Here is a 115,343-nt window from a genome sequence, read left to right as displayed (position 1 = left end):
ACTCGCACTGACATTTGGTTAACTTATTATAGGTCATAAAGTTGATGAATCTTTATCAAATCAAAAATAAATAGCTTGAAATCGTGTAAATAACATATAAACAACTACTTTTGCACGAAATTTAAGAAACCACAAATGCAATCAATAAGAAACATCGCAATTATTGCCCACGTTGACCACGGTAAAACAACATTGGTAGATAAAATTATAGATCAAGCTAAAATCTTAGACGATCGTAAAGAACGTACAGATTTATTATTAGATAATAACGATTTAGAAAGAGAAAGAGGAATTACAATTCTTTCTAAAAACGTTTCTGTTAATTATAAAAACACTAAAATTAACGTAATTGATACTCCTGGTCACGCCGATTTTGGTGGAGAAGTAGAGCGTGTATTAAAAATGGCTGATGGTGTTTTATTATTAGTTGATGCTTTTGAAGGGCCAATGCCACAAACTCGTTTTGTATTAGGTAAGGCTTTAGAATTAGGTTTAACACCAATTGTAGTTGTAAACAAAGTAGATAAAGAAAACTGTACTCCAGATTTAGTACACGAAAAAGTTTTTGATTTAATGTTTGCTTTAGAAGCTACAGAAGAGCAATTAGATTTTACTACAGTTTATGGTTCTGCAAAGAACAACTGGATGAGTACTGATTGGAAAAATGAAACTGACAATATTGTACCATTATTAGATGCCGTTTTAGAATCGATACCAGAAACAAAATACAATGAAGGAGATGCTCAAATGCAAATTACTTCTTTAGACTTTTCTTCATTTACTGGAAGAATTGCTATTGGACGTATTTTTAGAGGAGATTTAGAAGCTGGTAAAGATTACATGTTATGTAAAGCAGATGGTACTAATAAAAAAGTAAGAATTAAAGAATTACACGTTTTTGAAGGAATGGGTAAAGTACAAGTAGATAAAGTTCCTTGTGGAGATATTTGTGCTATTACTGGTGTAGAAGGTTTTGAAATTGGTGATACAATTGCTGCTTTAGACAACCCAGAAGCCTTACCAAGAACAGAAATTGATAAGCCAACAATGAGTATGTTGTTTACTATTAACAACTCTCCATTTTTTGGTAAAGAAGGTAAGTTTGTAACATCTCGTCATTTACGTGACAGATTGTTTAAAGAAATGGAAAAAAACTTAGCTTTACGTGTAGATACTACAGATAGTGAAGATAAATTTAACGTTTTTGGACGTGGAGTTTTACACTTATCTGTATTAATAGAAACAATGCGTAGAGAAGGGTATGAGTTACAAGTAGGTAGACCACAAGTAATTATCAAAGAAATTGATGGTGTTAAATGTGAGCCTTATGAAACTCTATCTATTGATGTTCCAGAAGATGTAGCTTCTAAAGCTATTAACTTAGTTTCTTTACGTAAAGGAGATTTATTAGTAATGGAGCCTAAAGGAGATTTACAACACTTAGAATTTACAATTCCTTCTAGAGGATTAATAGGTTTACGTAATAAAATTTTAACAGCAACTGCTGGAACAGCAATTATTAACCACCGTTTTTCTGAATACGGACCTTATAAAGGAGAATTCTCTGAAGATATTAAAGGAGCAATTGTTTCTTCTGCTGCTGGTAAAGCAACTGCATATGCAATTGATAGATTACAAGATAGAGGTCGTTTCTTTATTGATCCTAATGATGAGATTTATATTGGTCAAGTTGTGGGAGAAAACAGTAAGGATACAGATATGGGTGTAAACTTAATTAAAGGTAAAAAATTATCGAACGTTCGTTCTTCTGGTACAGATGAAAGCGTTAAAATTGCACCAAAAATCGATTTTTCTTTAGAAGAATGTATGGAATATATTAAAGTAGATGAATATTTAGAGGTTACTCCTGTAAGTTTACGTATGCGTAAAATTTCTTTCAGACCATAATTTTTCATTTCTACTTAGTAGAAATATCAACATAAATTGAAAAGCTCAAGTTTTAACTTGAGCTTTTTTTATACACATATTTTTTATTGATAAACTACATCAACATACATAGTAATAAACATTGTACCAATGCTAGTATTAATAAAAATATTAATGGCTTTATTTCCAACAGATATGGGTGAAACTATTACTTTGAAAGGTAAATTATCAGAATTTATAATTTTGTTTGTATCAAACCCTTCAATTTTAATATTCTTAATATCTCCAGAAACATAATAATCATAAATATAATAACTACTTTCACATTCATTTATAATTTCAAAATCTATCTCTTTCGCGTTCCAAATTATAAATTTGTTGTCTTTAGAAACTTTATAAAGACTAACACAATTTGGTGATTCATAATCATCTTCATACTCCATTTCATCATCAAAACAAGAATCAAAAGTTATGAGTAATAAAAAACAACTTAAAATCAATAATTTCCCTTTCATATAATTTAGCTTTTTACAGTTTTTTTATTTATTGAAATTGCAAAAATTATACCAATATAAATATCAAAGAACAGGTTATAAACGAAAGCTTTTTTATATTTGTGTAATGAGTGATTTTAATGAGTTTTTTGAAGCATTACAAGAAAGTGTAGCACAAGATGAGTTTGTAAAACTTACTTTAAGCAAACCTTTAAGAAAAAATGAAGGGTTGTTAAATGTTTATGTACGAACCGTTTTAAAAGATGCAAAACAAGTATTTGAATTTAAATATAGATTTGCAGAAACCAATACTTTTAAACAATTTTCTTTAGAAGAAACAAAGTTAGAACTAGAAAAATTGTTACTAACTACCTTTAGAGCAGGTACTTTATTTACTTTAAGTTATGATTTATTGGTTATGATTTCTAAAAAGAAAAGTGTTTCTTGTAGAGATACTGCACCAAGTTTTACAAATAAATTACCAGAATTTCCTGCTCAAAAATAATTACTTAAGTGCTATAAGTTTCTCTTTAAAGTAAGCCTATTAAAGATTTTGCCACCAATTGGTATAGTTTGTATTATTTTCTTTTACCAAAATTTCATCTCCAATTTTTGGCGTAATTATATTTATATTTAATTCTTCCGCTTTTATTTTTACACGTTTTATAGGGTCTTTCCAATCATGCAAAGCCAATTTAAAACCTGCCCAATGAATAGGCATTATTTTAGAAGCACTTAAATCTACACCCGCTTGAGCAGTTTCTTCTGGCATCATATGTATGTCAGACCATTTTTCATTATACTGTCCACATTCTAATAAAGCCAAATCAAAAGGACCATATTGTTTTCCTATTTCTTTAAAGTGTGATGCATAGCCACTATCTCCACTAAAATAAATAGTCTCGGTTTTAGATTTAATTACCCAAGAACTCCATAAGGTACTTTGATTGTTATTTAATTTTCTGCCAGAAAAATGTTGTGCAGGTGTACAAACCAATTTTAACGAATCTAACTGTGTTTCTTGCCACCAATCTAATTCTGTGATATTTGTAGAGGTTACTCCCCAAGATTTTAAATGTGTGCCCACACCTAAAGGCACATAAAAATGTTTTGTTTTGTCTTTAATTTTTAAAACAGAATTATAATCTAAATGATCATAATGATCATGAGAATAAATAACAGCATCTATTTGAGGAAGTTTTTCAATAGCCAAAGGAAAATCTTCGTTAAAACGATTTGCGCCCAATAGTGGGTGAGGAGCAGAAACTTTACCAAACATAGGGTCTAAAAGAATGTTTTTACCATCAATTTGTAATAAGAATGATGAATGCCCAAACCAAATCATTCTAGTTTTTCCTTTATAATCAGCCACTTTTGTAGAATCTAATTGGGTTGGTTTTAAATTTTCTTTGGGTCTACCATTTGGCACTTTTGTAGTAAAAAAAGTGTACGCAAGTTTCATGGTTTCAGAAAAGCTCAGTTCTTTAGGAACCGGATTTGTGTTCTTAAATTTCCCATCTTTAAATTGCTTAGATTTATTGTAAATCAATTGTTGTTCTTTGGTTATATCTCCACCAAAAGAAGGATAAAAAGAAGTAAAGAATAGGTAGGTAATTATTAAAAGACCAATTATAGAAAGTAATGTAATCATTATTTTTTTTGCTATTTTTTTGAACATTATAAAAGGTGTTATTCGCAAAGAAATTGAGTGTAAATTTACTCAAATTTATAAGTGTAAATACGCTTGATAAATTTATTCTTTTGCTCCGTGTTTTTTAGCAGTTTCTACCCAAAGTTCTGTTAATTCTTTAGGGTTTGCACCCAAGCCTTTTGCCAAATGGAGGGCAATGGCAATCATTAAAACAGAAGCTTTGTGTAAATCTTGTAGAGTTTGCAGATTACCAAATTGATTTTGTGCTTTTTGCAATAGCAAATCATTGTGTTGTTGTGCAAAAGCTATTGGGTTTTTAAAATCTTTGGTTATTGTAGGAAGCATTAAAGCATCCATCCAATCTTTTCCAATGATATCAGCAACTACTTCTGGAGTAGCCTCTCCAACTTCTTTCCATACTTTTAAGGTTTTAATATCTATAGAAGTTGCCAAATCCGTTTCTAAAAGTAATTCAAAACCAATGTCTGCAATATTTTGCATAACTTGTAAATAGGCATCTTGTGCATTTTCATAAGGTGCAGCACCCTGACCTTTTAAATATTGGCCAACAGTTAAATTTGGTAAATCTAAAACTTCTGCACAATCTGTTAAACACGGAAACTGATTGCCTTCATGCATATATTGTGCTTTGTCAAATTGTATTTGACGACCTAAAGGATACAATCTGCAAGCCAAGGGTCTACCTAAATGCACACTACAACCTTTGTTTTCTATATACTGACTGCAAGCTTGCTGTCCTTTTTTGTCTTCTTTTCCATTAAACGTTAAACGAATGCCTCCAAAATCTGTATAGGCATCTCTAAACTCTTTTTGAGTTACTTTTTTCTCTATACTAAATTGTAATAATTCCCAAGGATTTAACATTACTGCTTTACCAAAACAACAACTTCCAGAACGAGAGCAGGTAAGGGGTAAAATACTTTTAGAAGTTAGTTTTGTGGTTTGCATATGTATGTTTTAAATAAGAATTTTAAGAAAATATTTTTACATTCATTAGTTTAGTAAGTGTTGTGGTAAATGGAATACCTGCAGCTATTCGTGGGTTTTTACCTTTAACAATTTTTTGATATTCTTCTAACTTTTTGAAATCCCAAATAGAATCATTAAATTCTTTGGTGTTTTTTTCATCTATTTCAAATTCACAAATAAGATAATTATCTTTTGTTAATTCTGACAGACCCATTAATTCTAATTTTTCTTTTGAAAATACTCTTATTCCTGGTTTTAATTTAAATATTTGAGAGGCCTTAGAGTTTCCACTTTCACGAAGTAATAAATATTTTGCATTTACAACCTCATTAGTAAAAAGTAGAGAGCCTTTATCATCATCCATTCTAAAATTATAAATACCGTTTTCTTTATACCATTTTAATCTCTTGTTATTTTTAGAAAAACCTACTAAAATAAAAGTATCATCTGGTATAATTTTTTTACCATCTAAATATTCAGGAATCGGTTCAGAAATTTTATTAGGAGAATCATTTTTATGAATGATATAAGTTTTATGAGCAATATTTTCTCGTTGAGAAGCTGTATTTAAAAAGTGTTTTAAAACGTCTTTTAGAAAATTTTCTAAATACATAGTTTCGTTTTCATTTTCAGATGGTTTAATAGAAAATGCACCTAATCCAGGAAGTATTTCATGAAAACCACGAAGTGGTTTATTTGTTTCCCCAGGATATAAAACATATGCTCCACTTGTTCTTCTAATTGCATCTTTATACGCATGCATTTTTAATAAATCTGCATTTTTATAAATTCCTTTTAAGTTATCTTTTTTTTCAAAAGATAAATCTTCTTCGTTTTTATTTTCACCTAATATTTGATTGATATTTGCAACTTTATATTTAGCATCAAAATGGATATGAACAATTTGTTCTGATTCCTCAGCTTCTGTTTCTTTTATTCTTTTTGGCCATATAGATAAAGTGTAATCAGGTCTTAAAGTGGTGGTCCAACTTCCAGCTTTTGTTATATCTTGGTTTCCACCTGTAAAACTTCTATTGTAGTTAAACTTAATATTTAAATCTCTATTAGCTTTTGTATAAGTTCCTTTTAATGCTGTTACTTTTCCTTGCTTAAGCTGCAAACTTAAATTATCATTTGATGGAACAATTAGCTTCTCTAATTCTTTCGGTTTAATATCAAAAACGTCTCTTAAGACATCTAGTAATTTAAAGAATAACCAATACTCATATAAGGTAGCTATATCTTTTTTTCCACCACTATACACTTCGTTTCCGCCATTCCAAACTAGTTGAGCTGCCAAATCAAATTTTAACCAAACTTTTAATATTTCTCTGTAACCTTCTTTTTTTTGAAGCGTTGGACTGTTAAGTTTTAAAGTGATTGGTCTCGAAACTTTTTTAAATAAGTCATGTTGAAGATGAGTTTCTAACTTTTCTGAAACAATTTCTGCTTCTTCTTTAAGTCTAATTCCTGCATTTGGATGATTTGCAATATCCATACAAAATTTTAAAAACGTTTCTAAAGCATGTTTTATAAAACGGTTTTCAGAAGTGTCAACACTCTCTAATTTTCTGTATGATTCTATTTTTGTTGCAATAGATTGTATTCCTTTGTCAAATAAAGGATGTGAATCTTTTAATTTTAGTCTGTTATCAGAATTTACTAATGACCTTAGTTCTGAGTTTTTAAATCGCTTTATTTTTCTTACATCTGTTAGTTCTGATTCTTCTGTCCAATTTGTTGTTGGACTAGTTACAATACGTTGGATAGCATCTTCAAAATCTTCAGAATTGATTATTGAACTTACAAATGAGAAACGTTGATATAGAGTTTTGTTATCTGTGTTAAAATCAGTTTCAAAAGAATGACTAACAGGTGAGTTTGCTTGAATTATTAAGTCTGTACATTTTGATGTTATATCATTTAGCATGTACTGATAATCTTGTCTATAAGAAGTTTTTTTAGATTGTACTTCTAATTTTAAATTCCATTTTTTGTTTGGATTTTCAATGCTATAAATTTGTAATGTTAAAGTACCAACAAAAATATTAGGAGCTATAATACCTATATGTTCTTTTCTTTTTCTGCTTTGTACAATATTAGTTTGGTCACTACAAATTAGACGATATTTTGCAGGATTTATATTATCTGAAAATTCAAAATCATAATAACAACCTTCCTTTAATTGGTAGCTTGGTTCATGCTCATAAAAATTAATGGTATCAATTTCTATATCACCTTTTTGTTTTGTGTCTATATATAGGTTTAAACCATTTTCAATATGAGCTAAATCAATTTTTATGGATTGTACTTTCTCCATATTTTAAGCTTCAGCATAACTAGCAAAACCATTATCGATTGCACCTTTGTACATTCTTGTGATTTTTTCTAATGATAAAGGATATAAAATATTATCATTGTTATTGTAAACAATTGTTTCTCTATTGTTTAAAAATGTTTTGCTTGCATTAACACCTGTTGAGACACAAAGAGAAGCTAACGTTTCTAAAACAGGACATAATTTACGTCTAGAACCATGCAACTTTGGTAATAGTTTTTGCATAATAGCAATATCTATTTTGGTGTTTTCTGGCATGTTATTATCTAAAGTAGTTAACTGGTTGTAAAGTCTATGTATTTCTGTTGCTGTACGATATCCAAATTCGGCTCCTGTTTTTTTCAATTCTTCAAAAAACAAAACTAGTTTTTCGTTTAATACTTTAGTATCAATTTCTGGGAATGTTTTGTTAGCTGCTATAGAAACAAAATGTTCTCCCATTGAAGCGCCTTTGGTATCAAGATTTGTAAAATCAATCTCTTTTGGTGCTTCTAAAAAATTAGAAATATCCTCTTTATTAACTCTAAATTCTATAACATTAGCTCTATCTAACACTTTAGGACTAAACATATATGTTGTTTCGTCTATGTTTACGGTTCCAATAATAAATAGGTTTTTTGGCCAATTTATATTTGGAGGAACAATGCCTTTGTTATTTGTAGAACTATGCAACTTAATAATGTCTTTAGACTCCATAACACTTAAAAAGTCTGCAAAATAACGTTCTACATGACTTAGGTTCATTTCGTCTAAAATTAAAAAATAAGGTTTGTTTTTATTTTCTTCTTTGTTTGCCTCAATTAGTAGTTTTAAAGCGCCGTTTTCTGGTAAAATGTATTCTGTATTATCTAAAGCGTTGACATAACCTAACAAAGGTTCTCTGTTTGTCCAATCTGCACCAACAGGAATAATACAGTATTGGTTTTTATCTTCTGCAATCCATTGTGCAAAAGCTTGTGATAATTTTGTTTTACCAGAACCAGATAAACCACTTAATAAGACAAATGGTTTAGTAACTAGAGAAGAAATGTATCTTGTGATTAATTCTGAGGAGTAGTTTAAACCTGATTCGTTATATGTATTTATAAAGCTTGATAAGTTGAAATCTTTTTGTTTAATTTCTTTGGTAATTAATCCTTTGTCTGTTTTATCAGAAAATAATACAATATATTCATTAATTAGTTTTTTTAATTCTTTATTTAATACTTCTTCTGATGGTAAAGATTCTATATCGTAAGTTTTATAAACAAAAGATGTGCCATATTTGATATTACTTATTGAAAGCTTTGTTTTGAAATATTCTTTAATTGTTTTTTTTGAATTTGTGTGAGACCAACTGTGTTGTGGCTCATTTGTTTCACTTATTCCATAAGCCAAAATCAGAGTTTTATGCTCTTTGTAATAAAGAAATACAGGATATATTCCGTCTTTCACTGTTTGGTTAAAACTTGTAAATGCTATCCAGGGTATGGATGAAGCTCGTCCAACTCCGAAGGATATTTCTATTTTTAAATCATCTAATTTTCCTTTATTATTTCTTTTGTATTGAGTTGCTGTACTTTTAGTACCTTTTCCTGTTTCTTGCTCATTTGAAACTTTAATAAATTCTGTTATATTTGGTCTTGATTGGAATTTTTTATCAATTATGTCAGTTTTCTTGATAATTTTAAAACCTTCTTTTTTAAGTAATCTAAAAGCATGAGTGTCTTCACCTCCAGCAAATAAATGAGAATCTAATTCTATTCCATTTGCATATTTGTTAGCCAAAGAAATAATGAGTTTTGGAGGATATCTTTTACCATTAAAAATTACATCATAAGTAGATGAGTTTCTACCTTTAGTAATGCCGTTTTCTTCAATTTCGTTAATAGCTTTTTCAATATGAATCTTAGTAATATTATTTGGTATCATTTAATATTTTCTTTTTTAGCAATAGTTAGCTAATTTAACGTTTTAATTAAAATATATAAAGCTTAATTATAAAGATTTAAAAACATTAAGAATAAGTTGTAATTTCTTTTGCAGTAAACAACAAACTACACAGTAACTAATTTAACAAAGGTACTGTAGTAATTGTATACTAAAATAGTATTTTGTATAAAGAAATGTACTATATATTACTAAATAGAGTAGTATAATTATAAAATTATTGTAGAATATTTTGTAATTTTATAAGATTCTATGCTTAATTAGGCTTTCACAAAATACAAAATAAAACCCAACAATATGGCATTACGTTACAGAATTACCAAAAGAAATAATAGCATTGGTAAAAACACACCCAATTACATTTTACAAGCAGTAAACACAGGTACTATAGATCTAGAAACTTTAAGCGAAAGCATTAGCAATGAGTGTACTTTACATAGTGTAGATGTAAAAGCAGTTTTAATGGCTTTGGGTAAAAAATTAGATTTTCATTTAAGCGAAGGTAAAATTGTAGATTTAGGTGATGTTGGTAAATTTAAAATGGGTTTTAGTGGGGTAGCTGCAGAAGCTCCAGAAGATTTAAGTGTAAAAAGAAATATTAAAAAGTTTCATATCAATTATCAACCTGCAGTTAAAATGAAAAGAAAATTAAAAGCTGGGTTAGATGTTTATAAAGAAGGTAGGAGGTAAGTTGTTTTTACCTAACTAAGAATCCTATTAATTTAGGTTACTTTTTTTGCTTTTAGGAAATGCAAAATAAAATGTACTTCCTTTACCTAACTCACTTTCTACCCATATTTTACCATCATAAAATTTAACTACTTTTTCTACTAAAGATAACCCCATACCAACTTTGGTTTCAGAATCATCAATGCTTTGAAAAAGTTCGAATATTTTTTTAAAGTATTTTTTATCTATTCCTTTACCATTGTCTTTTACCCAAAATTCGAAATATTTTTCTTTTTCTATGGCATCTATTTCTACAACTCCAGTTTCTGTAACAATACTTTGAATAGCATTATTAATTAAATTTTGAAAAACTTGAGAAATTCTACTGTTATTCCCTGTAATAATAGGCAGGTTTTTAGAGATGTTAATGGTTATGGTATTAGGTATTGGCATTAGTTTAACCATGTCTGTAACCATATCAAAAGTATTTATAGGATATTCTTCCATTTCATTTTGATCTAAATTAGAATAACTTAAAATCCCTTTAATTAAAGATTCCATTTTTTCTAAATTGTCATGAATTAGTTGTACAAAACTGGTACTTTCTTCTGTTAAAGTGTTTTCTGGTTCCATCTCTATCCAACTAAAAAGAGTAGATATACTTTGTAAAGGAGTTCTTAAATCATGAGATACTATATGTGCATAATTATTTAACTCGGTATTTTTGTATTCTAAATTTTTAAGCAATTCTTCTCTAGCCTTATTGGCATTTAAAATTTCTGTAGATTGTTTTTCTATATATTTAACCAAATTCATAGACTCACTCTTATCAGAAATATTTTCAACAGCATCTATATTTAAAACTTTAGCAATATAACTAAGCCTATTAATAATTTTTTTTAAGTTTTTGGTTTCTTTTTGCGCTTCTTTACGATCTGTAATATTGGTAATAGCTGCAATAACATTTACAATATTGTTTTCTTTATCTAGTAATAAAGAAACATTAATAGCGCCCCAAATAACAGAACCGTCTTTACAGATGTATCTTTTTTCTTCGCTAAAAGAACTAATTTCTCTTTTAATTAATCTTTTAAAACGTTTTACATCGTCATTTACGTCTTCTGGGTAAGTAAAGTCTGCAAAAGTCATTGTAGATAGTTCTTCTTCAGAATACCCTAAGAGTTCTATAAATTTTTTATTAGAAAATTCTGGTTTTCCATTAATGTCTATTAATGTTATACCAATACCTGTATTGTTAAAAATAGAGTAAAACTTTTTTTCGGTAAGTTTTAATTCGTTTATTTTAATATGTAATGTTTCTTGAAGCTTGTCTTTTAACCCTTCTAATTGATTGTTTTTTCTTTTTAATGTTTTGTTTTTATAGTGAATTTTATAGTTATAATACTGAATATTTAAAATTATAAAGAGCGTAAATACGGTTATTAATACTAAAACGCCCCATTTATAAAGCACATAAATAAATTGTGATTTATTAACTTTATTTAAATCTATTTTTTGAACCAGAATTAGATTAATACTATCTTTAAAATGAACATCTGAAGTGCTTTTAGCATTTATAGTTAGGTTTTTATAAATATAAATGGCTTCATTTTGATTAACTGTACCTTGGTTGTTTTGTTTTAAATGTTGCCAAAGTTGTTTTTCTGTTTTGTGTAAGGCTAAACTATCTGATTTCAATAGAATGTGACTAAAACTTTTAGAAGTGTTTTTAGACACAAGTGCAAAGCCTTTACTATTGTATAGTTCAAAATCTGCAAAATTATGACTACTATTTTGTTTCAGTTTATTAAATAAATTGTTCATGTAATAATTGATAACTATTACACCTGTCCAATTATTTTTGGTATCATATATTTTTGAAGCAACTCTAAGTACAGGATTGTGTGGAACTTCTATTTTTCCATGTTCCATATTTAAGTCGATATTCGAAAAATATATTTCTCCTTTCTTTAACTTTTTAGCATTTTTAAAATAATAACGGTTGCTTTTATCTTGTAGTTTATCATATTCTTTAACAATAGCTGTATTGGTGCTATCAAAATCTACCCTAATAGCTTCTTGTCCTAAAGTATCAATATATCTTACCTGATCATAATTGGCATGTAAATTAGATAGCAAAACAAAGAAGTCTTTGATGTTGTTTGAGTTTTCTTCTTTATGAAAAGCCCAATCTATAATATTAATATCTTTTGCAAGTGATTTATAAATGTCATTAACTAAAATGCTTTTTGCATTTAAATCATTTTTAACTCCAGATTTTATTATTTCTATTTCGTTTTTAACTATTGTATTGTAATAATGATTAAGCCCAACATAACTTATAATAATTGTAGGAATTAATATAAGTAAGAGGATTTTAATATTTATAAAATTATACTTTTTCATTTTTTATATTAACCATTATTAGTTACAAATTTAAGCAACTTGTATATAGCTTTAAATAGGTAAAATGCTAGTTTTTACAATGCATTTAAAGGAATACGAATACTATAAATTATCTATATTTTTAGTAAAGCTCAAGAATATTTCTTGAGCTTTATCCGTTTTGTAATAAATGATAAAAGGTGTTATTTAGGCAAACCAAATGTATCTACCACAAAATCTATATCCTTATCTCCACGTCCGCTTAAATTGATTAAAATTGATTTCTGAGGGTTTTCTTTTGCTAATTTTAGAGCAAAAGCAACTGCATGAGAACTCTCTAAAGCAGGTATAATTCCTTCTAATCTACTTAATTCATAAAAAGCATCTATTGTTTCTTTATCATTGGCACATTCGTAATTTACCTTGTTTAAGTCTTTTAACATACTATGTTCTGGACCAACTCCAGGATAATCTAGTCCACTTGCTACAGAATACACAGGAGCAGGCTCACCATTTTCATCTTGTAAAGTATAACATTTAAAACCATGAATAATACCTGGTGTTCCAAATTTCATAGTAGCTGCATGTTCTCCAAGTTCAAAAGAACGACCTGCAGGTTCTACACCATAAAGGTTACATTCTTCATCATCTAAAAATGCAGAAAAAATTCCCATAGCATTACTACCACCACCAACACATGCTACCACATTGTCTGGCAATTCACCTGTCATTTCAAAAAACTGTTCTTTTGCTTCTATACCCACAACTCTTTGAAAATCTCTTACCATCATAGGAAATGGGTGAGGGCCTACAACAGAACCAATACAATAAATAGAATTTACAGGGTCTTCTAAATAGGCACCAAAAGCAGAATCTACAGCCTCTTTTAAGGTTTTTAATCCATGAGAAACAGGAACAACAGTTGCTCCAAGTATTTTCATTCTAACCACATTTGGATGCTCTTTTTTCATATCTACTTCTCCCATATGAATTTCGCACTCTAAACCAAAATATGCTGCTGCTGTTGCTAAAGCCACACCATGTTGACCTGCTCCAGTTTCTGCTATTAGTTTTTTCTTACCCAAATGTTTTGCTAACAAAGCTTCTCCCATACAATGGTTTAACTTATGGGCACCTGTGTGATTTAAATCTTCTCTTTTTAAATAAATTCTACCTCCATATTTTTCAGATAAACGAGCACAATAATATACAGGAGTTGGTCTTCCTTGATAGTGTTTTCTGATGCTACGTAATTCTTGAATAAAGTTATGAGATTTGCTTATAGTATGATAAGCGTCTGTAATTTTTTGCATTTCTGCTTCTAAAACAGGAGGTATAAAAGCACCTCCATATTCTTCAAAGAATCCCTCTTTATTAGGATACTTTTTGAAATAATTTTTCATGCGACAATAATTTAATATGTGTTTTTTTTGTTTTTAAGAACTTAAAAAAGTCGCAAGCTAAGTTAGCAATTTTCTACAAGAAAAACGATAAGAATAACGCTTTTAAAGCAATTTATTCTACCAAAGAATCTTCTGTTATTTTAGTTTGTAAGTTTTTAAAATCATACAAATTAGTATCTAATAAATGAGAAGGAAATACATTTTGCAAAGCGTTCATCATAATGGCATTTCTATTCGGAAATTCTGTTTCCCAATCATTAATCATTTGCTTTACTTTTTTACGTTGTAAGTTTTCTTGAGATCCACACAAATTACAAGGTATAATAGGGAAATTCATAAAATTAGCATACACTTCTATGTCGCTTTCTTTACAAAATGACAAGGGTCTTAATACTTCTAAATCTCCAGCATCATTTTTAAATTTAGGAGGCATTGTTTCCATTTTTCCTGCAAAAAAGAAGTTTAAGAAAAAGGTTTCTAAAATATCATTTCTATGATGCCCTAAAGCCAATTTGTTACAGCCTAAATCTTTAGCAGCTTCATACAGGGTTCCTCTTCGTAAACGAGAGCATAAACTACAAGTTGTTTTACCTTCAGGAGTTTTATCCATTACAATTTTATAGGTGTTTTTTTCTATAATTTTATAGTCAACACCTAAGTTACTTAAATAATTAGGCAATATTTCTTCTGGAAAACCAGGTTGTTTTTGATCTAGATTTACAGCAACAATATCAAAATGTATAGGTGCAACTTTTTGAAAGTATAGCAACATTTGCAACATGGCATAACTATCTTTTCCTCCAGAAAGACATACCATAATTTTATCGCCTTCTGCAATCATGTTATATTGTTGAATGGCTTCTGCTACTGCTTTTTGAAGTTTTTTTGTTACCTGTTTCTTGTTTTCCATGGATGCAAAAATAAGTGATTAAAAGATGCAAAAAAATAGTTGTAAACAAATAATAAGTGGTTACTCTTTGCAGATGGTATGATATGATTAATAATTTATCTCTAAAAAGCGTATTTTTCATTAGAAAATAATAAAATCTAACAAATATTAACAATATGATAAATATTTAAAATTCTTCTTTTTTGCTTTAATTTAATTAGATTATTAGATATAAAATTTTTTATATTTGCATAGAAATTAATAAGAACATGAACTTTATTCAATTACATCATCGTCATTTTTACAATTGCAGTCAAGCGATTTAAAAGTGTATTGAATAAAAATCAAGATATTTATAAACCCGTTTGAGCAAATCAAACGGGTTTTTTCAATTTTAAAACCGTATTTGCTCAGGCATTTAACAAAACAAAAATGAATAAATTAAGAATTGCAGTACAAAAATCAGGAAGATTAAATCAAGATTCAATGAAAATCTTGAAAGACATTGGTATTTCTATAGACAATGGTAAAGATCAATTAAAAGCAGCTGCTAGAGATTTTCCTGTAGAAGTGTTTTATTTAAGAAATGGAGATATTCCTCAATATTTAAAAGATGGAGTAGTGGATGCTGCTATAATTGGAGAAAATGTTTTAATTGAAAAAGGGGCAGACATTCAGTTTGTAGAGCGTTTAGGATTTTCTAAATGTAAAGTTTCTATAGCAGTACCTAAAGAATCTAAAGCAAATTCTTTAAAAGATTTAAACGGACAAAGAATTGCAACTTCATACCCAGAAACTGTAAAGAAATTTTTAAAAGAACAAAATGTTGATGCTCAATTACACAAGATTAATGGTTCTGTAGAAATTGCACCAAATATAGGTTTAGCAGATGCTATTTGCGATATTGTTTCTAGTGGAAGTACGTTATTTAAAAACGGATTAAAAGAAATTGAAGTACTTTTAAAATCTGAAGCAGTATTAGCTGTGTCACCAGAAATTACTGAAGACAGAAAAGCAATTTTACAAAAAATTCAGTTTAGAATTCAATCGGTTTTAAAAGGTAGAAATTCTAAATACATCTTATTAAATGCACCAAATGATAAGTTAGATAATATCTTACAACTTTTACCAGGTATGAGAAGTCCTACTGTATTGCCTTTAGCAGAAAAAGGTTGGAGTTCTGTTCATACTGTAATTAGTAAAAATGAGTTTTGGGAAATTATAGATGAATTAAAAATAAATGGAGCAGAGGGTATTTTAGTTTGTCCAATTGAAAAGATGGTTTTATAGTCTGTTAAAAATTATTAAGTATCTAATTCCGATTGTAATGGAGGAATCTTTCAGATTTCACGTTAAACTCGAAATGACAATTAGAAATAAAAAATGAAAATCATAAATAATCCATCAAAAATAGATTGGAACAAAATCTTAGAAAGACCTACAAAAACGGTTGATGACATTGAAGATGTTGTAAATAAGGTTTTTACAGATGTACAAACCAATGGTGATAGTGCAATAAAAAAATACACGAAACAGTTTGATGGTGTTTCTTTAGAAGACAACATCGTTTCATCTGATGAAATTGACACAGCAATTAGTTTAGTTTCAGAAGAGTTAAAAGAAGCAATTAATGTTGCAAAAGAAAATATCACCAATTTTCATGCAGCTCAAAAAACTGAAAAAGTTTTTGTAGAAACTACAAATGGAGTTGCATGTTGGCAAGAAAAAAGACCTATTCAAAAAGTAGGTTTATACATTCCAGGTGGAACAGCACCTTTGTTTTCTACAGTTTTAATGTTGGCTATTCCTGCACAAATTGCAGGTTGTAAAGAAATTGTTTTATGCTCTCCACCAAATAAAGAAGGGAACATAAATCCAGCAATTTTATATGCTGCGAATTTATGTGGCGTTACAAAAATTATAAAAGTAGGAGGTATACAAGCTATTGCAGGTTTTACGTTTGGTACAGAAACAATTCCGCAAGTATATAAAATATTTGGACCTGGAAACCAGTATGTAACTGTTGCTAAACAACTGTCTACAAAACATGGTGTTGCCATAGATATGCCTGCTGGACCAAGTGAATTATTAGTAGTTGCAGACGATTCTGCAAATGCAAGTTATGTCGCTTCAGATTTATTAAGTCAAGCAGAACATGGAGCAGATAGTCAAGTAATTTTGGTATCAACAACAAAAGAGTTAATTGATGAAGTTTCTATAGAAATAGAAAAACAACTTTTAGCGCTGCCAAGAGTTGAAATTGCACAGAAAGCAATTGATAATTCTAAATCTATTTTAGTAGAAAATGATGAAATTGCCTTAGAATTGATTAATGAATATGGTCCAGAACATTTTATTGTTTGTACAAATAACAATGAATTTTATATAGACAATATAGCAAATGCAGGTTCTGTGTTTATAGGCAATTATACACCAGAAAGTGCTGGAGATTATGCATCAGGAACCAATCATACATTACCAACCAATGGATTTTCTAAATCGTATTCTGGGGTAAATTTAGATAGTTTTACAAAGAGTATTACCTTTCAAAAAATATCTAAAGAAGGAATAAAATTTATAGGAAATGCAATTGAATTAATGGCAGCAGCAGAAGGTTTAGATGCTCATAAAAATGCAGTAACAATTCGTTTAAAAGATTTAAAATAATAACTAAATGTTTCCTCAATTGCACTAAAGAGGTTTTAATATGAAAACAGATTTTAACATCAACAATTTAATTAGAGAAAATATTAAATCTCTAAAGCCATATTCATCTGCAAGAGATGAGTATAAAGATGCTACATCTAAAGAAATGATTTTCTTAGATGCTAACGAAAATCCGTTTGAAAACGGCGTAAATCGTTATCCAGATCCACATCAAAATGATGTTAAAGAATTATTATCTGATATTAAAGGAATTTCTAAAGAAAACATATTGTTAGGTAATGGAAGTGATGAAGTATTAGATTTAATATTTAGAGCTTTTTGTGAACCTAATGTAGATAATATTATTACACTTCCACCAACATATGGAATGTACAGTGTTTTAGCAGATGTAAATGCTATAGAAAACAGAAAAGTATTATTAAACCAAGAGTTTGAACCAGATGTTGATGCTATTTTAGAAAAAGTAGATGCCAATAGTAAACTTTTATTTTTATGTTCTCCTAACAATCCTACAGGTAATAGTTTTTCAGTTAATGCTGTAGAACAATTACTAAATAAATTTAATGGTTTAGTTGTTTTAGACGAAGCCTATATAGATTTTTCTGAACAAAAAAGCTGGTTAGAAAAATTAGATAAATTTCCTAATTTAATTATTACACAAACATTATCTAAGGCTTATGGTTTAGCAGGAATAAGGTTAGGAACTTGTTATGCCTCTAAAGAGATTGTACAAGTTTTAAAAAACATAAAACCACCTTATAATGTTAATGAATTAACACAACAAAGAGCTGCAGTTAGACTTCAAAAAATGGATGAAATTCAAAATGAAGTAGCTCAATTAATTAGCGAAAGAAAACGTTTAAAAAAAGAATTAGAATGTTGTGTTAGTTATATAGAAAAAATATATCCTTCTGATGGTAATTTTCTACTCTTAAAAGTAGACGATGCTACAAAAAGATACAATCAATTAATTGAGTATGGTGTGGTTATAAGAAATAGAACCAACCAACCTTTATGTGAAAATTGTTTACGAATTAGTGTTGGTATTTGTGAAGAAAATCAACGCTTAATTAGAGCATTAAAGGCGATACAATAATTTAGTACCATTTGATTTTTGATAGTACAAGAATCAAAAAAATAGAATAAAATGAGTAAAAAAGTATTATTTATAGATAGAGATGGAACATTAGTTTTAGAACCACCTGTAGATTATCAATTAGATAGTTTAGAAAAGTTAGAATACTATCCAAAAGTGTTTCAATTCATGGCAAAAATTGCTTCAGAATTAGATTTTGAATTGGTGATGGTAACAAATCAAGATGGATTAGGAACAGATTCTTTTCCTGAAGATACTTTTTGGCCTGCTCAAAATAAAATTATTTCAGCTTTTGAAAAAGAAGGAGTTGTTTTTTCTGAAATCTGTATAGATAAAACGTTTCCACATGAAAATGCTGAAACTAGAAAACCAAGAACAGGTTTGTTAACCAACTATTTTTCTGAAGATTATGATTTAGAAAATTCGTTTGTTTTAGGAGATAGAATTACAGATATGGAATTGGCTAAAAACCTAGGTTCTAAAGGAATCTTTCTATCAGAAGATCCAGAATTAGGAGCTGATGAAATTGAAACTTCTAAACAAGAAATTTTAGATTGCATTGCACTTACAAGTACTGATTGGAAGGAAATTTATGAGTTTTTAAAATTAGAAGATAGAGTTTCTGAAATTACTAGAAATACCAATGAAACTAAGATTTATATCAAATTAAACTTAGATGGTTCTGGTAAAAATAGTATTGATACTGGTGTAAAATTCTTTGATCATATGTTAGACCAAATTGGTAGACATGGTGCTATGGATTTAACAGTAAAAGTTGATGGAGATTTAGAAGTAGATGAACATCATACCATAGAAGATACCATGATTGCTTTAGGGGAATTATTCCATAAAGCTTTAGGGAATAAATTAGGTATTGAACGTTATGGATTTTGTTTACCTATGGATGATTGTTTAGCGCAAGCAGCAGTAGATTTTGGAGGAAGACCTTGGTTAGTTTGGGATGCAGATTTTAAACGTGAAATGATAGGAGATATGCCTACAGAAATGTTTTTACACTTGTTTAAATCCTTTACAGACGGTGCAAAATGTAATTTAAATATTAAAGCTGAAGGTGATAATGAACACCATAAAATAGAAGGAATTTTTAAAGCTTTTGCAAAAGCAATGAAAATGGCCGTAAAAAGAGATGCAAACAAAATGTTTTTGCCATCAACTAAAGGAGTCCTTTAAAAAGTGTTGAATTATAAATTTTTAGTTTTGAGTTTTTTTTTAACTTAAAACTAACCACTAAAAATTAAAAACTAATTATGAAACTCATAATTATTGATTACGGAGCAGGTAACATTAAAAGTATTCAATTTGCTTTTAAGCGTTTAGGCGTAGATGCTGTTTTGTCTAATAATATCGAAGAAATAAAAGCGGCAGATAAAGTAATATTTCCTGGTGTTGGAGAAGCAAGTTCTGCTATGAAAATGTTACAAGAAAGTGGCTTAGACAAAGTAATACCTACTTTAAAACAACCCGTTTTAGGTATTTGTTTAGGAATGCAATTAATGTGTAATTTTTCTGAAGAAGGCAATACAAAAGGACTTGGAATTTTTGATGTAGATGTTAAAAAGTTTTCGAAAGCTGTAAAAGTTCCGCAAATGGGTTGGAATGTTATTTACAATTTAGAATCAGAGTTGTTTTCTGGTATAAAAGAAAAAGAATTTATGTATTTAGTACATAGTTTTTATGCAGAAGAATGTAAAGAATCTATTGCAACTACAGATTATGAAATAGAATATGCATCAGCATTAAAAAAAGATAATTTTTACGGAGTTCAGTTTCATCCAGAAAAAAGTGGTGTAGAAGGAGCACATTTGCTTCAGAATTTCCTCGATTTATAAATACAATGTCAGTTTGAGTGATTTTTGAGTAACGAAAAAAATGTATCGATAACATTTTAAAAAAATCGAAATCATTCGATGTGATAACATTTAATAAAATGACTCTGGAATAAATACAGGGTAATTAATAAGAAATTAATTATGGCAAGAAAATTAATAAGTTCAGGTTCTTCTTTCGAAAAAGAAATGGGATATTCTAGAGCAGTTATAGAAGGAGATTGGGTTTTTGTATCTGGAACTACAGGTTTTAATTATGAAACTATGACAATAGAAGATGATGTAGCTGCACAAACAGAACAATGTTTTAAAAACATAAAAGGTGTTTTAGAGCAAGCAGGTTCTAGTATAGATAAAATTGTAAGAGTAACTTACATTTTACCAAAAGCATCTGATTTTGAATTGTGTTGGCCTGTTTTAAAAAAATATTTAGGAGAAGTAAGACCTGCTGCAACAATGTTTTCAGCTGGTTTGTTTGATGAAAAAATGAAAATTGAAATTCAGGTTACTGCTTTAAATAATTAATATTATGAGAATTATACCAGCTATAGATATTATTGAAGGAAAATGTGTTCGTTTAACAAAAGGCGATTATGACACAAAAAAAATATATAATGAAAATCCGTTAGAAGTTGCTAAAGAATTTGAAGCTTCAGGTATTGAGTATTTGCATGTTGTAGATTTAGATGGCGCAAAAGCAAGTGAGATAATTAATTATAAAGTATTAGAACAAATAGCTTCTAAAACTAATTTAAAAATTGATTTTGGTGGTGGATTAAAATCGGATAAAGATTTAGAAATTGCTTTTAATTCTGGTGCAAATCAAATAACAGGTGGAAGTATTGCAGTAAAAAATCCAGAAATTTTTAATAGTTGGATTGCTAAATATGGTTCAGACAAAATAATTTTAGGTGCCGATTTTTATCCAGATGCTATTGGAGGTAAAATTGCAACAAATGGTTGGCAAGAAGAAAGTAGTTTAGAGTTGATTCCGTTTATCAAAGACTATCAACAAAAAGGAATTCAGTATGTAATTTGTACAGATATTTCTAAAGATGGAATGTTACAAGGACCAAGTTTTGATACCTATAATAATATTTTATCAGAAATAAAACCTTTAAAATTAATTGCTTCAGGTGGAATTTCATCTTTTGATGAATTGCCAAAGTTGGCAGAAAATGGTTGTGAAGGTGTAATCATAGGAAAAGCGATTTACGAGAATAAAGTCAGTTTAAAACAATTAGAGAATTTTATAATAAATAATTAAATGTCATTACGAGGAAGAATGACGAAGTAATCTCTTACTTATTAGCAGATTGCTTCATTTCATTCGCAATGACGAATAACAAATATGTTAACAAAAAGAATAATACCTTGTTTAGATATTAAAAACGGAAGAACTGTAAAAGGAGTAAATTTCGTAAATTTAATTGATGCTGGAGATCCTGTAGTTTTGGCTAAACAATATGCTGAATTGGGTGCAGATGAATTGGTTTTTTTAGATATTTCTGCCACTTTAGAAGGTAGAAAAACCATGATAGAAATGGTGCATCAAGTTGCAGAACAAGTAAATATACCATTTACAGTTGGTGGTGGAATTTCATCCGTAGAAAATGTAAATGAATTATTAAAATGGGGAGCAGATAAGGTTTCTATCAATTCATCAGCAGTAAAAAGACCAGAATTAGTAAATGAATTGGCAGAAAAATTTGGCAGTCAATGCGTGGTTGTTGCTATTGATGCCAAACAAATTGATGGAGAATGGTTTGTACATTTAGCAGGAGGAACAATACCAACAGATATTAAATTATTTGAATGGGCAAAAGAAGTTGAAGAACGTGGAGCAGGAGAAATTTTATTTACGTCTATGAATCATGATGGAACAAAAGGTGGTTTTGCAAATGAAGCATTGGCTCATTTATCAGAAATCCTAAATATTCCAATTATAGCTTCTGGTGGAGCTGGAACCATTCAGCATTTTGCAGATACTTTTGTTGAAGGTAAAGCAGATGCAGCTTTGGCAGCAAGTGTTTTTCATTTTGGAGAAATTCCTATTTTAGATTTAAAAACAGCGTTAAAAGAACAAAACATTCCAGTAAGATTGTAATGTCATTACGAGGAAGAATGACGAAGTAATCTTATAATAATAAAACAGATTGCCACAGCAAATTATCATTTGCTTCGCAATGACAGTAAAATAAAAATTATGAACATAGATTTCAATAAAAATAACGACGGATTAGTACCTGCTATCATTCAAGATGCAACAACAAAAAATGTATTGATGTTGGGGTATATGAATGAAGAAGCTTTTGCTAAAACAAAAGAAACAAAATTGGTAACTTTTTTTAGCAGAACTAAAAATAGATTATGGACCAAAGGTGAAGAAAGTGGTAATGTTTTAAATCTTGTTGACATAAAATTAGATTGTGATAACGATTCATTGTTAATACAGGTAAATCCTAATGGACCAACTTGCCATAAAGGAACTGATACTTGTTGGAAGGAAGAAAATACGCCTAATTATGGATTCTTTTCTACTTTAGAAGATGTTATAACTGAAAGAGTAGCCAATAAAGACACAAAGAAATCTTATGTAGCTAGCTTATTTTCTAAAGGAATAAACAAAGTAGCTCAAAAAGTAGGAGAAGAAGCAGTAGAAACAGTTATAGAAGCAATGGATACTAATGATGAGTTGTTCTTATATGAATCTGCAGATTTACTTTTTCATTACTTAATGTTATTGCAAGCAAAAGGTTTTACTTTAAAAGATATTGAAGCAGAATTAAAAGGAAGACATAAATAAACTTAAATTTAAAATTGTCTCCTCGAGCACAGTCGAGAGGTTAATTATACGTTTAGAAGTTCTCGACTGCGCTCGAACGGACATAAACTAATTGTTTATCAAATCTAAAGTGACCAAATAGACATGCTGTTTGGTCATTTTTGCTTTTAACCAAGCAAAGAAACTCATTAAAAAGATGTCTTCTTTTTCTTTATCAATCCAATTAAAAGACTTTTCTACTTCGTTTTTAAATTCTACTGTAGTAGCAATTTCTGGATTTTTATAATAGGTTTCAATTAGGTGTAAGTAAGTTATTACTCTTTGTTCGTTTATATCTTTTAAATGTTTAAAGTAGTTTCTTTTAAAACTTTTTAATCTGGAGTCTACCAAATCAATATTTCCTGAATCAATTTGTAATAAGATTTCTATAAGGTTCTTTTTAATTGTCCAAACTATACCTGTTTTTTCTATATACCAATTATCAGTATGATAAAGACTTGCCAAAAGTTTTTTAGCTTTTTCTAAATTTCCATTTTGATAATAAAATACAATTAATGTAAGGTAAATATCTAATTTAGAAACAATATCATTATTTTTTTTATTTAAATAAGGCTCTAAAATGGCAATTGCTTTTTCTTGTTTGTTGCTATAATTAAAATTAAGAGCTAAAATTAAATCATGATTTGAAACAAAATCATTATAATATTTTTGCTTTTTCTCATTCATATAAAACTCCATTAAACCTAAATATTTTTTAGATTCAGTAAATTTTTTATTCCTAAAAAGAACGTTGGCAATCACATATAAAACTTCTATATGGTAATACAGTTGTTTGTCTTTAGATTTATGATTTTGAATAATTGAATACGTATCTACTAAAAACGATTCAATATTATAATAATCAAATTTTTGAGCAGAAGAAATACTTGTAATTTGAATAATTTGATAAAGTGACTTGAATGATAATGAATCTGAAATGACAACCTTTTGTTCCTTTAAAATGTTTTCAATCAATATTTTAATATCATTTTTTGATTTTTGCTGTTGATATTCAGCTAAAGAAATTCTAATTTTAGCACAAGCAATATTTAAATTATCTTCAATTATTAATTGTTGCTGATTGCTCTTAAAATCAGCAATTAAATTATCAAAATTTAGTGTTTTGTTTAAATGAGCATATTCAATTTTTGAGTGATAAATTTCATTTAAAATAGTGAATAATTGATGATCATTAGCAATATTTTCTGTTTTATCTAAAATTTGATATCCTATTTTAATCTGTCCTTTTAACAGAAAACTTCGTGCAGAAAGAATATATTTAATCAATTGTATGTCAATTGAATTTTCTTCTTTCATACTTATGTTAGCAGTAAAATCTATTAAAGATTGAAACAATCTTTTTCTTAAAGCGTGTAAAGCAATTTTATTTTGTTTTCCATATAATGATTGTGAAATTTCTAAAGAAGATAAATTATCTGATAGTAAAAGCTTAACTAAATGAATATTTTTTGCATCTTTTCTTTTGTTCTTTTTTTCTAAGTATAAAATAAAATCTTGCTGATTTTCTTTAGTAAAAGTTAATAATACTTCTTTTAAGTTTATCATTATATCGTCAGTAAAATATATGTAAATGTACTGTATTTATTATAATTTATAAAATATTACATTTTAAGTCGTCAGTAATTATAAAATGTTAGTTTCTCTAAAAAATACAATTACCTCAAATTTGTATCATAATTATTAAACTAAATATTATGAATTATCAAACTACAGTTTCATCAAATGAAGAAACTAAAAAACACAGTAGAAAAAACAAACTTAAAAACGATTTAAATCAAAAACCAACATCTGCTTATGTGGGTGCTTCTTGGGGAGTTGTTATTATTGGGCTGCTTTCTTATTGTATTGGTTTATGGAATGCAAGTATGGAATTGAATGAAAAAGGTTATTATTTTTCAATTTTATTAATGGGAATATATGCAGTAATTTCTTTGCAAAAAGCAGTTAGAGATAAAGCAGAAAAGATAAAAGTAAGTGAAATGTATTACAGCATAAGTTGGGTTATTGTAATTGCTTCTTTATTATTGTTAATTGTTGGCTTAAGAAATGCAGATTTACTTTTAAGTGAAAAAGGGTTTTATGCAATTTCTTATTTACTTAGTTTATTTGGGGCAATTACAGTGCAAAAAAACACAAGAGATACAGAATTTATAAACACTACAGCTGAAAAAGAAAATAGTTAGTTTAATTATGGTTGTAGAAACCTAAACCTCATAAGTTTAGTCTTATGAGGTTTAAATTACTAACTTTATAAAAAAATGAGATGAGTTCAAAAATTATAAAAGAATTACAAACTTTAATAGAAGAAAAAGTAATTTCTATTGAAGTTGCTAATAAAATTGAAGCGTATTATGATTCTAAAAACATACCACAAAACAATAGATTATTAACAGTTTTTGGTGTTCTAGGAAGTCTATTAGTTGGTCTAGGAATTATTTTAGTATTAGCTCATAATTGGGATCAATTTTCAAGAAGCATTAAATCAATTTTAGCTTTTTTGCCTTTGGTTATAGGGCAAATAGTTGTTGGGTATTCATTATTAAAGAAAAAGTCTAAAATATGGTTAGAGTCTTCTGGTGTTTTTCTTTTTTTTAGTGTTGGAAGTTGTATTTCATTAATCAGTCAGATTTATAATATTCCAGGAAACTTTAACACATTTATTGTAAGTTGGGTTTTGTTATGTTTACCATTAATTTATTTAATTAAATCTAAAGGAGTATTGCTCTTAACAATTGTTTTTTCTACAATTTATGCAATAAGTTTAGGTTATGGTTTTTCTGATGGAAAAGAAATACCTTGGATGTATTTATTAATATTGTCTTTAATTATACCTAAATATTATACGCTTATAAAAAAAGAAAGTGCAAAAAATGTCACTGTAATTTTAAATTGGTTGATACCTTTAAGTTTTATTTTAGTATTTGGTACATTTTTAAGTTTAAATCATAAGTTTGAAATTCTTTTGTACATATTCTTACTAGGTTTAATTTATAACATAGGGCATCTAAATATCTTTAAACAAATTAGATTGTCAAAAAATGGATATAAGATTATTGGTTCTGTTGGATTGGTAATTGTCTTACTTATAACTAGTTCTAAAGATTTTTGGAGCAACAGTTTTAATATTTCTACTCTAAAGATTAAAGAAATAATTATAGTTTCATTACTGTTGATTAGTACACTTGTTATTCTTATTAAAAATGATACTTTTTTAAATTTTAATGTAAAAAAAGTTTTTCTTGTAAGTCCTGTTTTAATGCTTTGTATTTTTTTAATGCATTATTTAAGCGACTTGCTACCTGCAATATCTTTAAATATTTTTATTCTTGCTTTAGGAATAAGTGTCATTAAAAGAGGTATAGACACTTCTAATTTTGTCTTTTTAAATTATGGGTTATTAATAATTACTTCTTTAATCGTTACTCGTTTTTTTGATACAGATTTAACTTTTGTTGTTAGAGGTTTGTTATTTATACTAGTTGGTGTAGGTTTTTTTGCCTCAAACTATTTAATGGTAAAAAAAAGTAAAAAGAAAAATTAAACAGATAAAAATGAAAACTAAAAAGACAATATTTATCCTTTTTATAATACTTGTTATAATTCAGCTTGTTGCCCCCTTAAAAATGATTTACAACCAAGAAAACACATTAAAAAAAGGAAAACCATACAAGTTTTTAACGCAGCCTATAGATCCAAGTGATCCTTTTAGAGGTAAATATATAAGGTTGAATTATAAAATAAGAAGTTACAAAACATTAGATTCTATTTGGAGTAGAAATGATAAAATATATGTGTATTTAAAAGACAGTTTAGGGTATGCTAAAATAGATACTGTTTGTAAACAAAAAATTAATACTAAAAAAGATTATGTTATAGCAAAGGTAAAATGGTACAGTACTTATAATAAAAAACTAAGTTTCAACTTGCCTTTTAATCGTTTTTATATGGAAGAATCAAAAGCAAAACCTGCAGAAGATTTAGTGAGAAGAAATAGGAGAGATACTATAAATACCAACACAACTTACGCTTTGGTTTACCTTGATGAAGATAGTTATGTTTTAGATAATGTTTTTGTTAATAATGTAGCAATTAAAGAAGTTATTCAAAATCAAAAAAATAAATAACTTAATTTATTCAATAAGATAATAACTAGTTGATTAAGAGTCTAAAACCTTAATGAAGAATAAAAAAACTTACACTTTAAATAATTGATTATCTAGCTTTTACATTTGATGGTTAAAAAAAACTAATTTATTGTAAGTTTATTAATTGTTTTACAACTAAACAAAAAGATCTAATTAGTTTGTTTAACTAAAGTTAGAATAGTTAAATAAATAGTTGATGAGATATTGGTTGTATTAAAATCCTACGTTTTAATATTATTTTTATCAAATCAATAGTAAAAATAATATTATTAAAAATAAGAACTTTAGAACGTAATGAATTGTAAAGTTTAAAAAATTAATAATAGTTTTTAATGATTTTATTTAAGGTTTACAGCTGGACTTTAAGTTTTATTATTAAATATTTTTGCGAATTTTATGGATATATACATAAAATAAAAAACTAAACCCTTACTACTAAAAAGTAAGGGTTTATTTATTTTTAAAATTATCTTTTTAATATTTATTAAAAAAGAATCTAAGGATGTTTTTTAGTCAAAAAATTAAGGTTTAATCTAATTAACCAAATAAAAAAAATATTAATTTTTTAAATCTAAAAAAGAAATATTTCCATAAATTTTAATGTTACTTTTGATAAAAAATAATTAGATGGTTTTTAGAAACTCTAAAGGACTTATTATTCTAGCATTTATAGCCATCTATGTAATATGGGGTTCTACTTATCTTTTTAATAAAATTGCAGTAACAGAGTTACCTCCATTTTTTTTGGCTGCTATCCGTTTTTTAACAGCAGGTATTATCATGCTTTTTATTGCAAAATTGTTAAAGGTAAAACTGACAATAAGTAGAAAACAACTACTTAATGCTGCAATAGTTTCTTTTTTCTTTTTGGTTTATGGAAACAGTGTATTTATATGGGCTTTACAATATGTAGATAGTGGTTTTAGCTCGTTAATAGCTTCTACACAACCTCTATTTGTACTTGTTTTAATGAGGTTGATAGATAACAAACCAATGCAAAAAAAATCTATGATTGGTATAGCCTTAGGTGTAATAGGTATGTATTTATTAGTTAGTCAGCAAAATTTAACAACTTCAGAAAACAGTTTGCTAGGTATTATTGTAATGCTAACATGTGTTTTAAGTTGGAGTTATGGAAGCATTTTTGTTTCTAAAGCAGTTTTACCCAAAAACTTTTTAGTAAGTACAGGTTATCAAATGATTATTGGAGGATTGATACAAACATGTATAAGTTTATTTTTTCAAGAAACTTGGTCATCTCCTTTAAATTGGAGTACTGATGTTCAAATTTCCATGATAATATTAATAGTTTTTGGAGGTATTATAGCTTTTACTGCTTTTAATTATTTACTAAAAGCTGTTTCTACAGAAAAAGTAGCAACATCTGCTTATGTAAACCCAGTAATTGCACTTTTTATGGGTTGGTATGTATTAGATGAACGTTTATCTGTACAGTCTATAATTGCTTCTTGTATTCTTTTAACAGGTGTTTATTTTATTACTTCAAGAAAAAGAAAATAGTTATCAATAATGAATACTAATTTATATATTTATCAATAAATAAAAAAATCACTAATTATCACTACAATATATATTGTTTTATCGCTGTTACTAAGTGTTTTGGTAGCTTTTTTTCAATATTTTTATAAAGAAAAAAAAACTTCTAAAGTAAATAAGTATTTATTTATTTTAAAGAGTATAAGTGTTTTTTTATTGCTTTTATTGTTAATAAACCCCACAATAAAAAGAAATGAAAACATAAATACTAAGCCTGTTTTATCTGTTTTAGTTGATAACTCAGTATCTATTCCTTTTTTTAATGATGATAAAAATATTGTTACTCTTTTACAGCAGATTAAAGAAGATGAAGGGTTAAATGATAAATTTGAAATTGATGAATATTCATTTGGTAAAAACTTAAACATATTAGATTCTTTATCGTTTAAAGAAAATGAAACGAATATTTCTAAAGCTATTAGTTCTGTAAATCAGGTTTATAACAATAAAATTGCTCCAATTTTATTGTTAACAGATGGTAATCAAACTATTGGAAATGATTACGAATTTATAAAATCGAACCAAAAAGTGTATCCAATTGTATTTGGAGATACAGCACAGTACAAAGATTTAAGAATAAGTCAGTTAAACGTTAACAAATACAGTTATTTAAAAAATAAGTTTCCAGTTGAAGTTTTATTGAATTATGAAGGAAAAGAAAATGTAAGCTCTGTATTTTCGATTTACTACAAAGGAAAAACAGCGTTTTCAAAAAGAATAAGTTTTACAAGTGATAATAATTCTAAAACAATAACTACAAACCTTACTTCTACAAAAGAAGGATTGCAATATTATACAGCGTCCATTAAAAAAATTAATGGAGAAAAAAACACGAAGAACAATACTAAAAATTTCTCTGTTGAAGTAATTGATGAGCAAACAAAAATATTGGTTTTAACATCTATATTACATCCAGATTTAGGAGCTTTAAAAAAAGCAATTGAAGCAAACAAACAACGTTCTGTAGAAATAATGTTTATTGATAATTTTAACAATGAAACAAAAGATTATCAATTAGTTATATTATATAATGCAAACAATAAGTTTAAACCTGTTTTAAATGAAATTATATCTAGTAAGGTTAATTATTTTTTAATTTCTGGAGTAAAAACAGATTGGAATTTTATCAATAAAAAACAAATAGGAATCTCAAAACAAGCTATAAATCAAACTGAAAATTACAGTGCTTTTTATGAAAATTCTTTTTTAACTTTTTTACAAAAGGATATTGGTTTCAATCAATTTCCACCTTTACAAGATCAATTTGGAGAAGTTAAAATAGCTAAAGAACACCAAACCTTATTGTATCAAAATATTAACGGAATTCAAACAAAACAACCTTTATTAGCAACTTTTGAAGAAAACAATCAAAAATCTGCAGTACTATTTGGACAAGGAATTTGGAAATGGAGAGCTGCTAGTTTTTTAAATGGTAATTCTTTTCAAGATTTTGATGAATTTATTGGAAACTTAGTTCAATATTTAGCATCAAATAAAAAGAGAAATCGTTTAGATATAAATGCAAACACATTATATCCAGCAAATTCTACCATAAATATTTCTGCCTTTTACACTGATAAAAATTATCAATTTGATGCAAGAGCTAATTTAGAAATTACAATTACCAATAACGACTCAAAAAAGGTTGCAAAATTTCCGTTTTCACTGATAAATAATTCTTATCAAACTGAAATAGAGAATCTTAGTTCTGGAGATTATTCTTATATCGTTTCTGTTTTAGGGCAAAATATTGCAAAAAAAGGTAGATTTAAAATTACAGAATATCAAATAGAAGAAGAATTTGTAAATGCTAATTCCAATAAACTACTAAAATTAGCTGATAAAACAGGAGGGAAGCGTTATTATAAAAATCAATTCGAAGAATTAAAAAAAGAATTATTAGCAGAAAAATCTTTTTACACTACTCAAAAATCTATAACAAAAGAACAAAATTTAATAGATTGGAAATGGATATTAATCATTGCTATAAGTTTATTAACTTTAGAATGGTTTATTCGTAAATATTATGGCAAGATTTAATATAATTATTTGCATCTTTATATAAAATTAGTGGTCTATTAAATAAAAAAATATGTCACACAACCATAATCATCATTCTGCAACAGATAATATAAGTACAGCATTTTTTTTAAACCTGTTCTTTACTATAATTGAGTTTATTGGAGGTATTTATACAAACAGTTTAGCAATTACCTCAGATGCAATTCATGATTTAGGTGATAGTATTAGCTTAGGAATGGCTTGGTATTTTCAAAAACTATCAAACAAAAAACCAACCAAAACATATTCTTATGGCTTTAAAAGGTTTTCACTTCTAGGAGCCATTATAAATTCTGTAATTTTATTAGTTGGTTCTATTTTTATAATTATAGAAGCTATACCTAGAATAATAACGCCAGAACACGCTAATGCAAAAGGAATGATGTGGTTTGCTGTTTTAGGAATTTTAGTAAATGGAGCAGCTGTTTTAAAATTAAGAAAAGGAACTTCTATTAATGAAAGAGTAGTTTCTTTACATATGTTAGAAGATGTTTTGGGTTGGGTAGCAGTATTAATAGCAAGTATTGTAATGCAATTTTGGGATATACCTATTTTAGATCCAATTCTTTCTCTTTTAATTGCTCTTTTTATACTATATAATGTGTTTAAAAACGGAAGAGAAAGTGTACGCATAATTTTACAAGGAACTCCTATGCAAATTTCTTCTGATGAAGTTAGGGCAAAAATTTTAGATTTTAAACAAGTTAAAAGTATTCACGACTCTCATTTATGGACCATGGATGGAGAATATAATGTTTTAACCATGCATTTAATTGTACAAGAATCTTTAACCTGGAATGAAGGAAAAATCTTAAAAAAGAACATTAGAAAGGTTTTGCATGACGAGTTTCACTTAGAACATATAACTATAGAGATAGAAATTTCTAACGAAGATTGTGGATATATAGATTGTGTTTAACAAAGTTATATTGTAAATTTGAATGAATTTAAAAATAGATAAGAATGGCAAACAATCAAGTTGATATTAAGTTTCCTAAAGGAGGATTATTTTTTATCATATTAGCAGTATTAGGTATAATTATAGTTTCAAAATCGGCTGTTACTATTGGTTCAGGTGAAAGAGGAGTGTTGTATAAAATGTTTGGAGGAGTTGTTACAGATCAACCGCCTTTAGATGAAGGTTTTAATTTGGTAATGCCTTGGAATAAAGTATTTAAATATAATGTTAGACAACAAGAGTTATTTGAGAAAAAAATGGCTGTATTATCATCTAATGGATTAGAAATTCAATTAGATGCATCTGTTTTATATCAAGCAAAAGACGAAACAGTAGCTTTGTTACACCAAACAAGAGGTGAGCATTATTTACAAAGTGTAATTATTCCTGCAATTAGATCTGCTACTAGAAGTGTAGTTGGTAGATATACTCCAGAACAATTATACTCTACAAAAAGAGATGCAATACAAACAGAAATTTTTGAGGAAACTAAAAAGATTTTAGATCCTCAATACATACAATTAAACTCTGTTTTAGTTAGAGATGTAACTTTACCGCCTACAATTAAAGAAGCAATTGAACGTAAATTAAAGCAAGAACAAGAATCTTTAGAGTATGAATTTAGACTTGTAACAGCTAAAAAAGAAGCTGAAAAAGTAAGAATTGAAGCGCAAGGTAAAGCAGATGCAAATAGAATATTAAGTGCATCTTTAAATGATAAAATTTTACAAGATAAAGGTATTGAGGCTACAGTTAAATTGTCTGAATCGCCTAACAGTAAAGTAATTGTTATTGGTTCTGGTAAATCAGGAATGCCTATTATATTAGGAAATCAATAAGCACTAATTTTATTTAATTTCTTAAAAATCCAGCTTAAGCTGGATTTTTTTATACCTATTACTCAGGTTCTTAAAGTTCTGTTAAAGTCAAATTAACTTGTAACGAAACAAATAATTGTACGTCATATAGATGTAAATATAAAAACAACAACCATGAAAAATAATCACATAAACAACGAAGAAATTAAGAGTAATTCAAAAGGAATTATACAATCAAAAAGAATGACTTGGAATACAAGGAGAAAGTATAACTATAAATACATTACAACAGTATTATAGTTAGTAATTAGTTAGTTTTTAATAGTTGATAAAGGATCGAAAGCATATTGTTTTTGATCCTTTTTTTATAAAAAAAGCAGAAACTTATGTTTCTGCTTTTAATCTAATTTTTAGATTTAGATAAATTATATACATTTAATTCTTTACAGGAATTTTATTTCTTTCAATTTTCCCTTTTTTTAGAGCTTTATAGTTTTCGTAACAATCTAAAACAGCTTCAATCATTTGTAAATCAGAAGCTTTTTTTATAAAGTATTCAGAATAATTACAATCAGTTAATAGTTCTGTTAATTCTTGTCTATCCATTTGTAAATATTCCATCATAACTTCTCTATCAAATTTACCAGATAACATTTTACGTAAATCGTCTTCTTTTTTAAGCTTTTGAAGCTTTTTAAGTTGTTTCGGCTTTTTTCCAAAAAGATTGTACAAAAAATCTACAGGTTGAAATAATGCTGCAATAGGAGAGGAGAAGTCTTTTCCTTTAGGTTTTCCAACTTCATAAGTTTGAGGCAAACCATTAATCTTAATTCTTGTAAATCTGTCTTTTGGTACTTGTTTTATATCAATTTCTAAAACACCAATTAATTCTGTAGACTTAATTACTACTTCTTTTATTTCTTCTGGTTTTTCATACAAAGCAATTAACAACTCATTACCTTTTAATAAATCGTTAGTTATTTTTAATTTTATTGAAGCATATCCTAAATAAGATACCAAAATAGTATCATTAGCTTTGGTTGGTATTTCAAAAAAACCTTTATCGTTTGTAATTGTTCCTTGTACTGTATTTAAATTTAAAATATGAGCAGCACTTAACGCTTTTTTAGTTTCAGCATGAATTATTTGCCCTTTTAAAGTTTTAACTCTCTTAATAGTATCGTTCTGAGAAAATGTGCTAAATGAAATAAATAAGCACAATGTAATTAATAGTCTTTGCATATTACAAAATTAGTGATAAAAGCTTTTAGAAAGGTTAATTATTTGTGAAACCATTCTATTTTATTGAGTAAAATACTAAAAAAAGAATGAATGAAAGTAAAAAAGTGCGCACGAGAAGATTCGAACTTCCACTTTCTTGCGAAAACAGCCCCCTCAAGGCTGCGCGTCTACCAATTTCGCCACGTGCGCATTTGTATAAAGCAAAAATGTTAAGCAAATTTGCTTAACATTTTTTGTGACCGGGCTGGGGCTCGAACCCAGGACCCTCTCCTTAAAAGGGAGATGCTCTACCAACTGAGCTACCAGGTCTATTTTTGTAAACCGAGTGCAAATATACTATCAATGATTGGAATTATTAGCATTAAAATGAAAATATTTTATAGATATTTGCAAAAAAATATATTTCAATGAAAATAGTATTATTAGGCTATATGGCTTCAGGTAAATCTAGTATTGGCAAAAGACTTTCTAAAAAGTTATCAATGAAGTTTTTAGACTTAGATGACTATATAATTGAAAAAGAAGGGATGTCTATTTCTAAAATTTTTGAATTAAAAGGAGAAGTATATTTTAGGAACATAGAAAGCAAGTATTTAAAAGAAATTCTAGATAAAGAAGAAGAATTTATTCTTGCTTTAGGAGGAGGAACACCATGTTATGCTAGCAATATGGATACAATAAATAATGCAGATACAATTTCTATTTATTTACAAGGTAGCACTCCAACAATGATTGAACGTCTAATTAGAAAAAAAGCAAAAAGACCTTTAATTGCTTCTTTAGGAGATGATAAAATTCCAGAATTTGTAGCCAAACATCTTTTTGAAAGACGCCCTTATTACGAAAAAGCTAAAACTATTGTAAAAATAGATGGTAAAACTAAAAAAGAAGTAGCAAAAGAGTTAGTTTCTTTACTCAACTAAATAAGCTATTGCTTTCTTTTCTGAAAATTCTACTTGTATGTGTTCTTTTACAGACGTAGACATAGAAATTCCTTTAAAATCTGCTTTTACTGGATATTTTTTATGATTTCTATTTACTAACACAGCTGTTTTGAATTTCTTTAAAGGTACTTCTAAGAAATGCTTTATACCATAAATTAAAGTAGTTCCAGAACTTAAAACATCATCAACCAACACCAAAGATTTGTTTTTGTAAGCATCTACTTCTATAGAAGTGGTAATTGGTTCTAAAGGATGTTTTTTATCAATAATAACTTTACAAAGTGTTACTTTTAGAGGAGAAATTTCTTTTAATGCATCCATTAATTTTTCTGCAAAAACAAATCCATTACCAACAATACCTGCAAGAATTATTTCTTTTTCTTCACTATTAGTTTCATAAATTTGATAAGCTATTCTTCTTATTTTCTGAGAAATTTGTAACTCATTTAATATAATACTTCCTGATGTTGTCATACTTAATCTATTGAATCTTCTTGATAATTATCTATATCTCTTCTATCTTTCTTTGTAGGTCTTCCTGTTCCTTTTTTTCTGTAATAATCTTTTGCAAATTTTAAAAGTTCAGTTTTTTCAAACTCCTCTTTAGGTGTGACATCTTTTCTATAAAGATCTACCAATTTTGCGCCAACTCTACTTTCGGGTAAATCTAAAACTTTTATTTGATAATTTATTTGATTTTTTCTTACTAATATTAATTCATCACCAAATATTTCTCTTGATGGTTTTATAGCTTTTGCATCTATTTTTACCTGCCCTTTTTTACATGCAGTAGTTGCCAAAGTTCTTGTCTTAAAAATACGAATACACCACAAATACTTATCAATTCTCATAAAATTAGTTAAAATATAACGTTTGTCTTTTTACAAAGGTATAAAATTGGTAAATTGCGAGCTCAAATTTTAAGATTAAATGAAGAAAATAAATAATATTTTTGCTTTTGCTATTATTGCACTTTTGATATATTCTTGTGGAAGTAGTTCTACTTCTATAGAAGATTTTGATCATGAAGCGCAAGCTTTAATAGATAATGATACATTAACTCAGTTTTTAGAAAATCATTATTATGATGCAGCTGTAGATTCTGTAAAAGTAATTGAATCAGGACAAGTTCCTTTAAGTGATATTGTAAGTTCTATGAGTGTTACAGAAAATGACATAGATTACACTTTATATTACTATATAAAAAATGTTGGAACACCAGCAGTAGACAAAGGTTACCCAACTGTTATGGATTCTGTTTTTGTAAAATATTATGGACAAGCTATTGTTACTACAGAGAGTCTTAGTACTGCATTTGATAGTAATGATAACACTTGGTTTACTTTAAATGGAGTAATTAGAGGTTGGGCTCATGGTTTTACAAAATTTAAAGGAGGTAATAATATAACTAATAATGGTCCTATTACTTTTGAAAATGGTGGAAAAGGGCTTTTATTTATTCCTTCTGGTTTGGCTTATGGAAATACTGGTAGTGGAACAGGTGATGTTATAGCTAATGAATGTTTAGTATTTAATATAGAATTGTACGATTTTGTAAAAGATACTGACCACGATAATGATGGTGTAGCTTCAATTTTCGAAGATCCTGATGGAAATGGAGATCCAAGAGATGATGATACAGATGAAGATGGAGTTCCTAACTTTTTTGATAGTGATGATGATGGTGATGCTGTTTTAACTAAAAATGAAGATGCAAATGGTGATGGAAATCCTGCAAATGATTTTAGTGACCCAAGTAATCCTACTTTAGCAGACTATTTAAATTCTGATATTAAATAGATTTTAATTTTAATAACAAAAAAAAGCTCTTGATTTTCTCAAGAGCTTTTTTTATAATACTAATATTTTAATTATAACCTATAAGACAAACCAACAATTACTTGGTTAACTCTAGTGTCAAAATTGCTAATTCCTGTGTTTCCAACGATAGTAGATTCAATTCCTGAGAAAGCTCTTTCCCAACGAACATCTATTCCTAACTTACCTAGTTCAATTCCACCTCCAAATTGAAGACCAACCGTAAAACCATCTGCTTCTACATTAGGAATGTCATCAAATCCAAAATCTGAACTTAAAATATATTGAAACGAAGGTCCAACATATAAATTACCAATTCCAAAAACTTTTTTCCCTAAAAGAACAGGAATGTCTATTTTTTGAAAATTATAAGAAGTTGTTTTACTTGTAGTTTTGTATAAAACTTCATTTTCTAAATTGGTATACACTAACTCTGGTCTAATATACAACCCAATTACAGGTACTTTTAATCTTAACCAAATACCAGCATGATAACCTGTTTTGCTTTTTGCTCCATCAAATACATCTGAACTTACTTCTTTAATAGAGTTAGAGTTGTAGTTTATACCTCCTTTAATACCAAAAGCTACTTGAGCATTAGAAATTTGACTAAACCCAAAAGCTAAACACAAAATTAAAATTACTTTTTTCATCATTTTTTTATTTAAGTTAATATATAGACGCTCTAAAAACCTAAAACGTTATTATTTTCTTGAAATTACTTTTTTAGCTGCTTTTACAACTGCATTAGCATCTAAACCATATTTAGCCATTAATTGATCTGGAGTTCCAGATTCTCCAAAAGTATCATTTGTAGCCACAAATTCTTGTGGAGTAGGTGAGTTTAAAGCTAATGTTCTTGCAACGCTTTCTCCTAAACCTCCTAATTTATTATGCTCTTCTGCAGTAACAATACAACCCGTTTTTGCAACAGACTTTAAAATTATTTCTTCATCTAAAGGCTTTATTGTATGTATGTTAATTACTTCAGCAGAAATTCCTTCAGCTTCTAATTTTTCTGCAGCTTGTAAAGATTCCCATACTAAGTGACCTGTAGCAACAATTGTTACATCTGTACCTTCTGTTAATTGAATTCCTTTACCAATTACAAATTCTTCATCTGGCATAAATACTGGTACTTTTGGACGACCAAAACGTAAATAAACAGGACCATCATGTTCTGCTATAGCAATAGTTGCTGCTTTTGTTTGGTTATAATCACAAGGATTTATAACTGTCATTCCAGGTAACATTTTCATTAAACCAATATCTTCTAAAATTTGGTGTGTAGCTCCATCTTCACCTAAAGTTACACCTGCATGAGATGCACAAACTTTTACATTTTTACCAGAATAAGCAACAGATTGACGAATTTGATCATAAACTCTACCAGTAGAAAAATTTGCAAAAGTACCTGTAAATGGTATTTTACCTCCAACAGTTAATCCAGCAGCTATACCAATCATATTTGCTTCTGCAATACCAATTTGGAAAAATCTTTCTGGATTTTCTTTAATAAACTGGTCCATTTTTAAAGAACCAATTAAATCTGCACATAAAGCAACAACGTTTGGATTTGTTCTACCTAACTCTGTTAAACCATCACCAAAACCTGAACGAGTGTCTTTTTTTTCTGTGTACGTGTATTTTTTCATTATAAAATTGTTGTGTTGTAAAATTTTGCGTAAAAATAAGCTATTATTTTACTTTAAAGAAAATAAATGAGATTTATGAAAAATATTTTTTAAGAATACTTACTAAAAACTCGAATTGCATATAAATTTAGTTATCAAATTATTGTTTTTATAAAGCAAAAAAAGCTCTTTTTATTAAAAAGAGCTTTATATATACATGAGATCGTTAATTATCTATAACGTCTTCTTAGGTTCCAAAGATTTGAATTTGTGCTATTTACGTTTTTAACTGGAGCACCAACTCTGTTTTCTACTTTTATCTTTTGATTTTTTGTATTCATAATTTCTATATTTTATTAGCAGCTGCAAATTTAGAACTGAATACAGGGTTAGAAAACAACAGATTTGGCAAATTTATATGCTATATTATCTATTTATGAAGTAAATGTTAATTTAACATCAAGTAAAACTTTTTTACCTTGATAATCTGGTAGTTATATTTATAAATTTATTAATTCTTGATACAGTTTATGAACAGGTAAACCAACTACATTAAAATAACTTCCTTCAAGATTATTTATAGCAATGAAACCAATCCATTCTTGTATTCCATAAGCACCTGCTTTATCATAAGGTTTGTAGTTGTCTATGTAATAATTAATTTCTTCATTACTTAAATTGTTAAAAGTAACTATTGTTGTATCATTTACAATTTTCTGAAAGTACTTGCTTTTAATACTTATAGATGTTATTACTTCATGTTTTTTACCAGACATTGCTTTTAGCATATTAAAAGCATCTTCTTTGTCTTTTGGTTTTCCTAAAGCTTTATTATTTAACCAAACTATGGTATCTGAAGTGATTAGTAAATCTTTTTCAGATAAATCATCAAAAGCTGCTGCTTTTAAATTGGCTAAATAATCTGTTATTTCATTTCCTTTTAATTCCTTTGGATAAATTTCTTCAACTTCTTTTAATTGAATGGTAAAATCTATATCTAAGTCTTTAAAGAATTGCTGTCTTCTTGGAGAACCAGAAGCTAAAATAACATTGTAATTTTTTAATTTTTCTCTTAACATTTATATGAACTTAAATAACAACATAGATAAAATACCAAATAACATAATGATTTTCATTTGATTACTTAAACTAGAAAAATCTTTTTTAGTTTCTGCAAACCAAAGTTTATACATAAAATAGAGCAGTGGTAATAGTAAAAATATGATTCCATATCCTAAAAACAAATATTCACTTCTTATAAATTGTAAAACAAGTAAAAGAAAGATTAGTAAAATACTACTAAAGAAAAAAGCTACGTGAGAAGCTCTTTTTCTTCCAATTACAATAGGCAATGTTTTAGCTTTTATTTTTAAATCTCCATTAATGTCTTCTATGTCTTTTATGATTTCTCTGATTAGAGTAGTTATAAATGCAAATAAAGAATAAAATATAACAGAAGAACCAACACTAATAAAATTAGTATCTTTTTCATTTATATAGAATTCAAAAACATGTCCATCATAAATTTTTACATATTCAAAATCTAAAGTTATTATTATAGTCAACCAAATAAAACCCGAAACAATAATATTACCAATTATAGGCTTTTGTTTTAAGTGTTTAGAATAAAGATAAAGCCCTATACAAGTGACTGCAAAGATTAAACTATTTTCTTCATGAGATTTGTAAAATGAAAGAAATATCCCTAAAATTAACCCTAATAAAGTCAATAAATAATAACTTCTCCAAGCATTTTTTTTAGAGATTGTTACATCAATAAAAACCTTTTTAGGTTTATTAATTTTATCTGTTTCTATATCATAAATGTCATTTATAATATATCCTCCAGTAGTAATTAATAGAACACTTAAAATTAAAGTAAAAAATTCGAAATGAGTAAGATAACTATTAGTTATATAAGAATGAATTAAAGCATATTTAGTTAAAACCATCGTTAATAAAACCATAAATAGGTTTTTAAATCGAATCAGTTTTAAAAAAGTCATTATGCGTTAAAGTTCTTTTTAATACGTGCTAAATCACGTTTGTTATCTCTATCTTTTAAAGTATTACGTTTATCATGAGTTTGTTTTCCTTTAGCTAGTGCAATTTCTAGTTTTGCAAAGCCTCTATCATTAATAAATAAACGTAAAGGAACTATGGTGTTTCCTTTTGCTTCAACATCTCTTTTTAAGCTTCGTAATTCTCTTTTATTCAATAACAATCTACGTTCGCTTTTTGGCTTGTGATTAAAATGATGCCCAAACATATATTCTTGTATGTACATGTTAACAATAAACAATTCTCCACGTTCGTTAAACTCGCAAAAACTTTCTGTAATTCTTGCCTGACTTAATCGTATAGATTTTATTTCTGTACCCGTTAACTGAATTCCAGCTACAAGTTTGTCTAGAATTTCAAATTCGAAACGTGCTTTTTTATTCTGTATGTTTATATTTTTCTGCATAATTCTCTTCACAAAAGATTAACAAAGATACATTTTTACTTTGTTGAAAGAAATGTAATTTTGAAAACTATTATCTTACCAATCAAACTATAACTAATGAGATATTTTTCTATTTTACTTTTTGCTATTTTATTTTCTTGTAAATCAAAAGAATCTAGCTTAAGTGCACAACAAATTATTGATAAAACAATTCGATATTCTGGTGCAGATAAAGTAGCTAATTCTATAATTACGTTTAAGTTTAGAGATAAAGAATATGGAGCTTATCGTAAAAATGGTGAATATAATTTATCAAGATATTATAAAAAAAATGAAGTTTTAATAGAAGAATCAATAAATAACATCAGGTTTGAAAAGCTTGTAAATATGCATCCTGTAAAAGTTAATGATTCAGTTGCAAATATTTACTCAAATTCTATTAACTCTGTACATTATTTTTCTGTTTTGCCTTATGGATTAAATGACAAAGCTGTACATAAAAAACTATTGCCATCCTCTACACTTAAAGGAAAAGAATACTATAAAATAGAAATTACTTTTTCTGAAGATGGTGGAGGAGAAGACTTTGATGATGTTTTTATTTATTGGATTGGAAAAGAAGATTTTTTAGTAGATTATTTGGCCTATTCTTACCATACAAATGGTGGTGGAAAACGTTTTAGAGTTTTAAAAGAACAATGTATTAAAAACGGAATTCGTTTTGTAGATTACCATAACTACAAACCATTAAAAAAAGATATTTCTTTAGTAGATATAGATAAATCTTTTGAGAAAAACGAACTTAAAAAAGTATCTGAAATTGTTTTAAAGGATATAAGCGTAAAAATCATCAATTAAAATTCTTATATTCAGCATAACAATAAGCGAATATGAATATTAAAAGTTGGATCGTATTTATTATAAACCTACTTGTAGTGTTTGTGGTAGTTTTTCTATCCTTTACATTTTATAAAGAATTTTCTAGAGTTATTGACGATCGTGTTTTATTACAATTAAATTCTATTAAAACCTTAAAACAAATTCAGTTTGAAAAACTCATTAATTTAGAATGGGAAAAATTTAATAACGAAAACACTTCTGAATCGTTAGATTTTAAATTACCAAAAGATAATTATTCTTCTGGAGGTATTTTTGATGTAACTCATTTGCATCCTCAAAAACAAACATCTATAATATTTATAAAAATAATTAATGGAGAGAGAGTTGTAAAACTTTTAAATTATACCATGATAAAAAACATTCTTTTAGAAAGAACAGGAATGGGATTAACTGGAGAATCTTATTTAGTTGGTAATGATTTTAGGTTGCGTTCTCAATCACGATTTTATCCCCAAAAAACTCCTTATAAAATTATTGCAAAAACCAAAGGTGTTCTTTATGGCGTTAAAAATAAACAAGGTACTGGAGTTTTTCAAGATTATAGAAACACACCTGTTTACAGTGCATATCAACCTATAAAAATTGGCAATCTAAACTGGGTTATTTTGTCAGAAATTGATGTTGAAGAAGTTACTACGCCTTTAATAGAAATGCGTAAAAAATTGATATTAATCACCTTTTTTATTATTATAATTTCTGTTGTTATTTCACTTTTTTTAACACGAATAATTACCAATCCAATTATTAAAATGAAAGAAAAATTGATTGTTATGGCTAAAGGTAATTATACAGAAGAAAATAAAATAGCGCAATCTGAATACACTTTTTTAAACCTACCAAAAGAAATTAATGAAATGTTTGAAGCTTTAAATAGCTTAAAAATAGCACTTTCTGGAGCAGTAGAATTTACGGTTGATATTGGTAATATGAATTTAAATTCTAGCTATCTACCTAAAAGTTCTGATGATTTACTTGGTCATACGCTTTTAAAAATGCGTAAAAATTTAATTGATTTTAGAAATAAAGAACAACAGATTAATCTTACCAATAAAAGATTTTTAGTAGAACGTTTAGAAGATGAGCGCAGAAAACTAGCCAGGGAATTGCACGATGGTATAGGTCCTTTTTTAACTTCGCTAAAATTTTATGTACAAAATCATATTTATGATGATGCACATAAACAAGAAATAAAAAAGATGATTGATGCTACCATAACAGAAGTTAGATCAATGACAAATGCCTTAATGCCCTCAATACTAACAGATTTTGGCATTGGAGCAGCTCTAAGAAATTATATAGAATCTATACAACAATCTGTCAAGATTCTTATAAATTTTGATGATTCATCAAAAAGTAAAGAGTCTAAAATTTCTGACAAACAAGCTGTAAACTTGTTTAGAATTACACAAGAATTAATAAACAATTCTATTAAACACTCAAACGCTAGTAAAATAATCATCACACTTTCTGAGTTCAACGATTTTATTTCACTTTATTATTATGATAATGGAGGAGGCTTTGATTTAAAAACTGTAAAATTGGGTTCAGGAATTACAAATATAAAAGAGAGAGTAGAAATTTTTAATGGAAAAATAGATATTGACACCATTAAAGGGAATACTATTTTCGAAATTGAATTACCTTTATAAAGATGAGTAAATTGATAAGATTAGTAATTGCAGATGACCATATTTTGTTTAGGGCTGGTTTATCTGAGCTGCTAAAAAAAAGTAGAGATATTATTATAGTAGATACCGTTTCTGATGGAGAACAATTTATAAAACTAATTGAAAACCAAAACGATATAGATATAGTTTTACTAGATATTACCATGCCAAATTTAGATGGATTTGGTGTGCTCAAAAAAATGTATGACTTAAAAACCAACATAAAACCAATTATAATTTCTATGCATAATGAAGGGAATTATATAGCAAAATGTGCAAAAAGTGGAGCTTATGGTTATTTATTAAAAAATGCAGACGAAGAAGAATTATTAAAAAGCATAAGAACAGTAGCTAAAGGAAAAAAATATTTTGCCCCAGAAATTGCTGAGAAAATGATAAACTTTATATCTGAAAACAATATAAGTTCAGACATATTAACCACTAAAGAGTTACAAGTTCTTAAACTTATTGCTAAAGGAATGACAACGAAAGAAATTGCTTTACAACTATATGTAAGTGCTAGAACAATAGAAACGCATAGAGCAAATATTCTTAAAAAGTTAGAAGTAAAAAATACTGCAGCGTTAATAAAAAAAGCAACAGATTATAAACTTGTTTAGTTTTATCCGTATTTATACGGATAAAAATTACCGAATTTCTTATATCCTATAAAAGTAGGTTTCATTGGTAATTTTGATGTAGGATAATAATGTTTAACATTTTTAATACAACATCATAATGAAAAAAATAGTTTTAACATCAGTATTTATTTTAATTTCATTTTTTGTTCTTGCACAAGAACAAGATAGAAAAAACTTAAAAGGACCCGCTTTCAAAAATTATAAAGTATGGGAACATAAATCAGAACAAGTTGTGCTTTATGTTGGTAATGATAAATTAAGTCTACAAGGACCAAAATTTAAGAATTACAAACCTTGGGATAATAAAAATAAACTTACTAAAATTGTAGCCACTTCTTCTAAAAGACCTAAAGTTACAGGACCAAAATATAAGAATTATAAACCTTGGAAAAACAGTCATTAAAAAAATGATGTTGTTTAATATCTTAATTCTTTAAGGTGTTATTCCACAAAACCTCAAGAGTTTCCTCTTGAGGTTTTTTTTCTGGTTTTAATATAAGATTTAAACCTTATTCTATTTTTTCAACTTTACTGATTATTTCATCTCCTTTAATAGTAACAATAAATAAGCTAGCATTGTCATCATCTTTCATCCATTCATATTTTTTTTCGCCTAAAATTTTGTTAGCAAAAACAGGAGTAGTATTACTATGCCCTACAACTAAAACTGTTTTTCCTTCAGTATTTACTTTAAAAATAGAATCATACATTTTTCTAGGATTGTAACTTATAATTTCTAAACTTTTGCTATTTGCTGTTGGTTTTGCTGTTTGTTGTGTTCTATTGTAATTGGTAGAATATACAGCATCTAAATGTACTTTTTCAAAATAAGTTGCCCATTTTTTAGCTCTTTCTAAACCTTTTTCATTCAAATTTGGGTTTCTATTTGTTTTATCAGTTCTGTCTTTTTCTGCATGTCGAATTAAATAATAGGTTGTAGTTTCATCAGAAGTACAAGAACTTAAAAAGCTTAAAGCAAAAACAAAAAGGAAGAAATATTTTTTCATATAAATTGATTTGAATGACGAATATAGTTAAAAAGAAAAAGCGATGCTTTTTCAAACACCGCTTTTTCCAAACTAACCAAACTAAATTATATACTGTTTTCTACCATATCAGATTGATTTCTAAAAACCAACTGTTCATCAAAAGCATCTAATAAAATTATGCTATCTGTTGTAATTTTACCTGCTAATATTTCTTTAGAAAGTTGATTTAACACTTCCTTCTGTATAACTCTTTTAACAGGTCTTGCTCCAAATTCTGGTTGAAAACCTTTTTTTGCGAGATACGTAATTGCCTCATCAGTAGCATCTAAAGTAATTTCTTGTTTCCCTATCATTTTCTTTAAATGTTCTATTTGAAGTTTTACAATTTCAAAAATATTAGCTTCATTTAAAGGTGTAAACATAATTACATCATCTATTCTATTTAAAAATTCTGGTCTTACAGATTGTTTTAACAATCCTAAAACTTCAACCTTCGCTAATTCAGTTACTGAGTCTAAATCTGCTTTTGGGTCACTAAATTTTTCTTGAATGATATGACTTCCCATATTAGAAGTCATAATGATAATGGTGTTTTTAAAATCTGCAACACGTCCTTTATTATCTGTCAATCTTCCTTCATCTAATACTTGCAATAACACATTAAAAGTATCTGGATGCGCTTTTTCAATTTCATCTAAAAGTACTACAGAATAGGGTCTTCTTCTAACAGCTTCTGTTAATTGTCCACCTTCATCATAACCTACATAACCTGGAGGTGCACCAACCAATCTACTAACAGAATGTTTTTCTTGATATTCGCTCATATCAATACGTGTCATGGCATTTTCATCATCAAATAAATATTCTGCCAAAGCTTTAGCCAATTCTGTTTTACCAACACCTGTGGTTCCTAAAAATAAGAAACTACCAATTGGTTTATTCGGATTTTGCAAACCAGCTCTAGAACGTCTTACAGCATCAGAAACTGCAATAATTGCTTCTTCTTGACCAACAACTCTTTTATGAATTTGAGTTTCTAATTGCAATAGTTTTTCACGTTCAGACTGAATCATTTTTGTAACAGGAACACCTGTCCATTTTGCTACAACTTCTGCAATATCATCATATACTACTTCTTCTTTAATTAAAGAGTTTTCAGATTGATTTTCTTGTAATGTTTTTTGTAAAACTTCTAAATCTTCTTGAGCTTTTTTAATTTTACCATATCTTAACTCTGCAACCAAACCATAATTTCCTTCTCTTTCTGCTTTTTCAGCTTCAATTTTAAAGTTTTCAATATCTAATTTTGCATTTTGAATATTGTCTACAATATCTTTTTCAGATTTCCATTTGGCATTAATTTCGTTTCTTTCTTCTTTTAAATTAGCTAAATCAGAACGTAATGCTTTTAATTTTACTTCATCATTTTCACGTTTTATAGCTTCAATTTCAATTTCTAATTGCATTACTTTTCTATCTAAAACATCTAATTCTTCTGGTTTAGAGTTTATTTCCATTCGTAATTTAGCTGCAGCTTCATCCATTAAATCAATGGCTTTGTCTGGTAAAAAACGATTGGTTATATAGCGTTGAGAAAGTTCTACAGCACCAATAATAGCTTCGTCTTTAATACGAACTTTATGATGTGTTTCATACTTTTCTTTGATACCTCTTAAAATAGAAATAGCACTTTCTGTATCTGGTTCATCAACAATTACTTTTTGAAAACGACGCTCTAAAGCTTTGTCTTTTTCAAAGTATTTTTGATATTCATCTAGAGTAGTAGCACCTATTGCACGTAATTCTCCACGAGCCAAAGCTGGCTTTAAAATATTTGCAGCATCCATAGCTCCTTGTCCACCTCCAGCACCAACTAACGTGTGAATTTCATCAATAAACAAAACAATATCACCATCAGAAGTTGTTACTTCTTTTATAACTGCTTTTAAACGTTCTTCAAACTCTCCTTTATATTTTGCACCAGCAATTAAAGCTCCCATATCTAAAGAGAAAATTAATTTATCTTTTAGGTTTTCTGGCACATCACCATCAACAATTCTATGTGCTAATCCTTCTGCAATAGCGGTTTTACCAGTTCCTGGTTCTCCTACTAAAATTGGATTATTCTTTGTTCTACGTGATAAAATCTGTAATAACCTACGAATTTCTTCATCTCTACCAATTACAGGGTCTAATTTTCCGTCTTTTGCTAATTGATTTAAATTATTTGCATATTTATTTAACGAATTATAGGTTTCTTCTTGACTTTGAGAAGTAACTCTTTCTCCTTTTCTTAACTCTTCTATTGCAGCTTTTAAGTGTTTTTCTGTAACACCTTGATCTTTTAAAACCTGTGCAATATTACTTTTAGAATTAAAAATTGCTAAAATTAAATGCTCTATAGAAACATAATCATCTTTCATGCTTTTTGCAATGATAGCAGCTTCGTTTAAACTTTTTCCAGCTTCTCTAGAAAGCATTAATTCTGCACCAGAAACTTTAGGCAAACTTTCTAATTGTTTGTCTAAAATTTGTTCTACAATACTAATATTGATATTTAATTTCTTCAATAAAAAAGGTAGTACATTTTCATCAACCTGTGTTAATGCTTTAAAAATATGCTCGTTTTCTATTTGATTATGACCAAAACCTTGGGCAATTTGTTGCGCCATTTGTATGGTTTCTTGTGATTTTGTTGTATAATTATTAAAATTCATTTTTCTTTTTTTTTTAGGGTTTTTACTTTTTCTAAATCGTATATATCAATTTCAATACCATCTGTAAAATGAAATAGAAACAAGTCAAAATGTCTGTTAAACTCTTTGTTTTACTGCCTTTTTGACTGTTGAAAGTTTGCTATATTTGTAACGACAAAGAACAAAAAACAACTTATGGGTTTATTTAATACTATTTTTGGAGATAAAGACAATGAAAAATCAAAATCACAAAAAACTTCTTTTGTAAATTGGATTCCTCTAACGTCTTTAGAACAATTAGAATCTATTAAAGAAACCTCTAAAAATGAAGCTATTTTTATTTTTAAACATTCTACAAGATGTGGAATAAGCAGTATGGTTATTAAACGTTTTGAAGCTTTGTTTACGGAAGATCATCAACATTTAAAAGTTTATTATTTAGATCTTTTAAATTACAGAGATATCTCAGATGAAGTTGGTTATACTTTTCAAGTAATGCATCAATCTCCTCAAATATTAATCATAAAAAATGGAGTTTCTGTCTTTAATGCATCTCATTATGATGTTACTCAAGTAAATTTAACAACATTTATGTAAGTTAAATTTGTGTAAAACCTTTTTTAAGTCTTATTTTTGTATTTCAAAATTTTTAAAGTTTGGCAGAAATAAAAACTACAGTAGCAACTACAACAAAGGAATTATACGGTTATCAAAAAGATGCGCTTCAAGAAATTTTTAGAAGATTTGAAGACGCACCAAAAGATTATCATTTATTATATCAACTTCCAACAGGTGGTGGTAAAACAGTAATTTTTTCTGAAATTGTTAGGCGCTATCTAGAAACTTTTAAGAAGAAGGTATTAGTATTAACACATAGAATTGAATTAAGTAAACAAACCTCTAAAATGCTTAAAGAGTTTGGTGTTACTAACAAAATTATAAATTCTACAGCAAAGTTAGATGACCAACAAGATTTTGATTGTTTTGTTGCAATGGTTGAGACTTTAAAGAATCGTTTAAACGATGAAAAGCTAGATATTTCTGATATTGGTTTGGTAATTGTTGATGAGGCACACTATAATTCTTTTACTAAAATTTTCAAGTTTTTCGATCAATCTTTTATATTGGGTGTTACTGCAACTCCTTTGAGTTCTAACATAAAATTACCAATGTATGAAAATTATCAAGAGTTATTTGTTGGCGAAACAATTCAACATTTAATTGATAATGAGTATTTAGCAAGCGCAAACTTGTATTCTTATAATGTAGGTTTAACATCTTTAGAAGTTGGTGCTAATGGTGATTATACTGTAAAATCTTCTGAAGATTTATATACAAATTCAGACATGCTTTCTAAGTTGGTTTCTGCTTATGAAGAAACTGCAAAAGGGAAGAAGACCTTAATTTTTAATAACGGTATTAATACTTCTATACAAGTTTACCATGCTTTTAAAAAGGCAAATTATCCAATTGCACATTTAGACAATACCAATACAAAAGCAGAGCGTGAGCTTATTTTAAAATGGTTTCATAAAACTCCAGGAGCAATTATTACTTCTGTAAGTATTTTAACAACAGGGTTTGATGAACCTAGTATTGAGGCAATTATATTAAATAGAGCAACAAAATCTTTAACATTGTATTACCAAATGATTGGTCGTGGTTCTCGTATTTACAAAGACAAAACCACATTTAATGTTGTAGATTTAGGTAATAACTTTCATAGATTTGGACCTTGGGGAGCTGATTTAGATTGGCAAAAAATGTTTAGAGCTCCAGACTATTATTTAAATGCTATTCTTTCTGATGAAGAAATTGAAAGCACTTTTAGATACGAATTACCTGCAGATGTTAAAAAAGAATTTGCAAAATCTACAGATACTTATTTCGATATGAAAAAAGTATATATAGATACTATTAGAGCAGGTGAGTCTTCTAAAAGAGTGTTAGAAAAATCTATAGTTCATCATGCAAAAATGTGTATTGAAAATAGTGAAGATGTTTTTGATGCCTTAATTTTAGCAAAAATGTTGGGTGAAGAAATTGATGATAGAATTAATAGATATGCTAAATGTATTTCTAAAAGTACACATAACTTTGTTACTTGGTTAAAAGACGATTACAGAAAGAAATTAAATGCATATTTAAGAGCAAATTTTGATGAAGACTTTGAAAAAATACATGGTCATCCACCAATTGAAGAATAAAAAAGTATATATAAAAAGCATCCAATTTTGGATGCTTTTTTAGTTAGATAAACACCTTTTTTAAGATTCTTAATTATTTTTCATAAATCAGATAGTATCTTTGTGCTTCATGTCTGTAAACACACTTTTAATAACACCTCCTTTTACGCAATTAAACACTGCTTATCCTGCAACTGCATATTTAAAAGGATTTTTAGAATCTAAAAATGTAAAAACAACCCAATTAGATTTAAGTATAGAGTTGTTTACAGCAGTTTTCACCAAAGAGTTTATAGATGCTGTTTTTAAACAAGCAGCAATGTTGGGTGCTAATGAGTACCCTTTAGTTGCAAAATTTAAAGAAGATTACATTGACAAAGTTGATGTTGTTATGGATTTTTTACGAGTGCAAGAAGTAACAGCTGCATATCAAATTATTCACAACGAATTTTTACCAAAAGGACACAGACGTATTAAATTAGAAAAAGATTTAAGTGCTGAATTTGGAAAATTAGGAATCTTAGACAAAGCAAAACACATAGCAACGTTGTTTGTAGAAGAGTTAGGAGATTTTATAAATGCCAATGTAGATGAGTTTTTTTCATTTACACGCTATGCAGAACAAATTGGAAGAGCAGCTTCTAGTTTTGATACTTTAGATGATTGTTTGCAATATGAAACCACATTAATTGAAGATGAAATGTTGTATTTGTTAAACGAACAACTACAACAAGAAACTTATGATTTAATTTGTTTTACCATTCCTTTTCCTGGAAACCTTTTTTCTGCATTACGTTGTGCGCAATTTATAAAACAAGAATATCCAACAATTAAAATAGGTTTTGGAGGTGGTTATTGCAATACAGAATTAAGACGATTGTCTGATCCTAGAATTTTTGATTTTGTAGATTTTATAACTTTAGATGATGGTGAAGGTCCTTTGTTAAGAATTACTGAATATTTAGATGATAAAATAGGAGAGGACTCTTTAGAAAGAACATACATCTGTAAAAACAATAAAGTTGTTTATTTAGATAAAACTCCCAATACTATTTTTCATCATAAAAATTTACCTGCACCAAGCTATATAGGTTTGCCAACAGAAAAGTATCTTTCTTTTTTAGATGTAATGAATCCTATGCACAGAATGTGGTCTGATGGAAAATGGAACAAACTCACAATTTCTCATGGTTGTTATTGGAAACAATGCTCTTTTTGCGATGTTACTTTAGATTACATTAGTAATTACCAAAATACAACTGCAGATGATTTGGTAGATAAAATTGAAAAAATAATATCAGAAACTGGTATAACAGGATTTCATTTTGTAGATGAAGCTGCACCACCTAAAATGTTAAGAGCTTTAGCTAATAAATTATTAGAAAGAAAAGTATTTATAACTTGGTGGACAAACATTAGATTCGAAAAAACTTTCAATGCAGAATTGTGTGCCTTGTTATCTAAATCTGGTTGTATTGCTGTAACTGGCGGATTAGAAGTTGCTTCAGATAGGTTGTTAGCAAAAATGAAAAAAGGTGTAGACATTGGTCAGGTTGCAAGAGTTACCAAAGCTTTTTCAGATCAAAATATAATGGTACACGCCTACTTAATGTTTGGTTTTCCTACAGAAACAGCACAAGAAACTATAGATTCTTTAGAAGTTGTACGTCAGTTATTTTTAAACAATTGTATCCAGTCTGCATTTTGGCATCAATTTGCATGCACAAGTCATAGTCCAGTTGGTAAAAATCCAGATGAATTTAATATTAAAATTATTGGTCCAGAATTTAAAGGATTTGCAGAAAACGATTTATTTCATGAAGATCCAACAGGAGCCGAACATCATTTGTACAGTAAAGGTTTATATTTGGCTTTAAATAATTACTTAAATCATAAAGGTTTTGAGGTTCCTTTAGAAAACTATTTCGGTTTTAAAGTTCCTAAAATCACTCTAAAAAGTAATTTGATAGCAGATTATTTAAAAGAATAATTTTTTTAGAAGCTATTTCCAGCTTTCACTACTCGCTTTTTTTAGTTTGTTCTCGATACAAATTTGTTCATGCTTCACAAATTCACTCGAACTGACACTAAAAAAGAGCTCAAACATGCCGTTCAATCTGGGCTAAACTTGTTTGCTAACTATTTTCAGAATAAGAATAGATTTTCCAAGTTTAATCTACTTATAGAAACAATAAAATTAAAGTTAATACAATTCCACCAACAGCAAAGTACATCCCTTTTTTAAATACAGGCATTTTTGGAGTGTACATCCAAAAGGCAGAAAAAACAAAAAAGAGCAATGCAACCCCAAAAAAGATATTTAAAAAATAAAGAGGACTATTTGTATTTGCTTTATGTAGTTTTTCCATTTTATCAAGAACAAAAGGAAGTTTCATTTTTTTTATAGTTGCAACCCCTGTTTTCTGATTATAGTTTCCGTTTTTTAAATATAGAACATCACCTTCAGTCTTTAAGACTTTGGCTCCTTTTTTAAAAACAGAAGTTAATTCTTTTGCTTTTAAATTAGGTTTCAATTGTCTTTCTGTAAGTACTTCCGATTTTAAAAAATCAGTATTTCTAAACACCATAAGAATTCCACTTAAAGCGTAAACAAACATAATTCCTGCTAAAAAGAAACCTAAATATCTGTGTATAATTCTAATTTGAAACGAAAATGGAGTTTTTCTTTTTGGCATGTAGTTAGTAAATTTAAATGTCTATGAATATAGACTTCAATTTTTGCAGAAAGTTTAAAGTGAAAAATTATTTTTTGTATTCATCAAAAGTTCCATCATTATAAAAAACAACAATTCTTTGAATACTTTTTCCTGAGGTTTCAGAACCAGAGTCAAAAAAAGTTGGAGTAGAGGTAGTCACTTTTTTTTCACCTTTAGGAAAACTACCTTTTCCATTTAGCAACCAATACATATCAACATCCGTAAATTCTGAGGTAACTTTTAATATAAAATCTAAACTAGGTTTATTTCTTCCAGAAAGAATATGTGAAATACTAGAGCGTTGAACACCCACTTTATCTGCAAACATAGAGGCAGATAATTGATGAAAATCCATTACTTTTTTTAGACGAGATGTAAATTCAGCTATGTTTACCATTGTAATAATATTACTTTACACAAATGTAAATATTATAAAACAAGCATCAAAGCATATTCGTTTAAATAGTTTTTATTTAAAAAATATAGTTAAACAATCACTTTATATAAAACACATAAATACCTCATAAATAGATTTTTGTAAATAAAAAATAGAATACAATTATTCTATGTGTTTGCCTTATATCGAATTGTAAAATGACATCGTGTTACAATTTACAAAAGTAACAATTGTAATAAAAACCTCAGTTTACATTTGTAACGATTTATGATTTTACAATTGTAACATTAGTATGAATGACAATTGTAAACCTTTAAATTAAATGGCTTTTAAATAAAAAAGGAACAATAATTTTGAAAAGGAAATTAATTGAAATTGTTAAAAATTAATTCGTTTTATTTAAATCTGTAAATAATAGATGTGCTTTAAAAATTAATGCAACTGTACTTTAAAAAAGCTTTATTTTTGATTTTTAAACAACTTCAATAATTATGAATACTTTATCAAAAGACTTTTTAGAAACTTTATTTTCTAAAGAAAAAGAAAGTTCATTGCATGGAAAATGGATAACTTTTAAAGATATTGAAGGTTTATTTTCTAAATATGAATCTAAATTTGAAGTTTCTCAAATAGGTTCATCAGAAGAAAACAGACCAATTATGCAATTAAAAATTGGTAATGGTTCAAAAAAAATATTATTGTGGTCTCAAATGCATGGTAATGAAAGTACAGGTACAAGAGCCTTGTTTGACTTATTTAATTGTATTTTAAATTCAACTGATACTGTTTTTACTAAAATTTTAGAAACATGTACTTTGGTTTTTATACCTATGCTAAATCCAGATGGAGCCCAAGCTTACACAAGAGTAAATGCAAATCAAGTAGATTTAAATAGAGATGCTGTAGATAGAGCTGCAAAAGAAAGTAAATTACTTCGTAAAATTTTAGAAGAGTTTAACCCTCAATTTTGTTTTAACCTTCATGACCAAAGAACGATTTTTGGTGTAGAAGGAACAAAGAATCCTGCAACAATTTCTTTTTTAGCTCCTTCAGAAGAAATTACAAGAGCCCTTACAAAAGGAAGAATTGAAACAATGGATGTTATTGTGAGTATGAATGCAATGTTACAAAACAGCATTCCAAATCATGTTGGTAGATATACAGATGAGTTTTACCCAACTGCAACAGGAGACAACTTTCAAAAGTTAGGTTACAATACTATATTAATAGAATCTGGTCATTATAAAGATGATTATAATAGAGAAGAATGTAGAAAATATACTTTCTTTTCTATACTTCAAGGAATTCATCATATTTCAAATTCTGATACTTTTATTAATTATGAATCGTATTTTGATATTCCAAATAATGACAAAATATTTTACGATGTAATTCATAGATATTCAGATTCAAAAAATGACATTGCATACCAATATGAAGATAAAATTATTGATAAAAAGTTTGTTTCAAAATTAAACAAAGTAGACGAAAATCGTTTAAATTCGAAAATTGGGCACTCCGAAATCGTTTTCGAAGGTAAAATTGTTTAAGTATTTGTTAGTTTTATACATGTTTAATTAAATTAAATTCATAAATTTGCACAGTAATTTGAATAATACGTAAAAAATGAAAAAATTTATCTTAGACGAAATCGATCACCAAATATTAGATATTTTAATCGAGAATGCAAGAACTCCATTTACAGACATTGCAAAGCAATTATTAGTTTCTGCTGGTACAATTCATGTACGTGTTAAAAAAATGGAAGATGAAGGTATTATTCAAGGATCTACACTTACATTAAATTATGAAAAAATGGGCTATTCTTTTATAGCGCATGTAGGAGTTTACTTAGAAAAAACATCTATGACTCAAAATGTAATTGCTGATTTAAGAAGCATACCTAATGTAACTGTTGCATATGTAACTGCAGGTAAATACAATATTTTCTGTAAAGTAAGAGCAAAAGGAACTAATGATGCTAAAGACATTATTTATAGAATAGATGATATTCCTGGAGTTAACAGAACAGAAACAATGATTGCTTTAGAAGAAAGCATTAATGACAAAAAGAGAATGATGCACGCAATTTTTCAAGAATTGTAAAGACATCTCCTAAAATAATTTAAAATCCTTATCAGTAAAATGATAAGGATTTTTTTTTGTAGATTTCGTATTTATTATAAGAACAATTATATAATAATTATGAAATTTATTATTTATGTCTTCAAAAATTGATTTTATCAAAAATAATCTTCAAGAAACAACATTATTAAGCTTGTATAAAAACATGCTAAAACCACGTTTAATTGAAGAAAAAATGCTAATCCTATTAAGACAAGGAAAAATATCTAAATGGTTTTCTGGTATAGGACAAGAAGCAATTTCTGTAGGAGTTACTTCTGCTCTAAATACAGATGAATATATTTTACCAATGCATAGAAACTTAGGTGTTTTTACCACAAGAAACATTCCTTTATATAGATTGTTTTCTCAGTGGCAAGGTAAAATGAATGGTTTTACAAAAGGAAGAGACAGAAGTTTTCATTTTGGAACACAAGAATTCAATATTATAGGAATGATATCGCATTTAGGACCGCAATTAGGTGTTGCAGACGGAATTGCGTTAGCTAATCTTTTAAAGAAAAATAAAAAAGTTTGTGCTGTGTTTTCTGGAGAAGGAGGTACAAGCGAAGGAGATTTTCATGAAGCTTTAAACGTAGCTTCAGTTTGGAAATTACCTGTTTTGTTTTGCATAGAAAATAATGGATATGGTTTATCTACACCTAGTAATGAGCAATTTAACTGTAAAGATATTACAGACAAAGGAGTTGGTTATGGTATGGAAAACCACATTATTAATGGAAACAATATTTTAGAAGTTTACACTAAAGTTAATGAGTTAGCTATAAGCGTAAGACAAAAACCAAGACCTATTTTACTTGAATTTAAAACTTTTAGAATGAGAGGTCATGAAGAAGCTAGTGGAACTAAATATGTTCCTCAAGATTTGTTAGATTTTTGGGCAGCTAAAGATCCTTTAGAAAATTATCAAGAATATTTAAAGAACGAAGGAATCTTAACAGAAAGCATAGAAGTTTCTATCAAAGAAGATATTATTCATGAAATTAATAAACATCTTCAAATCGCATTTAATGAAGACAATGTAAGTCCAGATATAAAAACAGAATTAAAAGATGTTTTTAAAAAACACAATATTCAATCAATAAAACCATCTTCTATTAAAAAAAATATTCGTTTTGTAGATGCTATTTCTGAAGGCTTAAAACAATCTATGGAAAAATATAATGATTTAGTTATTATGGGACAAGATGTAGCAGAATATGGTGGTGTTTTTAAAATTACAAATGGTTTTCTTGAACAATTTGGTAAAGAACGTGTAAGAAACACGCCAATTTGCGAGTCCGCAATTGTATCTACTGCATATGGTTTGTCTATAAATGGAATAAAATCTGTGATGGAAATGCAATTTTCAGATTTTGCTTCAACAGGATTTAATCCTATTGTAAATTTATTAGCTAAATCTCACTATAGATGGGGTCAAAATGCTAATGTTGTTGTTAGAATGCCATGTGGAGCAGGAGTAGGAGCTGGTCCTTTTCATAGTCAAACCAATGAAGCTTGGTTTACCAAAACACCTGGTCTTAAGGTTGTTTACCCTGCATTTCCTCAAGATGCAAAAGGTTTGCTAATTGAAGCTATAAACGATCCAAATCCTGTATTATTTTTCGAACATAAAGCATTGTATAGATCAGTTTATCAAGATGTTTCAGAAAACTATTTTACAACAGAAATTGGCAAAGCTTCACTTTTAAAAGAGGGAAACAACATAACCATTATTGCTTATGGTGCAACAGTTCATTGGTCTTTAGAGGTTTTAGAAAAACTTAATAATATCTCTGCAGATTTAATAGATTTAAGAACATTACAACCTTTAGATACTAAAACTATTTATAATTCTGTTAAAAAAACAGGAAAGGCAATTATTGTTCAAGAAGATTCGTTATTTGGAGGAATTGCAAGTGATATTTCTGCCTTGATAAATGAAAATTGCTTTGAGTTTTTAGATGCTCCTGTAAAAAGAGTAGCAAGTGCAGAAACTCCAATTCCTTTTGATAAAGGATTAGAAAATCAATATTTGGGAAAAAATAAATTAGAAAAAAGCATTTTAACTTTGTTAGAATATTAAAATTCCTATTTTTAATGCATAAAAAAAACACTATGACTAATAAGCAAATCATTTTTAAAAAACGTCCTATTGGTAAGCCAGATAAAGATACTTGGCAATTAGAAAACAACCCAATTCCAGAATTAGAAGAAGGAGAAATTTTAATAGAGCAACATTACATTTCTTTAGATCCTGCAATGCGTGGTTGGATGAATGACACCAAATCATACATACCACCAGTTGCCTTAGATAGTGTTATGAGGGCAGGAGCCATAGGAAAAGTTGTTAAAAATAACAACAACCCTAATTTTCAAATTGGCGATTGTGTTTCTGGTTGGGGAGGAGTACAACAATATATTGTTTCTAATGGAGAAGGATGTTATAAGGTAGATGAAAGTATTGCACCTATGCCAACCTATTTAGGAACTTTAGGTATGACTGGAATGACTGCTTATTTTGGAATTTTAGAAGTAGCTAAAATTAAGGAAGGAGACATTGTTTTGGTTTCTGGGGCTGCAGGAGCTGTAGGAAGTATTGTAGGCCAAATTGCAAAAATTAAAGGTTGCAAAGTTGTAGGAATTGCAGGTGGTAAAGAAAAATGCGATTATATTGTTAATGAACTAGGTTTTGATGCAGCTATAGATTACAAATCAGAAAACATTTACACTGCTTTAAAAAAGAAATGCCCAAAAGGAATTGATGTCTATTTTGATAATGTAGGGGGCGTTATTTTAGATGCTGCTCTAAGTAAGTTAAGAATGCATGCTACTGTTGTTATTTGTGGTGCAATTTCTCAATATAATAACAAGAAAAAAGTTAACGGACCAAGTAATTATCTATCACTTTTAGTAACTCGCTCTACAATGAAAGGTATGGTTGTAATGGATTATACCAAAGATTTTGGAAAAGCAGCAAAACAAATGGCTATTTGGTTGCAAGAAGGAAAACTAAAATCTAAAGAAGATGTTTATGAGGGAATTGAAAATTTTCAAGAAACTTATAACAGATTATTTTCGGGAGAAAAAACAGGAAAATTGGTTTTAAAGGTTTTAGAGTAAAGTTTTTAGAAGCTTTTACCTGCTATCACTACTCGCTTTTTTATGCTGAGTTTATTTGAGCAACTGTTATTTATAAACAATTTAGTTGTCATTAAAAGCTACTGAAACTTAAATTTAAAAAGAGCTCAAACAGATCGTTCTATCAGGGCTAAACTTGTTTGCACACTATTTTTATTAAAAGAATTTTATTTTATTCTAATGGGTTTTTCCAAGAAAACTCATTAAACAATAACAACCAATCTTTAGGAAAAGGTGCTTTTAAAACTAGTTTTTCTTTAGTAAATGGGTGTGTGAATTCTAATTTACCTGCATGTAAAAACATGTTTTTACAATCAAAATTTTCTTCAAACATAATATTATGGTTTTTATCTCCATATTTTGGATCTCCAATTAATGGATGACTTATTTTATTAGAATGCACACGTAATTGATGCATTCTACCAGTTTTAGGAGTAAAAGCTACCAAACTATAACGTGAAGAATCATAGGGTTTAACAGGAATATCTAGTGTAACTTGCTCTAAAGTTTTTAAATGTGTTAACGCTTCTTTATGTACGTTTGCATCACGTCCTTTTACAGGAGAATCTATAATTTTAGTTTCTGGAGAAAACCCTCTAACAACTCCATAATATGTTTTTATAATTTCATTGTTAGTAAACAAATCTTGAAATTTAGAAACATATTTAGTTTCTTTTGCGAATAATATTATTCCAGATGTTTTTCTATCCAATCTATGAATTGGATATACCTTTAAACTAGTTTCATCTAAAATTAATTGCAAAAGTGAGGTTTCATCAGCAACGTTTCTAGAATGATATGCATGATGCACTAACATATTATTAGGTTTACTTACGCATAGTAAATATTCATCTTCAAAAATTATTTGTAAACTCATTTCTATTTTTTAAAAAATCAAAAATACTATTTAATTTTTGGTATAATCTTTGTTATATAAAATTAAAAAAAATGTTATGAGAATAGTAGTATTAAGTATTATTGTAGTTTTTATGAGTTGTTCAAGTTCTAAATCTACTAGCAAACAATCTATAAGTAAAGAGTTTGATCAAAAAAATATTATTTCATATTTTGATAAAGCTATAAAAACAGGGTTAAAAATTAAAAGGAACTCTCAGGTTGATGAGAGCATTGTTAATCAAACAGGGCCTATTGATAATTCTTATAATCTTAGAAGTTTTCAGAATAATATAATCAATCTTAGAAAAGACGATAATTTTATTTTAATTAAAAAAGATAGTATTTATTTAAGATTATATAAAAATGAATCTGAAAGATTTTTGTTTAAAGGAAATTTTATATTGGAAAAAGAAAACTTTAACTCTAAGGATAATTCATTTTCAAATAAATATACCTTAAAAGGGGCAAAAACAGATTATGACTTACTGATTAATTATTACCCTAACAATAGCGTAGATCTCAAATTAAATAGCAAAATGTTATATAAAGGAACTTGGAGTAATTATAAGAAATAATCAATTTAAAATACGTTTTTTTTCTCTTTTTTTGATATTTTTAAATACAGTAATAAAAGTAAAGAGATAACACCACATACAAAAAAACCAATAAACATAGGTAAAACAGAGGTGTTTAAAAAACTTCCAATAAAAGTAGCAATTGGTACTGCCATAATTGTAGAAACAAAACCATTTATTGCAGCACCAATTCCTGCTATATGACCTATAGGTTCCATAGCTAAAGCTCTTGTGTTTCCAAAAAGAAAACCGATTGCAAAGAATTGTAAACCAAAAAAAGCAAGTAAAATGAATATGTTTGGGTTACTTTCTCTATAAAAAAGTAGAATATACACTAAAGATATAATTGTAAAAGCCAATGTAAAAATAGTTACCAGCTTATACATACCAAGTTTTACTACAATTTTTCCATTTAAATATGTTGCCAAACCAATACTAATAGCTAATGCAGCAAATATGTATGGAAACTTTTCTTTTAAGTTGTATTGTTCTTCAAAAATTTGCTGACTCGCACTTAAATACACCATAAAAGATCCTGTAATAAACCCAGAAAAAAGTGTAAAAACTATTGCGTATTTATGCTTTAAAAATTCTTTTGTACCATCAATAAAAAGAGAGCCTTTAAACTTAATTCTTTTTTCTTTTTTTAAAGTTTCTGGTTGTCTTTTCCAAACCCAAATCATTGTAAAAAGACCAAATAACAATTGACTGTAAAATATAGATTTCCACCCCAAAGTATCTAACATTATTTTACCAATGGCAGGAGCTATAATTGGTACTAATAAAAAAATAACAACAATAAAAGACATTACTCTTGCCATATAATTGCCACTAAAACGATCTCTAACCATGGCAATACTTATAGTTCTTGGGGCAGAAAGTCCTATTCCTTGTAGAACTCTACCAACAATCATCATTTCTAAATTTGTGGAAAAAACACAAATAATACTAGCCAAAACAAACACAGTAAAACCTATATAAATTATAGGTTTTCTACCAAAACTATCAGATAATGGACCTGAGAGTAACTGCCCAAAACCCAATCCTAAAAAAATCATTGTTATAAACAATTGACTGTTTTTAGGATCTGATATATTTAATGAAATACTTATATCTGAAATTGCAGGTAATAAAGCGTCTATTGCTAATGCAACTAACGACATTAAAGATGCCATTACAATTATAAATTCTGTTTCTGATTTTTGTCTAATATTCACGATGCAAATGTACTTTTATTTCATTGCTAAAATCATTAATCTAAAGAAATAATAAACAAAAAAAGGTTGCTATAAAAGCAACCTAATATCTTTATTATTTTATTAATTTTTTTATTCTTTTCCTATTTGATCTATAGCATTAAAATTATTTTTTCCTTTAGGATTATCTCCCCATTTATTAGGCTTACTAACACTATCCATACAAGTAAAAATTAAAAGAACAAAACTACCAATATAAGGCACAAAATTAATTAAATACCACCAACCACTTTGCCCCATATCATGCAAACGTCTTACTGTTACTGCAAGTAAGGGTATTAAAGTAGCTATAAAATACAAAGCTGTAATTACAAATAAAATTGTATCAGGGTCTTTTTCAAAATTGTCGGACACAAAAAATATCAGAAAAATTAAAAAGGCAAATATGCTGTAATGAATAAGGTTAAAAAACCAAAATTCTTTACGTCTAGCTCTACCAGAAAAATCTGCATATTGTTTTAAGACTTTTAAATACCAATTCATTTTAAAAAAATTAATTATTCTTTTCCTATTTGATGTATTGCAGTATCATTTCCAAATCCTTTAGGGTTTTCTCCCCATTTATTTATCTTATACTCTCCTTCAGAAGCATATAAAACAATCAACCAAATCCATCCAATTATTGGTAAAAACATTAATAAAAGATACCAACCACTTTTACCTATATCATGAAGTCTTCTAACTGAAACTGACAATGTTGGTATTAAAACAGCAATACTGTATATTGTTTCTAAAATTCCATCTTCATTAAAATCACCAAATGTTGTGCCCAAACTTCTATCTAAAAATCGTAACCCAACAGTAATTAAACCATTAATTAAAACAAACATCCAAAACTCTTTACGTCTTGCTCTTCCTGAAAAATCTACGTATTGTTTTAATACTTTTAAATACCAATTCATTTTAAAAAAAAATTAATTATTCTCGACCAATTTGATTTATAGCAGTGTCATTTCCAATTCCTTTAGGATTGTCTCCCCATTTATTTGGTTTTGATTCTCCTTCTGTGGCATATAAAACAATCAGCCAAATCCATCCTATTATTGGTAAAAACACAAGTAAAAAATACCATCCACTTTTACCTATATCATGAAGTCTTCTAACAGCTACAGCTATACTAGGAACAATTATTGCTAAAGAATAAATTGCAGCAATACTTTCGAAAATAGTAGTTCCTGCAGCAAAATCTAACAATTTAAATGCCCAAGAAATTAATACATTAATTAACGTAAACATCCAATATTCTTTACGTCTTGCTCTTCCAGAAAAATCTGCATACTGTTTTAATACTTTTAAATACCAATTCATTTTTTTTGTTTTTTATTTTAATTTATCAAAGATACCTATTTACTTAAAAAAGACCTCTAGATTTTAGCTCTAAATATTTATTAATGGTATCTCCAGTTAAGTTTTCTGGTTTGGTTAATACAGATTGAATTCCGTATTTTTTTAACTCTTTTACAATGCTTTTCTTTTCGTACATAAATTTTTCAGCAATAATGCTATCATAAACCCCTAATACATCTTCTTTTTTACTATTTGTTAAAGCCTCTAACTCAGTATTTTCAAAGAAAACAATTAATACCAAATGGTTCTTAGCCAACGCTCTTAAATAAGGTAGTTGTCTATTTAAACCATCCATGGTTTCAAAATTTGTATATAAAATTAACAAACTTCTATGCGTTATTTTTCTTTTTACCACTGCATAAAGTGTACTAAAATCAGATTCTGAAAAGTCTGTTTTTATATTATGTAATGCTTCAGAAATTAAACTCATTTGTGAATTTCTTTTTTCTGCAACCACCCAATCTTCTAGCTTGGTAGAAAAGGAAAGCATACCAGCTTTGTCTTGTTTTCTTAAAACTACATTACTTATGGCTAACGTGGCATTTATAGCAAAATCTAACAAGCTTAAATTGTTAAAATGCATTTGCATTGCACGTCCTTTATCTATAATAGAATATACTGGTTGCGATTTTTCTTCAACATATTGATTGATCATTAACTGATTTCTCTTTGCTGTAGCTTTCCAATTTAAAGACCTTATATCATCACCAGAAACATATTCTTTAATTTGTTCAAACTCTAAAGAATGCCCAATTTTTCTAACTTTTTTGGTTCCATAAGAAATAGCATCATTATTAAATGCTCTAAAATCGAACTCTCTAAGTTTTAAAAAAGAAGGATAGCATTTTATTTCTTTCTTTTTCCCTAAAATGTATTTTTTAGTAGCTAATTGCAGTGGAGAAGAGACATAAACATTAACATGTCCAAATAAATAAACCCCTCTTTCAGTAGGAACTAAATCATAATGAATTGTTTTTTCTTCTGATTTTACAAGAATTTGTTTAAAAATAAAGTCTCTTTTTTGAAATTGATAAGGAATTTCTTCAATTATTGATAGGTGTGCAGCAAATTTGTATTGATTTTTAAACTGCATAGATATTTTATTGACATCACCATTAGATAATCTTTCTGGCAAATATCTATTTACAGTAATTGCACTTTTAGTTTTGTATAAAATAAAAACATCCACAATTGTAAGGATGCTTAATATAAATAGTAACACTTTAGAAATATCAAAAAAGACAGGTATAAAAAAACCAACCACAAATAGAATTGCGATTCCACCTAAAAAATAGAAAAAGCGGTTATTTAAAAATAAGGTGTTGAATAGATGTTTCAATTTTGTTGTTTAACTGTTTATTTGTTGATTTTCATTGTGTTAATTTGAGTGATTCCAATTTTTTTCGGAATTGTATCGAGAACTATTAAAAACTTCTCGATACAATTTTTCGTTCCTCAAAATCACTCGAAGTGACAATTTGTTTAACGTGGAATCTCAACAGCTTCAATAATTTGTTCTATAATTTGTTTGCTTGTTAACCCTTCCATTTCTCTTTCGGGAGTAACAATTACTCTGTGTTCTAATACTGGAATTGTTGCTCTTTTAATATCTTCTGGCGTTACAAAATCTCTTCCTTCTATAGCTGCAAATGCCTTAGAAGCTCCTAAAATAGCAATACTTGCTCTTGGTGAAGCACCTAAATATAAAAACGAGTTAGAACGTGTGTTTACAACAATGTTTGCAATATATTTTAATAGGTTTTCTTCTATTTTAATTTGATTTACCAAGTTTCTGAACTCAATAATTTTATTTCCACTAATTACAGTTTCTATTTTACTTGCTTTTGTTGTATTTTCTAAAGCTTGTTCTTTAATAATAATTTCTAGTTCTTCTTCTGCATTAGGGTATTCTACATTAACTTTAAATAAAAAACGATCTAATTGAGCTTCTGGCAATCTATAAGTACCTTCTTGTTCTATAGGGTTTTGAGTTGCTAAAACCACAAAAGGTTCGTCCATTTTATAGGTTTTACCATCTATAGTAATTTGTTTTTCTTCCATCACTTCAAACAATGCAGCTTGAGTTTTTGCTGGAGCTCTATTAATTTCATCAATTAATATCATGCTAGAAAAAATTGGACCTTTTTTAAATTCGAATTCTGATGTTTTTACATTAAAAACAGAAGTTCCTAAAATATCTGAAGGCATTAAATCTGGTGTAAATTGAATTCTACTAAAACCAACATCTATTGTTTGTGCCAATAATTTTGCAGTAATAGTTTTGGCAACTCCAGGAACACCTTCTATTAAAACATGACCATCAGAAAGTAAAGAAACAATTAATAAATCCATCATTTCTTTTTGACCTACAATTACTTTTTGTAATTGCTTTTTTATTTGAAAAACACTTGCTTGTAATTCAGATAAATCAATTCTATTTTCAAATTCTATTTCTTTGGGCGTTTCTTGATTGTTTGGTGTTTCCATATCTTATTTATTAAAGAATTTCTCTATCATTTTATGCAACACAACTAACTCTTCTTCAGAACACTCAGCTCTTTTATTTAAAGTGATAATTGTATTAATTAAATATTTTGTTTTTTGCAATTCATTTCCAGATTTTAAAGCTAGTTTCTCCATAAAATCAGCATTTAAATTGTTGGTGTTTAGTAAATATTTACTTCTTACTTTTTCTAAGAAATAAGCTATTTTTTTATCAACTAAATTTTTATGATCTTGTTCTTTTAAATACAAATTTGCAATTGTTTGTGTAAAGGCAACTGTTGAGTTTTTTAAGGGTTCAATAATTGGAATAGGACGTTGTTTTCTGCGCGCATTAAATAGCATAAACAAAATTAATCCGATTAAACACACAAATAAAAACCAAGTTAATGTTTTGTGTTCTAAGAAGAATTTAAAAACAGAAGATTTATCTTCATTTTCATTGTCAGAATATTTACTCGATTTAATATGTGGATCCCAAATTAAATCGTTATTAGGTAAATAGGATAATGCATTGCTAGCATATTCTTCATTACCATTCAATAAAAAATAATTGGTAAATGCAATAGGGTGTAAGTGCAAGTAAAATGCACCTTTACCATATTTAATTTTAATAAAATTAGGCACTTTCTCTCCATCTACTTCAATAGTTCCAATAACACTAGTTGTTTTTTTATCATATTCTAAAAAATAATTTCTACGCAAATTTCTATCATAGAAAAAAGAATTGTTAAAAAACTGATTGTTATTTAAATCTAAAGTTCCTTTTAACGATTTTAAAGAAGGAACTGAATAATTGTTTTTATCTAAATTATTTGTGCTAAATTTTAATGATGATTGTAAGGTGTCTTTAAAATGATTAAAGGCTAAAAAAACAGAATTCCCTTTTTCTACAAAGTTTAAAATTTCATTTATACCTGTGTTATTGTATTTATAACCACTATGTTTAATACAAACTAAATTAAATTGTTTGGTGCTATCTATATCAGAATCAAACAATAAATAATCATAGAAATTTTCTTTTAACAGGGTTACTTCATTGTTTTTAAAAAGTTCTTTTGCTTCATTATAAATAATAAAATTACCAAACGGACTTTTCTCTTTTTCTTTAAAGTTTTCTTTCCAGTCTGTTTTATTACAACCAATTAAAGCTAATAAAAATAGGAGTAGAGATAGTTTTTTTATAATATGTATCATTATTTTAAAGTTGTTTTAAAAGATTGATACTTTTCTTGTGCTAACTTAAAATTAGCTTCGTCTATTGGAAAATCTCCATACCATATATAAGAATACACATAAGATAAATAAGAAAATTTAGTTCTTGTTGTTTGGTCTTCAATTTCAAAAAGGTATTCTGAATTGGTTTTATCTTTATGATATTCTATTAGTTTTTTATGTGATAATTCTTTTAAAACAGATAAGTAATAATATCTAACAGCTAATCTGTATTCTTTATCTATTATAGCTTTTTGCAACAAACCTTCAATATCTGTTTCGTGTATATCTTCATCTTCATACACTAATTTAGCAGCAACTTTTTTCTTCGGTTTTTTAAAATTCCAAAATTCCATTTCAGATCCTAAAAAGGTTTTTAAAATGATAAAAATGATGATACCTCCTAATAAATAAGGAAAAATGTTACTTATAAAAAAAAGAAAACCATTTACAAATGCAGAACTGTTAGAAAAATCTTCTTTTTTTTCTTCCCCTATTTCTTCTTCTGTATAAATAAATTCTTTGTCTGTGTATTTGTTTTTAAAATCTTCGTCAAAGTTTCTTACTTCAGTAAATTCTGGTGCATTTTTATAAATTGAATCTACTTTTTTAGCAGTAAAGTGTCCTTCTTGCATAAATTGTCCAAAAGTAATTGATGAACAAAAGATGAATAAAATAATTAGTTTTTTATTCATGAAAGCAATTGGTGTTTGTTAGCCACTTTAAAAGGTAAAACCAAATAATAGTAACTTATAGAAATTAAGCTAAAACCAATGATTAAAAAACATACAAAAGTGGGCATTATATTAGCATATCTTGTAATATAACCTTCTAAAAATGCAGCTATTAAAGTAAAAGGAATGGTGCTTATAAAAATATAAAATGCAGCTTTCATACCTCTTTTAAAAGATTCTAATCGTTTAAAAGCTCCAGGAAACAAAATACTAGCACCAATAATATAACCTGCAGCAGCTTCTATAATCATACTAAAAATTTCATAGGTTCCATGAATCCAGATTCCTTTTAAACTATCAAACAAACTGTTATGTTGATAAAAGAAAGCTTGAAAAACAGCTACCATTATAGCATTGTAAACTACATAAAACCCAGTGCCAATACCTAAAAACAATCCAGATAAAAACATATTTAATCCAACTCGTTGGTTATTGTCATAAATACCAATAAAAGTTCCCCAATTGCTACCACCTTTATAAATAGCCATTGCATCTCCACTTTCTATATTTTCTATTGTTTGATTAACATAATTGTCTCCTAAAATTTGACGCGCAAAAGAATCATCATTAAAAGTAGAAAGCAATCCTATTAAAAAACAGGCAAAAAATACAATAAATGATAAATAAATATATTTTCTGTATTGGTAGGAGAGTAGTGGTACTTTATCAAAAAAGAAATATAAAAACACATTTCTATTTCTTCTTTTAGAGTGATAAACCTTATCAAAGCTAGACTTAGCAAGCTTATTTAAGTATAAAGTAACTTTACTTTTTGGGTAATAAGTTTGTGCATATACCAAATCATTCATGATTTTTATATGCAAGTTGGCTATGTCGTCAGGACTTTTTTTCTCTTTATTTGAAATTACTTGTTCAAATTCAAGCCATTTTTCTTTATTTTGCTTTATAAAAGCGACTTCTCTCATTCAGAGCGAATTTACATATTGCATGAAAAGACTCCAAATAAAAACAGCACAAAATGTAAACATCAATTTTACCCTAGCAAATGTTGGGCAAAGGTTGTTAGCATTTACTGTAGACAACGTATTAAAATTTGCCTATTTATATTTTGCCATCACTTTTTTAAACTTTCAAATGTTTGATAGTGCAGTTGGTGGAGATAATTGGTCTATAAAAGCTATAGATGTCATGGTATTTTTGCCTATAACTTTTTATTCATTATACACAGAAATGTTATTGGGTGGACAAACAGTAGGTAAAAAATTATTAAAACTGAAAGTAATTAATATTGAAGGCTTTAAACCTTCTACAACAGATTTTGTTATTCGTTGGTTTTTAAGAGTTGTAGATTTTAATTTATTTATGCTTTTATTTGTTTACATATCATCTTTGGGTTTAGACAATGAAATAGGATTGCTATGGTTATTGTTTTTATTTGGTAAAATGATTGGTTTTTTTATGATTTTATTTACCAAAGAAAATCAACGTTTTGGAGATTTAATAGCAAACACTGTAGTTATTTACTTAAAGGATGATGTTAAATTTTCTGAAACCATTTTAGAAAACATTTCTAATAAATATGTACCTACATATCCTAATGTTATAAAACTGTCTGATAATGATGCAAGAATCATTAAAAACACCTACCAATCTGCTAAGAAATATAAAGATTATAAAACGCTTATTAAACTTAGGTCTAAGATTCTTGAAGTTACAGAAATTAAATCTGTTCACAACAGTGATATTGAGTTTATAGATGTTGTTTTAAAAGATTATAACTTCTACACACAAAACATGTAGAAACCTATCTTAAATTACCTTTTTTCTTTGTTAAATTAACCCAAACCTAACAAAAATCATGTTTTTCGCACTTTATTGTTTTTAAATTTATAGGGTAATCTTATAAATTGACGAGTATGAAAATATATGATGATAAACACATTAAAAATGTTGTTTTTGTAGGAGCCCATAACAGTGGTAAAACCACTTTGGCAGAAACCATGCTGTTTGAGGCTGGAATTATAAAAAGAAGAGGAAATATAGAAAACAAAAACACTGTTTCAGATTATCATGAAATAGAGCATGAAAGAGAAGCTTCTGTATTTGCAACACCTTTACATACAGAATGGAGAAATTACAAAATTAATATAATTGATACTCCTGGTTTAGACGATTTTATTGGAGAAATCATCTCATCAATTCGTGTTTCTGATACAATAACTACAGTAATTAATGCAAAAAATGGTGTAGAAATTGGTACAGAAATTATTTGGAATTATATAAATAAATACCACAAACCAACCTTATTTGTTGTCAATCAAATAGACCATAAAGATGCTAATTTTGATGCTAGTTTTAACAGTATTAAACAATTAGTTGGTAATAATGCTATTAAAATTCAATATCCTTTAATGGTAGATGGAAGTCAATGTATAATTGATGTTCTAAAAATGAAAATGTACAAATTTGGACCTGAAGGAGGGAAGCCTGAAAAATTGGCAATTCCAGAAGATCAAAAAGAGTTGGCAAATCAACTTCATAATGAACTTGTGGAAAAAGCAGCAGAAAACGATGAAGAGTTAATGGAACTTTTCTTTGATAAAGGCACATTAAATGAAGATGAAATGAGAACAGGAATTAAAGCAGGAATGTTAAATCATGATGTTTTTCCTGTTTTTTGTGTTTCTGCACTTAATGATATGGGTACAGGACGTTTAATGGGCTTTATTGATAATGTTGCACCTGCAGCTGCAGATTTAAAACCAGAACAAAGTGTAGAAGGAAATGAAATTGTTAGAGAAAAGGAAGCTGCTCCAGTTTTGTTTGTTTTTAAATCTATTTATCAACCAAACTTAGGGCAAATTACCTTTTTTAAAGTAAAATCTGGAGAAGTTAAAGTAAACGATAAATTAATTAATTGTAGAAATGGAGAAACAGAAACAATTAATCAATTGTTTATTATGGATGGTAAAAATAAAGAAGCTGTAAAAACTTTAACCACAGGTGATATTGGAGCTACTACTAAATTAAAATTTACTGAAACTAATGATACTTTAGCAACTGTAGAAGAAGGTTTTACAATAAAACCAATTCAATATCCAGATGCTAGAATAACAAAGGCAATTACTGCAACTAAGGTAAAAGAAGAAGAAAAGTTAAGCGAATCTTTAAAACGTTTACAAACTCAAGATCCAACAATTTTAGTCAATTATTCTAATGAAACCAAAGAAACTCTAATTGGTTGTCAAGGAGAGTTGCATTTGGCAACAATTACTTGGGCTTTAGAGCATATTTATGGAATAAAAGTAGAGTATAAGCGACCTAAAATTCAATATAGAGAAACCATACAACGTTCTGCAACAGCAAATTATAGACATAAAAAGCAATCTGGAGGATCAGGACAATTTGCACAAGTGCATATGAAAATTGAACCTTGGTTTGAAAATATGCCAGAACCAGAAGGATTTAATATTAGAGGTAAAGAAGAAGTAACTTTAGATTGGGGAGGAAAATTAGTATTCTATAATTGCATTGTTGGTGGAGCAATAGACACACGTTATTTACCATCGGTTGTAAAAGGAATTTTAGAAGTAATGGAATCTGGTCCATTAACAAATTCGTATGCTAGAGATATTAGAGTGATGCTTTTTGATGGAAAAATGCACTCGGTAGATTCTAATGATATTTCTTTTAAAATTGCATCTGCACATGCTTTTAAAGAAGCTTTTTTAAATGCAAATCCAAGGTTATTAGAACCAACACAAGAAATTTCTGTAAAAGTACCAGAACAAATGGTTGGTAGTGTTATGACTGAATTACAATCTCGTAGATCTATGATTTTAGGTATAGAAACTCAAGATAATTATCAAGTTTTAAAATGTATAACACCAGCAGCAGAATTGTTTGGTTTTTCAACTATTTTAAGATCTATTACACAAGGAAAAGCAACATTTAGCTCGCAATTTTCTGCTTACCAAACAGTGCCAACAAATGTTCAAAAAGAATTAGTATCATAAATTAAAAAGTTTAATCAAAAACAAAAAGAATATGCAAACCAAAGTATCACACTTAAGCGATCTAAAGTTTAATTTAGAAACTTGGAGAAGAGAATTACGTTTTCATTTTGATGAAATGGATACGTTTGAAGAAAAATTAGAAGAAATTGCAGCAAGAGAGTATAACAAAAGTGCTTCAATTTTAATTGAACAATTTCAAAACAGAATTTTAATTGAAAAAGATGCCATTTCTAAATTAAAACATCGTTGTAAAAATAAAATAATTAATCTTAATAAAGTAAATTATGAAGATGAGTTAGATATGAAATATCAAAGTGAACATAGACCTTTAATGGAAGATATGAGAACATATATAAAAATGCATTATGATCTTAAAGAAGAAATGATGACTTTCTTTTTAAATTGGTTGGAGTAGAATTAATAGTCATTGAGTAATTTTAAAGTTTAGCAAAAAAATTAAAACGTTTTATTGCTAAACTTTTTTTTTAAATTAATCGTAAAATCTATAAATTACAGTATTGTTTGAGTTTTACTTAAATTTTTATCACTATAATAATATTAAAGCTATTTTTTATTATTACTACAATATTTAGAGAAATCAGTAATAGTATCTTTATTGCCTTAAAAAATAAGATATAATATTTATGAGTGCAATTACAACTATTGGTGTAGAACAAACAGATTTAATAAGTGCAATAGATACTGTTTGGGTAGCTATTTGTGCAGCAATAATCTTCTTTATGGAAGGTGGTTTTGCTTTACTAGAAGCAGGCTTTGTAAGATCTAAAAATGCAATGAGTATTATTGCAAAAGTAATTGTAGATATTGTTTTTGGAGGAATTGCTTTTTATATAATTGGTTTCGGAATCGCATATGGAAACTCAAATGGTTGGTTTGCATTTGATTTAGGAATAACATCAGATGATTTAGGATTAGGATTAACTGTTTCTAATAAACTTTTTTGGTTTATTCAGTTAGGTTTTGCAATAGCTTCCATTTCTATTGTTTCTGGTGCTGTAGCAGAACGTATGAAAATATGGAGTTATGCTATTTTTGTTTTTGTTTTCTGTGCTATAATGTATCCTCTAGTTGCCAATTGGGTTTGGAATCCTAATGGATGGTTAGCTGTAAAAGGTTTTAACGATTTTGCTGGTTCTGCAGCAGTTCATGCTATGGGTGGTTTTTCTGCTTTAGCTGCAGCCATTGTTTTAGGACCAAGAATAGGAAAATATCAAAAAGATGGCAGTGTAAATGCTATACCAGGACACAATTTACCATTAGCAGCTGTAGGTGCTTTTATTTTATGGTTTGGTTGGTTTGCTTTTAATCCAGGTTCTACTTTAGGAGCTGTTGGTAATTGGGAGTTAATTGGTACTGTAGCTACAAATACCTTTTTAGCATCAGCTGCAGGAGGAATCTCTACCATGTTTTACACTTATTTTAGATATGGGCAAATAGATATTACTATGACAATTAATGGTGTTTTAGCTGGTTTAGTAGCAATTACTGCAGGGTGTAATGTTGTAGGACCAAATGCTGCTATTATTATTGGTTTAATTGCAGGTGTTTTAGTTGATATTGCTGTATTATATATTGATAAATTAAAAATTGACGATCCTGTAGGAGCCATTGCAGTTCATGGAGTAAATGGTTTATTTGGAGCAATTGCTGTTGGATTATTTGCTACAGAAGGAGGTTTATTTTATGGTGGAGGAGCCTCTATGTTAGGTGTTCAGGCATTAGGTGTTTTAGTAATAGGAAGTTTTTCTTTTATAATTACTTTTATTTTAATGAAAATAATGCAAAAAACATTTGGTATCAGAATTACAAAAAGAGAAGAATCTGCAGGAATTGATGCGGTTTCATTTGGTGTAGAAGCATATTCTACTTTTGAGTAATTTTAACTATTTAAAACAAAACACATGAAAAAAATTGAAGCAATTATAAGACCTTCAAAATTAAAAGCTGTACAAACTGGTTTAAAAGAAGCTGGTATTCCTTGTAATACAATAATTCCTGTTAAAGGTAGTGGATTGCAAAAAACGTATACAGAACGTTATAGAGGTACAGAACAAAACATGATTTTGCAAACCAGAATTATGATTATTTGTATTGTAAGTGATGACAATTTAGAAACGGCATTAGATGTAATTTTAGACAATGCATCTGAAGGTTTAGTTGGTGATGGTAAAATATTTGTGTATCCTGTAGAAGATGCAATTCGTATACGTACAAGAACCAGAGGTATAGAAGCTATTAGATAAGACAATAAGAGTGTACCCAAAAAGTACACTCTTATTATTAAATATACTATTTAACATAATATAAATTATAGTACAAATGTCTTATTTGGTAATTTATGGGTTTTCGCCATTTGATAGCTATAATTCCATATTATGTAAAATATCCCAGAAGCATTCGTTTTCATCAGAATAATTGGAACTTGGGTCATTGAACTAATAAGCGGTTTGCTTCGCAGAGTTTAAAACATTTGTATCTATAATTAGCCGTTATGTAAAATAGCCACTATCAAGCGCTCGATTGTTTTATAAAATCAAATTGCTCTGGCAATTTATTTTACACACAATTATCCAAAGCTTGCCAACGCCAAAATAAAAGCTAACTTTTTTGCTCTTATTAAGAACCGCGTATTCGATAAAATATACGAAATAAAAAATTTTAGACGATTCTCGTAAGCTTGCCACAAGAGCATAAAATTACTCTGCGAGATAATTTCTATGCACTTGTTAACTTTAGAACTTAAATTAATCATTTTTTTAATGTTTCATTATCTTTTGTCTTGAAACAAAAGAAACAAAAATTCAAGGCTGCATATAATTTTGGAAACAATTAACGGTTCATTCACTATATTTTAGGAAACATTATAACAAGTTAATATTGCATTGAAATCCTTTGTATAAATGAAACTCTTAAGAAACTGTATTACTAAACCCCTAAAATATGTATGCTCATTTCACCTATTGTTTTGACCAAATTTTATGAGGCCAAGTTAAACATCGAGATTCTATTCTACATATTAACCGGAAAATGAATATAGCTATCAGTATACCATTTAATTTTTAAAGGCTCTTCAGCATCATTAATGCTTTCTTCACTCACATCTTTCCCTGTACCGTAGTTTAATTGTGAAAAAGGATGTTTGATACCATTTAATAGAATAACTATTCTACTTCCCTTTTTAATTTTTTTACTAGTCATTCTAAAATTATGAATGGGAATTGAGGTCTTTTTATTTGGAGTCAATAAGTTTCTGTTTTCTATATCCTTAGACATACTTGCTCTTGCTGTAAATGGTAGTGTCAAGCTAAAAAAAGATCCGTCAGCCGTTTGTTCGAATAGTAAAACGTTAAAATCAAAATCTTTTTTATTGATGGACACATTTAAAACTCCACTTACAGAACCACTAAGTTCTAAATCTTCATCGAAGGGTTCTGTGACAAATGAAAATCCTTGGCCAACAGTTAAAGTTTCTGTTATAATGTTTCGATCTCCACTTAAATTCCAAGAAAATTGACTACGATCAGAAAAATCAATCTCTTGTTCTATATAACTTGTTTCATTAGAAATATTAGATAAACTAAAGTGTTCGTTTACTCCCATATTTCCTGTATTATAGGTCGATTTAAACGCCACACCAGAACGTTGTTTACTCAAATATACCTTTAATGTATCAGTAGTAATTTTATCTAACGATGATACATGCTTCCAAGTATTTGCACCCATCACTTGATAATTGATTTTATTCTTTAACAAAACAGGCTTTTTGGCATTTTTAAAAATATAGTCGAACCAATCAAAAATTAAATTTTTAATATTTATCTGTGCTATAGGGTCTATGGTATAACCCAAAATATTCTTTTCTGGAAGTTCTTGCGCTCCAAAATGTGAATAAGGCCCAATCAAAAGATAATGCTCTGCATTTGTATTGTACTGATAATGAGATTTTAAATAGTGTATAGTTCCAAACTGTCCACCATCATAATAACCTGTAGTACTTAAGATAGGAATATTAATTTTAGAAAAATCCTGTTTAAACAGTGTCATTTTTTTCCAATAAGCATCAAATGTTGGATGCTCTAATTTTTGATTGAATTCTGGATTTGGTGTACTATCTAAACTATCCAAATTTTTATAAGCCACTCCTTTTTTATACCAATCGAAATACAAATCATTCCAACGTTTTCCATTATAATAAGAAACTGTATCAAGTGTTTTGTTATTGGTAACGTAATGCCACCAAGGATAATGAAAGTTAAAATAAACACCATTTTCCATAGGTTCAGCAATACCTGGAGCTGCAGCAACAGATGGTACTATCGTTTTTAACGCTGGATGCACTTTTTCTTTCATAGAAGCCCACTGAACAAAACCAACGTAACTACCTCCATACATACCAACTTCATCATTGCTCCACTCCTGCTCAGTAATCCAATCTATAACATCGTACACATCATTACCTTCATGAACATAAGGAGTTATTTTATTTGGACTTAAGTTTTTACCTCTTGTATAAGATACAACTCCAATATATCCTTTATCTGCTGCCTCATAAGCTCTATTGATATCATCTTTACGAGTATATATTGTATGAAATAATATTGCTGGTTGTGGTTCTTTTTCAGCTTTACTTCTAACTATTATTGCAGATATTTTAGCACCATCTCTAGTTGAAATTAGAATAGAATCTTGCACAAAATATTCTTTGCCTTTTCTACTCACTTCTCTTGGTTCTTGCTGCTCCTCTTTTATAGAATTACAAGAAACTAATGCTACTAACAGTAGTAAAAATGTGACCTTTAATATTTGTATGAATTTCATTTTAATGGTTGCTTTATTTTGAATATTCAATTAATTCTTCGGTATAAGAAAAACCGTCTTGAACTTGAGTCATTTTTATAAAATTCTTAATTTCTGGAGCATATAACCAAACTTCATCTGTTTTAGCACTATAGCCTCTTGAATTTGAAACGGTTCCTTTGTACTCAATGGTGTAGGCCATAAATGTCCCTGCTCCTACTATTTCTTTTTTAAAGGAAAGCACTTCTACATCCTGACTTTGATTTCCTGTAGTACCATCTTGACTGGTCCAGTCTTTTTCATATTTCCACTTTTTACCGACTTCTAAAGGCCATTTATATTTTGGTGTATCACTTTTTTCTGGCTTTACAATTTCAGACACCAAAACGGTATCTTTGTCTATGGTCATTCCCAAGGCGCCATTAAAATCAACTATTTTCCGAGTATCGGTTCCATCCGACCTTACTTCACCTTCATCAGTAACACCTTTATATTTCCATACCCATTTCTCTCCAATTGTGTAATCAGATAGTACGGGTTGTTTAGTAGCGGTTGTTTCTGGATTACTTTTGCAAGAGCCCAAAAAAAATATTGCCACAAACAATACTAATTTGACAATATAATTTAGAACTGTAATAATTTTCATAATATTAGTTTTTAATGATTTATGATACAAATTAAAGGCAGTTAACTGTATCAAAAAACAAAAAGTACAGGAGCGTTAATAAATGTAAATGAACGTTAGAAAATTGAAGGATTATTTTTTTTATAAACTATTCCAGTTTTTAAATTTTACCGATTGCCTGCTAGATACTTCAACTTTTTCTCCAGTAGTTAATATAATTTGGAGTTTATTATTGAAGTATGGATGAATCTCTTTAATGTAATTTATATTAATCATTTGACTTCGATTAACACGGAAAAAGACTTTAGGATCTAATTTCTCTGCTAGTAAATTTAAAGAACGCTTTATCATCGCTTTATTCGAGCCAAAATAAAGACGTGCATAGTTTTCTAAAGATTCAATAAAATGAATATCTGTTAGCGGAATAAAATGACATTTTTCACCATCTTTTATAAATATCTTTTGATGCATTGCTATGGTTGTAGACTCTAATTTTACTCTTTTAGATAATTCTACCTTTACCTTTTCAATGGTTTTAGAAAAACGTTCATCTCTCAACGGTTTTACTAAATAATCCAACGCATTCATCTCAAAAGCTTTTACAGCATATTGGTCATAAGCCGTTGTAAAAACGACATCTGGTACATTTGTTAATTCTTCTAATAAATCAAATCCAGATTTACCAGGCATGTGAATATCCAAAAATAAAATATCTGGTTGTAATTCTTCAATTAAAGGTATAGCCTCATCTACATGACTTGCTTCACCAATAATTTCAAACTCTTGATGTTTTTCTAATGCACGTTTTACTTCTTCTCTCGCTAAACGTTCGTCATCAATGATTATGGTTTTATATTTTTTCATGGTCTATATGCATTGGAATTATTATTTCTGCGCAGACAAGTTCATTTTCTTTGGCTTTTAAACTAAAACTAGCGTGACCTTTATATTGAATTTCCATGCGTTTTTTTAGGTTTTTCAGACCTAAACCAACACTATTATGTTGATTAATTACTCCAGGATTTTCAACTATAATATGAAGGTCGCTATCCTTCTTTTTAACTTTCAAGAAAACAACGCCACCTCCAACTTTTAAGTCGATTCCATGTTTAATTGCATTTTCTACTAGCAACTGAATACTTAGCGTAGGAATTTTATAATTAATTACTTCGTCATCAATATTGGTTTTTAGTTGAAGTCGTTCTTCAAAACGCATTTTTTCTAATTCAATATAATCATAAACTAAAGCGAGTTCATTTTTAATAGATATTAAGCCTTTGTCTTTTTCATATAAGGATGAACGCAATAAATCTGATAATAAATCAATTGCTCTTCTTGCAACGTTAGGATTTTCGATTACCAATGATTTAATAGAGTTTAAGGAGTTGAATAAGAAATGTGGATTTAATTGAGCCGATAAATTATCTAACTGTGCTTGTTTAGCTATTAAAGATAATTGAGCATTTTCTTTAGCCGTAACAACTTCTTTTTGATAGTAATGATATAAGTGATACGCCAATATCCAAATAGACATTAGTCGAAGTCCTGTAAGTAAAATTGGATCCCAGTAAATTATGGCTTCAAAGAAATTTTTACCCTCGCCTGCAATAAAAGTCCAGTACGCATACCATTTTAAATTGTTTATTAATACATATAAAACAGCTAATAAAATAATAGTAGGTACTAAACGGATTAGTAAATTTTTTATAGGTAAACTACTCCATTTTGCTTTCAAGGCAAATAGTCTGTACATATGTGTTAAAAATATTCCTATAGAAATGTCTAATACATAATTTAACAACGTATAAAAAATCCCGTAATTATCTTTTGTATATACTGTATAAGCCCAATAAACTGAAACAATACTCCATCCAATTAATTGACATTTCCAATATAGAGATATCCTTGTTTTATTATTATTTATTTTATTGTTGATATCCATTCTTAAGCAAAGCAACGAAATACTTTTAAATAGTGAAAGAAAAAGTACAGGAACGTAAGATATGAGGTTTAAATGTTATTTATAAAAATTATATTCCATTCCACACACATTACGCTTCCCTCCTACGTCGTCGCATAAAAAGTGTTCCATTAACATTACAGAAGAAACTTTTTAGAATAAATTCTTTCAAGAAACTGTAGTAATAACTTTCGCTTTTAGCCAAAGCTCAAGTTACATAACGCAGAACATTATAGTACAATTCATAATAATTTCTGTATAGCCGTTTTTCAGGCTATTTACACATAATTTTAGATATAGTGCTTTAAATGGCATTTACCTTAATTATAAATATACCTCTTTAACTTTCTTTTTTTATTGATACGTAAACTCATAAATAACAGCAGGAGAACCTACATAACTTTCTTCCATTTTAACAGGATAATTTTGTGCATCATATTCATAAGTTCTTTCTAATAAATTTTTATAACAAGGTGCACAATTTAAGTCTTCTAATAAAACTGGGTTATTTTTTAAATATGGGTATTTATATTGATCAAATCTATAAAATACATCTATACCGTAAAAAGCAGATTTACCAAACAAATCTATAAAACGTTCTAAATAATTAAACTTTAACTGACCATAAAATGGATTTGGGTTTGTATCATAAGTAATTTTATAATCGTTTAATACGTCATCATTATTAGAAAAATCTGTAGCTTTTATTAGGTTTCCATTTGCATCATATTCAAACTTAGAATAAGTATCGTTTCTAGTAATTTTAGTAACTAAATTAGCATTATTTGTTTCAATAATTATTGTTGTATTTGGTTCTTTATTTACAATTCCTGTAACAGTTATTGCACTTTCTGTATAAGAAACAGAATAATCATATAAATAAGAATTTGTTGTATTAAAGGAAACTAATCTATTAGAAGTATCGTATTCAAAATTATATAACAATGTCTTTTTATCATTGCTCAATTCAATTAATTTATTGTTACAATAAGTATAATTTCTATTTAAATCATAATCAAAAGTATACTCGCTTTTTTCAGTTAATAAATTGTGTTCATTATAAGTATAATCGTAATTTTTAATTGTAGGCAAATTACCTGGATGTGTAGTTCTAAGCTTACTTAACAACCTATTAACAGGCAAAGTATAATTATCTCCTTTACATATTTGTTCTTCAATTTCAGTCTCTTTTTCATTACAAGAATAAAAAAGAAAACTAGTTATAAATAGCGTTAAAATTGGGAATATTTTTATTTTCATTTTTGCTTAAAACTTTAAATTTAATTACAGTTAACGTTTGTTTGTTGATAAGAAGATATTTTTAATGTTGGTATATTTTGATCTGTTGCTATTTTAATACAACTTAAGGTAGGATTTCTATCTATTCTTAAATCTATTAAGTTGTTAAGCATACTTACATCAAAACTTGTAAACAAATTACTTGAACAATAAATGTATTTTAAATTTACATTGTTTGTTAAGTTTATTGATTCTACTCTATTTGCAGAAAATATTAAGGTTTCTAGTAATGGATTTGTAGTAAAATCTAAAGATTCAATTTTATTTAAGTTTAATAAAACACTTTTTAAATTAGCACATTTGCTTGCATTAAAAGACACTAATTCGTTATGACTCATTAAAATGTTTTGAATACTTTCATTTTCTATTGTAAATTCTGTAAACAAATTACCACTTAAACTTAACCATTTTAACTCTTTAGCTTCATCTAAACCTTTTATTGAGGTTAAATTATTAAACCCTAAATGAATAGTGTCTAATAAAGAGTTGTTGCTTAAATCTATTGTTGTTAACTCATTTCCAGAAGCGTAAAGTCTTTTTAAATTTACAAATGCTTCTATTCCTTCTAAATTTGTAATTACATTTATACCTGAATTACTTAGGTTTAAACGATCTATATTTTCTACATCGGTTTTTAATACTTTTTCATTTACAATTCCATCAGAATCGATCCCTAAAGCAATTAATTTTTCTTCAAATATTTGATCAGGTATAGTTATATATATAGCTTCAATGCTATCTTCTGAATTGTTATTAGAACAAGAAATAAATATGCCTGTTGATAGTATTAATAATAGTATTGATAGTTTTATTTTATTCATTTTTTATAATTTTATTAATTTCTTAAGATTAAATCTTCTATTATTTTAAAATCTTTATTGTTTGGTACGTGTTTAGAATTTTCTAACAAGATTATTTCATTTAATGATGGAAAAATTCTTTTAGCTCTTTTTATCATTTTTCTACCTGGAAACATAATGTCTTTTTCTGCAGCTATAATTGTAATTGGTGTTGTAATGTTTTTAGCTGATTTTTTTGAGATTATTGGTAATGGAGAAAAGTCCATATTGCAATTCTGAAACGTTGTTGACATGTATGCGAATGCAAAATCATCATATTCAGAAAAAAGAACATCCATAACTTTTTTTATGTATTGTTTATCATTAGTTTTTATAAACTTTTTTAGGGGCATAAACATTTTAAATAAACCTAAAAAAGGGTTACCATTTACAATGTAAACAGGTGCAATTAAGAATACTTTTTTTATGTAACGTTCATTAAATTCTAGTGTTTTTAAACTTATAAATCCACCAAATGAAAACCCAACCAATGTTACTTCTGTAAGCTTTAGTTTTTTAATAATTTCTATAAGCCATTTTCCATAATCTAAAGATTTCATATCCAATCTATTTTCTGCACTTTTATTAGGTTGTGCAAGAACATCTATTACATAAACACAATATTTTGATGATATATTTGGAAACGAATCTAAGATTTGTGGTGCACAACCTCCTGTACCATGAATGAGTACTAAAGGAGGGTTTTTAATATCTCCTGTAATAATAACATTGGTTGCTCCAAAAGTTGTTTCTACAATTTTATCAGAATATTCTATATGAAGATCATTTAATTTCTGATTATAAAGGGTTATTATTTTTTCTTTTCCTGCTTTAGTTTTGAAAAACATAGACTATTCGTTTTTTGGTTGATAATTACGATTAATGTTTAGTTGAGTTTTTTGTTTATTGATTCTTGTTTTTTAATAATTTGCTAAGTATTAAAGCTATTATTTTAATCTTTTACTAGTGTTTTTGGTTTAATAGATTTGAGAGAATGCTTTATTTTTCAATGATTAAATTTTCTAAGTACCTGAGAGCTGTCGCTATTAGATTCTTTTTGTTTTTTGCCTTTTCTTTAAAAGAATCTAAAGTTGTTCTATTTAATTTTCGCCCTTTCACAAAAACAAAACTGGGTTTTTTAAGTGATGATAAATTAACTAGGGGATTTTCATCTACCAATAATAAATTAGCAGTTTTACCCTTTTCAATTGTTCCAAGTTGATTCATTATTGAATGCGTTTGAGAAGCATTGACTGTAGCTGTTTTCAAAACTTCATAATTAGAAAGACCTGCTTCTTTATAAAAAGCTAGTTCTCTATGGATTGAAAAACCTGGTAGAGTAACTCCAATACCTGCATCTGTGCCACAAACTATAGGTATACCAGCTTTATGTAACTTTTTAATAATAGTAATATGAAAATCATGTTGTTTTTTTATTCTATCAATGGTTTTAGAATCTTCTTGCTTTGCATTAAACCAGCGTTCAAATTGTTTTTTACTATCTGTGTTTTTTATGAGTGTATTCATATATCCTAATGATTCTGAATCTAAAATAGAATCATTCATCATCATTTGATATATATTATTAAAAACTGTAATTGTAGGACAGTAACTGGTGTGTTTAGATTGAGAAATTGAATCAATTATAGGTTTTAACTTAATGGAATCTAAATCAAAATGTAATGGTTGTTGCACAATTTCTTCAGCATGTTCTATTGATTTTATTTGTGGATTCAAATGATAAGAAAATGGCACTTTTTGAGAAGGATGAGCAACAATATCTATTTCTGATTTTTTTGATTGTTCAATCACAGCATTAAAAACCTTTTTTTCTAAACCATAATACGTTTTAATGAAATCATAACCTCTATTTTTATATGATATTACTTTTTCTTTGGCTTCTGTTAAATTATTTAAATTTACATTGTCATCACCAATGAATTCTAATCCTGTTAATTTTGGTCCTGTTGTAAAAAACAATGGCGCAAAAATATTTTCTTCATTTATATCCTCTTTAATTCTTAAATGCATTGGCATACCCCAAAGGTTTCTAACAGCAGTTACCCCATTTGATAAATAAAGTCCAAGTTCATATCTATCCCACACATGCACGTGCATATCAATAAGTCCTGGTGTTAAGTACTTCTGTTCACCATCAAAAACTTGAATTCCATTAACCTCAATAGTATCAGCAATCTTTTCGATAAAGCCTTCTTTTATAAACACCATTTTATCTACCAAAACAGTATCCTGATTCATTGGTATAATATTGACATTCTTAATGAGATAAGAATTATTTGATACTGATTCATTTTTATTAATTTGAAGATATTTTGTGTTTGATGAATCTGACCAAAGTATACAAATTGCTATTAAAAAAAGTAAGCTGATAAGAGCAAAGACAATTTTTAAAATGCGTTTTAATATTTTCATTTTTATAAATTTATACAGTTTTTTAAATCAATTATAACTGAATAGTTTTTGTGTTTTTATTTTCCTTCTCTAGTTTTGAAAAACATAATTTATTATTCCTTGATTGATTATTGTAGTTCTAAGACGACTACTAATGGTTGATTGTTACTAAAAACTTAATCTTTCTTTATATAAACTTTAGTAATAATAAATAGTGTTAGCTTATGAACAACAGTAAGTTGTTAGCATAAGAACCTTTTTATCTATTATCTGTAAATTAACAGATTGGTTAAGAATTGATGATAACAATATTCCCTACTTTTCTTCCTGTTTCTAAGTATTCATGTGCTTCAATAATATTTGATAATTTGTATGATTTATCAATGTTAGTGTGAAGTTGATCGTCTTTAAAAAGAGAAACTAAATCTTCAAATAATCGTTTTAATTCATCAGTTTTTTTAAGACCTGTAGCTGCAAATTTTACCTTTTTAGAATTAATTATAGAATGCCAAAGTGTTCCAAAACTTAAAACAGGCGTCATAAAAATGCCTTTTGGGGTTAATACGTCCTTACAATTTTTAAAACTTAAAGTTCCTACTGAATCATAAATAATGTCATACTTATTAATAGACTTTGTAAAATCTTCATTTTTATAATCTATAACTTTATCTGCTCCTATAGATTTTACAAAATCTAAATTTTTAGTACTACATACTCCTGTAACTTTTGCTCCCATTACTTTTGCTAATTGAACAGCTGCAGTACCCAAACTACCAGAAGCTCCATTTACTAAAATATGTTGTTCTTCTTTTATACTTGCAATGTCTTTTAAGAAGTTATATGATGTTAAAAAACCATCGCAAATTGGAGCAGCTTCTTCATGCGAAATGTTAATTGGTTTCTGTTCAATTATCATATTTTCTGCAATGCATATATACTCTGCATTACAACCATTACTAAATAATTTTTCACCAAATACGGCATCACCAATTTTAAATTTAGTTACTTCATTACCTATAGATTCTATTTCACCAGAAAAACCTGTTCCTAATGAAGTATTCTTAGGTTTAAAAAGACCTAAAAATAATCTTCCAAATTTTGGTGTTCCTTGCCTCATCATAGTATCTGCTCTTGTTGCAGATGAAGCTTTAATTTTTACTAAAACCTCATTAGATTTTGGCAAAGGTTTCTCTGTATTTATAAGTTCTATAACTTTTGGAGAACCATATGTTTTATAAATTGCTTTTTTCATATTACTCTACATCTTTTTAACTAACTATCAATTAGTTAGTTTTTTATTGTTTTCTTTTTTTTTCAATTTAAATTCTTCTGTTCTTTTTATTTGTTCTTCTAAATTCCACTCAAAGTCAAATCTGTTTTTAAGAAATATTGCAATAGAATCTAGCCCAATTTTGGTTCTTCTTTTATCAATATTTTTTGGATCAAAAACAGGCCATACATTAAAACTTTTGGTTTCTGGATAATATTTCATCTGTCCTCCATAGATTTGTAAATCGCCTCTTTCTGTAGCAATTCTGTCTTCTGCTCTTACTAAAAAACGAGGTTCTAATTTTTTATCCATAACTGCTTGTCTCATCATTGGTAAATACTGTATTCTAACTTCATTATCTGAATGTTGAATTACATTACAAATAGTCCAATTACCTCTATTTCCAGACATTTCTTTTGTTGGCCAACCATTTTTATCAAGAATTTTCCTTATTTTTTTTTCGTTTATAGCATGGTTTTTTTCAACAATTGCTTGTTGTTCTTTTACTAACTCAGAATCTACTCCATATATAGACATTAATGAATCTCTTAATCTAATTGGGGTTTGTTCTGTTGTCCAAATATTTTCAAGAATTTTTACAAGACTTTCTTGTTTATCTTTAGTTTTTAAGTTCTCTTTTGAATTGGTTTTATTGGCACAATTAAGTAACAATACTAAACAGGATGTTAAAATATATTTCATTTTGTTATTTATTTAAAAGTATTTCTATGAATTTTGTTTTCTCAATTTTTCCTATTGTATAATTAACTACATTTCCTTTAGAGTCAATAATTATAGTAGTTGGTGTGGTGTAAATATTATATTGATTTATAAGGCTTTTAGAATTTGGATCATCCATATCAATCTCAACAGGAACAACTTTTGATTGAATGGTTTTCCTAACTTTGGCATCCGCAAAAACTTCACGTTTCATAATTCTACAAGGAGAACACCATTTACCAGTAAAGAATATCAGTATATTTTTATCCGTTTTTTTTGCAAGTTCTTTTGATGCTTCAATGTTATTACTCCAATTTACCTTGCTTGAAGGCACATATAATGAATACCATGCATACCAAAGAGATACAACAAGAAAAGTTAGCCAAAAAAAGTTCCAAAAAGGATGAGGTTTCTTATTTGTTTCTTTTATTTCAAGCTTATTTTTTTTATCCTTCATTTATTGATTTTTTGATAATTCTATAAATCTTTTTATTTATAATCTGCGATAAATTCCAATTGAGTAATTTAGGATCTGTAGTACTATAAAAATAAATTACTACTGTGTCTATCTTTTTATAGTATTTAGCAAAACTTTGATATCCAGGAACCCATCCATCATGTTCTAATTTATAAATAGAGGTATAAATTTCTTGCTCATTATTCTTAAATATTGTTCCAGTATTTAATGCTCTCATAAACGTAGCTACATCTTTTGCAGTAGCATGCATTCCATAATCGTTTGTTTTTAAATCGTTAGGATATCCAACATGATAACCACTCATTACATTGTCTATATTTACCTTACTAACAGAACTAAACGTATTTTTAAGGTTTAAAGGATTTAAAATTTCCTTTTGAATAAACTTAAAATTAGGATACCCCAAAACATCATCCATTATTTTATTAATTAACAGATAGTTAGTGTTGCAGTAATCATATTTTTTACCCGGTTTAAATTTGGCAGATTTACCTTCTATTAGAGCTAAACTTTCTTCATAAGTACTTGTTGGTTCTGCCCAAAAGTTTGGTGCATCTGTAAAATTTGGAATTCCACTTCTGTGTTGAATTAGTAACCTTAAAGTAATTTTCTCTATATTTTCTATCTTGCCTTTAAGTTCTGGTAAATAATCTGCAAGTGTTTTATCTAATGATAGTTTTCCAGAACTTACCAATTTTGTAACAGCAACAGCATCATACAATTTACTTATACTAGCAATCTTGTAAAGTGCGTCTGGTTTTGCAGGTATTTTAGCTTCTTTATTGTGCCAACCAGAAGTATAACTTTTTGAGTTTTTTCCTGCTTGGTCTACATAAACAACTACACCTTCAAACCCGTATTTTACTGCTTTATCTACTTGCTTCTGAACTGTATTAGGCAAGGGAGAAATCCACGCTTTTACCAAAATCCATGGTAGTAAAGAGAATGAAGCTAATGACGACACTATTAATATAATTCTAAACATATTTTTATTTATTTACGCAGCAAACTTCATTCAATTTGCATAAAAATTTAAATAGAAATTACTGAACTGTTAAATAGTAAGGATGAATTGAATTATAGTTGTTATCCCCTACTTTTCAATTTCAACTAAAAGCATATTTTGAAAAGATAAAAATTTAGTTTCTAACAATTTTTATTTAAAGAGTCATTACTCCTTTAAATGACGAGTAATTTTAAAACATGTTACAAACTTTAATTACTTTGTTACAGAATCTTAATTTTACATACAACTATAAGCTCCCAATTAGGAACACCTAAATATGTAAAACAAGGAAATAAAACTCTCTAAGTTTGATTTTTGAACAGTTAGAGTTAATTAATATTCTTAATTATTTTTTCTGTAAATAGATGGTGTGGTATTTTCAAATTTTTTGAAAGCACTATTAAAAGAAGATAAACTATTAAAACCAACATCAAAAGCTATTGATGAGATTGTATATTTACTATTTTCTTCAGATATAAGTAGTTTTTTTGCTTCTTCAATTCTATAATAATTTATAAAATCATTAAAGTTTTGTTTTGCATATTGGTTGATTATTGCAGATGTTTTTTGAGTGCTTTTTCCTATTAATTTACTTACACTAATTAGCGATGTTTCTGCGTTTAAATAAAGCTTGTTTTCAATTAAAGCAGTTTTTATTTCTTGAAACAAAATACTATCATTTGCTTTAAAAGCCTCTCCATCTATTTCTGAAGTTTTTAATTGATATACTTTATAACTTAATATATAAACAACTAAAGAATACATAATAGGACCAACAATATAAGGTATAGTATCTTCTATAATGTTAGAAAAATATGAAATCCAAATAATTACAAAACCTACAATTAAAATTGATAACCAGCTAATTATAGCTTTTTGAGATTTAGTTTGTAAAGTATTGTTTAATGCTCTTTTTAACTTTTGTATTGTTTTAAATGAAATAAAAATATAAAAAGCAAAATGCAAGTAGATAAATATAATTACACTACCAAAAAATATAATAGTTTGCTTGTTATTAGTATTTAATACGTTTTTCTGAAGAAAAAAACTGACTATAAAAATAATTGCAAACGGTACTAATTCTAAATAATAGCTTTTTGGTATTTTAAAACTTGGTTTTGTCATAGCCAAAATATACCACCTTAATAAAGGACCTATTAATAATATAAAAGCCAAACCTACAAATATAAAGGTGGGCTCTAAATCTTTACCAAAATTTAGAAGTACAGATTTACCCACTCTAAATGCCATAAATATTAATATTAAACCTAATAATAGATTTGCTAGCGTTTTTTTCTTTTTAAAAAAACACAAATAAAAGGCAAATAGTATTCCGTGTAAAAAACCTGTACTACTAACTATAATTAAAAATATATCAGATAAATTCAATAAAATGTTTTTTCAAATTTAATTATTTTCTTGCACTTTTTTTGCAAAAGAAATCAATCCTAACAAGTTGTAGAAATCTCCAATTTCTCCTTTCATTACAGATACTATACTATGTTCTGCAAATAAAACTCTATTCATAGGTTTGTTATTGTTATACATTGTTGTAATCATTTCTTTGGCTTTACTTTTTCCATATTTATGATATTGCAATAATACATTTATAGCATTTTCTTCATCTGTTATTTTTCTAGTTTTAGGTTTATATCCTATTTGCTGAATCATATTTTCTGCAATAGACCAAGTAGACCAAGGGTTTTGACCTGTAACTAAATTCTTGTCTACACTTACTTTATTTAAATACATTTCTCCTTCATTAAAATTAGCTCCTTGAGCTGTAATTTTATCTTGTAATAAAAAGGGAAAAATAGTTTTTGCATCAGCAATTAATAATAGTTCTTCTTTATTAGTAAAACTACTTATTGTTTTTCCTTTAATTAAAGGGAGTCCATTGTTTAATGTAACATTAACCAAAGCAGCAGGACCATGACATATTGCTCCTACAACTTTATTATTTTCATACATATTTTTTACAATCTTATGAATGCTTTTATTATTTGGAAAATCGAACATGGCTCCTTTACCACCAACAAAATAAATAGCTTCATAATCATCTGCTTTAATATCAGTTAATTTAAGAGTGTTATTAATTTTAGATTTTGCTTTTTCATCTTTTAAGAAAGCATAATCAAAAGGACCTAAATCATCAATTACTACAGGTGCTTTTCCTCCTTTAGGACTTGCCACATCAACTTCAAATCCATTTGCTTCAAAAACATAATAGGCTCTAGATAATTCTGTGAGTTCATAACCAGTACTTTTTCCACTTATTCCCATAGAATCAATACTTGTTACAACTGTTAAAATTTTACCTCTATCTTTTAAAATTCTATTTTTTGTTAAATAAGTTAAATCATTAACGGTTGTATTTTTTATAGTTTTATCAGAAGAAGGAATCAAACTCATAAACCAAACACCAAAACCTACAATTAGTAGAATTAATGTGATTAAAGTTAGACCAATCCATTTTAAAACTCGAAATTTTTTACTTTTTTTAGACATCTTATAGTATTTATAATTACTGGCTAAATAACAGCTAATGCCTTATAAAAACTGACGAAATGATAATTTCGTCAGAGTAAAATATTATTTAAGAAGTAGAATTACAGATAAAAAATTTCTGCTTATTACTGAATACAACAATTTTAAAAGAATGCTTTTTTAATAATAAAATGATGTAAAAATTATTTTCTTTGTTATTGTTTTTTAGCTTTTTCTAACATTTTAACAACTCTAGAATGTGTTATTTGTAGTAAATTCCATTGAAAACCTTCAAAATCGGTAGTGTTCATAAATTGAATAACAACAGCATCTATATCTTTATGGTATTCTGCCATACATTGATAACCAGCTGCTAAACCACCATGATTAAATTCATAAATTGACTTGTAGGTTTCCATTTCTTTCTTATTAAGCAATGTGCCATCATTTAAAGCTCTTAAAAAAACACCAACATCTTGTGCAGTTGCTATCATCATTCCATTATTTTCATATTTAAAATCTTTATCAATACCAACATAATAACCGCTCATAAGATCGTCTAAATTTACTTCATCAATAGATCCAAAAGTGTTTTTTAGTCCAAGAGGAATTAAAATTTCCTTTTTAAAATAATCTTGACGACTTCCTCCTGTAACTTGCTCAATGACTCTTGATAACAATAAATAATTGGTGTTTGAATAGCCATAATCTTTGTTTGGTTCAAAGTTAGCTGGTAAATCTAGTGCATATTTAAGAACATCTATATTGGTATTGGGTTGATTTTTCCAAAAATCTGGACTATCAGTAAAATTAGGAATGCCACTTCTATGTTGCACCAACATTCTTAAAGTTATTTTATCTGCATTTTCTATTCTACCTACAAGTTCTGGAAAATAATCTGCAACTGTTTTATCTAAAGATAAAAGTTGATCATGATTCAGTTTAGTAATTGCTACAGCAACATACAACTTGCTGATACTTGCAATTTTAAATAAAGCATTGGGTTTAGCAGGGATTTTTTCTTCTTTATTATGATAACCAGCTGTATAAAATGCTGGTGGTTTGCCAGCTTCATCTACATAAACAACAACACCATCAAAACCATAACTTAATGTTTGATCTACTTGTTCTTGAACCGTTTTTGGCAAAGGTAATATCCATGCTTTTACTAAGATCCAGGGTACAAAATATAAAGATATACATGTTCCTACAAGTAATACAATTCTAAAAATTTGTTTTCCTTTACTAGCTTTTGGTTTGGTCTGTTTCATTATTCTAAATATAATAAATTGTAGTACAAATGTATTTTAAGAGGTAACAAAAATAAATTGCAAATTACTGAATTGTTCTATTTTGTAGATGAACTGTATTTACTAACTAAATATCTTAAGAATTAAAAAAACTAATCTATTCTCTGTAAAAGTGCATTAGTCAAATACAATAAACTATTAATTTTTAATTCATCATAAGCATCTGGATGTGCTTCTGAAAAACATCCTTTTAAATCTCCTTTATCATTATCAAAATACTGTTCTGAGTTATTTTTATAAGCTTCTAATAGTGCTAATTCAAATATAATATTGACACCTTTTTCTGCTGAAGACCAATGTTGTCCATATGCTTCATTAGCCATTTTTGTGTTTAATAAAGAACCAGGATTTACTGCAATTGTTGTAATATTTTGATGTTGCTTTGCAAAATAGAAACTCCACATTGTAAATGCTAACTTGCTTTGAGCGTAACTATTATTATCGGAAACTTGTTCTTTTCCTGTTAAAACAGCTTCTAAAACTGGACTTTGTGCTGCTGAACTTAAATTTATAATTCTGGGTGATTGTGCATTGGTAATGTTAGAAAGTATTCCGTTTGTAAAAACAATAGGAGCCAAATAATTTACAACCATTCTAAGATCTAACCCTTCTTTTGTTTTTTCTACAGAACTTTTAAAAACACCTGCATTATTAACCAAAACATCTATAACAAGCACTTCTTTTTTAATTTCTGCTGCTAATGTTTTTACAGCTTTTAAATCTGAAAAATCAGCAACAAGTCCTTTTATATTTGTATTGTTAGAGGCTTCTTTAATTTCTGTTACAACCTTATCAACTTTAGCTTTACTTCTACCATGTATGTAAACAGTATGTCCTTCATTTGCAAATTTTAAAGCAGCTCCTTTTCCTATACCATCTGTACTTCCTGTTATAATTATTGTTTTATGCATGTTTATCTTATTGTGTTTGTGTATGAAATTGAGGCAATACCTTATCTGCAATTTCCTCTAAAGTTTTATCCATGTGTAAATTATTAAAACGCAAATTAATGGCCACATGATTTACACCAATACTTCTTAAATTTTCTAAATATTCGGTTAAATAATGAATCCCTAATCGAAACCCTAACTGAATTGGTTGTGGTTTTGCATCTGGATTTTCTAACAAATCTAAATACATTGGTTGCATAAATGGTTTGTTAAACTCTTGATTTTCTGTAACTATTTGACGGTATTGTTTTATAGTGTATTGTTGTGTATTTAAATCTCTAGGATAGTTCATCCAACCATCAGTATTCATTGCATTCCATTCTAATGATTGCCTGCTACTTCCAGTCATTAACATCGGAATTTTATGGGCAGTTGCTTTTGGAAGCATGTCTATATTACCTTGTAAACTCCCATAGTTGTTGGTTTTGAAATTAGGAAAACTACCTTGTACTTTTCTTATATACTCAAAAGATTCTCTAAAAGCTTCTCCTCTATTTTCATAATCAAAACCCATTGCAGGATACTCATCATATCTATCTCCAGAAGCAACCCCCAATATTAATCTTCCATTAGACAATTGATCTATACTTGTTGCAGATTTTACAACATGTAATGGATGATGTAATGGCAATGCAATACTAGAAATACCCAAAGCTATTTCTGATGTTTGTCCTGCTAAAAAACCTAAATATGTAAACGGATCATAAGTTTGACCTGCGTCACCAAAACTTGGCACATGAAAAGGAATATCACGAATCCAAAGTGCTTTAAAACCTAAAGATTCTATTTGTTTTACTCTTTGCAAATGATCTTGCATTGTAGGTATTGGACTCATAGCATACTTTTCTATGGGCACCACTACTCCAACACTTAATTGATTGGTTTTAAAGACACTATTGTATGCTTTGTTTATACTTTCAAATGTTTTCATAAAACTTATTTTAAGAAAAAGTCACTTGTTTTTTGTGACTTTTTCTACATTCTAATTGTTAAGATGTTATTTCCAACTTACAATATCCTCAAAATTTCTTCTTGATTTTGGAAATTCAGGAGCAGCTTTTCTATATCCAAAAGCTACCATAAAAGACAATCCGTATTTATTTGTGTCAATTCCAAATTTATCTTGTAATAAAGCTTCAGCTTTTTCTTGATGAAAACCTTCAATTGGGCAAGAATCTATACCTGTTAATGCTGCAGCAGTCATCATATTACCCAAAGCAATGTAGGTCTGTTTAGAAGCCCAATCAAATAATTTTTTATCAGTATCTAAATCAAAATCACGTTCTTGAAACTCTCTATAAAACTTGCTATACATTTCTACAACATCTTCTGGTAATTGTTTTACATCATTCATCATATGCTTTATATATGCAGCATCATGTTTTACCATTGGAGCTTTCATACTTAAACCCAACACAAAATGACTAGCGGTGTCTAGTTTTAAGGGAGCACCCCAAGCAACTGGTTTTAAAAGTTCTCTTAATTCCTTGTCTTGAACAACCACAAAATGCCAAGGCTCAAATCCAAACGAACTTGGAGATAGGTTTGCCGTTTTTAAAATAAAGTTCATGTCTTCTTCAGAAACAGTTTTAGTGGCATCAAACTCTTTGGTTGCATGTCTGTAATTAAATGCGTTTAAAATGTCTTCTTTTGCAATATTTGGTGTATTCATTTTATCTATTTTTATTGATTAAAAAACATACTATCAAAAGTATAGTGACAAAAGTAAATATAGTTTCTATTATGTACAATAACGGTCAAAAATGACAGTAATAACATTATGTTTTAAAATACTGATATACTGCAACTTAAAACATAAAAAATAAACTATAAAAAGTATAGTTGCAAAATTAAATATAGTAAACTACCTTTGCATTAAAATATTATAATATAAATTCAATTTATGTATCAATTTAAAGGAAAAAAGTATCCTTGTTGTGCAAGTTTAACTATGGGAGTTATTGGTGGTAAATGGAAATCGGTTATACTATTTCATTTAATAAATAAAACTCTTAGATATAATGAACTAAGAAAAGAAGTACCAACAGTTACTGAACGAACTTTAAGTCTACAGTTAAAAAAATTAGAAGAAGATGGTATTATTAGAAGAAAAGTGTATACTTCTAAACCACCATTAAAAGTAGAATATTCTTTAACTGATTTTGGGAAAACACTTATACCAGTAATTAAAGCGATTGCAGATTGGGGCGTATTTGTTGTTGAACAAAAAGAAAATAGTATTGCCAAAAGCACTATTTAGCAATACTATTTTATGTTCTTGTTAGACTTTTTATTAGGCAATACATTTGAAAAAAGTTGCCTAAAAATTGTCCTTCATTATTTATAATTTTATTTTTCTATTTCTAATAATAAAACTCCATGAACATCAAGTTCAAACGATGCATCTAAAGGTTGTTGCGTTAACATATTTACTACTTTCACATGCTCTCCATTTTTCATTGATACTTTTAGGTTAGCTTTATTTTTTCCTAAATTTACAATAGTCATAATATACCCACCTTTATTGTTTGGAGCAATTCTCCAATTACATCCCTTATGACCTACACCATTTGTTTCTGTTAAAACAACTTCTGGTAATTTCTTATCTATTAACTTTAGAGATAATTGCTTTAAATCTTCAAAAGAATTTGTGTTTAAAATATGTAAATTTCCTTGGCTACTAGTTAAGGTTTCTTTACGCTTTTGACCATATTCATTCAAAGAAAGGCTATTCTTATTATCTATAATAATAGTTCCGCCTTTGTTAAGGTAACTTTGTAATTGATTGAATTCTGAATCTGTAACGTATTGCGTTTTGTAAACTAAAACAACATCCCAATTTTTGTTATCTTGTTTCTTGATAATTTTTTCGGTAGCATAACCTACAGGAAAACCTTCAAAAAATAAAGATTCATACAAATCATATTGTTCTGTCATATGATGCTTTTTATTAATAGCAGAAGTTTCTGAATGGAATAATCGAATTGGTTTTCTTTGACGACGTAAGGCCATCATTTCTTCAGAAAAGCTATTTAAATCCATCATAACTTGTGTAAGCTCATTAGCAACTTGTGGTTGCATATTTACAGAAGCTGCAAAAGATTTTGCTAAAGCAACATCTTTAGAATAGACACTGTTTTCAAATCTTGCTTCTGGAGAACCATCTGGGTCTCTTGCCCAAAACCATGACAAACCTGCATCCATACCATGCAAAGTTGCCAACCAAAAATTGTTTCTAATATATTCTGGTGAAGTATCTAGTTTTCTCCATGCAACACTTGATAAAAAATGGGTTTCAGAATTAACGTGAATCTTTTCTGGAGAAACTGATTCCATAAAATCATAAGAAACACATAGCTCTTGCCAGTGATAAGAGTAGTATTTTTCCCAATGTTCGTTTCTGTTATAACGTAGATCTCTTTCTCTTGTTTTGGCATCATCACCAATCATAGTGGTTAATTCTATCAACGATTCTATATCTATACCATGAGAACGATCGTCATCAGAAAAAAAGTGAGGTTGCAACTTAATGTGTGTATCTCCAGTTGGATTGGTTTTGTGCAATTCTGTTTGTAAAAATGTAAACCATTCTACAACTCTATCCATATTAAAACGATCCCAATCATATCTGTGAGGAGTCCCTTTTGATTGTTTACTTAGCGGAAAATCAAACTTAACATCATTAAAAGTATTAAAATTTGTGTTCCAATTTTTGTTCAAATCAGCAATGTTATTTTTATATTTTACACTTAACCACTTATTAAATTTGGCTAAAGTGTAAGAAGAAAGTGAATTCATTTCTCCACGTTTAAACGCCCAATTTCCTTTTTCAGAAAACCAATGAGGTTCATTTGCTAAAATATAGCCCATTTGCACACCTTTTCTTCCTTTGGTAATTGTACCTGTTTTCTGTAAAATTGTACTCCAAACGTCATGCATTAAAGGGTTGTCTATATCATAACCAATAAAAGAACTCAAGCCCTTGTTTACTTCTGGATCTTGTTTTTTAATCCATTTTGGCACGCTAGAATTCCAAAGTAAAAGATACCCTACTTTATCATCTGGATGCTGATTAATTCTGTTTAAAATATGAGGAACAAAAGTTCTATCTTCCTTTAAAAAGTGAGGTGTCACCCCTCCTATTCTATCAATATTTCCTAAATGATCGTTGTAAATTCTTTTATCTGAAGTTGGGTTTCCCATAGACTTAGAGAAATAATCGTACAAAAATATAGGCTTACCATTACTGGTAAACTGGTCTTTTTCTACCTTTATATTTTTCCAATCTACTTTTCTTACAGGGCGTCTTTTGATAGTTCCATTCATAACCGCTGTTAACGTATGAATTCCTTTATCTAATATTTCAATAACTTTTTTACGTTCAAAAATAGGAAGATTTTTAGCCATTTCTGCTTTATCTCCTTTTAACGGTTTAAATTTTTCGAAAGAATTCTGAATAAAAGGAACATTTTTTTCATCCCATTTTGCAATTTTTAAAAATTCTTTAGAAAACCAAACAATGGTTTTTTCTCTAGTAATATCAAAACCTTTCTTTTTTGCTTTTGACATTAACTTCTCTAATTTGCTTATTTTTTTCTTAGCAGTTTTATTTAAATCTTGAGCATTTACAGAAAAACTTTGTAAAAAAACGATGAACAAAATCAGCACAGTATATTTCTTCATAAAATTGAATATTTTTTATAGTTGCTTATAAAATTAGAACTCTCAATAAAGATATTTGTATGTTCAAGTAAAAAATAGGTCTTTCTTAATACAATCTGTCTCTATTAATAAGTTTTATGAAATTGAAACCTTAAAAATTTGAAGTAATACAAGAAAGTTGAAGTATAGAGTTCTGTAAAAATTGGAAAAAGAAATGCTGCTAAAATTACATCTATTATGTTGTATATTTGCCTTTATTTTCAAATTCATTTTATCCCAGATTTTATTATTATGGCTTTTAAAAAACTACATGCAGATATAAAAGAAAAGTTGTCTGAGTTTAACTTTAACGCTCCTACTCCTTTTCAAACAAAAAGCATTCCTGTAATAAAAAGCGGAGCAAATTTATATTGTACTGCCCCAAAAGATAGTGGTAAAACTACAACTATGATTCTTACCACTATGCAAAAATTAAAGTGTGAAGAAGTTGGTACTGCAGCTAGAGCTGTTGTTTTGGTAGAAAACAATGAAAAAGCTTTAGAACTATATGAATCATTTATAAAATTTACAAGACATACTACTTTACGTGTCTATGTTTGCGATGAAAAACAGCATATAGATTTATTAAAATCTGAAATATTTGAAGGAGTAGATATTTTAATTTCTACACCAAAAACAATGATTAAATTATTGCTTTTAGAGGGCGTAAACACAACTCAACTAAAAATATTTAGTATTGATGATGCAGATTTTTTAGCCACAAAATCTGTAAATGCAGATGTATTGGCAATAACGCAAAGTATTCATAAATGTCAGTATGTAATTTATACTGAAAAAATGAATCCTACATTACAGCGTTTAGAATCTTATTTTATGCAATTTGCAAGAAAAATAACCTTTAAATAGTAATAACCACAGCGTAAAAGTTTAAAAAATAGTATACGCTCTTTAAAATTATATTTTAACTTTTAAAAATATAAATATTTCATTTTATATGTATTTTAGCTCTAAAACTATAACATGAAATTATTTTATATCCCTTTTCTTTTATTTATACTTTCTTTTGTAAGTTTAACTGCTCAAAACAAGCATTTTAACATTCACGAAAGTGAAAAGTATAGAGATCAATTTAGATCTACTAATATTTTAAATGTTTACAGTACTGCCAATGATTTAAACGTTATTGCAAGAAAAAGTAAATCTTATTTAGTTTTTGAAACCTTTGATAATTCTGCAAAAGGGAAAAAAATTAAGACCGTTAAATTAAATAAAAAAGAGAATTTTGTTGGGGAACTTTTTCATAACAATATGCTACGTATTTTTATGGTAGAAAGCCCTTCTAAAACAGTAAGAAAACTACATTGTTATACTTATGATGTAACCTCAAACACTTCAGAAAAAGTTACATTATTAGAAACTACAGTTAAAAAGAAAAGTGCAATTTTTTCGGGTGGTAATAAAAGACAAACAAACTTTTCAATATCACCAAATAAAAAATTTATTGCAATTGCTACAGATATAGAAAAAAAGAACTCTAATTCTTATAACATACATGTTTATAATGCAAGTAATTTAAGTTTAAATTATACAAAAAGCTATTATAATAATACAGAAAAATATTATACTTCATCAGATATGGTTGTAGACAATAATGGTGCTGTTTATAATGTTGGTAAAGAATATTTTAAAGGTAAAAGAGAGCGAAAAAAAGCAAAAGCAAATTATTCTTATGTAATCTGTAAAATAGATAAAGACACTGTTAAAATGGGTGCTATTCAGCTTAAAAAAGAAGAATACATTAAAAATTTAAGCATGTCTTTTGTTAACAAGCAATTGCGTTTGTTAGGGTATTATTCTGAAGACAAAGTATTCGGTATTAAAGGTGTTAGCACCTTTATGGTAGATAAAACAAGTTTAGAAACCATCAATAAAAAGAAACAAAAACTACCTTTATCAGTTTTTGAAGATTTATATGGTTATAGAAATGCAAAAAGTAAAAAAGATTCAGAATTAACAAGTTTTACTTTAGATTATCTTTTAGAAGATGAAGAAGGAAACACTTATTTAGTTGCAGAAGAATTCTATGTAACCCAAGTTTATGTTTCTAACGGAATGAATGGTGGTATGTATGTTACTACGTATCATTATGATGATATTTTAATTACAAAATTAGACGCTTCTGGTAATTTAAAATGGGGACGTAGTATTTTTAAAAGAGATACTGCTCCTTCTTACAATACTTTTATAAATAAAGGTAAATTGTATGTATTGCTAAATTCTGGTAAAAATTTAACTGCTAAAAAAGACGGACGTTTAAAAGTTTCTAAAGGATGGTTTGAGTCTAGTGCTTTGTATGCTTTTGTATATGACAAAGACGGAAAAGTAACACATGAAAAGATTCAAGATAATAAAGGAAAAACAAAATACATCCCTTACAAAGGAAGTTATGCAGATGGTAAATTTGTACTATACAACCATTCTAACAATAAAAAACAATTAATGATTCTTAGTTGTAAAGAATAACTTAATCACTCTTTTTAACTTTTAAAATAGCTTTAAAACAAATTTCTTGATCATTCCTTAAATGATTTCGTATGGAAAAAATCATTTTTATATACTGATATTACTCAGTATTGGAATAATCAAGAAATTATAAAAAAGCTTTGTCAACTATTTTAAAAAATTCCAGGAATACCTGGTAACTGTCCTGCTAATGCTAATGATACCGAACAAATTAAAAACATAATTCCTGGTATTATTAGTCTTTCTTTTAAACTCAATTCTTTGGCTCTTTCTCTATCTCCAATCAACCCTAAGTTGTCTAACAACATTGTTAAAGCCCAACCAAATACTGGGTTTACAAGTGCACAAGCAAAAATACAAGTTCCTGCACTTAAAGAGTCGTTTTCTTTTTTAACCATTTGCATTCCTGCTTCTAATAATGGTAAAAACACACCCACTATTAATGCAACTCTTAATACAGGCTCCCACATAGCTAAATCCATTGGATAACCAAAAACAGAAGCCAACACACATAAAATTGCTGTTAGAATTGCTCCTCCAGGAATTGGTCTTTTAGCAATTGCTGCAGGAATCATATAGGTACCCCATGAAGAAGCAATATTACCTCCTCCTAAAAAGGCTCCTACTACTTGTCTAATAGAAGATACTGCCATGGTATCATCTACATCCATTAAAACATCTTTTGCTTTTTTAGGATAATTCATTTCTTGAAAAACACGGTGTCCTAAAAAATCTGGAGACCACATAGCTACTGCTAAAATTGCAAACGGAATTACTGCAACATAATGTCCAAAATCTGGCCATCCTAATTGCCAACCTGTATTTTCTCCCCACCACCAAAAAGGATTCATATGAGGTAAACCTGGTGCTGTAGTAAACTGAAAGTCTACTCCCATTGCAAAAGCAATTAAACCTGCTATTGCAGAACATAAAGGAATAGCCAACCATCTTTTTTTAATACGTGCTAAATATGCATAAATAAAAATGGTAATACCAATTACTACAAAGGCAACTGTACTTTCTCCTGTACTAATAGACCAAGCTTTAAATTTTGCTATTTGAGAAATTAAACCAACTGCTCCTAAATAAATAAGCAAACCTCCTCTTACTCCTACTCCTGTTAAAGACATTAGTTTAGAGCCTCCTTTGGTAATACTTAAAATAAGTCCAAAAACACCTATTAAAATACCTAATGCTAATGGATGTCCTCCTGCTAATGCTATAATGGGTATTAAAGGAATCATAGGTCCATGAGTTCCTGCTAAATTTGCTCTAGGGTTTAAAATGGCAGAAAATATGATAACAAATATACCTCCTGCTATCAATAATTCGAAACGTACATTTTCTGCAACAAAATCTGGTGTTAAACCATATTGAGCAGCAAATGCAGCAACCATTGCTGTAACCATTACTACTTTTCCAATAGTAGCTGCCAATGCAGGTACTAAATCTTCAAATTCAACATGAAAATCTCTAAATGGTAAGTGTACTTTCCATCTTTTAAATTTCATGATAGACAATTCGTGTTCTAAATAGTCTTCTCTTTTTTCAAATTCACTCGACTTCCTTCGTTGTTCTTTATACGATTTAGAATTTTGTTCTGACATAGTTTGGTTGATCTATTTTAACTTGCTTAAACGTTTAAGCATCGCAAAAATAAATCAGGAATGGAATTAGAAATATGAGATTTATCAGTTTTACCAATTTTGTGGAAAAAAAAGAGCTATTTATCTTTTACTAACATCAATAAAAGATAAAATAGCATCAGAAATAATGTTATTGCAAATAACTTAAGAAAGCTGAAAACTCTGTTAAACTTAGACTTGCATTATTATTTACATCTAAATTATTAAAATTTTGTTCTATTACACCAATCGCTTCTGTTGTACCAATAGTTTGGTCTTTATTAATGTCTAATAAATTAAATAGTTTAGAAATATCATTTTTTGGGGTTGTTGCATTACAATTTAACAACAATGTTCTTGCTTTTGTAATGTTAGATATATTTCTATTTTTAAAGCTACTACAACTCATGAAGCTTAATGTAAACACTATAAGAATTACAATTCTTTTCATATTATTACTGTTTTGTTTTAATTATATCAAAAATAAAACAGCACAGATAGATTAAAGAATAGAATAGACAAACAGCATTTTTTTACCCTTTTAAAATAGGTTCTTATAGATGAAAAAAAATGACGATTTCTTACAAAGAGTTGTTCTGTATAAAATCTAAAAATTTAGGCTTGTATTGTTCAGAAACTGTAATGCGTTGTTTGTTAATTACAATCTGACTTCTTTCTACAACATCAATGTTTTTTAAAGAAACAATAAAAGAACGATGTACTCTTAAAAATTGTGTTTCTGGCAATTCTTCTTGCAAGTTTTTTAAGCTCATTAAGGTTAAAATAGGTTTTGGATTGTCTTTTAACCAAATTTTTATATAGTCTTTCAATCCTTCAAAATACAATACATCTGCCAATTTTATACGCAATTGTTTGTATTCAGATTTTACAAACAAAAAATCTTTTTCTTTGGTTATTTGTTGTTCAATATTCCCTTTTATCAAACCAAACCAAGTATGAGCTTTGTTTGCTGCTGCTAAAAATTCTGCATAATCAAAAGGTTTTAATAAATAGTCTAAGGCTTGTACTTTAAACCCTTCTAACGCATATTCATTAAAAGCTGTGGTAAAAATAACACGAGTTTCTTTAGGCAACATTTTAGAAAACTCCAAACCAGTTAAATCTGGCATTTGTATGTCTAAAAACAACAAATCTATAGGATTTTCTTTTACATATTCTAATGCTTCTATGGCACTACCACATTTCTTTTTTAATTGTAAAAAAGGTGTTTTTTCTACATAACTTTCCACCAAATTTAAAGCCATTGGCTCATCATCTACAATAATACAGGTAATATTTATTTTGCTCATTTTAATGGGTATCTATGTTTAATTCTACTTTAAAGCTATTGTTTTCTTTAATAGTTTTAAAGCTATATGCATTTTGATACAACAGTTTTAACCTTTTTTCTAAGTTTTGTAATCCAATACCAGAACCACTTTTATCGGTTGTTTTTTTAGGAAAATCATTATTTTCTATAGTAAAACAAACTTCTTTATCATTAGTAGTCATGCTTACTTTAATATTGCTTTCTTGGGTTGCAGAAACTCCGTGTTTAAAAGAGTTTTCTATCAAAGAGATAAACAATAATGGGGCAATTTTAATACCTGTTTCTTGGGTAGGAAATTGATAGGTAACCTTGGTTTTATCAGAAACTCTCAACTTCATTAATTCGATGTATTTTGTCATAAAATCAATTTCTTTAGAAAGTAAAATTTGTTCCAAATTAGTTTCGTACAACATATAACGCATTAACTTGCTTAAACTATGTATAGACGATTTTGCTTGTTCTGGAGAAATATCTACCAAAGAATAAATATTGTTTAACGAATTAAAAAAGAAATGAGGCTGCAATTGATAATGCAAATGTTGTAACTCTGATTGTAACTTAACATTGGCTGCTTCTTTACGTTCGGCTTCTGTAGTAGCCCATCTTTTGGTCATTTTTAAGGCAATAGAAAATAACAAAGGAGCCAAATAAGAGAGCATATGTACATAGATTATCAACTTTATTGGTGGCCTATTACCAGTATCAGAACTTCCTCTTTGATTATTCAACTCTGCAAAAAAGGTAGTTTCTATATATTCTTTTAGAAACAAGAAAAACACAATCATCAGTAAATTAATTCCTATAAATACCAATGTTTTATTTGTGAATAAAAAACGATCTATAAACTGAAAGTAATTGCTGTAAAAAATGATAACGAAAAAAACAATAGGTACCCAAAAGTGCATAAACACGCGTGTAATATCTTGTTCTTGACTGTAAGACAGTAAATAAGGCATCATAAATAAGACTACCCAAACCAATAAATGAGATAAAATGGATACTGTTTTTGTTTTAAGCATTTTTAATTTTTCTTTTTAATTGTGTAATATTTATCTTCTTCGTCCTCCAGAATAGGTCATGGCCTCCCCTTTTCCAAATCCATAACTAACCCCAAACGTTATAAAACGACCACGCTGATTAAAACTGTAAGATTCAAAAGTTGGTTGTGTAGTAAAACGTTCTGAAACTCTAGACTCAAACAAATCTCTTACTCCTAAATTTAGAATAGCTTTTCCTTTAAATATTTTTTTACGAATTCCTACATCTAAAAAAGCAAACCCTATTACACTACTCTGTATGGTTTCATATCCAGATTGGTAATTTCCTGTAAACTCAACATCAATATCTGCTGGCAATCCTATTTTTGTTCCTAAACGAGATGACCATTGGTTTCCTTTAAAATCAAATACTTGTGTATTAAATGTTCCTATTCTATTAAAAGAATTAAAATTAAAATCTCCTGTAATGGTTAGCCAATTGTTAGGTCTGTATTTACCATTGGTTTCAAAACCAAAAGTTGCATTCGTACCAATGTTTTCTGGTGTAGTAATGGTTACATTATCATTAAAAGTTGCCACACGTTCTATAACATCTTTGGTAAACTTATGATAAAAACTAGAACTTAAAGAGGTTTTACCAATTTTGTAAATACTAGTTATTTCGTAAGAATCTGTATATTCTGGCAACAAATTAGGATTTCCAACTCTAATATTAAACGTGTTTTTAATATTAAAAAACGGATTTAAATCCCACAATCGTGGTCTAAAAATACGTTTAGAATATCCTGCTTGTAACGAAAAATCTTCTGTTATTTTATAAGAGGAATGCAAGGTTGGAAATACATCTGTAAAATTTTGATTGTTGGTGGTGTTGGTATTGGTTAATACTGTTTTTAAATTGGTGTTTTCTATTCTTACACCCGCTTTTATACCCCATTTTTCTTTTTCATAAGATCCTGTTGCATAAATTCCAAATACTTTTTGATTGTACTCAAAATTGTTTGTTAAATTAAAATCTACAGTATATACATTGTTAATGAGGTTTCTTACTTCATAATCATTACCCACATCATTAATTACATATTGTGCTCCTGTTTCTAAGGTATATATATCAGAAATAGGGTTTGTGTAATCTATCTTAAACGTATAATCTGCTTGTTTAAAATCTGTGTCTGTTTGTTGATCGTTATCAATATCACTTCCAGAAATGTTGGTATTTGTAAATTGTGAAGATTGATCTTTTCCAAAAAAACGACCTAAGGTACTCACCAATAAAGTATGGTCTTCATTGTTTTTAAACTGTTTTTTATAATTCAGTTCATAACTGTACTTTGGGTTGGTAGCATCTGTAACTTCATTTCTATACCAACTAGAAACCAAACTATTGTTGGCATCATAAAAATTAAATTTTGTTTCAGAAGGCTGTTCTTCTATTTCATAAGCAAAATTACCAGATAAGGTAAGCACATTTAACGGATTTATATGATAATCTGTACCCAATGTTAAGTTGAAAAAAGTTTCGTTTCTGTACTCAGTTCCTTTACTTTCTACAACCTCGTTAGTAGTAAAATTTGTATTAAGAGCTTCATTATCTCTTGGTAAAGAACGATATCCAGCACCCAGTTGTGCAAATAAATTAAAGTTTTCGGTTCTTCTGTTTAAACTTACTCCCAAACTATGATTGTCTGGAGTTCCTGTATTGATAGAAATGGCTCCATTCCAACCTATTTTTTCTTCTTTCTTTAAAATGATGTTTAAAATACCTGCAGTTCCTGAGGCTTCGTATTTGGCAGAAGGATTGGTAATCACTTCAATACTTTCTATCATGTCTGCAGTTATTGTGCCTAAAGCATTGCTAGACTCGTCTGCTAAAACAGAGGGTTTTCCGTTAATTAATATCTGTACACCAGTACTTCCTCTTAAACTAATTTCTCCCTCAATATTTACGGTTACAGAAGGTACATTGTTCAATACTTCTAATGCACTTACACCTGTACTACTAATATCTGCACCCACATTAAAAACGCGTTTGTCTAATTTAAATTCGGTTTTAGAAATTTCTCCTGTAATTACAACTTCATCAAGCGCCTCACTATCTGGAGTCAATTTTAATGTACCTAAAGCTATTTTACCATTGGTTATGTTAAAAGTATGTATGGTTTTGGTTTTAAAGCCCATAAAACTAATTTCTACATAAAAATTGGTTTTTACGGTTTGTAGGCTAAAATGTCCATTATCATCTGAAGTAGTTCCTGTAATTAGTTTTTTAGACTCTTTTTCTTTTAAAGAGATACTTGCAAAAGGGATGGGTTGTAAAGTTGCCTCTTCTATCAGTTTTCCTGTAATAAGGGTATTGTTATTCTGAGCAGAAATAAAACTACTACACCATAAAAAAGAAACGAAAACTACTATGAAATTCTTTAAAAACATGGTTATGTATTATACTTTTAGTAAAGTAACAAAGATACTGCTATTTCATATAAAAAAAGCGCTATCAATTCTTAGGTTACCACTTGTTTTATAACTTGAATTAAAACAAAATAGATATAAAGTTCTTGTACTTTAGGTTATTCTAAGACTTTACAACTAAATTCTTACCAACTTTTATTAAATGCCTACAAAAACATTTTAATGTAGGCATTATAATCCATCCGTTTTTTACTCGTAACGTAAAGCAGTTATTGGATCTAAAGCTGAAGCTTTTCTAGCAGGATACCATCCAAAAAAGATACCTGTTACAGCACAAACAACAAAGGAAACTACTATAGAATATAAGGCAACACTTGTAGGCCAATTTAAGAAATTTTCTATAAAAAAGGTTGCTCCTAGTCCTAAGATAACTCCAAGTAAACCTCCTGTTACACTAATTAGAATAGATTCTATTAAAAACTGCATTAAAATATCAGAACCTTTACCGCCAACAGCCATTCGCAATCCTATTTCTTTGGTACGTTCTTTTACAGAAACATACATAATATTCATAATACCAATACCTCCAATTAATAACGAAATACCTGCCACTGCTACCAATAAAACAGTAAGCATCTCACTAGTAGAACTAAAGGTTGAAATCAATTCTTCCATAGAACGCACTGTAAAATCATCTTCTTCATTGTCCATTATTTTGTGTTGAGTACGTAAAATTTCGGTGACTTGATCTACAGCGTCTGGAGCATCATCTTCACTTATGGCAGAACCCATAATTTGATTTAAATAATCGATAGCCAAAATACGTTTTTGTACAGTTGTATAAGGTGCTACTACCACATCATCTTGATCTTGCCCAAAGGTGTTTTCTCCTTTTTCTTCTAAAACACCAATAACTTTAAACGGTATATTATTAAAACGAATCGTTTTTCCTACAGGTTCTTCACCATCTGGAAATATATTATCTACAACTGTTTGACCAATAACTACTACTTTTGAAGCCAATTTAACTTCTGTATCTGTAAACATGCTTCCACTTTTTAAGCCAACAGATTTTATATTTAAATACTCTGTATTTACCCCATAAATAGAACTTGGCCAGTTATTAGAACCATTAATAACCTGCCCTCCTCCATTTACAACAGGTGTAATGTAGCTTAATAAACTAGCTTCCTCTTTTATGGTTTCGTAGTTTTTTAGTGTTAATGTCTGCACATCTCCACCACTTCCTCTTGCAGGTCCTCTCATATCTGCTCCTGGTTGTATCGTAATCATATTAGACCCCATAGAAGAAATGGTGGTTCTAATACTTTCTTTAGACCCTTCTCCAATAGCTAGCATAGCAATTACAGAAGCTACACCTATAATAATTCCAAGCATTGTTAACAAGGTTCTTGTTTTATTAAGCACAATAGCCTTTGTTGCAATTTTAAATAAATTTAATAGTCTCATAATTAATGGTCTTGTTTAGGTAATTTTGCTAATTCTGATGCTGCAGATTCTATATTGTCATTGTCATAATCTTGTATAATGTTTCCATCTTTTAGTATAATTGTTCTGCTACTAAAAGTTGCAATATCTGGTTCGTGAGTAACAAAGGTTATGGTAATTCCTTGCTTGTTCAATTCTTGAAAAAGCGACATAATTTCATACGATGTACGTGTATCTAAATTTCCAGTAGCTTCATCTGCTAATATCATTACAGGGTTGTTAACTAAAGACCTGGCAATGGCTACACGTTGTTGTTGTCCTCCAGAAAGTTGGGCAGGAGTATGATGTAATCGCTCTCCTAAACCAACCATTTCAAGTGCTTTTATAGCTCTTTCTCTTCGCTCTTCAGAAGATACTTTGCTATTATACAGTAATGGTAACTCTACATTTTCAATAGCAGAGGTTCTTGCTAATAAATTATAAGATTGAAAAATGAATCCAATTTTTTCATTTCTTATGGTTGCCAATTCATTTCTACTTAAATCTTTTACACTAACACCATCTATTTCATACAATCCAGATGTTGGTTGATCTAAGCAACCTAAAATATTTAGCATGGTACTTTTACCAGAACCACTAGATCCCATTATGGTTACAAATTCACCTTCTTTAATAGAAAAGGATATTCCTTTTAAAGCGTGAACCGTTTCGGTTCCCATGGTAAATTCACGTTTTAAATTGTTTATTTTAATAATTTCTTTACTCATGTTTTTATTTTTTCTTGTTAGCTCCTGGTGGTTTTGGCATAAAAGGACTTTCATTAGATCCTGATGGAGGACCAAAAGCTTTTGATGCAGACATGTTTTTTAAACTATATACTAACTCATCTCCTTGATTAATTCCACTTATAACTTGCACATTTACACCATCACTAGCTCCTATTGTTATTGTTTTAGGCGTAATACTTTTATCTTTACCTAACACCCAAACTGTTGTCCCATTTTTTGAGGTATTACTTGTGTTGTTTGGCATATTATAATCTGTGTTATAAGTAGTTAAAGCTTCAGTTTCAGGTTTAAAATTTATAGCTTTTGCTTCTGCAGTTAAAACATTATTAAGTTCTAATGTATAAATTGAAATAGTAGCTGTTAAACCTGGTTTTAACTTTAAATCTTCGTTTTCTGCTTTTATAACCACGGTGTAAGTCACAACGTTTGAAGTAACTGTTGGATCTAAACGTACTTGAGTTACAACACCATTAAAGGTTTCTCCTATGTAAGCATCTACTGTAAATTCTACACGCTGCCCTTCTGTTACCTGACCTATATCTGCTTCATCAACATCTGCTTCTACTTGCATTTCTTTTAAATCTTGTGCAATGGTAAACAAGGTTGGTGTACTTAAACTAGCTGCAACTGTTTGTCCTTCGTCAATAGCTCTAGACAATACCACACCATCTATTGGCGAATAAATATTGGCATATTCTAAATTGGTTTTAGCTCTTTGCAAATCAGACAAACGTTGTATAGTAGTTCCTTTGGCTGTTTCGTAATTGTATAGCGCTGTATCATAATCAGACTGACTGATCACTTGGTTGTTAAATAACGATTGTTGTCTGTCAAAAATAGTTTTCATATATTTTTTTTGACTCACAGCATTGTCATATGCAGCTTTTGCTTGTGTATGTGTAGCTCTTAAATTGGTTTTATCCAATTCTGCAATTAATTGCCCTTCTTTTACCTCACTGTTATAATCTACATATATTTTTTCTACCACACCAGATACTTGTGTTCCTACCTCTACTTGGGTAATTGGTTCTATAGTTCCTGTAGCAGTAACCATTGTGGTTACATTTGCCTTTTTAGCGGTAATTGTTTTGGGTATAATTAGTACTTTTTCTGCTGGTTTAAATATTCCATATGCAACCACAGCAAGTATTGCTATGATAATGATGACTATGATGCTTTTTTTCTTGTTTTTCATGATGTTCTTCTTAAAGTGTAATTGTGTTCCCTTGGTAAAATTGTAATAATTGGTGATATAAAAGTGTCAAGTATTTTGCCTGAATGTAATTTTGTTGTGCATTGGTATATACGTTTTGACTAATGATAAAATCGGTGGTATTTAAAGCACCCAATTCGTATTTTTTTAACGCCAACGTGTACGATTGTTCTGCAGCCTCTTTTGCAGCTTGTGCTGCTACCAATTGTTCTTGAGCAGACATTGCATTTTGATAGGCTGTTTCTACTTTTTTATAAATAGTTTTAGTAGTTGTTTGCTTTTCTATTTCTGCTTTTTCAACATTTAATTGGGCTGTTTTAACAGCTGCTTTGGTAGCGTTCCTGTTAAATATTGGAATGCTTAACGTAAGACCTAAACGTTGATTAAAATTTAAATCTAACTGGTCTGTAAACGAACTACTATTAATACTTGTATACCCAGATCCTAAACTACCCGATAAAGATAATATTGGTAAAAATGCTCCTTTGGCAATGTCTTCTTCTTTTTTATTAGCCGCAATATTTAAGTTGCTAGCGGCTAACTCTGGCAAGTATCCTAATGCTTTTTTGTAAATCTCTAACTTATTTAATGATAGTGATATAACATCTTTACTTTCATTTAAAGGTTTAACATCAAATGCAGTTACAGGATCTAGTTCTAACAACTGTTTTAAAACAATAATGTATTGTTGGTAGTTGTTTTTTGCCGTAATAATGGTGTATTTATTTGTTGCTGCCTGACTCTGAACTTCACTATAATCGCCTAAGGTAATTTCGCCAGCATCCAAACGAGCTTTGGCTCTTTTTAATTCTTTTTCTGTAGCTTTTAAATTGTTTTCTGCAATGGCAATGTCTTCTTTACTAAACAATGCTTGTAAGTAATTTTCTAATAGGTTAAGTACAATGTTGTTTTTAACCTCTTCTGCCAACAAACTAGTTTGCTCAAAACGTATTTTGTTTTGTGTAATTTGATTGTTTAACTGATTTCCTTGAAACAAAGTAACCGAACTGGTAATACCTACATTGGTGCTATTAACTTGCTCTGTAACAAAATCGCTGGTAATAGGATCTATGGTATTACCACTAGAAAAACTTTGTGTAGCACTCCCAAAAAGGTTTGGTAATTTGGCATCTTTAGATTTTTGATAAGTAACCGATGCTATATTTTTAGACAAAACTGCATCTTTAATGCTAATGTTGTTTTCTAAGGCATGCGTTACACAATCTTGAAAAGACCATGTTTGCAATGTAGCGTTGTTTTCCGTTTTTTGAGCATGGGTTTGCTGCCAAAAAAGCAAACTTGCTAAAACAATTATATATTTCATTTTTAAAGGTGTTTTTATTTTACACTTCAAAAATGTAACGATTGCTTGTCTTATTAAAATACAATATACGTTTGTAGGGGTTTGCTATACCAAAAGGCTTTTTTTATCGATGGGATTTTTTAGTCATTGCGAGGCACGAAGCAATCTCATAATTTGCACTCCTCTCATAACCTGCACTCCCCTTTTTCATCCTACAGACTGCTTCATTCTTCGCAGTGACGAATACTATTGTGATTCTCCAGACTAATGTCATTGAGTAGAAATTCCTACGTCATTGAGCGGACGCAGGACAAAGCAATCTCACACAAACTCCTCCTGCACTACTTCAAACAAATCCTTCCAATTCGGATTGATACTTTCTATCAACCCTACTTTTTGGGCTCTATTACCACCTTTTAACTGTTTTTCACGAGCAATGGCATCACCTATTTCTTGAAAAGCTTCATAATACACCAATTTGTGTAAGTTATATCGTGCAGTAAATGATTTAGGATTGATGTTGTCTTTGTGTTGTTGTATGCGAGTTATGATATTATTGGTAACACCTACATACAAAGTAGTATTATTCTTATTCGTTAGTATGTATATAAAACCTGGTTTCATAGTGTTGTTTTAGTCATTGCGAGTAATTTTTTTCCGTCATTGCGAGGACGCAGGACAAAGCAATCTCATAACCTACTCTCCTCATATTCCATCCAACAAACTGCTTCATTCTTCGCAGTGACGAATGCTATTCTTATTATTCCACATTAACATCATTTGGTAACATTATGGTTTGAAAATCTGGAATTTGGTCTTTTAAATCTTTCATATTTAATGATTTGGCATTAAAATTGCAATTATTTATTTAATTTTCACTAATTTTGTATATACAAAAATATTAAGTCGACTCGATTGAAGCCGTTTGCTTTCATAGGGCCGCAACAAAATCCTCGGTTTTTTAACCTAGGTAACTTTTAAAAATACTGGATTGGGCATTTCCCGGTCGGCAACATTCCTCGGTCTTATACTGAGGATTTTGTTTTTAAGGAAACAATTTATAACCATATATTTTGTCTTTAATAATTTCATAAGCTCTATTAGATTGCATTGGTTTTAAGTAATTTAACCCAATAGGTCTTGCTGTTAAATCTGCCAATTGCAAACCACTAGAATTAGATTTTTTATCAGCTAATAAAAAACGATAAATCATATTTTTAAAATTTACTTGTTTGTAACCAAATTGCTCATTTTTATTACAAATACGTAAAAACTCAAGTTCTAAATCTTTATCCTCATTAGCACCTCTTTTTTCAAAAATTATTGATATTTCTTTACCTGCTTGCTGTTTAGTAACTAATAGACTATTTAATTTTTCTAAGCCTAATCGCAAACTTAAATGATAAGGGTTAAAAGGTTGTGCATATTTATCTTTCAGCTTTTTTTTATCTATTACGATTGGTACAATTGTAACGTTAGTATTTTCTATGATTGTAGATAAATCATTCAAAAAATTATTTCTTAAGTTTCTATCTGTTCTTAAAAATTGAAATGGACGTTTGCTTTTTCGAATATCTGTTTCGTGCAATATTACTTGGTCGTGCCCAAAATATTTAAACTTAAATTTTTGTAAATCAGGTACAGCTTCATTTATATAATCTGTAATATAGAAACAACAAAAAGTAAGCACAAATATGGGGTAATTTTCGTCAATTGTGTTTAAACCGTGATCACCAGATTCATCTACATAAATTATATATTCTCCTTTTTGTATCATTCTTTCTTTTTCAATTATTAAGAGATTACTTCGTAAACTCGCAATGACTTAGGAGTTCTCTACAAATAAATTTATTTTTCTGGTAGGCCATACAATTCATAAACCAAAGCATCTATTTCTTTGTCTATTTGGTTTATTTGAATTTCCAATACTTGCCTTTTTAATTTAAAACCATTTCAAAAACACCAATTATTTTAAAATCTTCTGCACTATCATCAGAAAGAATAATTGGTTCAAAAGTATTATCGTATGAAAGCGGTATTAAACTTATAGATTTATGTGTCCAAGAATTATCATTTATAGTTTTTGTACTTTGATATTCTTTTATTGTATAACCAGATCCAAAATCAGAATCATGAATTTCAGATGATTGAGCTAAAACAATTCTTCCATTTCTTGAGCCTCCACGATATTTTTTAAATAAACAAATAGAGTTGTTAGGTATTATTTTATTCATAGATTCTCCAATTACTAAGCAAGCAAAATAATCTTCTGAGGCTCTAATGAAACTTGGTATTTCAACCCATTTTTTATTGTTAACAGTTTGAAATTCACTAAAATCGCCAGCTGCAACTTTTAGATCATAATAAGGAACACTATTCTCGAACTGTTTGTTTTCAATTTTTAACTTTACAATATCTTTATTATTTGAAAAGGATTGGTGTTGTATAATATGAGAAGATAAATAATCTCTCAATTCTTTGTTACAAGCATATACATAAGTTCCTTTTATTCCTCTTAATAAAATTGTTTTATAAATATTTATTATAAAATCTTTTAATTCTTTAGGGTCATTTATCGATTGCTTACCATTAGTATCATAATAATTCTGTTCTAATATTATAATTTCATCTTTTTCTTTTGAATAAGAAATTTCTTTACCGAATATAATTCCTGAATAATTCAAATCATAACCTTGAGTTGTGTGAATACATCCTACTTCATTTATTGCATTAGATGAATTAACCCAATCAATATTGGTAGAATTCCATTTTAACTTAGTATTTTCAATTTCAATATCTAAAAGATTTTTATTTTTATTTGATATCCATTTCCAAGAATATCCAGCAATCATTCTTGCCAAACCAACTTCTTGGTTTCGAGTTTTGATTTCATTAATAAACAGTTCTATATTATCAAATAAAACAAATTCATAATTCTGATTTATATAAATATCTTGGTTATCTAATTTACAATTTAGTAAATCATCAATATATTTAACATAAGAATTTCCTCCTTTAACTCTAAATTGAGACTGTAAGAATTCAATTTTTGTATCATTTTTAGATTTAAGTTTATCAAAATTTTCCTTTAAAACATCAGATGGTTTTATAGATTGACCTTCATCATAAAATAATATAGAATTTGAACTTTGTTTTATTACCCAATCTAATTCATTACCTGTAAACTTTTTAAGATTTAATTTTGCATTTATTTTATCAAAAGCACCAAAATAAGCACCCAAATTAACTCTTCTTCTTAATCTATGTGATTCATCTACTATTATAATATCATAATGTGTTTTAGCTAGTTCAGCAGGTCCAATTACCATGCTTGCTTTTAAACCCTTTACATTTTTAAATACTTTTTTTAAAGTATTTCTTAGAGAAGACATTGGTACAACTAGAGCAATTTTAGGGTTTGGAAATTTTTGTTTTAGTTTGTCTATCTTATATTTTAACTCAATTTCTTCATTTCCAAAATCTCTAAAATTGAAATCAGTATTATCAGAATTTAATAATTTGAATAAAAAAATGGCTAAAATTGTTTTTCCTGTTCCTGCTCCACCTTCTATAATAGTGTTGTTAATATTATTGTTTAATAAATTTTCAATTATTAAATAGAGGCCTTTTTTTTGTTCTTCAGTTAAGCTTTTATAAGGAGAGTATTTAAATAAATCAGAATTATCAATATGTTTTAATGAGTGTTTAGCAACACCTTCTTTCCTTAGATTATTCCATATTTTTTTAAAAATACTTGCATAAACTTCATTTTTTTGATAATAATTATGATTAGCAATACCTAAATTTCCGTTCAATAACTTATATACACCATCACCTGATAAATATTTTATAAGTAATGACTCTATATCTAAAGTAGCAGATTTATTAAATTGTTTACTGCTTATTAATCTAAATGTAGTTAATTTATTTTTATTATTATTTTTTAAATGAGTCTTTAATCTGGTAGGAGTATCAGTAGTTTCTCCTATATATGCTTCTTTTATTAATTCATCACTTAATATGTAAACTAATGGCCAAAGATTATTCGCATAATAATTCTCTAATGCTTCAATATTTGAAATATCAAAATTATGACTTTCTATTTTGAAAGCAACATTATCTATCATAATTGATTATATTTCTTAGCACTACCTTTTGATTTTTCTACTGTATACTTTTCACCATTAAGTTTTATTTTATCTTTAATAATAGTAGGTATATCAAGTTTGTGTTTTTCAGCTAAAAGAAAAGCAAAAGAAAGAATGTCAGCCAATTCTTCTTTTAATTTATCTTTATCAACATCTTCATTTTTTTTCCAAAGAAATAATTCATTTAATTCAGAAGCTTCAATAGAAATAGCTAAAGCTAAATCTTTTGAATTATGAAACTGTTTCCAATCTCTTTCATCTCTAAATTTAATAAGTAAATCTGTAATAGTTTTTATATCACTCATTTGATGATTTTATTTTTTTGAAAACAACTTAGTAACATAATTTTAATATAGTTTTATAAATTCTTTCAAATAATTTTATAAAACTAAATGTACCAAACTTTTGCCTTTTACAGAAGAAAAACAATTGGAAATTTAAAAGATATTGCGATCATAATGAAGCAATCTATTGGTGAACGCTTCTACACTTTATCAGACTGCTTCGTTCCTCGCAGTGACGTTTAGAAAGATTACTAGTTTTTACCCCTTTTTAATAAGCGTTTTATAAGTCATTTTTAGTTAATAACTCCTCTGTTTTGTTGATAATTAGGTGTTTTTTAACTGACATTGCGAGGACGTAGGACGCGGCTATCTGTTAATCATACTTCTTTTCATTAGTTTGCAGCGTTTTTTTTGCTTCGGACCTAGCAAAAATCTTTGTAAAGACAGTAGTAAATTGCCTTAAGGAGCACTGTGTACTCCATCAGTGTGCATTTTATACTGCATACGTACCCGATACAAGTTGCCTACGTATGCAATAAGGCAAAAAAAGTGGGTTTTAAGCATAAAAAAACCTCAATAACACGAAGTTATTGAGGTTTTTAAGTGTTCGTTATTACAAACACAATGAAGCTATCTGCTAGTAAAATACTATGTTGTTCTACTAAACTTTAAGTTCTTTAACATTGTTTTTAATTTTACAGCAGGTCTAAACAATACACGTGTATTGGTAACTGCTTCTGCAGAAACTTCTTCTTCAGTAACAAAACCTTTAGAACTGAAACTTATTTGAAAGTTTCCGAGTTTTCCCAGACGTACAATACGTCCTTGTTTTAACTCTCTTATAATATTAACTTCTAAAATATTTAACAAGGCCAAACAGTCACTTTCCGAAAGTGCTGATTGCTCAGAAATCATTTCTGCTAAGGTTTCAAAATCTACGCTTCCATTAGCAACTACTGCTGCATAATATTTTGCGTCTAATGTTCTATCTTGAGGATTTTTCCTCTCTATAGTTTTAAATTTAATAGCCATCTTTTATATGGGTATTTGTTTGTATTGCTTTAGAAAGGTAGCAATACAGACACCTTTTTTAGCACGTTTTAAAAACTCTGCAATACATTGCCCAACCACAAACGTTTTAATGTAGTAGAACTATAAGTAATGGTATTACTTAAAGGAGTTAGTTCAATAAAAATTAAGTCATTTAATACCAAAGGGTGCAGTCTGTTGAACCTGCTTTATTTTAACAAAATAAATTTTGGTAAGCTAAAAAAGAATTGTAATTTTGATTTGCAGAAAAAAACACAAGCACTTTTTAGTGTTACCGTTTACAAAAAGTCTTAGCTCAACAGATCTAAGGCTTTTTTGTTGGTGTAAATATAAAGATTATTTATATAACTATTTGTTTTAATAATAAAAACTTATCAACTTTTTTTTGTTGATAGATTTTTTGATTATTTATACCCAGGTTATAAACAAAAAAGATATACTGCTTATTATGTGTTGTTTATAGACTTCATGATGTTTTTTTAGATTTCTCCACAAGGTCGAAATGACATTAGTATTCGTCACTGCGAGGAAGTATGACGAAGCAGTCTGTTTAATGTGTATTTGTTTTGATTGAGATTGCTTCGTGCCTCGCAATGACAAATGGTGTTTTGAATATTATTATAGATTTCTCCACAAGGTCGAAATGACAAATAGTTGCTGTCATTTCGATGAGTGAAGTATGAACGATTGAGAAATCTATTATTGACAGTGTG

106 protein-coding genes and 2 tRNA genes are annotated in these 115,343 nt (G+C 28.3%); 42 read left to right on the top strand and 66 right to left on the bottom strand.

Going from position 1 to position 115,343, the window contains the following annotated elements; all coding sequences use genetic code 11:
• Positions 1 to 135: 135 nt before the first annotated feature.
• Positions 136 to 1,908: a translational GTPase TypA gene (gene typA, locus MPF13_RS14330; protein ID WP_249983448.1), complete on the top strand. Its 1,773-nt coding sequence runs from the start codon at positions 136 to 138 to the stop codon at positions 1,906 to 1,908.
• Between the two features lie 83 nt (positions 1,909 to 1,991).
• Here the strand turns inward: typA and MPF13_RS14325 are convergent, their stop codons facing one another.
• Positions 1,992 to 2,402 (bottom strand): hypothetical protein, encoded by a 411-nt coding sequence (locus MPF13_RS14325; protein WP_249983447.1) that lies wholly within the window; start codon positions 2,400 to 2,402, stop codon positions 1,992 to 1,994.
• A gap of 106 nt (positions 2,403 to 2,508) precedes the next feature.
• Here MPF13_RS14325 and MPF13_RS14320 point away from each other — a divergent pair, with 106 nt between their 5' ends.
• On the top strand, positions 2,509 to 2,886 hold the full coding sequence (locus MPF13_RS14320) for a hypothetical protein (RefSeq protein ID WP_249983446.1): 378 nt from the start codon (positions 2,509 to 2,511) through the stop codon (positions 2,884 to 2,886).
• 39 nt (positions 2,887 to 2,925) lie between these two features.
• Here MPF13_RS14320 and MPF13_RS14315 read toward each other — a convergent pair whose 3' ends face one another.
• From MPF13_RS14315 to MPF13_RS14300, 4 genes are all read right to left on the bottom strand, one after another.
• Complete coding sequence (locus tag MPF13_RS14315; RefSeq protein ID WP_249983445.1) at positions 2,926 to 4,032, bottom strand: MBL fold metallo-hydrolase; 1,107 nt, start codon at positions 4,030 to 4,032, stop codon at positions 2,926 to 2,928.
• Positions 4,033 to 4,134: 102 nt separating this feature from the next.
• Positions 4,135 to 5,001, bottom strand: coding sequence for a YkgJ family cysteine cluster protein (locus MPF13_RS14310; protein ID WP_249983444.1), 867 nt, complete (start codon positions 4,999 to 5,001; stop codon positions 4,135 to 4,137).
• Between the two features lie 22 nt (positions 5,002 to 5,023).
• On the bottom strand, positions 5,024 to 7,342 hold the full coding sequence (locus MPF13_RS14305) for a DUF2357 domain-containing protein (RefSeq protein ID WP_249983443.1): 2,319 nt from the start codon (positions 7,340 to 7,342) through the stop codon (positions 5,024 to 5,026).
• A gap of 3 nt (positions 7,343 to 7,345) precedes the next feature.
• Positions 7,346 to 9,271, bottom strand: a complete 1,926-nt coding sequence (locus MPF13_RS14300) for an MrcB family domain-containing protein (protein ID WP_249983442.1) — start codon at positions 9,269 to 9,271, stop codon at positions 7,346 to 7,348.
• A 315-nt stretch (positions 9,272 to 9,586) separates the two neighbouring features.
• On the opposite strand from MPF13_RS14300, the gene MPF13_RS14295 reads away from it, so the two are divergent.
• The gene (locus tag MPF13_RS14295; RefSeq protein WP_249983441.1) at positions 9,587 to 9,979 is read left to right on the top strand and encodes an HU family DNA-binding protein; all 393 of its coding nucleotides are present in this window, start codon (positions 9,587 to 9,589) and stop codon (positions 9,977 to 9,979) included.
• Between the two features lie 27 nt (positions 9,980 to 10,006).
• Here MPF13_RS14295 and MPF13_RS14290 read toward each other — a convergent pair whose 3' ends face one another.
• The 3 genes from MPF13_RS14290 to ttcA form a co-directional block, all read right to left on the bottom strand.
• On the bottom strand, positions 10,007 to 12,364 hold the full coding sequence (locus MPF13_RS14290; protein ID WP_249983440.1) for a PAS domain S-box protein: 2,358 nt from the start codon (positions 12,362 to 12,364) through the stop codon (positions 10,007 to 10,009).
• Positions 12,365 to 12,546: 182 nt separating this feature from the next.
• Entirely contained in the window at positions 12,547 to 13,746 is a 1,200-nt protein-coding gene (trpB, locus tag MPF13_RS14285) for a tryptophan synthase subunit beta (protein WP_249983439.1), read from the bottom strand.
• Between the two features lie 112 nt (positions 13,747 to 13,858).
• Positions 13,859 to 14,656 carry a tRNA 2-thiocytidine(32) synthetase TtcA gene (gene ttcA / locus MPF13_RS14280; protein WP_249983438.1) on the bottom strand — a complete coding sequence of 266 codons (798 nt, stop codon included), beginning with the start codon at positions 14,654 to 14,656 and terminating at the stop codon, positions 13,859 to 13,861.
• 411 nt (positions 14,657 to 15,067) lie between these two features.
• On the opposite strand from ttcA, the gene hisG reads away from it, so the two are divergent.
• The 9 genes from hisG (at position 15,068) to hisIE (ending at position 23,051) form a co-directional block, all read left to right on the top strand.
• The gene (hisG, locus tag MPF13_RS14275) at positions 15,068 to 15,925 is read left to right on the top strand and encodes an ATP phosphoribosyltransferase (protein WP_249983437.1); all 858 of its coding nucleotides are present in this window, start codon (positions 15,068 to 15,070) and stop codon (positions 15,923 to 15,925) included.
• A gap of 93 nt (positions 15,926 to 16,018) precedes the next feature.
• Positions 16,019 to 17,302 carry a histidinol dehydrogenase gene (gene hisD, locus MPF13_RS14270; protein ID WP_249983436.1) on the top strand — a complete coding sequence of 428 codons (1,284 nt, stop codon included), beginning with the start codon at positions 16,019 to 16,021 and terminating at the stop codon, positions 17,300 to 17,302.
• A gap of 40 nt (positions 17,303 to 17,342) precedes the next feature.
• Positions 17,343 to 18,398 (top strand): histidinol-phosphate transaminase, encoded by a 1,056-nt coding sequence (gene hisC / locus MPF13_RS14265; RefSeq protein WP_249983435.1) that lies wholly within the window; start codon positions 17,343 to 17,345, stop codon positions 18,396 to 18,398.
• Positions 18,399 to 18,449: 51 nt separating this feature from the next.
• Positions 18,450 to 19,589 (top strand): bifunctional histidinol-phosphatase/imidazoleglycerol-phosphate dehydratase HisB, encoded by a 1,140-nt coding sequence (gene hisB, locus MPF13_RS14260; protein WP_249983434.1) that lies wholly within the window; start codon positions 18,450 to 18,452, stop codon positions 19,587 to 19,589.
• A 77-nt stretch (positions 19,590 to 19,666) separates the two neighbouring features.
• Entirely contained in the window at positions 19,667 to 20,248 is a 582-nt protein-coding gene (gene hisH, locus MPF13_RS14255; protein WP_249983433.1) for an imidazole glycerol phosphate synthase subunit HisH, read from the top strand.
• A gap of 141 nt (positions 20,249 to 20,389) precedes the next feature.
• On the top strand, positions 20,390 to 20,770 hold the full coding sequence (locus MPF13_RS14250) for a RidA family protein (protein ID WP_249983432.1): 381 nt from the start codon (positions 20,390 to 20,392) through the stop codon (positions 20,768 to 20,770).
• Between the two features lie 4 nt (positions 20,771 to 20,774).
• Positions 20,775 to 21,512, top strand: coding sequence for a 1-(5-phosphoribosyl)-5-[(5-phosphoribosylamino)methylideneamino]imidazole-4-carboxamide isomerase (gene hisA, locus MPF13_RS14245; protein WP_249983431.1), 738 nt, complete (start codon positions 20,775 to 20,777; stop codon positions 21,510 to 21,512).
• An 84-nt stretch (positions 21,513 to 21,596) separates the two neighbouring features.
• Positions 21,597 to 22,352, top strand: coding sequence for an imidazole glycerol phosphate synthase subunit HisF (gene hisF / locus MPF13_RS14240; protein WP_249983430.1), 756 nt, complete (start codon positions 21,597 to 21,599; stop codon positions 22,350 to 22,352).
• Between the two features lie 99 nt (positions 22,353 to 22,451).
• Positions 22,452 to 23,051, top strand: a complete 600-nt coding sequence (gene hisIE / locus MPF13_RS14235; protein ID WP_249983429.1) for a bifunctional phosphoribosyl-AMP cyclohydrolase/phosphoribosyl-ATP diphosphatase HisIE — start codon at positions 22,452 to 22,454, stop codon at positions 23,049 to 23,051.
• Between the two features lie 87 nt (positions 23,052 to 23,138).
• Here the strand turns inward: hisIE and MPF13_RS14230 are convergent, their stop codons facing one another.
• Positions 23,139 to 24,635, bottom strand: a complete 1,497-nt coding sequence (locus tag MPF13_RS14230) for a hypothetical protein (protein WP_249983428.1) — start codon at positions 24,633 to 24,635, stop codon at positions 23,139 to 23,141.
• Positions 24,636 to 24,784: 149 nt separating this feature from the next.
• Between MPF13_RS14230 and yiaA the strand changes: the two genes are divergently transcribed.
• The 8 genes from yiaA (at position 24,785) to MPF13_RS15625 (ending at position 32,929) form a co-directional block, all read left to right on the top strand.
• Complete coding sequence (gene yiaA / locus MPF13_RS14225; protein ID WP_249983427.1) at positions 24,785 to 25,273, top strand: inner membrane protein YiaA; 489 nt, start codon at positions 24,785 to 24,787, stop codon at positions 25,271 to 25,273.
• Between the two features lie 80 nt (positions 25,274 to 25,353).
• Positions 25,354 to 26,631, top strand: coding sequence for a DUF2157 domain-containing protein (locus MPF13_RS14220; protein ID WP_249983426.1), 1,278 nt, complete (start codon positions 25,354 to 25,356; stop codon positions 26,629 to 26,631).
• Positions 26,632 to 26,641: 10 nt separating this feature from the next.
• Positions 26,642 to 27,214: a GDYXXLXY domain-containing protein gene (locus tag MPF13_RS14215; RefSeq protein WP_249983425.1), complete on the top strand. Its 573-nt coding sequence runs from the start codon at positions 26,642 to 26,644 to the stop codon at positions 27,212 to 27,214.
• Positions 27,215 to 27,862: 648 nt separating this feature from the next.
• Positions 27,863 to 28,756 carry an EamA family transporter gene (locus MPF13_RS14210; protein WP_249983424.1) on the top strand — a complete coding sequence of 298 codons (894 nt, stop codon included), beginning with the start codon at positions 27,863 to 27,865 and terminating at the stop codon, positions 28,754 to 28,756.
• Between the two features lie 192 nt (positions 28,757 to 28,948).
• A complete protein-coding gene (locus MPF13_RS14205; RefSeq protein WP_249983423.1) occupies positions 28,949 to 30,832 on the top strand; it encodes a VWA domain-containing protein in 1,884 nt (627 codons plus the stop codon).
• A gap of 52 nt (positions 30,833 to 30,884) precedes the next feature.
• A complete protein-coding gene (locus MPF13_RS14200; protein ID WP_249983422.1) occupies positions 30,885 to 31,772 on the top strand; it encodes a cation diffusion facilitator family transporter in 888 nt (295 codons plus the stop codon).
• A gap of 44 nt (positions 31,773 to 31,816) precedes the next feature.
• Positions 31,817 to 32,650, top strand: a complete 834-nt coding sequence (locus tag MPF13_RS14195; RefSeq protein ID WP_249983421.1) for a prohibitin family protein — start codon at positions 31,817 to 31,819, stop codon at positions 32,648 to 32,650.
• Positions 32,651 to 32,803: 153 nt separating this feature from the next.
• A complete protein-coding gene (locus MPF13_RS15625) occupies positions 32,804 to 32,929 on the top strand; it encodes a hypothetical protein (protein ID WP_284041220.1) in 126 nt (41 codons plus the stop codon).
• Positions 32,930 to 33,064: 135 nt separating this feature from the next.
• On the opposite strand, the gene MPF13_RS14190 is transcribed toward MPF13_RS15625, so the two are convergent.
• The 3 genes from MPF13_RS14190 to MPF13_RS14180 all read right to left on the bottom strand — a co-directional run bounded on the left by MPF13_RS14190 (position 33,065) and on the right by MPF13_RS14180 (position 34,180).
• Entirely contained in the window at positions 33,065 to 33,871 is an 807-nt protein-coding gene (locus MPF13_RS14190; RefSeq protein ID WP_249983420.1) for a carboxypeptidase-like regulatory domain-containing protein, read from the bottom strand.
• Between the two features lie 105 nt (positions 33,872 to 33,976).
• Positions 33,977 to 34,060 (bottom strand) — tRNA-Leu (locus MPF13_RS14185).
• Between the two features lie 47 nt (positions 34,061 to 34,107).
• Positions 34,108 to 34,180, bottom strand: a tRNA-Lys gene (locus MPF13_RS14180).
• 98 nt (positions 34,181 to 34,278) lie between these two features.
• Here MPF13_RS14180 and MPF13_RS14175 point away from each other — a divergent pair.
• Positions 34,279 to 34,794 carry a shikimate kinase gene (locus tag MPF13_RS14175; RefSeq protein WP_249983419.1) on the top strand — a complete coding sequence of 172 codons (516 nt, stop codon included), beginning with the start codon at positions 34,279 to 34,281 and terminating at the stop codon, positions 34,792 to 34,794.
• On the opposite strand, the gene MPF13_RS14170 is transcribed toward MPF13_RS14175, so the two are convergent.
• Together MPF13_RS14170 and MPF13_RS14165 are read right to left on the bottom strand one after the other, a co-directional pair.
• Positions 34,783 to 35,289 carry a phosphoribosyltransferase family protein gene (locus MPF13_RS14170; protein WP_249983418.1) on the bottom strand — a complete coding sequence of 169 codons (507 nt, stop codon included), beginning with the start codon at positions 35,287 to 35,289 and terminating at the stop codon, positions 34,783 to 34,785. The genes MPF13_RS14175 and MPF13_RS14170 overlap by 12 nt on opposite strands.
• 2 nt (positions 35,290 to 35,291) lie before the next feature.
• Positions 35,292 to 35,666 carry an RNA-binding S4 domain-containing protein gene (locus MPF13_RS14165; RefSeq protein WP_249983417.1) on the bottom strand — a complete coding sequence of 125 codons (375 nt, stop codon included), beginning with the start codon at positions 35,664 to 35,666 and terminating at the stop codon, positions 35,292 to 35,294.
• Between the two features lie 79 nt (positions 35,667 to 35,745).
• On the opposite strand from MPF13_RS14165, the gene MPF13_RS14160 reads away from it, so the two are divergent.
• On the top strand, positions 35,746 to 36,615 hold the full coding sequence (locus tag MPF13_RS14160) for an FKBP-type peptidyl-prolyl cis-trans isomerase (protein WP_249983416.1): 870 nt from the start codon (positions 35,746 to 35,748) through the stop codon (positions 36,613 to 36,615).
• Positions 36,616 to 36,686: 71 nt separating this feature from the next.
• Here the strand turns inward: MPF13_RS14160 and MPF13_RS14155 are convergent, their stop codons facing one another.
• The 5 genes from MPF13_RS14155 to smpB form a co-directional block, all read right to left on the bottom strand.
• Positions 36,687 to 37,286, bottom strand: coding sequence for an outer membrane beta-barrel protein (locus tag MPF13_RS14155; protein WP_502924504.1), 600 nt, complete (start codon positions 37,284 to 37,286; stop codon positions 36,687 to 36,689).
• 51 nt (positions 37,287 to 37,337) lie between these two features.
• Positions 37,338 to 38,288: a transketolase family protein gene (locus MPF13_RS14150; RefSeq protein ID WP_249983414.1), complete on the bottom strand. Its 951-nt coding sequence runs from the start codon at positions 38,286 to 38,288 to the stop codon at positions 37,338 to 37,340.
• A 479-nt stretch (positions 38,289 to 38,767) separates the two neighbouring features.
• A complete protein-coding gene (locus MPF13_RS14145) occupies positions 38,768 to 39,346 on the bottom strand; it encodes a Maf-like protein (protein ID WP_249983413.1) in 579 nt (192 codons plus the stop codon).
• Complete coding sequence (locus MPF13_RS14140; RefSeq protein WP_249983412.1) at positions 39,347 to 40,234, bottom strand: geranylgeranylglycerol-phosphate geranylgeranyltransferase; 888 nt, start codon at positions 40,232 to 40,234, stop codon at positions 39,347 to 39,349.
• 38 nt (positions 40,235 to 40,272) lie between these two features.
• Complete coding sequence (gene smpB / locus MPF13_RS14135; RefSeq protein ID WP_249983411.1) at positions 40,273 to 40,734, bottom strand: SsrA-binding protein SmpB; 462 nt, start codon at positions 40,732 to 40,734, stop codon at positions 40,273 to 40,275.
• Between the two features lie 96 nt (positions 40,735 to 40,830).
• On the opposite strand from smpB, the gene MPF13_RS14130 reads away from it, so the two are divergent.
• The 4 genes from MPF13_RS14130 to MPF13_RS14115 all read left to right on the top strand — a co-directional run bounded on the left by MPF13_RS14130 (position 40,831) and on the right by MPF13_RS14115 (position 44,324).
• Positions 40,831 to 41,571 (top strand): DUF6503 family protein, encoded by a 741-nt coding sequence (locus MPF13_RS14130; RefSeq protein WP_249983410.1) that lies wholly within the window; start codon positions 40,831 to 40,833, stop codon positions 41,569 to 41,571.
• Between the two features lie 32 nt (positions 41,572 to 41,603).
• Positions 41,604 to 43,262 (top strand): sensor histidine kinase, encoded by a 1,659-nt coding sequence (locus MPF13_RS14125; RefSeq protein WP_249983409.1) that lies wholly within the window; start codon positions 41,604 to 41,606, stop codon positions 43,260 to 43,262.
• Between the two features lie 2 nt (positions 43,263 to 43,264).
• Entirely contained in the window at positions 43,265 to 43,900 is a 636-nt protein-coding gene (locus MPF13_RS14120) for a response regulator (RefSeq protein ID WP_249983408.1), read from the top strand.
• A 118-nt stretch (positions 43,901 to 44,018) separates the two neighbouring features.
• Entirely contained in the window at positions 44,019 to 44,324 is a 306-nt protein-coding gene (locus MPF13_RS14115; protein ID WP_249983407.1) for a hypothetical protein, read from the top strand.
• Positions 44,325 to 44,430: 106 nt separating this feature from the next.
• Here MPF13_RS14115 and MPF13_RS14110 read toward each other — a convergent pair whose 3' ends face one another.
• Both MPF13_RS14110 and clpB read right to left on the bottom strand, forming a co-directional pair.
• Entirely contained in the window at positions 44,431 to 44,928 is a 498-nt protein-coding gene (locus tag MPF13_RS14110; RefSeq protein ID WP_249983406.1) for a SixA phosphatase family protein, read from the bottom strand.
• 86 nt (positions 44,929 to 45,014) lie between these two features.
• Positions 45,015 to 47,627 (bottom strand): ATP-dependent chaperone ClpB, encoded by a 2,613-nt coding sequence (gene clpB / locus MPF13_RS14105; RefSeq protein ID WP_249983405.1) that lies wholly within the window; start codon positions 47,625 to 47,627, stop codon positions 45,015 to 45,017.
• A 174-nt stretch (positions 47,628 to 47,801) separates the two neighbouring features.
• Between clpB and ytxJ the strand changes: the two genes are divergently transcribed.
• From ytxJ to MPF13_RS14090, 3 genes are all read left to right on the top strand, one after another.
• A complete protein-coding gene (gene ytxJ / locus MPF13_RS14100) occupies positions 47,802 to 48,203 on the top strand; it encodes a bacillithiol system redox-active protein YtxJ (protein WP_249983404.1) in 402 nt (133 codons plus the stop codon).
• 59 nt (positions 48,204 to 48,262) lie between these two features.
• Entirely contained in the window at positions 48,263 to 49,813 is a 1,551-nt protein-coding gene (locus MPF13_RS14095; RefSeq protein ID WP_249983403.1) for a DEAD/DEAH box helicase, read from the top strand.
• A gap of 109 nt (positions 49,814 to 49,922) precedes the next feature.
• On the top strand, positions 49,923 to 51,782 hold the full coding sequence (locus tag MPF13_RS14090; protein WP_249983402.1) for a B12-binding domain-containing radical SAM protein: 1,860 nt from the start codon (positions 49,923 to 49,925) through the stop codon (positions 51,780 to 51,782).
• A 190-nt stretch (positions 51,783 to 51,972) separates the two neighbouring features.
• Here MPF13_RS14090 and MPF13_RS14085 read toward each other — a convergent pair whose 3' ends face one another.
• Positions 51,973 to 52,488 carry a PepSY-associated transmembrane domain-containing protein gene (locus MPF13_RS14085; RefSeq protein WP_249983401.1) on the bottom strand — a complete coding sequence of 172 codons (516 nt, stop codon included), beginning with the start codon at positions 52,486 to 52,488 and terminating at the stop codon, positions 51,973 to 51,975.
• A 67-nt stretch (positions 52,489 to 52,555) separates the two neighbouring features.
• The gene (locus MPF13_RS14080; protein WP_249983400.1) at positions 52,556 to 52,906 is read right to left on the bottom strand and encodes a helix-turn-helix domain-containing protein; all 351 of its coding nucleotides are present in this window, start codon (positions 52,904 to 52,906) and stop codon (positions 52,556 to 52,558) included.
• A gap of 491 nt (positions 52,907 to 53,397) precedes the next feature.
• Between MPF13_RS14080 and MPF13_RS14075 the strand changes: the two genes are divergently transcribed.
• From MPF13_RS14075 to MPF13_RS14060, 4 genes are all read left to right on the top strand, one after another.
• On the top strand, positions 53,398 to 54,456 hold the full coding sequence (locus tag MPF13_RS14075; RefSeq protein WP_249983399.1) for a M14 family zinc carboxypeptidase: 1,059 nt from the start codon (positions 53,398 to 53,400) through the stop codon (positions 54,454 to 54,456).
• 76 nt (positions 54,457 to 54,532) lie between these two features.
• Positions 54,533 to 55,012, top strand: a complete 480-nt coding sequence (locus tag MPF13_RS14070) for an Lrp/AsnC family transcriptional regulator (protein ID WP_036820671.1) — start codon at positions 54,533 to 54,535, stop codon at positions 55,010 to 55,012.
• Positions 55,013 to 55,127: 115 nt separating this feature from the next.
• On the top strand, positions 55,128 to 57,116 hold the full coding sequence (locus MPF13_RS14065; RefSeq protein ID WP_249983398.1) for an alpha-ketoacid dehydrogenase subunit alpha/beta: 1,989 nt from the start codon (positions 55,128 to 55,130) through the stop codon (positions 57,114 to 57,116).
• 32 nt (positions 57,117 to 57,148) lie between these two features.
• Entirely contained in the window at positions 57,149 to 58,153 is a 1,005-nt protein-coding gene (locus MPF13_RS14060; protein WP_249983397.1) for an NADP-dependent oxidoreductase, read from the top strand.
• Positions 58,154 to 58,343: 190 nt separating this feature from the next.
• Here MPF13_RS14060 and MPF13_RS14055 read toward each other — a convergent pair whose 3' ends face one another.
• Positions 58,344 to 59,048 carry a pseudouridine synthase gene (locus tag MPF13_RS14055; RefSeq protein ID WP_249983396.1) on the bottom strand — a complete coding sequence of 235 codons (705 nt, stop codon included), beginning with the start codon at positions 59,046 to 59,048 and terminating at the stop codon, positions 58,344 to 58,346.
• A gap of 76 nt (positions 59,049 to 59,124) precedes the next feature.
• Between MPF13_RS14055 and MPF13_RS14050 the strand changes: the two genes are divergently transcribed.
• Positions 59,125 to 59,643 carry a hypothetical protein gene (locus MPF13_RS14050; RefSeq protein WP_249983395.1) on the top strand — a complete coding sequence of 173 codons (519 nt, stop codon included), beginning with the start codon at positions 59,125 to 59,127 and terminating at the stop codon, positions 59,641 to 59,643.
• A 5-nt stretch (positions 59,644 to 59,648) separates the two neighbouring features.
• On the opposite strand, the gene MPF13_RS14045 is transcribed toward MPF13_RS14050, so the two are convergent.
• The 9 genes from MPF13_RS14045 to MPF13_RS14005 form a co-directional block, all read right to left on the bottom strand.
• Entirely contained in the window at positions 59,649 to 60,860 is a 1,212-nt protein-coding gene (locus MPF13_RS14045; RefSeq protein WP_249983394.1) for a multidrug effflux MFS transporter, read from the bottom strand.
• Positions 60,861 to 60,971: 111 nt separating this feature from the next.
• Complete coding sequence (locus tag MPF13_RS14040) at positions 60,972 to 61,382, bottom strand: DUF805 domain-containing protein (RefSeq protein WP_249983393.1); 411 nt, start codon at positions 61,380 to 61,382, stop codon at positions 60,972 to 60,974.
• Positions 61,383 to 61,396: 14 nt separating this feature from the next.
• A complete protein-coding gene (locus MPF13_RS14035) occupies positions 61,397 to 61,801 on the bottom strand; it encodes a DUF805 domain-containing protein (protein WP_249983392.1) in 405 nt (134 codons plus the stop codon).
• Positions 61,802 to 61,817: 16 nt separating this feature from the next.
• Positions 61,818 to 62,207 carry a DUF805 domain-containing protein gene (locus MPF13_RS14030; RefSeq protein WP_249983391.1) on the bottom strand — a complete coding sequence of 130 codons (390 nt, stop codon included), beginning with the start codon at positions 62,205 to 62,207 and terminating at the stop codon, positions 61,818 to 61,820.
• Positions 62,208 to 62,250: 43 nt separating this feature from the next.
• On the bottom strand, positions 62,251 to 63,585 hold the full coding sequence (locus tag MPF13_RS14025; RefSeq protein ID WP_249983390.1) for a DUF58 domain-containing protein: 1,335 nt from the start codon (positions 63,583 to 63,585) through the stop codon (positions 62,251 to 62,253).
• A 143-nt stretch (positions 63,586 to 63,728) separates the two neighbouring features.
• Positions 63,729 to 64,733, bottom strand: a complete 1,005-nt coding sequence (locus tag MPF13_RS14020) for an AAA family ATPase (protein WP_249983389.1) — start codon at positions 64,731 to 64,733, stop codon at positions 63,729 to 63,731.
• Positions 64,734 to 64,736: 3 nt separating this feature from the next.
• Complete coding sequence (locus tag MPF13_RS14015; RefSeq protein ID WP_249983388.1) at positions 64,737 to 65,945, bottom strand: DUF4350 family protein; 1,209 nt, start codon at positions 65,943 to 65,945, stop codon at positions 64,737 to 64,739.
• Positions 65,945 to 66,658 (bottom strand): DUF4129 domain-containing protein, encoded by a 714-nt coding sequence (locus MPF13_RS14010; RefSeq protein ID WP_249983387.1) that lies wholly within the window; start codon positions 66,656 to 66,658, stop codon positions 65,945 to 65,947. The genes MPF13_RS14015 and MPF13_RS14010 overlap by 1 nt, the downstream gene beginning before the upstream one ends.
• Complete coding sequence (locus tag MPF13_RS14005) at positions 66,655 to 67,623, bottom strand: stage II sporulation protein M (RefSeq protein ID WP_249983386.1); 969 nt, start codon at positions 67,621 to 67,623, stop codon at positions 66,655 to 66,657. Before MPF13_RS14005 ends, MPF13_RS14010 begins: the two co-directional genes overlap by 4 nt.
• Before the next feature lie 22 nt (positions 67,624 to 67,645).
• Here MPF13_RS14005 and MPF13_RS14000 point away from each other — a divergent pair, with 22 nt between their 5' ends.
• From MPF13_RS14000 to MPF13_RS13980, 5 genes are all read left to right on the top strand, one after another.
• Complete coding sequence (locus MPF13_RS14000) at positions 67,646 to 68,458, top strand: RDD family protein (protein ID WP_249983385.1); 813 nt, start codon at positions 67,646 to 67,648, stop codon at positions 68,456 to 68,458.
• Positions 68,459 to 68,574: 116 nt separating this feature from the next.
• Complete coding sequence (locus MPF13_RS13995; RefSeq protein ID WP_249983384.1) at positions 68,575 to 70,674, top strand: elongation factor G; 2,100 nt, start codon at positions 68,575 to 68,577, stop codon at positions 70,672 to 70,674.
• 31 nt (positions 70,675 to 70,705) lie between these two features.
• Positions 70,706 to 71,089: a hypothetical protein gene (locus MPF13_RS13990; protein ID WP_249983383.1), complete on the top strand. Its 384-nt coding sequence runs from the start codon at positions 70,706 to 70,708 to the stop codon at positions 71,087 to 71,089.
• A 229-nt stretch (positions 71,090 to 71,318) separates the two neighbouring features.
• Complete coding sequence (locus tag MPF13_RS13985) at positions 71,319 to 72,572, top strand: ammonium transporter (RefSeq protein ID WP_249983382.1); 1,254 nt, start codon at positions 71,319 to 71,321, stop codon at positions 72,570 to 72,572.
• A 24-nt stretch (positions 72,573 to 72,596) separates the two neighbouring features.
• Positions 72,597 to 72,938 carry a P-II family nitrogen regulator gene (locus MPF13_RS13980; RefSeq protein ID WP_249983381.1) on the top strand — a complete coding sequence of 114 codons (342 nt, stop codon included), beginning with the start codon at positions 72,597 to 72,599 and terminating at the stop codon, positions 72,936 to 72,938.
• 766 nt (positions 72,939 to 73,704) lie between these two features.
• Here the strand turns inward: MPF13_RS13980 and MPF13_RS13975 are convergent.
• The 18 genes from MPF13_RS13975 to MPF13_RS13890 all read right to left on the bottom strand — a co-directional run bounded on the left by MPF13_RS13975 (position 73,705) and on the right by MPF13_RS13890 (position 92,520).
• Positions 73,705 to 75,513, bottom strand: a complete 1,809-nt coding sequence (locus tag MPF13_RS13975) for a CocE/NonD family hydrolase (protein WP_249983380.1) — start codon at positions 75,511 to 75,513, stop codon at positions 73,705 to 73,707.
• Between the two features lie 13 nt (positions 75,514 to 75,526).
• Positions 75,527 to 76,138 (bottom strand): hypothetical protein, encoded by a 612-nt coding sequence (locus MPF13_RS13970; protein ID WP_134246750.1) that lies wholly within the window; start codon positions 76,136 to 76,138, stop codon positions 75,527 to 75,529.
• Positions 76,139 to 76,258: 120 nt separating this feature from the next.
• Positions 76,259 to 76,981, bottom strand: a complete 723-nt coding sequence (locus MPF13_RS13965) for a LytR/AlgR family response regulator transcription factor (RefSeq protein ID WP_249983379.1) — start codon at positions 76,979 to 76,981, stop codon at positions 76,259 to 76,261.
• On the bottom strand, positions 76,968 to 78,059 hold the full coding sequence (locus MPF13_RS13960) for a sensor histidine kinase (protein ID WP_249983378.1): 1,092 nt from the start codon (positions 78,057 to 78,059) through the stop codon (positions 76,968 to 76,970). Before MPF13_RS13960 ends, MPF13_RS13965 begins: the two co-directional genes overlap by 14 nt.
• Positions 78,060 to 78,431: 372 nt before the next feature.
• Positions 78,432 to 79,337 (bottom strand): hypothetical protein, encoded by a 906-nt coding sequence (locus MPF13_RS13955; RefSeq protein WP_249983377.1) that lies wholly within the window; start codon positions 79,335 to 79,337, stop codon positions 78,432 to 78,434.
• 20 nt (positions 79,338 to 79,357) lie between these two features.
• Positions 79,358 to 80,197: a leucine-rich repeat domain-containing protein gene (locus MPF13_RS13950; protein WP_249983376.1), complete on the bottom strand. Its 840-nt coding sequence runs from the start codon at positions 80,195 to 80,197 to the stop codon at positions 79,358 to 79,360.
• A 14-nt stretch (positions 80,198 to 80,211) separates the two neighbouring features.
• A complete protein-coding gene (locus MPF13_RS13945) occupies positions 80,212 to 81,063 on the bottom strand; it encodes an alpha/beta fold hydrolase (RefSeq protein ID WP_249983375.1) in 852 nt (283 codons plus the stop codon).
• 151 nt (positions 81,064 to 81,214) lie between these two features.
• Positions 81,215 to 82,474, bottom strand: coding sequence for an amidohydrolase family protein (locus tag MPF13_RS13940; RefSeq protein WP_249983374.1), 1,260 nt, complete (start codon positions 82,472 to 82,474; stop codon positions 81,215 to 81,217).
• A gap of 442 nt (positions 82,475 to 82,916) precedes the next feature.
• Positions 82,917 to 83,879, bottom strand: a complete 963-nt coding sequence (locus tag MPF13_RS13935) for an NAD(P)-dependent alcohol dehydrogenase (protein ID WP_249983373.1) — start codon at positions 83,877 to 83,879, stop codon at positions 82,917 to 82,919.
• A 27-nt stretch (positions 83,880 to 83,906) separates the two neighbouring features.
• Positions 83,907 to 84,599: a DUF6624 domain-containing protein gene (locus MPF13_RS13930; RefSeq protein ID WP_249983372.1), complete on the bottom strand. Its 693-nt coding sequence runs from the start codon at positions 84,597 to 84,599 to the stop codon at positions 83,907 to 83,909.
• A gap of 4 nt (positions 84,600 to 84,603) precedes the next feature.
• Positions 84,604 to 85,074, bottom strand: coding sequence for a thioredoxin fold domain-containing protein (locus MPF13_RS13925; RefSeq protein WP_249983371.1), 471 nt, complete (start codon positions 85,072 to 85,074; stop codon positions 84,604 to 84,606).
• Complete coding sequence (locus MPF13_RS13920) at positions 85,064 to 86,080, bottom strand: serine hydrolase domain-containing protein (RefSeq protein WP_249983370.1); 1,017 nt, start codon at positions 86,078 to 86,080, stop codon at positions 85,064 to 85,066. The genes MPF13_RS13925 and MPF13_RS13920 overlap by 11 nt, the downstream gene beginning before the upstream one ends.
• Positions 86,081 to 86,443: 363 nt before the next feature.
• Positions 86,444 to 87,352, bottom strand: coding sequence for a helix-turn-helix domain-containing protein (locus MPF13_RS13915; RefSeq protein WP_249983369.1), 909 nt, complete (start codon positions 87,350 to 87,352; stop codon positions 86,444 to 86,446).
• A gap of 156 nt (positions 87,353 to 87,508) precedes the next feature.
• Entirely contained in the window at positions 87,509 to 88,609 is a 1,101-nt protein-coding gene (locus tag MPF13_RS13910; RefSeq protein ID WP_249983368.1) for a type 1 glutamine amidotransferase domain-containing protein, read from the bottom strand.
• A gap of 194 nt (positions 88,610 to 88,803) precedes the next feature.
• Positions 88,804 to 89,859 carry a serine hydrolase domain-containing protein gene (locus tag MPF13_RS13905; protein ID WP_249983367.1) on the bottom strand — a complete coding sequence of 352 codons (1,056 nt, stop codon included), beginning with the start codon at positions 89,857 to 89,859 and terminating at the stop codon, positions 88,804 to 88,806.
• Between the two features lie 131 nt (positions 89,860 to 89,990).
• A complete protein-coding gene (locus tag MPF13_RS13900) occupies positions 89,991 to 90,809 on the bottom strand; it encodes an SDR family NAD(P)-dependent oxidoreductase (RefSeq protein ID WP_249983366.1) in 819 nt (272 codons plus the stop codon).
• Positions 90,810 to 90,816: 7 nt separating this feature from the next.
• Entirely contained in the window at positions 90,817 to 91,779 is a 963-nt protein-coding gene (locus MPF13_RS13895) for an LLM class oxidoreductase (RefSeq protein ID WP_249983365.1), read from the bottom strand.
• 66 nt (positions 91,780 to 91,845) lie between these two features.
• Positions 91,846 to 92,520, bottom strand: coding sequence for an NAD(P)H-dependent oxidoreductase (locus MPF13_RS13890; RefSeq protein ID WP_249983364.1), 675 nt, complete (start codon positions 92,518 to 92,520; stop codon positions 91,846 to 91,848).
• A gap of 231 nt (positions 92,521 to 92,751) precedes the next feature.
• Between MPF13_RS13890 and MPF13_RS13885 the strand changes: the two genes are divergently transcribed.
• Entirely contained in the window at positions 92,752 to 93,108 is a 357-nt protein-coding gene (locus MPF13_RS13885) for a winged helix-turn-helix transcriptional regulator (RefSeq protein ID WP_249983363.1), read from the top strand.
• 89 nt (positions 93,109 to 93,197) lie between these two features.
• On the opposite strand, the gene MPF13_RS13880 is transcribed toward MPF13_RS13885, so the two are convergent.
• On the bottom strand, positions 93,198 to 95,531 hold the full coding sequence (locus MPF13_RS13880) for a hypothetical protein (protein WP_249983362.1): 2,334 nt from the start codon (positions 95,529 to 95,531) through the stop codon (positions 93,198 to 93,200).
• A gap of 270 nt (positions 95,532 to 95,801) precedes the next feature.
• Here MPF13_RS13880 and MPF13_RS13875 point away from each other — a divergent pair, with 270 nt between their 5' ends.
• Together MPF13_RS13875 and MPF13_RS13870 are read left to right on the top strand one after the other, a co-directional pair.
• On the top strand, positions 95,802 to 96,416 hold the full coding sequence (locus MPF13_RS13875) for a DEAD/DEAH box helicase (protein WP_249983361.1): 615 nt from the start codon (positions 95,802 to 95,804) through the stop codon (positions 96,414 to 96,416).
• 114 nt (positions 96,417 to 96,530) lie between these two features.
• Positions 96,531 to 98,033 (top strand): hypothetical protein, encoded by a 1,503-nt coding sequence (locus MPF13_RS13870; protein ID WP_249983360.1) that lies wholly within the window; start codon positions 96,531 to 96,533, stop codon positions 98,031 to 98,033.
• A 152-nt stretch (positions 98,034 to 98,185) separates the two neighbouring features.
• On the opposite strand, the gene MPF13_RS13865 is transcribed toward MPF13_RS13870, so the two are convergent.
• The 14 genes from MPF13_RS13865 to MPF13_RS13800 form a co-directional block, all read right to left on the bottom strand.
• Positions 98,186 to 99,640, bottom strand: a complete 1,455-nt coding sequence (locus MPF13_RS13865; protein WP_249983359.1) for a DUF3360 family protein — start codon at positions 99,638 to 99,640, stop codon at positions 98,186 to 98,188.
• Between the two features lie 169 nt (positions 99,641 to 99,809).
• Entirely contained in the window at positions 99,810 to 100,109 is a 300-nt protein-coding gene (locus tag MPF13_RS13860; protein ID WP_249983358.1) for a hypothetical protein, read from the bottom strand.
• 130 nt (positions 100,110 to 100,239) lie between these two features.
• Positions 100,240 to 100,968 carry a LytR/AlgR family response regulator transcription factor gene (locus MPF13_RS13855; protein WP_249983357.1) on the bottom strand — a complete coding sequence of 243 codons (729 nt, stop codon included), beginning with the start codon at positions 100,966 to 100,968 and terminating at the stop codon, positions 100,240 to 100,242.
• Between the two features lies 1 nt (position 100,969).
• Positions 100,970 to 102,007 (bottom strand): sensor histidine kinase, encoded by a 1,038-nt coding sequence (locus MPF13_RS13850; protein WP_249983356.1) that lies wholly within the window; start codon positions 102,005 to 102,007, stop codon positions 100,970 to 100,972.
• Positions 102,008 to 102,037: 30 nt separating this feature from the next.
• On the bottom strand, positions 102,038 to 104,416 hold the full coding sequence (locus tag MPF13_RS13845; protein WP_249983355.1) for a TonB-dependent receptor: 2,379 nt from the start codon (positions 104,414 to 104,416) through the stop codon (positions 102,038 to 102,040).
• 228 nt (positions 104,417 to 104,644) lie between these two features.
• Entirely contained in the window at positions 104,645 to 105,865 is a 1,221-nt protein-coding gene (locus tag MPF13_RS13840) for an ABC transporter permease (protein ID WP_249983354.1), read from the bottom strand.
• A gap of 2 nt (positions 105,866 to 105,867) precedes the next feature.
• Positions 105,868 to 106,611 (bottom strand): ABC transporter ATP-binding protein, encoded by a 744-nt coding sequence (locus MPF13_RS13835; RefSeq protein ID WP_349666031.1) that lies wholly within the window; start codon positions 106,609 to 106,611, stop codon positions 105,868 to 105,870.
• Positions 106,612 to 106,615: 4 nt separating this feature from the next.
• Positions 106,616 to 107,827 (bottom strand): efflux RND transporter periplasmic adaptor subunit, encoded by a 1,212-nt coding sequence (locus tag MPF13_RS13830; protein ID WP_249983352.1) that lies wholly within the window; start codon positions 107,825 to 107,827, stop codon positions 106,616 to 106,618.
• 10 nt (positions 107,828 to 107,837) lie between these two features.
• The gene (locus MPF13_RS13825) at positions 107,838 to 109,169 is read right to left on the bottom strand and encodes a TolC family protein (protein ID WP_249983351.1); all 1,332 of its coding nucleotides are present in this window, start codon (positions 109,167 to 109,169) and stop codon (positions 107,838 to 107,840) included.
• Between the two features lie 300 nt (positions 109,170 to 109,469).
• Positions 109,470 to 109,772 (bottom strand): GIY-YIG nuclease family protein, encoded by a 303-nt coding sequence (locus MPF13_RS13820; protein WP_249983350.1) that lies wholly within the window; start codon positions 109,770 to 109,772, stop codon positions 109,470 to 109,472.
• A gap of 421 nt (positions 109,773 to 110,193) precedes the next feature.
• Positions 110,194 to 110,925, bottom strand: a complete 732-nt coding sequence (locus MPF13_RS13815) for a DUF3800 domain-containing protein (protein ID WP_249983349.1) — start codon at positions 110,923 to 110,925, stop codon at positions 110,194 to 110,196.
• A gap of 160 nt (positions 110,926 to 111,085) precedes the next feature.
• Positions 111,086 to 113,275, bottom strand: a complete 2,190-nt coding sequence (locus MPF13_RS13810) for a DNA/RNA helicase domain-containing protein (RefSeq protein ID WP_249983348.1) — start codon at positions 113,273 to 113,275, stop codon at positions 111,086 to 111,088.
• Complete coding sequence (locus MPF13_RS13805; protein ID WP_249983347.1) at positions 113,272 to 113,601, bottom strand: nucleotide pyrophosphohydrolase; 330 nt, start codon at positions 113,599 to 113,601, stop codon at positions 113,272 to 113,274. The genes MPF13_RS13810 and MPF13_RS13805 overlap by 4 nt, the downstream gene beginning before the upstream one ends.
• A gap of 627 nt (positions 113,602 to 114,228) precedes the next feature.
• Positions 114,229 to 114,612 carry an HU family DNA-binding protein gene (locus MPF13_RS13800; protein ID WP_249983346.1) on the bottom strand — a complete coding sequence of 128 codons (384 nt, stop codon included), beginning with the start codon at positions 114,610 to 114,612 and terminating at the stop codon, positions 114,229 to 114,231.
• Positions 114,613 to 115,343: the final 731 nt, after the last annotated feature.

The sequence above is a fragment of the Polaribacter sp. Z022 genome (assembly GCF_023555495.1).
Lineage (GTDB): Bacteria > Bacteroidota > Bacteroidia > Flavobacteriales > Flavobacteriaceae > Polaribacter.
The sequence above is the reverse complement of the archived record's forward strand: the minus strand, read 5'-3'. Positions and strand labels throughout refer to the sequence as shown.

Excerpts from the sequence above, each read along its gene's own strand:
- typA (WP_249983448.1), top strand. The coding sequence starts at position 136 with ATGCAATCAATAAGAAACATCGCAATTATTGCCCACGTTGACCACGGT.
- MPF13_RS14325 (WP_249983447.1), bottom strand. The coding sequence starts at position 2,402 with ATGAAAGGGAAATTATTGATTTTAAGTTGTTTTTTATTACTCATAACT.
- MPF13_RS14320 (WP_249983446.1), top strand. The coding sequence starts at position 2,509 with ATGAGTGATTTTAATGAGTTTTTTGAAGCATTACAAGAAAGTGTAGCA.
- MPF13_RS14315 (WP_249983445.1), bottom strand. The coding sequence starts at position 4,032 with ATGATTACATTACTTTCTATAATTGGTCTTTTAATAATTACCTACCTA.
- MPF13_RS14310 (WP_249983444.1), bottom strand. The coding sequence starts at position 5,001 with ATGCAAACCACAAAACTAACTTCTAAAAGTATTTTACCCCTTACCTGC.
- MPF13_RS14305 (WP_249983443.1), bottom strand. The coding sequence starts at position 7,342 with ATGGAGAAAGTACAATCCATAAAAATTGATTTAGCTCATATTGAAAAT.
- MPF13_RS14300 (WP_249983442.1), bottom strand. The coding sequence starts at position 9,271 with ATGATACCAAATAATATTACTAAGATTCATATTGAAAAAGCTATTAAC.
- MPF13_RS14295 (WP_249983441.1), top strand. The coding sequence starts at position 9,587 with ATGGCATTACGTTACAGAATTACCAAAAGAAATAATAGCATTGGTAAA.
- MPF13_RS14290 (WP_249983440.1), bottom strand. The coding sequence starts at position 12,364 with ATGAAAAAGTATAATTTTATAAATATTAAAATCCTCTTACTTATATTA.
- trpB (WP_249983439.1), bottom strand. The coding sequence starts at position 13,746 with ATGAAAAATTATTTCAAAAAGTATCCTAATAAAGAGGGATTCTTTGAA.
- ttcA (WP_249983438.1), bottom strand. The coding sequence starts at position 14,656 with ATGGAAAACAAGAAACAGGTAACAAAAAAACTTCAAAAAGCAGTAGCA.
- hisG (WP_249983437.1), top strand. The coding sequence starts at position 15,068 with ATGAATAAATTAAGAATTGCAGTACAAAAATCAGGAAGATTAAATCAA.
- hisD (WP_249983436.1), top strand. The coding sequence starts at position 16,019 with ATGAAAATCATAAATAATCCATCAAAAATAGATTGGAACAAAATCTTA.
- hisC (WP_249983435.1), top strand. The coding sequence starts at position 17,343 with ATGAAAACAGATTTTAACATCAACAATTTAATTAGAGAAAATATTAAA.
- hisB (WP_249983434.1), top strand. The coding sequence starts at position 18,450 with ATGAGTAAAAAAGTATTATTTATAGATAGAGATGGAACATTAGTTTTA.
- hisH (WP_249983433.1), top strand. The coding sequence starts at position 19,667 with ATGAAACTCATAATTATTGATTACGGAGCAGGTAACATTAAAAGTATT.
- MPF13_RS14250 (WP_249983432.1), top strand. The coding sequence starts at position 20,390 with ATGGCAAGAAAATTAATAAGTTCAGGTTCTTCTTTCGAAAAAGAAATG.
- hisA (WP_249983431.1), top strand. The coding sequence starts at position 20,775 with ATGAGAATTATACCAGCTATAGATATTATTGAAGGAAAATGTGTTCGT.
- hisF (WP_249983430.1), top strand. The coding sequence starts at position 21,597 with ATGTTAACAAAAAGAATAATACCTTGTTTAGATATTAAAAACGGAAGA.
- hisIE (WP_249983429.1), top strand. The coding sequence starts at position 22,452 with ATGAACATAGATTTCAATAAAAATAACGACGGATTAGTACCTGCTATC.
- MPF13_RS14230 (WP_249983428.1), bottom strand. The coding sequence starts at position 24,635 with ATGATAAACTTAAAAGAAGTATTATTAACTTTTACTAAAGAAAATCAG.
- yiaA (WP_249983427.1), top strand. The coding sequence starts at position 24,785 with ATGAATTATCAAACTACAGTTTCATCAAATGAAGAAACTAAAAAACAC.
- MPF13_RS14220 (WP_249983426.1), top strand. The coding sequence starts at position 25,354 with ATGAGTTCAAAAATTATAAAAGAATTACAAACTTTAATAGAAGAAAAA.
- MPF13_RS14215 (WP_249983425.1), top strand. The coding sequence starts at position 26,642 with ATGAAAACTAAAAAGACAATATTTATCCTTTTTATAATACTTGTTATA.
- MPF13_RS14210 (WP_249983424.1), top strand. The coding sequence starts at position 27,863 with ATGGTTTTTAGAAACTCTAAAGGACTTATTATTCTAGCATTTATAGCC.
- MPF13_RS14200 (WP_249983422.1), top strand. The coding sequence starts at position 30,885 with ATGTCACACAACCATAATCATCATTCTGCAACAGATAATATAAGTACA.
- MPF13_RS14195 (WP_249983421.1), top strand. The coding sequence starts at position 31,817 with ATGGCAAACAATCAAGTTGATATTAAGTTTCCTAAAGGAGGATTATTT.
- MPF13_RS15625 (WP_284041220.1), top strand. The coding sequence starts at position 32,804 with ATGAAAAATAATCACATAAACAACGAAGAAATTAAGAGTAATTCAAAA.
- MPF13_RS14190 (WP_249983420.1), bottom strand. The coding sequence starts at position 33,871 with ATGCAAAGACTATTAATTACATTGTGCTTATTTATTTCATTTAGCACA.
- MPF13_RS14175 (WP_249983419.1), top strand. The coding sequence starts at position 34,279 with ATGAAAATAGTATTATTAGGCTATATGGCTTCAGGTAAATCTAGTATT.
- MPF13_RS14170 (WP_249983418.1), bottom strand. The coding sequence starts at position 35,289 with ATGACAACATCAGGAAGTATTATATTAAATGAGTTACAAATTTCTCAG.
- MPF13_RS14165 (WP_249983417.1), bottom strand. The coding sequence starts at position 35,666 with ATGAGAATTGATAAGTATTTGTGGTGTATTCGTATTTTTAAGACAAGA.
- MPF13_RS14160 (WP_249983416.1), top strand. The coding sequence starts at position 35,746 with ATGAAGAAAATAAATAATATTTTTGCTTTTGCTATTATTGCACTTTTG.
- MPF13_RS14155 (WP_502924504.1), bottom strand. The coding sequence starts at position 37,286 with ATGAAAAAAGTAATTTTAATTTTGTGTTTAGCTTTTGGGTTTAGTCAA.
- MPF13_RS14150 (WP_249983414.1), bottom strand. The coding sequence starts at position 38,288 with ATGAAAAAATACACGTACACAGAAAAAAAAGACACTCGTTCAGGTTTT.
- MPF13_RS14145 (WP_249983413.1), bottom strand. The coding sequence starts at position 39,346 with ATGTTAAGAGAAAAATTAAAAAATTACAATGTTATTTTAGCTTCTGGT.
- MPF13_RS14140 (WP_249983412.1), bottom strand. The coding sequence starts at position 40,234 with ATGGTTTTATTAACGATGGTTTTAACTAAATATGCTTTAATTCATTCT.
- smpB (WP_249983411.1), bottom strand. The coding sequence starts at position 40,734 with ATGCAGAAAAATATAAACATACAGAATAAAAAAGCACGTTTCGAATTT.
- MPF13_RS14130 (WP_249983410.1), top strand. The coding sequence starts at position 40,831 with ATGAGATATTTTTCTATTTTACTTTTTGCTATTTTATTTTCTTGTAAA.
- MPF13_RS14125 (WP_249983409.1), top strand. The coding sequence starts at position 41,604 with ATGAATATTAAAAGTTGGATCGTATTTATTATAAACCTACTTGTAGTG.
- MPF13_RS14120 (WP_249983408.1), top strand. The coding sequence starts at position 43,265 with ATGAGTAAATTGATAAGATTAGTAATTGCAGATGACCATATTTTGTTT.
- MPF13_RS14115 (WP_249983407.1), top strand. The coding sequence starts at position 44,019 with ATGAAAAAAATAGTTTTAACATCAGTATTTATTTTAATTTCATTTTTT.
- MPF13_RS14110 (WP_249983406.1), bottom strand. The coding sequence starts at position 44,928 with ATGAAAAAATATTTCTTCCTTTTTGTTTTTGCTTTAAGCTTTTTAAGT.
- clpB (WP_249983405.1), bottom strand. The coding sequence starts at position 47,627 with ATGAATTTTAATAATTATACAACAAAATCACAAGAAACCATACAAATG.
- ytxJ (WP_249983404.1), top strand. The coding sequence starts at position 47,802 with ATGGGTTTATTTAATACTATTTTTGGAGATAAAGACAATGAAAAATCA.
- MPF13_RS14090 (WP_249983402.1), top strand. The coding sequence starts at position 49,923 with ATGTCTGTAAACACACTTTTAATAACACCTCCTTTTACGCAATTAAAC.
- MPF13_RS14085 (WP_249983401.1), bottom strand. The coding sequence starts at position 52,488 with ATGCCAAAAAGAAAAACTCCATTTTCGTTTCAAATTAGAATTATACAC.
- MPF13_RS14080 (WP_249983400.1), bottom strand. The coding sequence starts at position 52,906 with ATGGTAAACATAGCTGAATTTACATCTCGTCTAAAAAAAGTAATGGAT.
- MPF13_RS14075 (WP_249983399.1), top strand. The coding sequence starts at position 53,398 with ATGAATACTTTATCAAAAGACTTTTTAGAAACTTTATTTTCTAAAGAA.
- MPF13_RS14070 (WP_036820671.1), top strand. The coding sequence starts at position 54,533 with ATGAAAAAATTTATCTTAGACGAAATCGATCACCAAATATTAGATATT.
- MPF13_RS14065 (WP_249983398.1), top strand. The coding sequence starts at position 55,128 with ATGTCTTCAAAAATTGATTTTATCAAAAATAATCTTCAAGAAACAACA.
- MPF13_RS14060 (WP_249983397.1), top strand. The coding sequence starts at position 57,149 with ATGACTAATAAGCAAATCATTTTTAAAAAACGTCCTATTGGTAAGCCA.
- MPF13_RS14055 (WP_249983396.1), bottom strand. The coding sequence starts at position 59,048 with ATGAGTTTACAAATAATTTTTGAAGATGAATATTTACTATGCGTAAGT.
- MPF13_RS14050 (WP_249983395.1), top strand. The coding sequence starts at position 59,125 with ATGAGAATAGTAGTATTAAGTATTATTGTAGTTTTTATGAGTTGTTCA.
- MPF13_RS14040 (WP_249983393.1), bottom strand. The coding sequence starts at position 61,382 with ATGAATTGGTATTTAAAAGTCTTAAAACAATATGCAGATTTTTCTGGT.
- MPF13_RS14035 (WP_249983392.1), bottom strand. The coding sequence starts at position 61,801 with ATGAATTGGTATTTAAAAGTATTAAAACAATACGTAGATTTTTCAGGA.
- MPF13_RS14030 (WP_249983391.1), bottom strand. The coding sequence starts at position 62,207 with ATGAATTGGTATTTAAAAGTATTAAAACAGTATGCAGATTTTTCTGGA.
- MPF13_RS14020 (WP_249983389.1), bottom strand. The coding sequence starts at position 64,733 with ATGGAAACACCAAACAATCAAGAAACGCCCAAAGAAATAGAATTTGAA.
- MPF13_RS14015 (WP_249983388.1), bottom strand. The coding sequence starts at position 65,945 with ATGATACATATTATAAAAAAACTATCTCTACTCCTATTTTTATTAGCT.
- MPF13_RS14010 (WP_249983387.1), bottom strand. The coding sequence starts at position 66,658 with ATGAATAAAAAACTAATTATTTTATTCATCTTTTGTTCATCAATTACT.
- MPF13_RS14005 (WP_249983386.1), bottom strand. The coding sequence starts at position 67,623 with ATGAGAGAAGTCGCTTTTATAAAGCAAAATAAAGAAAAATGGCTTGAA.
- MPF13_RS14000 (WP_249983385.1), top strand. The coding sequence starts at position 67,646 with ATGAAAAGACTCCAAATAAAAACAGCACAAAATGTAAACATCAATTTT.
- MPF13_RS13995 (WP_249983384.1), top strand. The coding sequence starts at position 68,575 with ATGAAAATATATGATGATAAACACATTAAAAATGTTGTTTTTGTAGGA.
- MPF13_RS13990 (WP_249983383.1), top strand. The coding sequence starts at position 70,706 with ATGCAAACCAAAGTATCACACTTAAGCGATCTAAAGTTTAATTTAGAA.
- MPF13_RS13985 (WP_249983382.1), top strand. The coding sequence starts at position 71,319 with ATGAGTGCAATTACAACTATTGGTGTAGAACAAACAGATTTAATAAGT.
- MPF13_RS13980 (WP_249983381.1), top strand. The coding sequence starts at position 72,597 with ATGAAAAAAATTGAAGCAATTATAAGACCTTCAAAATTAAAAGCTGTA.
- MPF13_RS13975 (WP_249983380.1), bottom strand. The coding sequence starts at position 75,513 with ATGAAATTCATACAAATATTAAAGGTCACATTTTTACTACTGTTAGTA.
- MPF13_RS13970 (WP_134246750.1), bottom strand. The coding sequence starts at position 76,138 with ATGAAAATTATTACAGTTCTAAATTATATTGTCAAATTAGTATTGTTT.
- MPF13_RS13965 (WP_249983379.1), bottom strand. The coding sequence starts at position 76,981 with ATGAAAAAATATAAAACCATAATCATTGATGACGAACGTTTAGCGAGA.
- MPF13_RS13960 (WP_249983378.1), bottom strand. The coding sequence starts at position 78,059 with ATGGATATCAACAATAAAATAAATAATAATAAAACAAGGATATCTCTA.
- MPF13_RS13955 (WP_249983377.1), bottom strand. The coding sequence starts at position 79,337 with ATGAAAATAAAAATATTCCCAATTTTAACGCTATTTATAACTAGTTTT.
- MPF13_RS13950 (WP_249983376.1), bottom strand. The coding sequence starts at position 80,197 with ATGAATAAAATAAAACTATCAATACTATTATTAATACTATCAACAGGC.
- MPF13_RS13945 (WP_249983375.1), bottom strand. The coding sequence starts at position 81,063 with ATGTTTTTCAAAACTAAAGCAGGAAAAGAAAAAATAATAACCCTTTAT.
- MPF13_RS13940 (WP_249983374.1), bottom strand. The coding sequence starts at position 82,474 with ATGAATCAGGATACTGTTTTGGTAGATAAAATGGTGTTTATAAAAGAA.
- MPF13_RS13935 (WP_249983373.1), bottom strand. The coding sequence starts at position 83,879 with ATGAAAAAAGCAATTTATAAAACATATGGTTCTCCAAAAGTTATAGAA.
- MPF13_RS13930 (WP_249983372.1), bottom strand. The coding sequence starts at position 84,599 with ATGAAATATATTTTAACATCCTGTTTAGTATTGTTACTTAATTGTGCC.
- MPF13_RS13925 (WP_249983371.1), bottom strand. The coding sequence starts at position 85,074 with ATGAAGGATAAAAAAAATAAGCTTGAAATAAAAGAAACAAATAAGAAA.
- MPF13_RS13920 (WP_249983370.1), bottom strand. The coding sequence starts at position 86,080 with ATGTTTAGAATTATATTAATAGTGTCGTCATTAGCTTCATTCTCTTTA.
- MPF13_RS13915 (WP_249983369.1), bottom strand. The coding sequence starts at position 87,352 with ATGGCATTTAGAGTGGGTAAATCTGTACTTCTAAATTTTGGTAAAGAT.
- MPF13_RS13910 (WP_249983368.1), bottom strand. The coding sequence starts at position 88,609 with ATGTCTAAAAAAAGTAAAAAATTTCGAGTTTTAAAATGGATTGGTCTA.
- MPF13_RS13905 (WP_249983367.1), bottom strand. The coding sequence starts at position 89,859 with ATGAAACAGACCAAACCAAAAGCTAGTAAAGGAAAACAAATTTTTAGA.
- MPF13_RS13900 (WP_249983366.1), bottom strand. The coding sequence starts at position 90,809 with ATGCATAAAACAATAATTATAACAGGAAGTACAGATGGTATAGGAAAA.
- MPF13_RS13895 (WP_249983365.1), bottom strand. The coding sequence starts at position 91,779 with ATGAAAACATTTGAAAGTATAAACAAAGCATACAATAGTGTCTTTAAA.
- MPF13_RS13890 (WP_249983364.1), bottom strand. The coding sequence starts at position 92,520 with ATGAATACACCAAATATTGCAAAAGAAGACATTTTAAACGCATTTAAT.
- MPF13_RS13885 (WP_249983363.1), top strand. The coding sequence starts at position 92,752 with ATGTATCAATTTAAAGGAAAAAAGTATCCTTGTTGTGCAAGTTTAACT.
- MPF13_RS13880 (WP_249983362.1), bottom strand. The coding sequence starts at position 95,531 with ATGAAGAAATATACTGTGCTGATTTTGTTCATCGTTTTTTTACAAAGT.
- MPF13_RS13875 (WP_249983361.1), top strand. The coding sequence starts at position 95,802 with ATGGCTTTTAAAAAACTACATGCAGATATAAAAGAAAAGTTGTCTGAG.
- MPF13_RS13870 (WP_249983360.1), top strand. The coding sequence starts at position 96,531 with ATGAAATTATTTTATATCCCTTTTCTTTTATTTATACTTTCTTTTGTA.
- MPF13_RS13865 (WP_249983359.1), bottom strand. The coding sequence starts at position 99,640 with ATGTCAGAACAAAATTCTAAATCGTATAAAGAACAACGAAGGAAGTCG.
- MPF13_RS13860 (WP_249983358.1), bottom strand. The coding sequence starts at position 100,109 with ATGAAAAGAATTGTAATTCTTATAGTGTTTACATTAAGCTTCATGAGT.
- MPF13_RS13855 (WP_249983357.1), bottom strand. The coding sequence starts at position 100,968 with ATGAGCAAAATAAATATTACCTGTATTATTGTAGATGATGAGCCAATG.
- MPF13_RS13850 (WP_249983356.1), bottom strand. The coding sequence starts at position 102,007 with ATGCTTAAAACAAAAACAGTATCCATTTTATCTCATTTATTGGTTTGG.
- MPF13_RS13845 (WP_249983355.1), bottom strand. The coding sequence starts at position 104,416 with ATGTTTTTAAAGAATTTCATAGTAGTTTTCGTTTCTTTTTTATGGTGT.
- MPF13_RS13840 (WP_249983354.1), bottom strand. The coding sequence starts at position 105,865 with ATGAGACTATTAAATTTATTTAAAATTGCAACAAAGGCTATTGTGCTT.
- MPF13_RS13835 (WP_349666031.1), bottom strand. The coding sequence starts at position 106,611 with ATGAGTAAAGAAATTATTAAAATAAACAATTTAAAACGTGAATTTACC.
- MPF13_RS13830 (WP_249983352.1), bottom strand. The coding sequence starts at position 107,827 with ATGAAAAACAAGAAAAAAAGCATCATAGTCATCATTATCATAGCAATA.
- MPF13_RS13825 (WP_249983351.1), bottom strand. The coding sequence starts at position 109,169 with ATGAAATATATAATTGTTTTAGCAAGTTTGCTTTTTTGGCAGCAAACC.
- MPF13_RS13820 (WP_249983350.1), bottom strand. The coding sequence starts at position 109,772 with ATGAAACCAGGTTTTATATACATACTAACGAATAAGAATAATACTACT.
- MPF13_RS13815 (WP_249983349.1), bottom strand. The coding sequence starts at position 110,925 with ATGATACAAAAAGGAGAATATATAATTTATGTAGATGAATCTGGTGAT.
- MPF13_RS13810 (WP_249983348.1), bottom strand. The coding sequence starts at position 113,275 with ATGATAGATAATGTTGCTTTCAAAATAGAAAGTCATAATTTTGATATT.
- MPF13_RS13805 (WP_249983347.1), bottom strand. The coding sequence starts at position 113,601 with ATGAGTGATATAAAAACTATTACAGATTTACTTATTAAATTTAGAGAT.
- MPF13_RS13800 (WP_249983346.1), bottom strand. The coding sequence starts at position 114,612 with ATGGCTATTAAATTTAAAACTATAGAGAGGAAAAATCCTCAAGATAGA.